The organism is Aquimarina spinulae, assembly GCF_943373825.1.
In the GTDB taxonomy this organism is placed as follows: domain Bacteria; phylum Bacteroidota; class Bacteroidia; order Flavobacteriales; family Flavobacteriaceae; genus Aquimarina; species Aquimarina spinulae.
Genome location: NZ_CALSBP010000003.1, coordinates 346,030 through 461,372, shown reverse-complemented (window position 1 = coordinate 461,372; position 115,343 = coordinate 346,030). Strand labels below are relative to the sequence as shown.

Genomic DNA, 115,343 nt, shown 5'->3' with positions numbered 1-115,343 from the left:
CTACTATGCACAAGGGATCCATGGTATTTCTTGTTATTGGTATTTTGGTATGTGCTCTTGTGTTATTAGGTTTTAAAATAGAAGGCCTGAAATTATCACAGGGAGGTCTGTTAATCATGGCATCGTACTTTCTTATCTTAGGTATTAGATTTAAATTAAAGGGATATCGCCCGGCCAAATATTATTTATTAGCCTGGGGCGCCCTTATTATTGGTATATGTTTTGCCATTCTCGAGTCTTTAAATCTAACTTTTGTGATGACATATTTAAATGCGATGCAGATTGGTTCGGCCCTGGAAGTTTTACTGCTTTCATTTGCGTTGGGTGATCGAATTAATATGTACAAAAAACAAAAAGAAGATGCACAGTTAGAAGCGCTGTTGGCAGCCAAAGAAAATGAAAGGCTAATTCAAGAGCAAAATATAATACTTGAGAAGAAGGTCAAGGAACGAACAGCAGAAGTCGCTATTCGAAATGAAGAACTAGTTAACCTGAACAAGGAAAAGGATATGTTAGTCAATATAGTTGCTCATGATCTTAGGACTCCGTTGAGTCATATACGATTATTGCTACAATTAATTGATATTACTTCTCTAGACTTGACTAAAGATCAGGAATCCTATTTAACCGAAATCGACAACTCGGCAGATCGTCTTTCACAGATGATTGGTCGTATCTTAAACATACATGCATTAGAAACAAATCGGGTTAAATTAAAGAATCAAATTCTTGATTTGGTAGAATTGGTGAAGTATGTGGTAAGGTGTTTTCGTCTTACCGCCGAGGATAAAGAGATTAAAATGATCACTACATCACAACCAGGAAGCCACTTTGTAGAAGTGGATAAAAACTACATGATCCAAGTATTAGAAAATTTGGTTTCTAATGCCATCAAGTTTTCTGAAAGAGGAAGTGAAGTCATATTACATGTAAAATCTCATGACGCCAGAACATATGTTGTAGTAGAAGATCAAGGACCTGGTATTAGCAAAGAGGATCAGAAGAAACTATTTGGTAGATTTCAGAAACTTAGCGCACAACCCACAGAAGGTGAGGCATCTATTGGATTAGGATTATCCATCGTTAAAAAATACATCGAATCGATGGATGGCGAAATTAACTGTGAAAGCGAATTAGGTATCGGAACCAAATTTATTATCTCTTTTGATTCTAAAGACCACTTGGAAAAAGTTGAAAGCTAATATGCTATAAGAATAAAGGTAACTTAGTTTTATTAGTACTAATACACAGGTTTCATGATACCATTTTGTTAACGTTTTTATATCTGGATATGGAGGATCCTGCAATGAAATGGATAGAGAAACTTTTACTCAATTAATAACATTATAAAAAAATACTATTTTAGCCTAGTCAAACTATTATGATCACCTTATTTTTTTAAAATTTCCTTAAGAGAATGATATACATTACTGGTCTTAGCATTTCTCTTTTTATAGCAGCTTTACTTCTTAAAAAAAAGAAAAAATCACGATCAGATTTTATCCTTTTGGGATGGATTCTATTTATAGCTATTCATCTTTATTTTTTTTATATCAATTTTACAGGAGATATCTACAAAACACCACATTTATTAGGCATACATTTTCCATTACCTTTATTTCACGGGATATTTTTGTATTATTATGTTTTGTCTGTAACCCATCAGTTTTCTAAACAAAAGAAGCTTCTATTAGTACACCTAATTCCGATTATTGTAGCCTACATTTATTTATCCTCTTTTTTTATGCTTTCTGGGCAGGAAAAAATAGCAGTTTTTGAAAATAAAGGAAAAGGCTATGAAATGTTTTTGTCTGTAGGATTAGTTCTTATTTATATATCAGGAATCGTGTACATGATTTTTTCGAGTATCCTATTGAAAAAATATAAAAAAAATATTCATTCGCAATTTTCTGATATTGAAGAAATTGATTTGAGCTGGTTACAGTTTTTGATTTATGGCTTAGGCTTAATCTGGGGTATTCTTATCATTTCAAACAAAGATGAATATATTTTTATAGGATTGTCTGTCTTTGTAATTTTAATCGGCTTTTTTGGAATCCAGCAAAAAAATATTTTTAAAAAAGAATATACCGTCTATAAACAACAGCAAAAGACTAACGAAAGTAAAAAGAAAAAATATGAAAAATCTGGACTTACAGATGATTTAGCAAATAGCTCATATATTCTTTTAATGCAATTGATGAAAAAAGAAAAGTGCTATAAAGAAAATGACCTTTCGTTAAATAGTCTTGCTACAAAACTCGAAATCCATCCAAATTATTTATCCGAAATAATTAACCGAAAAGAAGAAAAGAGTTTTTATGATTTTATAAATGATTTTCGCATAGAAGAATTTAAAACACTTCTAAAAAACTCTAAAAATCAAAATTATACACTATTGAGTTTGGCATACGAATGTGGGTTTAATTCAAAATCGTCTTTCAATAGATGTTTTAAAAAGAGTACAGGTAAAACACCAACCCAATACCTTAAGTCACATAGGTTATAAAATTAGTGTCATATTATAAGATGAAGCGCAATAGTCTGATAATGCCTATATGTTTGTGCAAAATCAACACAATTTTATACATTATGAAAACTACAAAAATTACTTTTTGTTTAGTAAGTGTACTTATAATCACATCAAGTATTTGTGTTATTACTTCTAGGTCATCGTCGAAATTTCCAAAGTTCAATAGCAATCAAATCTTAAAAGAAGGAGATGTTTTAATAGAAAAAGGAATCCATAAGAATAGAGAGCATAAAAAATATCCAAAAAAAATTAAGACAGATTATATTTCATTGGCTGTCAAAGAAAATCGAAACAATCCGGCCAGCAGAGTGATCACAATTCCTGTTAAGAGACTACATTCATTAAGCGATACACCTAAAGCTCCTATTTTCTTATTAGATGGAGGCCCGGGGAATAGTAATTTGAGTAATAATTTGGTTAAGAACATGCTATGGTTATTAGACAATCACGATATAGTTATGGTTGGTTATCGAGGAGTAGATGGTTCGGTTACGTTAGATTCTAAAGCTTTTGAAGAAGCACTAATGGTTGATACCAATGCTTTTACCGAATCACATTTTGAAAAATTAGGAATGGTTTGGAAAAATGAATTGATAAGGTTTAAAAATGAAGGTATTGACATTGATGGATATAATGTTATTGAAGTAATTGACGATATCGAATTAGTTAGAAATATACTGGGGTACAATAAAATAAATCTATTTGGTTTTAGCTATGGTACACGGCTTGCATATTTAAGTGGTTTGCGTTACCCAGAAAGTATTCATAGAAGTATTATTGGTGGAATAAGTCCGCCAGGACATTTTGTTTGGAATCCTGAAATAACAGATGCTATTTTAAAAAAATACGGCGATTTATGGAAAGAAAACTCTTTAAACCTTAAACGATCACCTGATATCATTAAAACAATACAAAGTGTTTTTTTGACCTTACCTGAAAAATGGAAAAAAATTGACCTGGATCCCGGTAAAATACGTGTAATGATGTTTAATATAATGTATAAAACCTCGGGGGTTGGTAAAATATTTGATGCTTTTGTTGCCGCCGAAAATGGAGACTATAGTGGTCTGGCATTATTAGTGATGATGTATGACTTGCTTCCTGAAATGGAAAATATTGTTTGGGGAGATCTTTTTGCGAAAGCACTTTCATCAGATTATCTTTCTGGTACTGATTATATCAATGGAATGAATTCAAAAAATAATCTTTTAGGGGCTCCGATGTCAAAATTATTTTCTTTAGTTAGTTTTTCTGATTGGAAAATCCATATGATTCCTGAAAAATATAGAAAACTAGATACATCTTATATAAATACACTAATGATAGCAGGAAATTTTGATATTGCGACGCCATTAGAAAATACTCAAAAAATGATTAAATACTTACCGAATGGAAAACTAGCAATTTTTTCTGATTATGCACATCATGACTATAGTTCGTTATTAACAAACACGAATTCAATAACAATGCTAAAAGAATTCTATTTAACAGGTGAGGTATTAAGTGAAGATATAATTCACACTCCTGCTAAGATTGGTGAGCCTAAGAAAAGTCCACAAAAAATGGGAAAGAAGTTTTATAGATTGAAAAGGCTTGGTTTATTAAAAACAATTGTAAAACTATTTATGTAACAAGTATATAGAATAGGTTCTATAAACAATAGAAAGAATACAATTTATAATAGTTTATTAATAGTTGCATAAGAAATAGCTTCATAAATATTAGCAACACCTAACTTTTCATAAAGTTTTTTTCTGTGAAATTTTACAGTATCTGGAGAAATGTAAATTTTTTCTGAAATTTCATTTATAGCATAACCTCGAATAGAGTATTGCAGTATTTCTTTTTCTCTCATAGAGAGTTCAATCTTTTTTACAGATTTCCAACAATCGGTCGTTAAATCATAAGTCATTTTTTGTGCACCATCTTTTTTGATAATGGTAATGTTACCAGAATTTTGTTGTGTAGACAGTGATACGAAACAAATTGCTTTCCATATTTTTCCACTTTCTGTTAAAAATAAAGGTGTCAACTTTTGATTGATTAAAATGGTTTTACCCTCTTCATTTTTTAAATGAAAATCATACGATATACTATAATCCTTCCGCTCTTGAAGAGGTATTTTTTCATAAAAGTCAAAACCAATTGTATTTATTTTTAAAAGTAGTTCCAAATCTTTTTCTGGCACATATTTAAAATAAAAACCATATCCCATTTCTTTGACTTCTACAGCAGAATTTCCACATAAAAATAACGGGTTGTCTGACACATACTCAAACCCTTTTACTTCATAATCAATTACATAGATACTCTTGTATGTAGTCCTTGTAAAAGCTTCTATGGCTTCGAGATAATTTGCTGTTTGATTAATATCGTTATCTGTTAGATTTCCGATTGTATTTTTTAAAGAAAAAAAAGAATTAATGTCAGCCATAGTGACAAATATAAGTTTTTAAAAACTACTCGAGAGTGTAGTTCTAATTATCTAAATAAACCGTAAGCAAATAATACATTTTTTGAAACTACTCTTGAGTGTAGCTTAAGAACATTCAGATACACTTAGTTTTGGCAATAGAAAACAAATTTTAATAACAAGGGAAAATTGGTACACTAACCCGTTGTGTATTTGGGAAAAACATTGTGAAAAAGCGTCAATTTCGAGTGTTTTGTATTATAACCTTTCGATTGTGTTCGAGATGATATGAAGACAAAATGTATTAAGAGTAGCTTTTTTTAATCAATAATCCTATTCTAGATACACCATTCGTACCCCACGGTGCTCGAATTGACGGATTTTGGTTAAAAAAAACCTAAATGCACAATGGGTTATACTACTTCTTTTACATTCTAACTAAACAATAATCATGAAAAAAACACTAATTATACTCAGCCTATTTCTATGTTCTCAGTTATGGTCTCAAGAGACTCTAACTACAGCTCAATGGCAGGAAGATCTTCGATTTTTACAAAAAACGATACATAGGGACTATTCGTTTCTTTTTGTAAAAACAACAAAAGAAAATTTTGATACCCAAGTAGAAACACTATACAATGACATTCCGAATTTACAAGAACACGAAATTATTGTTGGTCTTTCTCGACTCGTGTCTTTATTCAAATACGGGCATACCTATATTAGTTTTCATCAAAAGCCATTTGAATTTTCACAATTTCCTTTCAATTTATATGAATTTAATGATGGGATTTATATTCAGGGAACACACAAGAACTACCCAGAAGCAGTTGGAGCAAAAGTCATAGCAGTAGAAGGGAAGCCAATTCTAGAAGTTCTAAAAGCAATTGAACCGACAGTAGAAGTAGAGAATTCACAATATTTTAAAGCTTACGGAATTAATAATATACGGTATCCTGAAGTCTTACATGCCCAAAAAATAACAAAAACCCTTCAAAATACGATAACACTTACGTTAGAAAAAGGAGGAAAAGTATTTACACAATCCTTTACTGCATTGGCCAAAGGAGAAACTGTGCCTACCCACCGTGGCTATGTACATCAAAAAGACAATTGGTTAGATGCAAGAGACCAATCAACAACACCTTTATATTTAGAGCACCTGGATAAGGTTTACTTCTCAGAATACTTAGCCAAAGAAAAGGCGATGTATGTTAGACATAGTAGAATAGCAGATGAAGCCGAAGAAAGTACCAAGGATTTTTATGCCCGTGTTTTTAATGAAATAGAAACTAATGATACCGAGAAATTAATTATCGATTTGCGTTTAAATGGTGGTGGAAATAACTATTTAAATAAAGATGTTATAAAAGGTCTTATTAAATCTGAAAAGATAAATAAAATAGGAAAGCTCTTTGTTATTATTGGAAAACGAACTTTTTCTGCTTGCCAAAACCTGGTTAATGAAATAGACAATTATACTAATGTTATTTTTGTGGGAGAGCCCACAGCAGAAAATGTCAATTTTTGGGGAGATAACCGCCCTGTAAGACTTCCAAACAGTGCTATTAATATCTCTTTGTCGTATTTATGGTGGCAAGATAAACCAGCTTTAGAAAATGCAGATTGGATAGCCCCTAGTGTTCCGGTTACTATGAGTTTTGATGAGTATGCTAACAATCAGGACCCTGTATTAGAAGCAGCATTAACTTTTAATGCACAGGATTTTAAACCTAAGCCAATGGATTATATCATAAGCTTGTATTTATCTGGACAAACACAAAAACTGGCAGAAGAACTTCCTAAAATGATTCAAGACCCACTGTATGCGTTTTGTGATTTTGAGATGGAGTTAATTAAAATAGGAAACATTTTATTGCAAAGTGGTCGTGTACCACAAATTCAGGCTTCCATTCAAGTGTTTTCTATGATTTTAGAGTTATTTCCAAATTCAGCAAACGCATATAAATATCTGGGAGAATCGTACATCGCATTACAAGACCCCCATAAAGCAAGAGAAGCACTCAAAAAGGCTATTTCTTTGGATTCTGATGGTGAAATAGGGAAGAATGCTAAAGAAGTGCTTAATAAGATTAACTAATTGTAACAAAACATTAATAGAATACCACATATATAGGTGTACAGAAATTATATTTTGTACACCTATATATTTTAAATATAATACAGTACTAGCTTTTAGACAATATGAGGAGTGTAATCTGTGTGGAATGATATAGATAGAATTATAATAATCGTCTATAAAATTAGAAAGACCGTCTATATAATTATAAATGTTTAGCTTGTTTAGCTTACCTTAGTTTTTTATCAAAATGGTATGCAGAAAGGTTATTTAAAAATAATATTGCACAGTTTTTTATGGCTGGTTGTATTTATATATCCAATAGCTTCATTAAATCATATTCCAAATGGGCAATATCTTATTAATAGAAATTGGCTGTCTATTTCAAGTGTTTTTCTTGCTTTTTACATCAATTACTTTGTGTTAGTAGATCAGTTTTTTTTTAAAAGTAAAAAGGTGTTATTTTATATTTTAAATATTGTTTTGGTTGTTATAATCTATGTTTTATTAAAAAGACTATTACAATTAAATGTATTTCATCCAACAATTAATGGAGAATTAATACGAGAGGTAAGAAGTGGTGCTATGACTACTGTTCAATTAATGTTACCCATAATTTTAAGTATTGGCATGTGTGTTGGCTTAAAAGTAAATTCAAGATTTAATAAAAATAGATTATTATTACAACAAGTAAAACAAACACAATTAGATACTGAAATTAAATATTTAAAATATCAAGTTCAGCCACATTTTCTTTTTAATACCTTAAATAATATTTATGCATTAATTGATAGCTCTCCTTTTTTGGCTAAAGAGTCAATACACACCTTAAGTAAACTGATGCGTTACCTATTACACGAAGCATCAATTAATAAAGTTCCTATTGTAAAAGAAATAGAATTTCTAGAACGTTATATAGATTTAATGCAATTGCGGGTATCTGCTAATCTAACGTTAAAAAAGAATTTTCCTATAATTAATCAACCTATACAAATTGCTCCATTGCTTCTTATTTCTTTTGTAGAAAATGCTTTTAAACATGGTATAGATGCTATACAACCAAGCTTTATTTATATTGACTTAAAAATAGAAAATGATTGTATTAATTATTCTGTTACTAATTCTTCTTTTCCCGAAAAAGAAAAAGTTACCAATTCTGGAATAGGGCTAGAGAACTTAAAAAAACGATTAGAACTATTGTATCCTAATAAGTTTAAATTAACAACCAGAGAAGAAAACAACGAATATATTGCAACATTAATACTTAATTTTAAAAAATGATACTTTCTTGTATTTTGATTGATGACGAACCTTTAGCTCTTAATTTATTAGAAGGTTATGTGAAATCTACACCTTTTTTAAAATTGATTGCTAAATGCAATAGTGCGATTGCTGCAATGGAAATTATAGAACACAAATCGGTTGATTTGATTTTTACAGACATACAAATGCCTAACCTATCTGGTATTGAATTCTCTAAACTACTTTTAAACAAAAACACTAAAGTTATTTTTACAACTGCATTTGAAGAATTTGCACTCGAAAGTTATAAAGTTAATGCTATTGACTACTTAGTAAAACCAATTAGTTATCCTGAGTTTTTCTCTGCTGCGAATAAGGCAAAACAATTAATGCTTAACAACTCAAATCAAACAAACTATATAGATGATTATATTTTTGTAAAGTCAGATTACAAGTTAATTAAGATAAATTTAAAAGACTTAATTTATGTTGAAGGTTTAAAAGATTATTTAAAACTCTACACAGTTAACTCTGAAAAGCCAATCCTCACTTTAAAAAGCATGAAATCTTTAGCAGAAGAGTTGTCTAAAAAAAGCTTTATGCGTGTACATCGTTCTTTTCTTGTTAATTTAAAGATGATAACGACAATAGAACGTAATCGTATTGTATTTGGAGATAAATACATTCCAGTTTCAGAAAAATACAGAAAAGATTTTCAAAGATTTATTAATACCGATTTTACATAATAGATAAAATCGTCTTGTTTGTCTAGAATTGTATCGTAACTATCTATTTCATTTTAATGAGTTCTCACATTTAATCAATTTTGATGTATTCATATAAAACTATATATCAATGATTAAAGTAATTACATTTTTAATGATTTGTTTTGTGTCAGGTGTACAGGCACAAACAATAAACGACAAAATAGAGGAAATGATGCAAAAGCATGTTGAGCTTGATCAATTTTCAGGAACTGTTTTACTGGCAAAAGAAGGCAAAATTTTATATCAAAAAGCTTTTGGCGATGCAAATAAAAGTTATCAAATAAAAAACAATATAGATACAAAGTTTAATATTGCTTCAATGGGAAAAATGTTTACCGGCGTTTCCATTATGCAATTAGAAGAACAAGGGAAATTAAATATTAATGATCCGGTTATAAAATACCTGAAAGATTTTCCATTTGGCAATAAAATAACTATTCATCATTTACTGTCTCATACTTCAGGTTTAAGCAATTACATGCGGCACAAAGTGTATAGAGCGAATAGAGGGAAACGTTACGTAATCAATGATATAATACCTTTTATTTATGAACAAAAATTAGAGTTTGATATTCCAGGAAAAAAATTTGCATATTCTAATTCTGGAATGGTTGTGTTAGGTGCAATTATTGAAAAAATTTCAGGACAGTCTTATTCAGAATTTATTACTCAGAATATCTTTATTCCTGCTAAAATGAACAATACACAAATGAGATTCTGGGATGATGTTGTCGAAAATAGAGCATTAGGTTATTTAAAGTCAATATCTGGTAAGTATACAAATACGATATATACAAATAGTTCACCACAATCTGATGGAGGAATATTATCTACAGTTAAAGATATGTTGAAATTTGATCAAGCATTATACACTTCACTTCTAATTAATGAAAATTCTAAAAAGAAATTATTTACCAATGTTATACCAAAAGTAACTTATGGTTTGGCATTTCAGATAGAAAATAAAAATAATAATAGAGTAGTAGGTCATGGTGGAGGATTACCAGGATTTTCGTCATATTTTTCAAGATATTTAGATGACAAATACACCATAATCGCTCTATCTAACTACGACATGATATCTAGAAACATTGTATACTATATAGAAGATATCTTATACAATAAAAAATACCAATTGCCAAAAGAGAGATTACGCTTTTTTATTTACAGCAACAAAGCTAAAATCAATAATTTCAATGACTTAAAAGATATTGAGAACTTTGTGAAAATACATAACTATTCTCTTAATCATCCACAACGTTTAAATCTTATTGCTTATGAGTTTATGAGAGAAAAAGATACTGAATTTGCTATAAAATTATTTAAGCTAAATGTGCATTTATTTCCTGATGAAGCAAATATGTATGATAGTTTAGGTGAAGCTTACGAGAATAATGAACAATTCGATTTAGCTTTAAAAAACTACGAAAAAGCGGTAGAAGTAGCTAAAAAGCAATCTCATAGGCTGTTAAGTTCTTTTACGGCTAACCTAAATCGATTTAAAGAAAAGTTACAATAGAATTAAAAGTATGAAAAATAATATAAAAGAAAACAACCAACTTAGTTTTCTCTTTGATCTAATTATTTACATAACAATCATGTTTTTGATTAGAGAGACCTTTATCCCTAACACACACTATTTAGTTACAGGTTTTTTATATTCAGGTACTACTTTATTAGTAGCTACTTGGCAAATGAGAAGGAGAGAAGTTACATGGAAATCTTTAGGACTGATTAGGCCTAAAAACATTACTAAAACATTTTTAAATGCAGGAATAATATTTATTACTATAATCGTTACACTTCTTATTTTCAATCTAATACAAGATTCATTTTTGGTTGTTAAAGAAAGTAGTGAAGCGGTAAAAGGAACCAATACAGGGTATTCTCTTAGTAATGGAGATTACGGCTATTTTTTTTCTGTTATTCTTTTTGTATGGCTACAATCTGCTTTTGAAGAACTACTAGAAAGAGGTTTCTTAATTACCTGGATAGAGGGGTTGTTTTCAAATTTAAAATTTAGGACAGCAATTGCGATTACAATACAAGCCTGCATTTGGGGTTTTAGACACTCGTATGATATTTCTGAACGTTCTATATCAGTAGCGCTAATCGGAATTATTATGGGGATTGCTTATGTGAAACTCAATAGAAATTTATGGCCTGTGATCATAGCACATTGTGCAATGAATACTATGTCTATGATATAAACAATGTGATTCTTAAGTTACCACACTGAGCTTGTTTACACGCAGTCTATCTAAATGTTGGAGTACTGTCGAAAGGATAGGAGCGGGCAATTAACAGTCGAGCGCTATTAATTTTTAATTAACTTAATAATTTCTTTATAGGAGGCACCAATCGGAACTTCCGTACCATTAAGTAGGACAATATCTTTTGAAGTAAAAGAAGTAATTTTTTCTGTATTAATAATATAGGAACGATGCACCCTCAAAAAATTAGAAGGTAATTTTTGTAAAAAGACACTGATCTTATCTTTGGTAATGATGGTATCATTTGCAGTATGGATTCTTACATAATCTTTAATACTGTCGATAAACAAAATGTTACTAAATTCGACACGAATCATTCTTTTGTTAGCATTTACAAAGATGTGATCCAATGTTCTCTTAGCTTCTGGTGATTCATCAGAAACGTATTGGATCCCTGCACTCAATGCTTTGTATTTATTGATAGATTTATAAAACCGAATAAAAGATATGGGTTTTAACAAATAATCAATGATATCCAGTTCATATCCTTCTAAAGCATATTCTCTGTAGGCTGTGGTTAGTATAACTTTGGGTTGTATGTTTGTGTTTTTTATAAAATCAATACCGGTAACTACAGGCATTTGGATATCCAAAAACAAAAGGTCAACGGTATTCTTTTGAAGAAAATCTCCGGCATGAATAGGATTGTCAAAAGCAGCTAACAGCTCTAGTTCAGGAACTTTCTTGATGTGCTTTTCAAGTACCTTGATTGCTAACGGTTCATCATCTATGACCATACATTTAATTGCCATATTACTGTAAATTAATCGTTAATACTACCTGAAAGTCTTTGTCTGTTTGGGTACTTTTCAGGGTATAGTTGCTTTTATAATTTAATTCTAATTGTCGTTTCGAATTGGAAAATCCAATTCCAGAATTTGATTCATTTTCTGTAGTATCTGTTTTGTCCATAGGTAAGGTATTAAAAACTTTAAAACAAAGCTGATCCTGGTTTGTGGTTAATTCAATTTTGATTACTGAATCATTCAAGGTATTACTTGCACCGTGCTTAAAAGCATTTTCTACAAATGAAATCAGTATTAGGGGAGCAATCATTACGTTGGGGTCATGGAGTTGGTAAGTAAAATCCAATGTTAACTTATTACCATATCGCAGGGATTCCAAACCTATGTAATCCTGTATAAAGGTAATTTCATTTTTTAGCGGGACCTCAGGGTCTTTACATTGATACAGCATATAATCCAGCATGTCCGATAATTTTAAAACAACTTCAGATGCTTTTTCAGAGGATTCTTCTAAGGTTAACGAATACAAATTATTCAACGTGTTAAACAAAAAATGCGGATTGATTTGCGCTTTTAAAAACTTAAGCTCAGTATTCGCTTTTTCTTTTTGTAAAACTTCCAGTTGATGACGTTCTTCAAAACGGTCCTTAACTATCTTAGTCATTAGCATTAAAAAAACAAATACATAGACCGATGGAAAATGAACGACAGCCAAGTGAAATGGGTCTGCTAATATTTCTATGAAGCTTTCCTCCTCGTAATATTTAGGAATAAAAAATTTAGTCAAGTACATATTTGAAAGCTTTGAAATAACTAAAAACACATATGTAGATATCAAAAAAGAGAATCCAAACTTAAGATACTTCTTTTTAAATAGAAGTTTGGGGACCTGATAATAGACTAAAAAATAACTTGCTAATAATTGGGCAGGTAAAAAACTCAAACTCGCGTTTACAGTCTTTTCAACGCTTCCCTCATTTAATGCAGCCAATATCGGTAAGCTGATGAATACCAACCCCCAAAATATTAGATGCGAAACAACTCTATTCTGAAGAATCCAATCAATTAAGTTCTTTCTTTTAACCATAGAGTATAAATATATAAAATATGAATTGAGCACTACAGTAATAAAGACGAATCTTAATAACCTACTGCCCAAATCTCATTTCCCGCGGATTAAGAATGTTTTCTGTTGATAATAGGTATGTATCCGTTAGAAGATATCATTCGTCTGCTTTACAGTTTTTCAGGGATTCTATTTGATAGATTTGTTTAATAGTATAACTCAAATATTATTAAAAAGTAAGAATATGAAATATATAAAAACCATCACCATCCTTTTACCTTTACTTTCTTTTTTGGTTGGTTATAGTCAGAATAATAAAAAACCAGAATCAATACCCTATACGATTGCTTATTCATCAAAAGAAACAGGTGATTCAGAAATTTACCTGACCGATAGTAAAGCTGAATCAAAAACTAGAATCACCAATCGCCCTGGGAGAGATGGTTATATAGCTTGGTCTCCTGATGGAAAACGTATCACTTCTTATGGTTATTACGATGGAGGAAACACATGGTCTATTCATACTATGAATAGCGATGGTACAAACATGAAACGATTAACGCACGCAAAAAACAAATGGGATAATTCACCTACGTGGTCTCCTGATGGAAAAAAAATTGTTTTTGCAAGAGATTATCAAGATTCGGAAGAAGTTTGGAGGGCAGAACTTTGGATTATGAATTCAAATGGTAGTGAACAGGCTCAAATAAAACCACTGAATGGTGGAGGACCATATTTTACTCAAGAAGGAAAACTCGTCTTTCATTCCATTTTTCATTCCGATAGTGAAGAAATCTGCATAGCCAATATTGATGGCAGCAACATAACTAAGTTAACCAATAATAAAGCTAAAGATTTGCATCCTGAAGTTTCTGCCGATGGTAAACAAATAGTTTTTATGTCTAATAGAGATGGAAATCATGAAATTTATGTAATGAATATAGATGGCTCAAATCAAAAACGATTAACAAATAATGATGTTGATGATTGGAATCCTTCCTGGTCTCCTGATGGTTCTAAAATAATTTTCCAATCCTCGGATGAGAATGGAGAAAAACATGTCTATATGATGAAAAATGATGGTTCCTCAGTAGGAAAATTTATAAATAACGCTTTTGGTGCAGTCTGGCTAAAAACACAAAAATAACAGTGGTTGTGTAAAATTAAACGATTTAGAATTCAAAAGATAAAATAATGAAAAACATAACACGATTACTCTGTTTAATTATACTTTTAATAACAAGTATTAGCTTTGCCCAACAAAGTGATAGCCCCGCACCAGAGGCTACAGCCGCCGAAGCCAAAATATCGTTCTGGGATTTACCATATCTTAAAGAAGCCTTTATCGATACAACACCAACAGGTAGAAAGGATAGTCTAGCAATTGGCGAATTGGGCGCTAATGGAGGCAATAAAGACATGATTATTAAGCTGAGCCAGGAGATCGCCGACAGTATGCACGGTCTCTATGACAGCATGCTTATCACTCACAAAGGTATGCTCTTGTTTGAATCTTACTACCGGCGCGGTCGCGTTAACCTGGCCAGCGACCAAGCCTCAGCCGCTAAAGCCTACACCAGTTTGGCACTGGGCCGTACTATCCAATTGGGCTATCTGAAAATGGCCGATCTGGATAAACCCCTGGTTAGTTTTCTAAAAGACCTGGATCCAACAAAATTTGTTAAGGGCGCAGAAAAAATCACGCTCCATAAGGCATTGACCATGCGCGGAGGACTTCGCATTAGTGAAGAACAGAGAAAAGAATTCGAGAAAAATCCAAGCAAGTTAAAAGGGCAAGGCCTAGTTCAAACCCTTCTTGAGCATAGTGCGCCTATTACCTCAACGTCTCAGAACTATTCATATGGCAACTTCAATCCAAGCTTGGTGATGCAAGTCATTGAGGCCGTCGTGCCGGGCACCGCCCAGGATTTCATCAAAAATGAACTTCTCGACAAAATGGGCATCACGAATTATCGCTGGCGAACTGGCGTTAGTGGCCTGCCAGAAGCTGGTTGGCGCGTGAGCATGACATCGAGAGATATGGTCAAGTGGGGAACTTTGGTCATCAATAAAGGTAAATGGAATGGCGAACAGCTGATTTCAGCAAAATTTTTAGCTAATGCTACCAGTAACATTATTAGACCTACTGAAGATTGGCAACCCGACAGCTTTAATTATGGTTATTTTTTCTATCAAACGAATATAATAGTCGGTGATAAAAGCTATGATACCACTTTCGCTTGGGGTGGTGGCGGACAATATATTATCACTGTTGATGAACTTGACTTAGTTGTTGTGATTACTGGTCATGATAGGGAAGATACTATAATGACTCAGGTTTCAAAAGTTATCTTACCTGCGTTTGTTAAAGATCAATCCTCAGTTTTAGAAAACCCCTATCTAGGTCAAAAACCACCAGGCTTAATTCCAGAACCTTTTGCTCCCGGTATGGTTACGACAGAGGAATGGCAATGGAGTGGTGCCTTCACACCCGACCTAAAAGAATTTTACTTCATCAGAGAAGTTGGAGAAACAGAGGAGGATAAAAAAATGAAATTTATTGTTATTCAAAATAAGAATAATAAGTGGCAGGAGTCGGTTATATCACCCAGAGAGGGAGAACCCTTTATATCGCCAGATGGTAAGACCATGCATTTGGGTACAAGATATAAAGAGCGTACAGAAACAGGCGATTGGTCCAAGATAAAAAGCCTTGGTGTTCCATTTAAAGACTTCCCAATTATGCTCCTTACGGCTTCTGCTAAAGGTACCTATGTTTTTGATTCAATGGGAGAAGGTATTCTTCGTTATTCAAGATTAATTGATGGAGAACGTGAAGAACCTAAACAGTTTGGTAAGGAGATAAACACTGGAAAATCGAACGCCCACCCTTTCATTGCTCCCGATGAATCCTATATTCTTTGGGATGGTAGAAGAGATAGTGGATATGGTAATGCTGATATCTATATCAGTTTTCAACAGCAAGATGGTTCATGGGGGGAGGCTATTAACTTGGGCGATAAGATAAACACAGAGTCTTCGGAAGCGGGTGCATTTGTGTCGCCGGACGGGAAATATCTTTTCTTCAATAGAAATGTAGGTAAAACAAAACCAACTGATAAATACGATGATGTAGATACATTCTGGGTAGATGCTAAGATTATCGAGAAACTCAGGCCCAAATCATGATCTGTACAATAAATTACCAAGAATAAAAAAAGTTGAACAATGAAAAAAGTACATTTTATTTTGCTTCTTATATTGGTACTAGTTTTTAATGCTTGCACTACTAAAAAACAGCACGCAACAACTACTACTTCACCAATTATAGAAAGTCCCTATCTGGGGCAAAAGCCACCTGGTTTAATACCTGAACGTTTTGCTCCAGGTATGATCGTGACTGAGGGTTGGGAATACGGAGGAGTCTTTACACCCGACCAGAAAGAGTTTTATTTTATCAGAGAAGTAAAGGAAAATAAAAAACATGAATTTGTTGTTTTTCAATATAAAAATAATAGGTGGCAGGAGTCAGTGATATCTGCGAGAGTAGGGCAGCCATTTATCTCACCCGATGGTAAGACCATGCATTTAGGCAGACGATATAAGGAGCGAACCGAGACGGGGGAGTGGTCAGGGATAAAAAAACTAGACTCCTTATTTCAAAAAATAGAGATCATGCGCCTTACGACTTCATCAAAAGGAACCTATGTTTTTGATGAAGTGGGCATGCCAGATGGAGACGGTGTGATTTGGTATTCTCGATTAATAAATGGGAGGCATGAAGAACCTAAAGCATTTGGTAAAAAGATTAACACCGGAAAGATGAACGCACACCCATTTATTGCACCAGATGAATCCTATTTAATCTGGGATGGTGAAAGAGAAAACGGATATGGAGATTCGGATATTTACATTAGTTTTAAACAACAAGATGGTTCCTGGGGTGAGGCTATCAACCTCGGAGATAAGATAAACACCAGTGCCTGGGAAGCAGCTGCAAGTGTTACACCAGATGGTAAATATCTTTTCTTTAATAGGAATATGGGCTCTGACAAATACGAAAACGTAGACGTATTGTGGGTAGATGCGCAGATTATTGAAAATCTTAGACCCAAGCGATAACTCAAAACCAATAAAACAAATTCTGGTTACTGATCATCAAAATTTTTGTTGCTGATGATTGGGCCAAAGCTTACTCTATGGCAATAACATTCTTCTTAAACAATACTGTAGAAACCAAAGTCATTCCCAAACCAATGGCTAATAGAATTCCCATTTTAGGAAGAATAGCTATCAAAGGTAATTGTCTCCAGAAAATATCAAAGAAACCTTCAATCCCCCAATAATTTACACTAATTACTGCAATGTTTTGCATGAAGGCTGGCATCATACTAATCGGAATCATACTTCCTCCAATTGCTGACATCAGAATGATAATAATGGTGCTCATTCCTTGTAATTGTTGACGTGTTTTTACTGTAGACACTAAGAAAACTCCAAAACTAGAAACTGCAAACGAGATACATAAAATCAATACGATTAATGAGAATAGATCCATAAAAATAGGTAACCCGAATGCCAGCCACGCAAAGATAAACATGGTGGCTAATTGTAAAATAGAAACCACCATTGCTGTTCCCATTTTTGCTAATAAAATATCTAATGGTTTTACAGGAGCAATTAGCAAACGTTTTAAAGTACCTGCCTCTTTTTCATCTAACAATCCACCGCCAATAGCGGCTATACTAAATAACAACATCATAATTGCTGTTCCTCCTACAGCTTGTACCAAACCAGGATGCGCTTTGGTAGAATTCTCTTTGATTAGCGAAGTCGTTTTTAGTTTTACAGTATTAATCACATCTACTTTTCCTAAATGATATTTGAATCCTTCTTTTAAAACGGTATGTACAATTCGCATCTGTAAATCTCTTGCAGCGTCGTATTTTAGTTCGATAGGCAAGTCTGTATCGGTTTTAACAGCATCCGAAAATCCTTTTTCAAAAATTAGAGCGGCTACATTTTTCCCTTTTCTAACAAGATCTAAGGCTTTCTCTTCTTCAGAAGCAATCAAACGAATGGTTTGCATGCTATTCAATTTTGTAATCAATTCTTGAGAAGTTGTTGTCGCATCTTTATCCACGACCAAAACCCCTAAAGGTTTTGGAGCGCTTTTCTTTTTTACAACACCACCAAATGCAAATGCAAATAGTGTAATCATTATAATAGGTAATAAAAAGGTAATCAGGATTCCTTTTTTGTCTGAGAAATATAATCTTAAGTCTTTTTGTAAAATAGTAACTATCATGATGGCTGATTTTGTAATAGATGGATATGAAGGTGATTAATCTCTTAGCTGTTTTCCTGTAAGGCTTAAAAAGATCGCTTCTAAGTTTACTTTGTTCAGTTGTATGTCTTTGATTGGTAGCTGCAATTCATTACACGCTGTAATTACTTTAGAAAGCTCTTTTACTGTACACTCTATCAATAACTTGTTTTTGTTTTGTGTCAATGTATGGGAAAGTAATTTTCTGAGTTGATTTACGTTGCTTTCGGAGAGGAAATTAAATTCGAACTGAATACTTTCTTTGGTATGTACCAATTCTTTTAACTGATCTTGTGTTCCTTGTGCGATGATTTTCCCTGAATCTATAATTGCAATACGATCACACAAACGCTCTACTTCTTCCATATAATGTGTGGTATAGACAATGGTCATTCCTTGTTTGTTTAAGGTTTCGATGACTTCAAAAATGTGGTTTCTACTTTGCGGATCTATTCCCACAGTTGGCTCGTCCATAAATAATACTTTCGGATGATGTAGCAATGCCGCAGCAATATTGATTCTGCGTTTCATTCCCCCCGAATAGGTTTTGATCAAATCTTTCTTTCGATCTAACAATCCGATCAACTTCAGGGTGGTATGGATTCTTTCTTTCAATATTTTGGAAGGAATTCCATATAGATTTCCCCAGAACAATAAGTTTTTATAGGCAGAAAGGTCTTCGTATAAGGATATTTCCTGCGGTACAACACCAATCAGATGCTTACATGCTGAAGTATTTTTATTACTATTTTTACCATCGATATGAATAGTTCCTGCATCGCTTTTTAAAATAGTACTCATCATATTGAGCGTGGTAGATTTTCCAGCTCCATTGGGACCTAAAAACCCGAAGATTTCTCCTTTTTTAATGGTAAAACTAATATCATTTACCGCTTGTATATTTTGAAATGATTTGGAAAGATTTTGTACTTGAATCATAGATGGTTTTGCTTATTGATTGTTCAAATATCGCAAGCACATTGCTATCTATAAAAAGGATATTACCGAATTGTATTTTTTTAAGGATGAATTGTGGGTTGGGTAGAAACTAGGGAGTTTTATCTTGATTGGTTTAGGGAGAATATATGTGAAACAGATTATACGTCTAAAAAATCTTCTTCAAAATTAGAGATAAAATCGTGTATATACTTTTTATTCCTATGTTTCATTTTTACAACTAAATAATGTTTTCGTTTTAAACCATTTTTTCCAATGCGTTTAAACATCAACTCTTTAGACAATTTAAAAGGAGTCAATTGCCATTTTGGAACACACATGATTCCCATATTAGCGTGTATCATTGATAATGTAATTTCTGTAAACGGAATTGCAGAAATCTTAATAGGATGTATTCCATTTGGCTTTAGAAATTGCTCATAAACAGCTACACCTTCTAACGGAAAAGAGTTTATTAATAAGTGTATGTCTGAAAAATCACTTGCTTCCAAATAATCTAAATCATTAAGATGATTTTCTTTATGTACAACAGCAAAAATCTCATCTTTATACACTTTGATGCTTTCCAATTCTTTAGAAGCAGGTTTAGATGTTACAATGGCAATATCTATATCATCAGATAATAGTTGTGATATGGTTTGATGTGTTGCGCCTAGAGTTATATCTATATCAATTTCTGGATATAGAATCCCCATTTTTTGTATAAACCCGGGAATAGTATGAAAAAATGATTGGCATTCTGCACTTAACTTAATGGTACCTTTTGAACCTTCTTTTATATGCTGAATATTACTAAGGCTTTCATCTATCGCATCAAAAAGTTTATTAGCCAATTTATATAGTTCTGAACCTTCTTGAGTTAACTCCCATTTATTTCTTGTTCTCTGAAAGACTTTAAAACCCAATCGTTCTTCTAACTCACGTAATTGATGACTTAAAGCAGACTGCGTTAAAAAGAGTCGTTCACTAGAATTAGCAATACTGCCTTCTTCTACAATTGTTTTTATTAATCTGAAATATTTGAGTTCCATAATTGTAAAGATAGGTTACTTAGGTATAGGTTGTAGTTGAAATTATTTCAGTTATACTTTTATTTATCTCAATTTTAAAACTGTTTGAGTCTAACTATTCATCATAGCTTTGTTGAAGTTAATAATAAGAGTATGAAAACAATAGGGTTAATAGGAGGAATGAGTTGGGAATCATCAAAACTATATTATGAGTTTTTAAATACCAAAGCAAAAGATATATTAGGAGGTTCTCATTCTGCAAAATGTATTATGGTTTCAGTAGATTTTGCAGACATAGAACGATTGACTTTTAAAGGCGATTGGGATGCTATAGGAGAACTTATGAAACAAGCAGCACAGCAGTTAGAAAGGGCAGGGGCAGATATTATTTTACTTGGTACAAACACTATACATTTAGTAAGCCATTATATTTCTGAAAATATAAGTATTCCGTTTATGCATATTGCTAGAACCACTGGTGAATCTATCAAAAAGTTAGGTATAAAAAAAGTAGCGTTATTGGGTACAAGATTCACTATGGAAAAAGATTTTTATACCAAAACATTGATTAATGATTTTGGGCTTGAAATTTTAATTCCTGATACAAGCGATAGACAAGTTATCCATGATATAATCTATAACGAATTGGTAAAAGGGCAATTTACAAACGTTTCAAAACAAAAAATTATTGGGATTATAAAAGAACTACAAAAACAAGGTGCCCAAGGTGTTATTTTAGGTTGTACAGAATTACCTATTCTAATTTCAGAATTAGATATAGCTATTCCAATATTCGACACAGGAAAAATTCATGCTCATAAAGCTATTGAATGGAGTATACATAATTAATGTGGATTTGATATTTGCTAAGGTGATCTGAATAATTTTGATTCATCTAATACAATAGTAACATGGCAAATGTTATAAATATTAACCTTTAATCAAAAAATCATGAAAACAACACTGCTTTTATCTATATCTAGAGTATTATTTTTACTAATTACTACTATTTCTTTTTCACAAAATAAACAATTAAAAGGTCATATACTATTTTACAGTTCTTTTGACGGAAAATTATCTGCAGATGTATCTGTTGGCGATGCAATGATGTATACAGCCGAAAATTATAAAAAAGCAGATAATGCTAAATCGGGTTTAAACGATCCTAATGTTATTTTAGCTAAGAATAAAGGCCTTATAGGTGATGCACTTCACTTTAAAAAGGCAAAAACTTCCGCTGTTTTTTATAAGGCATATAAAAATGTGGGATACAGTAATAAATCATGGAGTGGTACCATATCATTTTGGTTACAATTAGACCCCGACAATGATTTGGCACCGGGTTATTGTGACCCAATATGTATTACAGATGTTAGATACAATGATGCTGCATTATGGGTAGATTTTACTGATCATGACCCTAGAAAATTTAGATTTGGAGCTTTGGGAGATTTAGACGTTTGGAATCCAGGAAACAAAGACGATAATGCTAAGTGGGAAAAACGTACTGTTACTGTAAAACAACCTCCTTTTGACAAAGGAAAATGGACACATATTGCTATTACTTTCTCAAAAGTGAATACAACAAAATCTATATTTAAATTATACTTAAATGGTACATTCAAAGGCGCTATAAAAGATGTTAATGATCCATTTACATGGGAAGCAGAAAAAGGAAAGATCATGTTAGGTCTAGGCTATATTGGCTTTATGGATGAGCTTACCATTTTTGATAAACCACTAGATCTTAAAGAAGTGAAATCTGTTTTCGAATTAAAAAATGGCATAAAAACGTTATTCAAATAAGACGACAGGAGGGTAGTGTAATGTGTCTGTAATTGTTTTATAATATCTACTGTGAATTTTTCATCCATTTTTTAAAGTTAGTTGCTTTAAGTTTACTAATGACTATTTCAAAAGAGTGTTGTGGATATAAAAAAAGCTTTAGTTTTCTCTTTTCATAGACATTAACAGATTTAATAGCTTGTTTTGAAACAATACATTGTCTGTTTACTCTAAAAAATAAAAAAGGATTTAATTGCTTTTGTAATGTTTCTAAAGTACTATGGATTTTGTAGGTTTTATTCTCATTTGTTCTGCTATAAATAATTTTATTTTCTAGATAAAAATATGAGATATCATTAGTACTTAATGGGATTAATTGATTTCTGTAGCTTACTAAAAAAGAATTCTTATAAATGTTGTTTTTAGTAGATTCCTTAATCTCCTTTATTATTTCTATTAGCCTTGCATTATCATTTAAAATGGTCTTATCATGAGTATAAAGGTTTTTATATTTTAGAATCGCTTTTTTTAAATCAGATTTATTAATGGGTTTTAACAAATAATCAATACTATTATATTTAAAAGCCTTAAGAGCATATTCATCAAAAGCAGTGGTGAATATTATAGGAAAGTTAAGTGTCATTTTTTCAAGTATTTCAAAAGAACTACCATCTGCTATTTTTATATCAAAAAATGCAATGTCTGGTGCTTTATTTTGTCGAAACCATTGTATGCTTCCTCTTATTGTTTCTAACACAACCAAAACCTTAATTTTTGGATTAATCTCAAGCAACAAATCACTCAAGTTTTGCGCGACACTGGTTTCATCTTCAATAATTACTACATTCATATTAATACTGGTAGTTTTACTAAAAAATGATTTGATTTTTTTTCAATAAAAATTTCTTTATTAGCTATTAGTTTATAACGATTGTTCAAATTCATAAGGCCAATGCCAAAACTTTCGATTTCTTGTTTTTCCTGTAAATTATTTTCAATACATATGAAACCATCATTACTATATGCTTTTATATATAAAGGGTTTTTGGTAGTAATTATATTATGCTGTATAGCATTTTCTATTAATAATTGGATTGACATAGGAGGTATATCAGTGTCATATATTTCTTCGGATATGTTTAAAGTAATCTTTAATTTTTGACCGAAACGTTTTTGTAACAAATCTGCGTATGACACTATGAAGTTGAGTTCTTCTTTTAATGTTACTAAATCTGTTTTAGTAGATGATAACGAATAGCGATAAGTGCTTGAGATATCATCTATAAATTCGAGACTAGCTTTCTTAGTATCATTTCTAACGATAGTACTCAAAGTACTCAACGTATTAAAGAAAAAGTGTGGACTAATTTGTTCTTTTAAAGCTGATAGTTCGGCGATAGATTTCTCTTCTTTTATCTTAACTAAATTCATTTCCATTTCCCTAGCCTTTTCTATACGTAATAACATATAAGGAGCTGCTATAGCAATGGTTAATACCAATGAATGATTAATTAGAAAATCATTGAAGTAATTTAAAGAGAATACTAAATTAGGGTGTGTTTTGGTTATATATTTAAATATAAATAGTTTCATACCAATAAAAGCTATTAATATGAGTAAATTACTTATAATAATTAACCACGTATTACTTTTCTTTACTAGTTTATCTTTCCATGAATAATTAAAAAATGTAAAAATTACAAGCATCAATAATTCGGTAGCTACGCCTACAAAACCAATTCTAATAGTGAAATAATACTGCTCTTGATCCATTGGTGTAGGATCTTTTAAATTATGAAGCTTATGAAAATGGTTAAACAACCCTACATTAGCTAATAGGGTAATAACAACTGCTGATATTACAATAAGCCATATATAGTTAGTCTTTTTTTTCACGAATTAAGAGTTTGGTATGGTAATTTAGAATAATTTGGTGTATTACCTTAATTTCTGAATTTCTTTTGTCGATACCCAATAAATGCTAGCTCCACGATTAAAAAATAAATACTTCCCATCTGGTGATAGTCGAGGAGCGAATTCAATGCTTTTTGTGTTAATTAATTCACCCATATTTTTGGCTTTTGTCCAGTTTTCCGCTTTATCTTTAAAACTAATATACAAATCTACAGAGCCAAATCCTCCTGATCTATTAGAAGAAAAAATAACAAAGTCTTTATCCGGAGCTATAGTAGGATCATAATCTCTACTTTCTGAATTAACTTTAATACCCAAGTCTACGGGTTTTTGATAAACTCCATTTTTGTATTCTGAAAAAACAATATTACTCGAACGATTTGGTCCAGTCGAATAAAACAGTGTACCATCATCAGAGAGCGTTGGAAACCAATCATGATGTTTAGCATTATTTACGGGCATACCGAGATGTATTGGTTTACCCCATGTTTTTGACAACCTTTTTATCATCCACATATCACAATTTGTTCGTGTAGAATCACCTGCAACTATAGGTCTGTCTGTGCAATAGTATAAAGTGTTGTTGTCTGGTGACAGAAAGGGGTCTATTTCTCTATAGTCTCCATCAATTTCTATAGGTTTTGGTTGTGTCCAAATTCCATTTTCTTGTTTTGTGATAAATATGGTACCTCCATGATATCTCCATGATTCTACAGTGTAGTATAGTTCTTTTCCTTCTGAAGAAAATGTAGGACTATGTACAAAATTTTCTGTAGAAATAAAGCTTTTAGCAAATAATAAGGGAATGCTGTCAGGTTTTGTTTGCCCTAAATATTTTCCTTTAAGATTATATTTAGGTACTTTTTTTCGATCAGCACCTTTCGTTATTAAAAACTCTGCTATTTCTGGATTTCTTTCACGTATCGCAAGTGCCAAAGGTGTATTTCCATACTCATTTATAATATCAATATCTGTATCACTATTGATTATCATTTTTAAAACGTCTAGACTATTGTTAAGTACTGCCTTGTGTAGCAAAGTAGCTCCTAAATTGATATCTGCTTTTGCTTTTATAAGGATATTTACTAATTCTGTATTATCAGATTGTACCGCATTGTATAATGGGGTTAGGTTGTCTTTGTTTACAGTGTTTACATTAGCACCTTTGGCAATGAGTGTTTTCGTCATTTTTACATTTCTTCTCAATACAGCATACATCAGTGGTGTATCGCCAAATTTATTTTTTTCATTAATACTAATCTCTTGATTGATTAGAAAATCAAATATTTCTTTTTGGTTACAATACGTAGCAAAATGCAATAAATTAGATTGATTTTTACTCTTTGTATTAATGTCAATTGTTTTTAATAGAGAATCAACTTTTTTAATATTCCCATTACATACATATTCAAAAATGGTTTTTGTTTGAGTGTATGATTGATAGGTGATTAACATAATAAGAATTACGGCTAATTTTTTCATTTTAGTAATTATAAATGATGATTGATTTTATTTTAATAAGTACTTAAGTTTAGTGTTCTTTAGTATCTCTTTATTTTCATTAGATTTCTTCATATTTCCTATTTTTTCATAACATCTTATGTTATAAAAAATAAGGTTAGGCTCATTAGGATTGACATTTTCGCAGATTGCTATGTATTTTAAAGCTTCTTCATAATTTTCTTGCTTTATGTTTAATACAGCTTTATGGAAATTTTTATAGTACGTATCAGGGTATTTCTTAAAAGTGTGCGGTGCAAAATCTAATAGGTTTTTTCGAGTTTTCTTTTTATTTACTCTGTCTTCAATAAAATATAAAATGGGTACTTTTTTATTATTTAGTTTAGGAAGCTTCCACATTCCTTCAGAGTTTTTAATGGCTCTTCTTATTTTTTTATCTTGTTCTTTATTAACTCGATGAAATATTTCGATATCACTAATTTTCCCGTTAGGCTTTAATACAAAAGTGACGAGGTAAAAATTCTCTCCATTCTCATAACTACTCTTAATATGTGTATCCATATAAATATGAAAATCTGGATATTTTTTATTAGTAAATTTTGGATACAACTTTTTAGAAGCACGATACACAAAATTACCGTTTACAAATAGGCTGTCATTTGCTTTTAAAGGAAGTTTATCTAAATACAATTGCTCCTTAATGAACCAATATCTAACAGATTTTATATTTATTTGGTTATTTTCAAGTTCAACCAAAACAAGCTCTTTTGTAGTTAATTTTTCGATTAAAAATTGCCTCCCAAACTGAAGCGTAATTATATTGTCTGTACGTGAAAACTTTTGAAAATGTAAATTAGCCGCATAATTATTAGTAATATCTACTAAATTAGGTCTGGCAAATGTGACTCTTAAATAGCCTGAATTTGTATGTGATATAGGTTTGTTATCTATTTTGGAGTAAAGCACACTTGCTTTTGTCTCCAATATCCATTCGCCATTTAGGCTTGTAGTATTTTGAGAATAGGAATAGGTTACAAAAAATAATAAATACAAACCTAATCTATATTGGCAAACTTTCATCATGCGAGAATGATTATTCAACTTTATTAAAGATTAGGTTTTTTACTCTTCCTCTAGCAAGGTTAAATCCTCTAATAGTATTGGTGTCAGAGTTTAAAATGAATTGAATATTTCCAAATCTATTATTAGTAAAGAAATTTTCCATGATAGATTTCATAAGAAATTTTGTGTCGTTTATGTATAACTGCAAGGTTCCTTTTTCAACTTTCAATTTATAGTACATGTCCAACTCTTTACTATAATAATCACCTACAAATTTTTGTAACTCTTTATCTTTATAGTTTTTTGGTGTATATTTTTTAGATATAAATGGATTGCCTTCATTGACACTAAACACCATGTTAGAATTATCTTTACTATCTCTTTCAAATTTTATCAGAATATCGGCGTTGATATTCAACATTTTAAATGTGTTTTTGTTAACAGGCAGTAAACTACTTTCATTGGTTTTTGACCTGGAATAGCGTAATGTGTCATTTTTCACATAGATTTTTCTCGAATAAGAGCCAGCATTATTCCAATAATGTCCAGAAAATTGTTCTAATTTGCTAATGGGTATCGTAATAAATTCTTCTTTTTTTTGAGTTATATTGATATATTTTTCACTTTCTACAAAATCATCTTTAAAAAGAATGTCAGCAATTTGATAGCATATACCTGTTGGGTAGATATCACCACGATTGGCTAATAGAATAATAGAGATTTTTTGTTCAGGGAATTTGATATATTCAGCCCTATATCCTACAAATGCGCCACCATGAGAGATGGTTTTTAAGCCTTTATACTGTCCAATAAATAAACCAGATGCATATTCAATTTGGTTTTCATTATTTAGAATCCCTTGAGTGGTCATAAGATTCCAAAATGTGTCACTAAAAAACGTTCTTTTATAAAACTCATCATCCCATTTTTTCATGTCGTTAATTGTTGTAAAAACGCCACCATCACCAATCATGTCTAAAGTGGTTGTACTAATAGAATAATCATTGTCATCTTTTGGGATATAACCTACAGCTCTGTTTTTTACAATATGGTTATGGTCATTATGAAAGTGCGTGTTTACCATACCTAATGGTTCAAAAATTTCTTTTTCAGCAAAATCTGCCATATTGATTCCAGTGACTTTATTTACAATCTGTCCGAGTAACCAATAGCCAGAATTGCTGTATAAATATTCACTACCAAGTTTGAAGTTAAGCTCATTCTGATTTACAAGCCATCGCATAATATCATTATCATCATAATAATCATTACTCTCATAATTTTTTAAATAGGCTAATGTTAAATAGTCACGAATACCGCTAGTGTGGTTCAATAAATGGCGAATAGTTATGTTTTTAGAATACTCTGGAAAATTCGGGAAATACTCGTTTAATGTATTGTTAAGATTTAGTTTACCTTGCTCTGTTAATAGAATAATACAGGCAGCAGTAAATTGCTTCGAGGTCGACGCAATTCTAAAAACAGAAGAAGGGGAGTTTGGAATGTTATACTCTAAATTTGCCAAACCAAAACCTTTAGCATAAACGCATTTAGAATCTTTAATAATTCCAACAGAAAAACCAGGCGAATTCGGTTGATTCCATTTAACAAAAAGACTGTCGATAGCTTTTATTCTATGGGTTTGACTTGAAACAATAGAGGAGAATAATAAAAATAAAATTAAGGTATTCTTTGTCATATACGTAGTTCTATAACGAAGTGATTTAAATTTTGATAATTTTCCTTTTTTAAGGACTATAATAAAGAAATAGTTATGTCTTTTCTAGCTTTCTGCATTTATAATTTGTGTTTAATAAACTGTATTACATAATCTAATTGTATATCCGTTTTATTTATCCAGCTTTCCAGGGTATTATGTATAAGGTAATCTGGTAAAGTACCTCTGCCAAAATTCTTCGTAGCATCAACTGCGTTTGTATATTTCTGTAAAGGAATTGTCATTGTAAGATTAGGGGAAACAGGCGTAACAGGCATCATACCACTGGTATTTCCTTGATAACCTCCTCCTGTTTCTTCCCCAAAAACTATAACCTTTTTGTTATGTGATAAAATTGCTGAAACATCAGCGCAAGAAGACATACAACCACCATCTATTATTAGATAGGTATTTCCATTAAAATTTTGTCTTGAAGGCTTTTGAGTTTTGTAATAGTTAAAAGCTGTACTAAGCCACCAATGCATTCCTTTCCATTGATAGGCGTTATCTACTTTTTTTGGTCTTCTAAAAAAAATACCATACCAAAACTTATATTCGTTATAAAATCCTTCAGATATCTCTACTGGGTTATTCCAATATTGAAATGGTTCATTAAAAAAGTAAGATGCTAATTTTACTGCATTTTTATCACTTCCTCCAGTATTGCCTCTTACATCAATTATTAGATTTTGTATATTCTGTTTTTTAAGTTTCACAAATACATCATTAATAATTTTCTTAAACGTTTGATTATTTTTTTTAAAAGAACTACTTGAAAATGTTTGAATTTTTAAGTATCCAATACCTTTCTTGATTTCAAATGTTAATGGACTTTTTTGATCAATATTAAAATCATGTAATTTTAATTCTTTCCGAGTGACACCATTTAGATGGTATGATTTTTTTTGACCATTGTCGTTTATTTTAATCTCAAAATTATTAGTACTACCAAGAATACTTTCGTACCAGAACGGAAAATGATAGTTTAATACAAGTGTCTTTAAAGTTTTATTATAACCATCTGATGGTATTGCTTTATACAATTGCTCAATAACCTCTTTAATAGGTTTTTTATTAATTGATATTATTTCACTTTTAATTGGGATTGTAGTATCCGTACTATAATTTTTAGTAATAAACACTTTATCATTACTATCTATAAAGATTTCTATAGGGATAAAGTTATATTGAGTTTCATAATACTCTTGATAAGGTTTAGACAAATTTAAAGAGGTATGTAAACAACCTATTTTAGCGAATAAAGGTTTTAATTTTCTGTAATATTCTATTGTAGATAGAGCGTCACTTATTGTTGCCGTTGTTGAATCAATTAATTTATCAAAAGTGTTTTTAGATGTATATCTATACATTCCTGGATGACTTTTATAAACTTCTTTCATTGTTTTTCGAGTCCATATTTTTAAACTGTCCGCAGAATATTTCTTTTCAAATTCACCTTGAGCGTGTACATTAGAACACATAGAGAAAATTAGTATCGTTAAAAGGATCTTAATTTTTTTCAAATTATTTTATTTTTAGTAAACATATTAACTTATTCAAAGCGCATTACGATAAATAATCTGAAAAGGACAAAATTATAGTTGAAACGGCCTCAGAAAACTTTGGTTAAAACACGAGATATACTGTTATATCTGATATTATATCAAATACGTGGTATTGGCCAATTTGTTACAATAAACATGTGTGAAAAATGAAACTCTATACTTAATTTTCTTTTCTTAAATGGCATGTCAAAAGAGATAACTCCATAAATTTTGTTAAAAAAATGTCCTAATTCTCGACATAAGACATCAACACACTATAAAAAACGACATTCAGAAGTTGTAAACTTTTTCTTTGTTGAAAACTTAAAAATGAAATTTATGAACGTTAAAAGAATAACATCATTAATTGTCTTTGCCATTTTATGTATGAATGCTTGGTCGCAATTTAGAACAACCAATAGAGATTACCATCCAAAATGGTCTCCAGATGGGACTTCTCTAATTTATTATGCTTATGGGATCAATAGACAAGGTATATACATTCGCAATATCAAAACAAATCAAGAAAGAAAAGTTGGAAATATTTTTGGTTCTCATCCTAGATTTTCACCAGATGGGAAATCTATAGTGTATTGTACAAGAGATAAAGGAACTTTGGTAATCAGTGATTTGAAAGGTAATGTCATAAAAGAGATAAAGACAGGTTTAGAAGGATTGTTATTTCATCCTGTTTGGTCTCCAAACGGAAAGCAAATCGTTTTTGATATGTCATTAAAAAGAAAATCCAGTTTATATATTATTAATATTGATGGAACTGAACTTAAAACTATAGTAAAAGAAGGGAATAGAGCATCGCAAGCCAATTTTTTTGACAATGGTAAACAAATTATTTTCGGAGCAAATTTTAACGGAGAAAAGAATAAAGATATATATACTATGACATTAGATGATTTGAAAATAAAGCAAATTACTAATACGTCGAATATCAATGAATGGGCACCTGATGTATCTAATACTAAAGAAATTGTTTTTGTAGCTAATGATTTGGGAAGTAACAGTATTTATAAAACAAATTTGGAGGGAAACTTTAGAAAGCATTTAACTTCAAAATTGACGAATAGTTATATACCCGATTGGTCTCCAAATGGTAAAAAAGTAGCTTTTTCTTCCGAAACATTTGGTATGAGTGAAGTGATTATAATAGATAAGAATGGAAGGAACTATAAAAATATCACTAGAAACTCCATAACAAATGAATCTCCAAGTGTTGTAGGAAATCATGTTCTTTTTGTTTCTAAAAGAGAAGGGAAACCTCAAGTATATACTTATAATTTAAGTGAAAAGAAATCTAAATTAGTATTTTCATCAAACAAGAATTTAAATATTCCTGTAGCTAATTCATTAAAGCAAATTTTTTATGAAGTAAAGACTCCTGATGGATCTAATATTTATAGATGGAATGCAAAAACAAAAAAAGAGAAAGCGATTGTAAATAGTGAAAATAATGAGAGCAACCCAACTTTATCTCCTAACGGAAAACTACTTTGTTATGAAGTAGAATTGAATAGTAAAAGAGACCTAATAGTATTAGATTTATCTACTAATAAAACCATTAATGTTACAAACACAAAAGAAGTAAGTGAAGAGAATCCCTCTTGGATAGATAATCAAACTTTGGTTTATAATTCTGATAAAACAGGGGATTATGAACTTTATCAACTCGATATCACAACAGGCAAAAACTCACAAATTACCAATACAAAAAGCCATGAATTCATGGGGGAAGTTTCTCCTAATAAATCAAAAATCACTTTTGTTTCAAATAAAGATGAAAATTATGAAATCTATGTGATGCATCTCAAAACCAGAAAGATTCAAAGATTAACAAATAACAAAAACCACGATTTCTTACCAAGGTGGATAGATAATAAAACTATTGTGTATCAATCTAATAAGAATGGAAATACAGAGGTTTATAAAATAAACGTTGATACTAAAAAAACAACACAGTTAACTTCTCTTGATAATTAATACATGAAGCAGAATATGAAAAATTTTATACTATTTATAGGAGTTTTAACAAGTCTTGGACTATTAAGTAATTTAGATTTATTTAATGATAAAATATTGTATTCTTCTGATAGTGAAGATTATTTAGAAACTTCTGAACGTATACTATTTGTGAGTAGAATAGCTGGACAAGAAGAGTTGTGCTCTGTAAAACCAGATGGCTCTTCATTAAAACAACTCACAAAAAAAGAGTCAAGAAGCGAATATCAACCACATTTCTCAAAGGATAATAGATACATTACCTTTAATACATATAGATATGGTGGTTGGAAGTTGGCTAAAGCGACGTCTGATTTAAGGTCGGTAAATAAGTTGATTAAAAATTCTGTTGGATATGAATACGATGCTTCTTGGTCTAATAATGGTAATTATATTGCTTATATCGGCTTTGATGCAGGGCGATCGGGTAAAAGACAAGTATTTATAACAGATACAAAAGGTATAAACCCAAAAAATATTACTAAAAACTATAAACAATTTAGCCATTATGCACCTGTTTTTTCTAAAGACGATAAAATGATTTATTGCTATGCTGTTTCAGAAAATGGGAGTTACGACCTTTTCTCTATGAATATAGATGGATCTAATAGAAAAAATATAAGTAATACTGCCACTAGTTTTGAATTTGCACCTTCCATTTCACCTGATAATAGTAAATTGGCATATCTAAATTTTAATGAAGTACACAATAATATAGATGTATTAGTTTTAGATTTAAAAACAAATAAAATTGTTAACCTAACAGCCAAAGCTAATTTAAAAAGTCCTTTGTGTAATTGGGAATCACCGTTCTTTGCTTATGCGGTAGATTGGAGTCCAGATGGAAAGACTTTAGTTTTTAACTCTGATGCAGACGGAGATTTAGACATTTATACGATTAAAAGTGATGGAACAGTGTTAAAAAAAATAACTAATAATGATTGGGATGATGCACAGCCAAATTGGTCAAATTAAATGGAAGAAAATAAGTTAATTATTAATATTTACACAATTATAGGCATTGCTGCTATAACCCAGGGAATCTTTCTTGGGTTATATATGTTTGTAAAAAAAAGAGCTCATAAAACCAGAGCCTACTTATTGGGGTTCTTACTACTCATATTTGCTTTTATCCTCATCCATGACGTGCTCTCATATAGCCGTTATATGATAAGTGTTCCTTATTTTTTGGGTTTAGGACCAGTTTTTACATTTGCAATTGGTCCATTAATCTTTTTATATGTCCGTTTTATTTGTATTAAAGGAATTCGGTTAAAATGGGTAGATTTTTTGCATTTTATTCCAACCTTATTTGTATTTATAAACCGTATTGAACTTTTTTTACTTCAAAAAGAAGAAAAGGTAAGAAAGCTCCAAAATGCCTATGTTTATTTAGATAGTAATCAAAAAAGTAATCAAACCATAGTTGAAGCTTTTCAACATTTTACCATTTGGCACATACAACCATTCATATATTTATTACTTTCTCTTGTATTGATTTATAAGTACAATAATTATATAAAACAGTATTTTTCTGATATTTCTAAATTACAATTATCATGGATGAAAAATCTTTTGTTTGGCTATTTATTAATTTGGGGAATTGAATCTAGCATCGAATTATTTCCCGTTGTTTTCAATTTAGAAAGTGTATATAGTAAACCTGTATCTATAGTATTGATGTCGTTACATGTGTTTCTATTTGTTATTATTGCATTAAACCACACAGATGAAAGTATCGGAGTAACAATTGATCAATTTGATAAAAAAGAAAAGAAGACTATAGAATTACCCGACGAAGAAATTGAATCATTAAGGTTTAAAATAAAAAATGCTTTTAAAAGTGACAAGTTATATCATAATCCAAAACTTACATTGAGAAAGTTAAGTGATACTGTAGCTGTTAATAGTAAACAAGTTTCTTATATAATCAATCATATAGAACATAAAAATTTCTTTGACTTTGTAAATGATTATCGTGTAGAAGAAGCCAAGTTATTATTAGAAGATGATGATTATTATAAATATACAATAGCAGCGATAGGTGAAATGGTAGGTTTCAATTCCCGAGATGCATTTTATAGAGCTTTTAAAAAAAAGTATGGAAGAACACCAGCTAGTTTTAGATAAAAACCTGAAGTAATTATATTAAAAAACAAAGGCTAAAAGTGTTAAGAAAATCTGCATAGTGTCTATAAATTTAATTGAAATTTTAGAAAACCATTACGATTCATGTTAAGCACTATACAATCGTAATCAGGAACATATATAAAGAGAATTCTATCAAAAAGTATAGAAATAGCTTTTACATATACTTAAAAAAATGAACTGTAAGAATTGTAATCAAAAACTTGATTTAACCATGAAGTTTTGCCCAAACTGCGGGCAAGAAAAGATAGATCAATTTGATGCTAGTTATTTATTGAAAATGATAAAAGAAGGACTTTCTTTTGATAAAGGATTTGCATATAATTTAAAAAGTTTATTCTATTCAGGAGGAAACACAACTAATCGATTTGTTTCTGGGAAAACACGACCGTTTCAAAACCCCATTCTTTTTTATATTACAACACTCGGACTTTTATTTTTGATAGTAAACTTGACTCAGGATTTATTAAATGGAGATTTTTTTCAAATACTAGAAGACGGTAAAAAAGAATATATAAAAATTAATACTCGTGGTCCGGATACGAAACAAGTGAGGTGGCTTTACTTTATAATTACAATTCTAATTATCCCACTATATTCTATTATTTTTCATCTATTTAGAGATTATAAGAAGCAATCATTTATCCGATCGATTATAGCTGCGCTCTTCTTGTTGAGTGCTATAAATATTATTCAATCATTTGTGCTATTAATTAATAGAATTACATTTTATTTTTTAGTAAACTCAATTGGTTATTATGATTCCAGTTCAATAGGAATGTTGATTACTTTTATCTTTCTAATAGTGTATGTAACCTATTTTTTATATACCTATTTCACAAACAAGAGAATAAAAAAAACGGTAATAGTAATGGTAAGTACTCTTTTACTAATTATTGTGATTATTTATATTGGCGAAAGTACAAAGAATGTTATAGAAGTTAGGGTTTAATATATACTATAATGTTCTGCGTTATGTAACTTTGCTTGGGAAAAAGCTTTTACCAATATTAATCTTCTTTAATTTTTTCTAACTTTTTGTCCTCTTACTGGTTCACCTTTTAATACAAATACATCATCTTCATAGTAATTTATAAATTGAGGAGGAAGCCCAATACCATTTGGACTATCTGATGTTGTTAAATGATAATGTAAATGTGGTTGAGTAGAATTTCCACTATTTCCAGTCTTACCGACTTCTTGACCTTTGACAACAGTATCACCAACAGCAACTATTATTGACCCTTTTTTAAAGTGTGCCATTACAGAAACTTCACCGTTTAAGTGATCAATTATGATATAATTACCCCCAGCTTTATTAAGAACTCCAGGAATATTATCTTCAATATTATTTTCTATAGCTATTATTTTTCCATCACCAGGCGCATTTAAACGCTCGCCAAAACAATAATAATCTTCGTTTTTAGTACCATCTCCAGTAAAAGAAGCTCCATTTACTACTTGTAGAATGTCCATAGCATATCTCTCATGACGATTATTAAAATGTTTATTCTGTACAATTGATTTTCCTCCCCAAACTACATACCATTCGTTTTCAAATGGCAGTTCTAATTCTGTTTTCGTTTGGTAATTTAAAAAAATATCTTCTTCGATTTGTCCTTCATCTCCTATTAGAGTATCAGAGCAAGAACTCATTAATAAAACAGTTAAGAACGAGAAAATGTAAATTATAGGTTTCATAAGTTTTAAAATTTATAAGTAATACCAAGGTTTAATTGATGTTGTAATTCTCTATATGCAATAGGTATTTGAAGCCTATTATAACTAAAGTCATAGGTTACTTTTATATCAAAGTTATCTGAAAGGTTATACCCATACTTCAAATTCCATGAAATGCTTTGATAACGATTGAAGGAATACAAGCCTGCATTAACACTTGTAACTCTACCCAAAACAAATGGAATAGTAATTTGCGATGATAGATATTGTTTTTCATTTAGTTGATATCCAAAGCGACTAGTAATGCCAAATTCTTGATGTAAATCAACATAGTCACTATGGTTAAAAAAACGGGAAATATTTGATTGTGATTGTAGACCTAAATGTATTGACAAAGAATTCTTTGTATACAGTTGTTTTAAATACGAGAAATTTACCTTTCCTTTTAAGATTTCTGTATTAAAATTTGATAATCTGTCAGTTTTTAATGCTGTTTTTCCTAAGAAATCTAAACCTATCTCAAATATATTTTGGTTTTTACTTCTACGCTCGTAGCTCAATTTGTAAACTATACCGTTATAATCGTAGCGTGCTACAGGTGCAAGTTCTAAATTTTTTAAAGAACCAACAGTGTAGCCCGTAGAAAATTCAAGCTTATTCTTTTTTTTATTAGATGTTTTTTCTTGTGCCTTAAGTGTAATACCAGATATGCACAGGATGGCGAAAATATATTTTCTCATGTTCAATATTTGAAACAAAACAACAGAAAATATAGTGTCGAAAAATGAATATTTGATTAACGTTCTATATTTATTGATTAACGTTGAAGTACGTAACTAAACAAATTAATTTTGTCTTTCTTTGTTGAAAAATGTGTAATGAATACATCTAGAATAGCGCTGTATATAGGACACCTAATGTTTTGGTTACTAAATTATTGGTTTGTTGCTCTTGGATCAGAATTTAATTGGAATGGTTTTACTTATATCTCTGGTAGTTTAGCGTACGCATATGCCTATGGGCTTTTCTTTAATGCAGTTTTGTTTTATTCCCAAGTTTTTTTGTTTACAAGAATATATAAGCGTAACAAAAAAATAAACTTTTATCTAGTAACTATTCTTGTAATTATAATAGTAACTGTAATCGAAACATATTGTGATTTTATATTATATCGTTCCTATAATATAAATGATGAGCCGTTGTTAGGAAGTTTTTTAACTAATTTTATTGTACATATCTTATATACTGCTGCCGGTTTTTATTACATCGTAAAATTTGAATACAGAAAATCCGAAAAAACAAAGCAAAAATTGATAGAAGAAACTTATAAAATAGAGTTGAAATACTTAAAAGCACAGTTGAATCCTCATTTTTTATTTAATGGTATTAATAGTGTTTACCATTTAATTGGTAAAGATGATGTTTTAGCAAAAGAGACTTTGCTACAGTTTTCTGGTTTATTACGATATCAATTGTATGAAAGTAATACTCATATTTTATTGGAAAAAGAATTGGACTATGTGTTAAAATATATTAAAATTGAAGAGACACGTAGAAGCCCAGATATTCACTTAGATTATGAAATCAAATCAGAAAACTCTCAATTAAAGATTGCACCTTTATTATTAATCCCTTTTATTGAAAATGCCTTTAAGCATGGTGGTAATCATATAGATAGTACTTTGAATACTATTACAATAAAAATTGAAGAAATTGAAAGAAAACTTTCCTTAAACGTTGTAAATAGTTATGATGAATCTTCAGCACATACGAATAGAGTAGGAGGAATAGGATTAACCAATGTGCAAAAACGGTTATTATTATTATATCCTGACCAACATCAACTCGACATAAAAAAAGACAAGGCCAAACATATTGTTGATCTTTCTATTAATTTATAACGTTTAAAAATGAAACAATTCAACTGTTTAATTATTGATGATGAACCCATTGCTAGAAAAGGCATCGAAGATTATTGTAATGAAATTTCGTCTTTAAATGTAGTTGCGTTATGTAAGAATGTGTTGCAAGCAAACCATTATTTAGAAAAAAATCAAATTGATTTAATTTTTTTAGATATCAATATGCCAATAGTTTCAGGTATTGATTGGTTAAAAGGTTTAAAAAACTCCCCTTCAGTTATTATGACAACGGCATATGAAGACTATGCTTTGGAAAGCTTTTCCTATAACGTTTTAGATTATTTAGTAAAGCCCATTTCTTTCGAACGTTTTTTACAGGCGGTTAATAAAGTCTATAAATATTACCCCAATAGCGCTGAAAATGAAGTTTTGTTTTTAAGAAGTGAAAAACAGCTTAAAAAAATAAACATAAATGATATTCTATTTGTAGAAGCAATGCAAAATTACATTAAAGTAATAACACTAGAAGAGACTATAATTACAAATATGACTTTAAAGAGCTTTAAAGAACAATTACCAGAAAATAATTTTATACAAACACATAAATCATATGTAGTGTCAAAATATAAAGTGAATAAAATTATAGAAAATCAAATTATTATTAACAATTATCAAATACCTATAAGTGTACGACTAAGGAAAAAAGTTCTAGATAGTTTCGACAATATGTAAAATTAGCGCAGTAAAAAGTTCTAATCTCCACAGCTTATTTTAAAAGTTTTCTAACTAAAAACCTCGTTTAAAAGAGGTAATACAATACATATTATACGAGCCGACAAGAGGAGAGGAGTGTAATGTGTGTGTAATGGTTTAGTTTTGCTATACTATATTTATATATTTGATGTTTTAACTAAATATGAGTTTTACATCATTGTTTTTATTCTTTTTTGGGGCTATAGGAATTTTTAATAGTTTTCTAACCAGTCTATTTTTTATTTTAAAAAGAGAAAAGCAAAAATCAAATTTATTATTTGGTTTATTTCTTTTTTTTATAAGCGAGCGAGCATTAAGATCATTAATTTATTTTTTTAGCCCGGCACTACCAAATTTTTATACTCAATCCGAAGCTATTTCATTTGTTTTTATTGGGCCTTTTTTACTCTTATATGTGTTATCAATTCTAAAACCTGCATCTAAGTTTATTCCAAATTGGAAATATTACATTTTAGTTTGGGTACTTATCGCAACTACATCCCACTTATTATATCCTTTTAAAGGCAATCAGGTGTCTTGGACAAAATACATTCTATTTGCAATTAATATGCAATGGTTATGTCATATACTGATTTCTGGTTGGTTATTTTTTATGCACATAAATAAACTATCATCAAAGAAAGAAAAAAACCATCCTATTAATTTGTGGATTGGTTTATTGCTTATAAGCGTGACCTTGTTATGGCTATTATATTTTTTTGTAAGCTTCAGCTATTTTGTAGTCGGTTCAATTACCTTTTCTGCATTATTTTATTCTTTTTTCTTGTATTTCGTTTTTAATAAAAAAGTGCGGACAAAAATTTTCCCCATTCAGAAAAAAAATATAATTGAAAAAATAGATAATTCAACCGAAGCAGTTATCATAATAAAACTTAACACTTTGATGATAGAACAAAAACCTTATAAAAACCCTAATTTAAAACTTAAGGATTTAGCTGAATATTTAGAACTATCTTCTCATCAAGTTTCGCAATTACTTAATGATAATTTGGGTAAGAGTTTTTCAGAATTCACCAATGAATATCGTATTGAAGAAGCAAAACAATTAATTCAATCAAATTCTAAATATACATTAGAAGCTATTGGGAATGAATCTGGATTTAATTCAAAATCAATGTTTTATAAATATTTTAAGAGTATCGTTGGAATGACGCCCAAAAAGTACAAAGAAGGTTTTTTAAGTTCATAATTATAAAATTGAACAAAATCCGTCGATTTTTTAAGTACATCTTTACATAATACTTGTTTTTTTGTTTAAGAATCATTCAATCAAAATAAAATGAAAAAACAAATCAAAAAACTACTACTACTTTTCATTACTTTAAATTTAATAACTAGCTGTAATTCACAAACAGAAAAAAGTAAAAACGTCAAATCCAAAAAATCAATTGCGAAAGCCATTAGTGTATTACCAAATGCTACTATAGAAGAAACCATTGTATACTATTATAAGTTAAAGAAAGAACAACCAAGCATTTATAACTTTAATGATGAAAATGAGTTAAACAATCTAGGTTATCAATACTTGAACAATGGAATGGCAAAAGATGCTATTGAAATTTTTAAACTTTTGGTGTCAGAATTTCCCAACTCTGCAAATGCATACGATAGTATGGGAGAAGCCTATTATAAAGATGGAAATATGCCATTGGCATTAGAGAACTATCAAAAATCCTTACAATTAAACCCTAAAAACAGTAATGCAGAACAATGGATTGTTTCTATCAACTATAAAACACGTGAACGTCCAAAATTCAATCAAATATTTACCAAACAACAATATTTGGAAGATATGGATGAAATGGCTCAGCGAATAACCAAAAAACATAAAAATCCATTTGAATTTATAACAAAGGATGCTTTTAATGAGCTAGTAAAAACTCAAAAAAGTAAAATAAGAGAAGGGATGACTTATAAAGAGTTCATCTGGGAACTGAGTCCCATTATTGCCAGTATTGCTTGCGAACACTCGCATCTTAATTTTTTTAATCAAGAAGATGATATGTTACCTGTTAAATTTCGATTTCCAATGGAAGCCGAAATTGTAAATGACCGCTTATTAGTTACCAATACACACGCTAATGAAAAGAAAGTAACAAAAGGGAGTAGCATAACATCTATTAATGGAAAAACGATTTCTGAAATCACTAATAGTATCTTCAAGCACATTGCTGCCAATGGACATACGTTAGCTCGTAAAAACACAACCTTTAGTGCTTATATTACTTCTTATATTCCTTATTACTTTAAGTTTCCTAATGCATATACAATAACTTTAGAAAACTCTCAACAACCTATTAAACTAGTACAACTTCAAGAGTTTCAATATACTCCAATTAACAATAAGTCTAGTTTTGAAATTATAGAAGAACAAGGCTATGCCAAATTAAGAATCCCATATTTTGGTGCTTATGGTGGGAAAAAATTAGTTAAATTCAAGGAATTCTTAGAGACTAGTTTTAAAAAGTTAAAAGAAAAAAAGGTTAATAAACTTATTGTTGATTTAAGAAGAAATGGCGGAGGATGCTCCTGTGGAGCAATCCCTTTGCTTCAATATATATCAAAAAAACCATTTATTTACTTTGATGCAAATTCACCTTTACCAGGTGATTTATCAGAAGGTGGTGAACAGTTCCCTATGAAAAATAATTTCAAAGGAACGACATATGTTTTAATAGATGGGCACGTGGGATCTACAGGTGGACATTTAGCTTCAGTCATAAAAACCAATGCTATAGCAACTTTAATAGGAGAGGAAACGGGTTCAAGTTATTATGCAAATGGAGGTATGCAACAACATTTAGGAACAAATACAGCCGTAATGTATTACATTTCAACTGGAGATACAAATTTTACCACAGCAACAGATTTACCTAGAAACAGAGGTGTTCTTCCAGATTATTTTGTATACAAAACAACTAAAAGCATAAGAGAAAATAAAGATGTTCAAATGGAGTATGCATTACAACTTATTAAGCAATAAACACTATTAAAATGAAGAAGTTATTCATACTACTTTTACGGTATCAGGTGTAATAGTAAATCACAAATAAGAAATAGCACTAATTCGACTAACAATAAAAAATCAATTGCAAAAACCATTATAGCATTACCAAATGCTACTATTAACGAAACTATTTCTCATTATCATAAGTTAAAAAAGAACAACACATATAACTTTAATGATGAAAACGAATTAAATAACCTTGGTTATCAATACTTAAATAATGTAGATATTGTAATGGAATTTACAAAAGCATTGATTAATAGGTGATTTTTCGACTCATAAAATTTTGTTTAAAAACAATAAGCAAGTAGAGCAAAAATATTTTAGTGGGCGAGAACTTAATGGCACTAAGTTCTCGCTTTATAATTTGAGTTCTGTGTAATCTAAAGAGTTTAAATGTTTTCTAAAATATAACGAAAGATAATAATCTAAAACTTTAAAAGTTTAATTTCTATTTTACATATTGCCCGAAGGGGACGTGGTTCCCGAACTTATCGAAGGGATAGGAGCGAAGTGGGAATGTGTATGGAATGGTATTATATCTATAAGTATAACAATTCAGATACATATTACGACATTTCAAAATATTATGATTTCATTTTTTTGTCAATCCTAAGATATTTGAACTACAAATACAAGCCCATTTTTTTGGTTTGTACAGGATACAAATAATTCCGTTATTCGTATTATTCCTCTAATAATGGAAAACTAGAAGTAGGAATCAGGTTATTACCGTAATTGCTTTTGGATTTGTATTATATCAAGCAAAACAAGTAATACCACTAATAAGCTTATAAATCATGATGTTATTTAACAAAACGAAACGTATACAATATTTAGGATTTAATGATATGTGGTTTTCGGTTGTTGGTATTTTGATTTTAAGCCTTAGTACAGATTATATCTTTAATAATTCTTTTCAAAGTTATCCACTAGCATTGGCTTTTTATAGTTGGGGAGCTTCTTTAATCATAACCATTTGTGATTGGCTGATTATACGATGGATTTTAATTTTTTTACGTAAAAAGTATCCTGATTTTAGTGACGATGTAAAGCGCATAGTCATTTTTTTTCTAGCCATTGTCACTACTATATTCGTTGTTGATTATGTAGGTGGGCATTCGATTCAATATATATATCGTCTTTTGGGTAAAAATGCAAATTATTTCACACAGTTGAAAGTATTGCTACCTGTTACCTTAGTAACCATAATGATTATGGCGATATACGAAGCTATGTATTATTATGTAAGACTTAAAAAATCTATTAGAGAAGAAGAACAAACAAAACAAGTAATGATCCAAGCCCAATTAGATACGTTACGTAATCAAGCGCAACCCCACTTTTTATTTAATAGTTTAAATACGTTACGAGATATTATCGATCAAGATTCTAAAGAAGATGCAAAGGGTTTTGTAGATAATCTATCTAATGTGTATCGCTTTATATTAGAATCTGGAAATACTAATTTAATTGCTGTCGAAAAGGAGTTAAAATTTGCTAAAGCATATGTCTATATTCAATCTGAAAGGTTTGGAGACAATCTACAAATGAATTGGAATGTTCCGGAGAATAAGTTAACCTCTATGATAGTACCTATGAGTTTACAACTATTAATAGAAAATGCTATAAAACACAATATAGTTTCCAGGGCGAAACCATTAATCATAACGGTAACAATTAAAGATGATTTTTTAGTCGTTCACAACAAAATTCAAACGAAATCAACAAAAGTACCTTCTACAAAAATTGGGTTAAAAAATATTGAACAGCGATATGCATTAATTACGAATAAGCTCCCTGAAATCACAAGTGATGGAATTCAATTTACCGTTTCTTTACCCTTATTAAAATTATCTGATCAAAAGAAAAATTATGCAAATACTAATCATTGAAGATGAACCACGCGCAGCGAGTCAGTTACAAAATTTATTAACTAAAAGTGCTTTTAATTTTCAGTTATTAGACATTATTGATACTGTTGAAGATGCTGTAGTATGGTTTACAGAAAATACCGCACCAGATTTAGTTTTTATGGATATCCAATTAGCAGATGGGTTAAGTTTTGAAATATTTCAGAAAACAGAAGTTATTGCACCCATTATCTTTACAACAGCTTTTGATGAGTATGCCATTCAAGCTTTTAAAGTAAATAGTGTAGATTATTTACTAAAACCTATTCAGCAAGACGAATTAGATACAGCATTAAACAAATTTAAAAAAACGAATGCAACAATTCCTCAAGTAGGTCCAGAGCTTTTAAAAAACCTTCTTCAAAGCATACAAGAGCCCAAAAAACGTACAGGAATACTCGTTAAAGAGGGGAGTGGTTTTGTTCAAATAAAAACGTCGGCTCTTTTGTATATTTATTCTCAAGAGAGTATCACTTTTGGAGTTACTCATAACAAACGATACATTATAGATGAGACGATGGATCAATTATATGATTCGCTAGACGATACTACATTTTACAGAATTAATCGAGGGCAAATTGTAGCTAAAAATTCCATAGAAAAAATAGCATCATATTTTAACCATAGAGTAAAGTTATCTGTTTCAAATCCAAGAGATCAAGAGTTTATTGTAAGTAGACAAAAGACCAGTCATTTCAAGGACTGGATGAACAAATAATACCAATTCTGATTTAAACTTGTTTTAATAAGAAACCATATTTTTTTCTTTAGACGAAAAAGAAAATGGTAGTATAGCAGGGCTACGATGCTATTTTATTTTAAAGTATAAAGGAAAAAAGAATCATTTTTATTGAATCATTTTAAGTTGTAAGTGGTATAATATATTCCTGTGACGTTTCAAATATCAAATACGATACTTCAACAAAAAGCACTATCTACAACAACATAATAAGACAATCTTTGTGATATAATAACAAACAAAATTGTATCATGAAAACACAACTTATAGCCATACTTCTAATAGTAACTACAGGAATACTTTCTGCTCAATCAGGTAAAAGTATCAGCAACTATCAACAAATAGAAAAACAAACTGATGCTATCTATAGTAGCTTAGTTGAAATTAGAAGAGATTTACATATGCACCCAGAGTTATCGAAACAAGAAAAAAGAACTTCTAAAATCGTTGCTGAGTATCTGGAAAAATTAGGCATAGAAGTAAAAACGAATATCGGCGGAAACGGTGTGGTAGGAATTTTAAAAGGCGATAAAGAAGGAAGAAATATTGCCTGGAGAGCTGATATGGATGCCATAAAAATAAATGAGCCAGATGTTGTTGATTTTAAATCTAAAAATGAAGGTGTACGGCATATCTGTGGCCATGATGTTCATACAACAATTGGTTTAGGAATTGCTACTGTTTTATCACAACAAAAAGAAGATCTAGAAGGTACCGTTTACTTTATTTTTCAACCAGCAGAAGAAACTTTCACAGGTGCAAAAGATATGATTGAAGATGGTCTTTTTGACATCATTAAGCCAGATGAAGTTTATGGTTTACATATTGGCCCAGAAACATCTGGAATGATCAACGTTAAGGCTAATGAGTTATTTGCACATACAAAAACACTTAAGGTAAAATTCAAGCCTAGCGCCAATGAAAATGAATTAGAAAACTTCATGAATAGTATATTAAAAGGTTTTGTTCGTAATATTGAACAGAAAGGCTCACCTTGGGATATCATAAATAAGATTTCAGATCCTAAAATAGGGTTGACAAGCAAAGAAACAATTTTTAAAGATTACTTCATTTTACAAGGGGCAAGACTTAATACAGATACAGATAAGGCTGTTACTTTTTATAATGCTAGCTTTCTTGAAACTGATATAAAAAGAGTGAATAACATACCTCATGAAATAAAAAAACTAATCCTTAACTCTAAATTTAAAGATTCTTTTATCTCCATTGGATATTCAAAGGATTATGCAGGAACTCCTATAAATGATCCTGAACTTACAAGAATTGCAACACAAACAATTTCTAGTTTTTATAACAAAGAAATGTTTACACCACTGTACGGTCAAGTTCCTTATTTTGGCGAAGATTTTATATTCTATCAGCAAAAAGTACCAGGGGTATTCTTTTTCCTAGGAGGATCTAATATTGAAAAAGGTATAAGTTCTATGCCACATACACCCAACTTTGCTGTGGATGAAAAAACCATAAAATATGGCGTACAATCTTTTGCTACTTTACTCTTAGAAAGAGCAAACAGTAAATAAATAAACATTTTTAATTCATCAAACAATATACAATCAAAACTCCTGAAATATATTCAGGTTAAAAAATAACATCATGAAAAAAACACTAATTATACTCAGCCTATTTCTATGTTCTCAGTTATGGTCTCAAGAGACTCTAACTACAGCTCAATGGCAGGAAGATCTTCGATTTTTACAAAAAACGATACATAGGGACTATTCGTTTCTTTTTGTAAAAACAACAAAAGAAAATTTTGATACCGAAGTAGAAACACTATACAATGACATTCTGAATTTACAAGAACACGAAATTATTGCTGGTCTTTCTCGGCTCGTGTCTTTATTCAAATACGGGCATACCTATATTAGTTTTCATCAAAAGCCATTTGAATTTTCACAATTTCCTTTCAATTTATATGAATTTAATGATGGGATTTATATTCAGGGAACACACAAGAACTACCCAGAAGCAGTTGGAGCAAAAGTCATAGCAGTAGAAGGGAAGCCAATTCTAGAAGTTCTAAAAGCAATTGAACCGACAGTAGAAGTAGAGAATTCACAATATTTTAAAGCTTACGGAATTAATAATATACGGTATCCTGAAGTCTTACATGCCCAAAAAATAACAAAAACCCTTCAAAATACGATAACACTTACGTTAGAAAAAGGAGGAAAAGTATTTACACAATCCTTTACTGCATTGGCTAAAGGAGAAACTGTGCCTACCCACCGTGGCTATGTACATCAAAAAGACAATTGGTTAGATGCAAGAGACCAATCAACAACACCTTTATATTTAGAGCACCTGGATAAGGTTTACTTCTCAGAATACTTAGCCAAAGAAAAGGCGATGTATGTTAGACATAGTAGAATAGCAGATGAAGCCGAAGAAAGTACCAAGGATTTTTATGCCCGTGTTTTTAATGAAATAGAAACTAATGATACCGAGAAATTAATTATCGATTTGCGTTTAAATGGTGGTGGAAATAACTATTTAAATAAAGATGTTATAAAAGGTCTTATTAAATCTGAAAAGATAAATAAAATAGGAAAGCTCTTTGTTATTATTGGAAAACGAACTTTTTCTGCTTGCCAAAACCTGGTTAATGAAATGGACAATTATACCAATGTTATTTTTGTGGGAGAGCCCACAGCAGAAAATGTCAATTTTTGGGGAGATAACCGCCCTGTAAGACTTCCAAACAGTGCTATTAATATCTCTTTATCGTATTTATGGTGGCAAGATAAACCAGCTTTAGAAAATGCAGATTGGATAGCCCCTAGTGTTCCGGTTACTATGAGTTTTGATGAGTATGCTAACAATCAGGACCCTGTATTAGAAGCAGCATTAACTTTTAATGCACAGGATTTTAAACCTAAGCCAATGGATTATATCATAAGCTTGTATTTATCTGGACAAACACAAAAACTGGCAGAAGAACTTCCTAAAATGATTCAAGACCCACTGTATGCGTTTTGTGATTTTGAGATGGAGTTAATTAAAATAGGAAACATTTTATTGCAAAGTGGTCGTGTACCACAAATTCAGGCTTCCATTCAAGTGTTTTCTATGATTTTAGAGTTATTTCCAAATTCAGCAAACGCATATAAATATCTGGGAGAATCGTACATCGCATTACAAGACCCTCATAAAGCAAGAGAAGCACTCAAAAAGGCTATTTCTTTGGATTCTGATGGTGAAATTGGTAAAGTTGCTACAGCGCTTTTGAAAATAACAAATTAGTCAAAATTAAATAAAGGTTTGATCAGAGTGGTTGGAAATCGTGTGTAAAAATTAGAATGCCAGTTATGGCATTTTAATTTTTATAAAACACAGGAGTGAATACATAGCCAGGTCAATTGAAAACCTCATTCCATAAATTCAAAATAGGGTTTTGTTAATTTGTCATTACGCCCTAACGTTTAAAATTATAGATTAGTCTCTTCATAACATTTAACATCATCTAACCTTAAAAATTCTTTAATCGAGCTATTTGATTAAATGGTAGAAAAGTATATCAAGTTAAAGGTTGAATGGCCTCTATCTTGCAAAGATTTCAAAAAAGGGAAAATTCTTAACGAAAAAGGTGATGATCCTTTAAAGTTAAAAGTTAGCTTTTTCTAGAAGGTTGATAGTGGAAACTATTTAAAAAAATAAAAAAACTTGTTATAAATATGAAAAATCTGGCAAAATTTATTGTACTGCTTTTTGTGCTAACTGCACTCTTGAATTGTAGTAACGATGATGATCCGAAGATAGCTCAAAACAATATTCCCGTTATAAATAACCAAAGCTTTACTGTAGTTGAAAATATAGCTGATAATATACCAATAGGCTTGATTGAGGCCAGTGACCCAGATGGCGACACACTAGTGTTTAGTGTTAGCGTTAATGATGATAATCTTTTTGAAATTAGTGATGAGGGAATATTAAGTCTTGATGATTTGAAAGTTTTAGATTATGAAGCCTCTCAAAGCCATACCATTACTGTAGTGGTTACCGATGGTAAAACTGCAGCTGAGGCTATAGTAACTATAAATCTAACCGATGTAGACGACACTTCTTTTGTAACTACTTGGCGAACCACTGGTAATAATGAAATGGTAATCATACCTACGCGGTCAACGGAGTTTACCTATGATTATACTATAGATTGGGGTGATGGCACAACTCAAACCGGCAGAACGGCTGATGCTACCCATACTTACACTAATGCAGGTATCCATACCGTGAGTATCAGTGGCACCTTCCCAGCAATAGATTTTTCGAATATTACAGCTTCTCAAGCTCAGATACGTACAGTAGAGCAGTGGGGTATTATACAATGGTTAACAATGCAGAGTGCTTTTGCAGGGGTAAATACCTTGATTATAAGTGCTATTGATGCTCCAGATCTTTCTCAAGCAACAGATATGTCTAGTATGTTTTTTGCTGTCAATACCCTTCTTAATGGAAATTTTAATACTTGGGACACTAGTAATGTAACTAATATGGGTTCTATGTTTGAAAATTCTTCATTCAACCAAGATATAAGTAGTTGGGATGTAAAAAATGTAACCGATATGCGTTCTATGTTTAGTGGAACTCCGTTTAATCAAAACATTGATACTTGGGATGTAAGCAATGTGGTAAATATGTTTTCTATGTTCAGAAATTCCTCATTTAATCGAGATATTAGTAGTTGGAACGTGAGTAATGCGACCGATATGGGTTCTATGTTTAGAGATACACCATTTAATCAAGACATTAGAAGTTGGAATGTGAGCAATGTAACAAATATGTTTTCTATGTTCAATAGTACGTCATTTAACCAAGATATCGGTAGTTGGAATGTAGGCAACGTGACCGATATGGGGTTTATGTTCTTAGATACACCATTTAATCAAGACATTAGAAGTTGGAATGTAAGCAATGTGATATTCTGTGATAATTTTGCTTCTAATTCTCCACTTACTGCTGTCAATACGCCAAATTTTATGAATTGTACACCTTAGCATGTCTGGAAATAAATTAGACGGTAATCTAGCTAGGTATTCTAAAATTATTCTCTAACTAAAATCTAAATAATTGATTGACATAATCAAATTTATAAAGCTGCGAAATCCCTGAGAATGATTGTACAGAATATTCAATTTATGAGAATTACATATTTTATTTAAAAACTTGGAAAAATTATTTACACAGATTTTTATAATGCTAAACTGAAAATATAGCCAATTTTCACTAGTATCTCACGAAATTTTACACAGAATAAATTCTGTTAAATACTATAGGTAAAGGTGTGGAGGCAAAATGGATGTGAATTGTGGGGGTTGAATTTATTGCTACTCATTATCTTTGCAAATTCTCAACCTTTCTAATATATTCTGTAGGAGTAAAATTTGTTATTTCTTTGAATACTTTATAAAAAGTAGATTTAGAATTAAATCCAACATCAAACGCTATAGATACTACTGTAAATTCTTTATGGTCATTTTCTTTGATTCTTTGTAAAAAATACTCAACTCTATATTCATTAACCAGTTCATAAAAAGTTTTTTTATAAATATTATTTAGAACCCATGATAATTTATTAGTTGTAGTATTAATTTCATTGGCTAGAATAGATAAACTCAATTCTGGTCGGCAATAGCCTTTCTTTTCTTCTAAGAAGGTGTCAATTAGATTTTTAATCTTATTTATTTCTTTTTCGTCAAGCGTATTCTTTCTTTTAGATTCGTTTTCCTTATTTAAAGGAAACCTAATTTTAAATACTTCTGGATGTTTTAAATTATAAAAACCTACTATATAAATCTGTATACCAAAGATTAAACATGATATATCCCAGATCATTCTAATATCTACCGGTAATTTAATAACAAAGCGTTCAACAATTCCTAATAACCAAAAAATCATATAAACCAACAAGCAAATGAGCATGATTTTTATATACTTTATAATGGTTTGATTAAAGGATAGTTCCTGTTCTTCATTTTTCTTATAGTAATTCAATAGTCTATTAGATTTGAATAGATAAGCAGAGATAAAAACAAAAAATATGACGTCGTTCCAAAACAAAAGAGTGATAAAATAGCTGTTAGAATCTTTTATTGAATGATAAATGTAAATATGATAAAAACAGTATGCTAAATACAATAGTGCTGGCAAATAGTGATAGTATGCTAACTGATAGTTCCCATTTTTATAAAAAAGTAACCGCCTAATATATGTGTAAACTAAAGGCCCAATAAAAAGATAAAAAGTATTAATGATATTACCATATAGCCTCAAAAAATCTCTTTCGAATTGATGGCCCATAGTTCTTTCGAATAAAAAAAGACTATAAATAGCCAATAAGTACTGTATAGCCCTATTTGCTCCTGTATGTTTTTTAGGGATATACTGAATGGCAAAAATCAAAAAAATACACTGACCAATAACCAATACCAGAAAAAGCTCATATAGCGATATACTCATCCACTCAAAATTTTAATATTGTTATATTTTAATCTAACATAAAAATAAGTTTGATATTTTTTTTATTTCATTTAGTTAGAATTTGATCTTTATTTATGTATGGACTAAAAAAAATAGTCTAATACTATAGTTTAGGACATCTAATAACGACAATAGTTACATCTGATGGCGAAAAAAAGTTTTCTTTACAAAAATTAATGTAGGAAATAGCAATGTTAATTTCATTCTATTAGGTAATCATTGCTTTCTACAAGTTTAATGATTCTAAAATCTAAAAAAAAACAATATGAAATATATACTTACTATTGTAGTTTGTTTTTTATGTGTTCTACATAGCAGTGCCCAACTCAATTTTTCTAAAGCCAATAAAAGTAATATTCCTCTATTAAATAAGATGGACAGTATTGTTTCTTCTGGCAAGTACGAACGCATTACAAGTATTTTAATAGCTAAAGATGGCAATGTTTTATTTGAAAAGTATTACAACGAAAATGATGTTAATTCTAAGCATAATACACGTTCTGCTACTAAAACCATGGCAACATTACTAACGGGTATTGCAATAGATAAAGGATATATTACCTCTGAAAATGATAAGGTTTTTGACTATTTACGACATAAACTTCCAGTTAAAAACCCCGATAAACGTAAAGAAAAAATTACAATCGAAGATCTCTTAACCATGAGCTCAGTTTTAGAATGTAGTGATTGGAATCATTACTCCAGAGGTAATGAAGAGCGTATGTATATCATAGAAGATTGGGCTAAATTTTATTTAGACCTTCCTGTTTTTTCATATCCTTATGGACCCAAACCAGAAAAACAACCTTATGGTCGGGCTTTTAGCTATTGTAGTGCTGGAGCTGCTTTAATGGCAGAAATCTTACAAAGCGCCATTAAAAGTGATTTGACCAAATTTGCAAAGAAGCATCTTTTTGAACCTTTAGCAATTAAAGACTATACATTGCATTATACACCTCATAAAATATTAAATACCGCTGGAGGGAGTGAATATAGAAGTCGAGATTTTTTGAAATTAATACAGTTATGCATAAACAAAGGACAATGGAATGGGAAACAAATTATTTCATCGTCATGGATTGAAAAGGCAACTACACCAAAGGCAAATGTTCGTAAAAATACCGATTATGGTTATCTGTTATGGTTAAAAAGTTTTGGGAAAAACAAGAAATATAAATCTTACTCTATGTCTGGTACTGGAGGAAATAAAGTTTTAGCATGTCCCGAATTAAATATGTCTGTTGTTATTACTACAACTAACTATAGTAATAGAGATGCTCATTTTTATACTGATGAAATTATAAATGAGTTTATTATTCCGGCTATAGAACAACTAAAAGATTAAAAAAAAATATTAAAAAGGATGAGATTGAAAATTATATATTTAGCATTAGTAATTCTATCAACAACAAGTTGTTTAAGCCAGGTAAATGAAAAACTCAAATATCTAAAACAAAAACCACCATCAACCACTCCTCAAATTTTTGCACCCGATATTATTTCTAAAGAGGATGAATACGAGTTTGGGTCAGTCTTTAATAATGATGCTACTGAATTCTTCTATGGAGTTGCTATCAACGGAAAAGAAGAAATTCGATATTCTAAACTTGTTGGAGAAAACTGGAGCAACCCCGAAGTATTATTGACGCATAAGGAATATGGTTATAATGATCCTTTTCTTTCACCTGATGAGAATAGATTGTACTTTATATCTAAAAGAACTTTAAATGGTTTCGGGGATCCAAAAGATTATGACATCTGGTATGTTGAAAGATCTGTTAATGGATGGTCGGAGCCTATAAATGCAGGACCAAATATCAACTCAAACGCAAATGAATATTACATTTCATTTACCAACGATGATACTATGTATTTTTCATCAAACAAAATTGGATCTAACTTCGACATCTATGCTTCAAAATATGTGAAAGGAGAATTTCAAAAGCCAGTTCCATTAAGTGATTCAATTAATACCCCAGATTATGAAGCAGATGTTTTCATTGCCCCGGATGAATCTTATATTATTTTTTGTGGCACAAGGCAAGATGGTCTAGGCAGAGGCGATTTGTACATCAGTTTCAAAAATACCGACGATGGAACATGGTCTAAATCTGTCAATATGGGTGAACTCATAAACACTAAAAATCATGAACTATGTCCGTTTGTAAGCAAAGACGGAAAATATCTCTTTTATACAAGTAATCAAGATATTTACTGGGTAGATGCAAAAATATTAGACCGTTATAAGAGACTAAAATAAATGTCACTGATACTAATTTCATTCTATTTTAAAACAACAATTTTCATCAAATCAAATTAAATCACAACTATGAAATCAAATCATTTTTTAGTACTTATTGTTTGTATATTAATATCGTGCAAGAATAATAGTCAGTCAAAATCAAATAATGCAAATTCAACCGAAATAGAGAACTTATATTTTTCAACAGTAGACTTTACAAAAGCTAAAATTTCCTCAGAAGAATATTCAAAAAACTTCAATTTACATAACGACAACTACCTTAGTATTGTTTTCAACTTAAATAAACCATTGATACAAAGTCTTCAAGAATTAGCCCCAACCTTATCTGAAGATGAATTATTAAGCAAAGGAAATTTTCAATTTTCATATTTAGTAGATGGAAAATTAATTTATGTGGAAAACTTAAACACTGGAGCAGGGCCAAAAACACGTAAAACAGAAAAACTTAGGCAAGTAATACCACTAGTAACACCAGAACAAATTAATTTTTGGGGCTGGTTTATGTGGCAACGATTTATGAAAATTAATGGTGGGCTAGATGCGTTTACTGAAGGAAATCACACGTTAAGCATAGAAATAAAGCCGTATTTAAGGGATGGTACATTAAAAGTTGGTCCTCTTTTGGCAAAAGGAAATATCGCTGTAGAAGTGCCTAAAATACATATAGATGAAAATTTAGTTCCTGTTCAGAAAATACAACCTAATAGTGGTTGGGAAATTTCTAAAGCTAATTTTGACAACAATAAAATTGAAGCTCTAAATAGAAAAATAGCAGAAGGTAGATTTGAAGATATTAATGGAATTGTTGTGATAAAAGATGGTAAACTCTTAATAGAGGAATATTTTAACGGCGCAGCAAGAGGTAGTTTGCACAACACTATGTCGGTAGGAAAGTCATTTGCTTCTACAATAATGGGTATTACCATTAAAGAGAAATTAATAAAAAATGAAAATACTTTGCTAAAAGACTTTTACGATTTAAAGTCATATAAGAATTATAGTCCCAAAAAAGATTCTGTAACTCTAAAATCACTTTTAACCATGAGTTCTGGATTTGTTGGCAATGATAATGACGAGGACAGTCCAGGGACTGAATTTAAAATGCAATCCTCTAATGACTGGGTAAAATTCACGTTAGATTTACCTATGCATGAAAGCAAAGTAATAGGTAAGGATTATAATTACTTTACTGCTGGTTCTGGTTTGCTAGGGGATATTATTCATAAATCAGTTCCAAACGGACTGGTTTCCTACGCCGATAAAAAATTATTTGCCCCCTTAGGTATTACCAATTATAAGTGGTTTTATACCCCTCAAAATATTGCATATACAGGTGGAGGAATACAACTACGCGCTATTGATTTTGCAAAATATGGACAACTTTATAAAAACAAAGGCAAATGGAATGGCAAACAAATCCTCACTGAAGAATGGGTAAAGAAAAGCTTAACCAAACAAGTGTCCAGAGCCTATGCAGATGCAGGAGAAGATGGATATTATGGGTACCTTTTTTTTAATAATATATATAAAGTAGATGGGAAAAACTACGAAGTTTTTTTTTCCGCGGGTAACGGGGGTAATAAGATCCTTGTTTTTAAAGACATTCCTTTTGTTGTCGTTATCACTGCCTCAGCATATGGTAAACCAGGTAATCAAATCAATGTTAATAAAATGATGACTGATTATATATTACCTGCAATACTAGAAAAACAATAAAACCAACGGCTTAGATATAAAAGTTTAGGTGTTAAAAGAAATATCCAACAGATAGTTGAAATACTCCATTTCTATTTTTGTCCGAAAAACCATCTACATCATTAATGTTAGATAATCCTAGATTATATCTAGCACTAAAATAGATACCGTTATCAAGAGTATAGCCCAAACCAAAATTTACTCCAAAATCTGTTGTTTTATAAAGATCTTTATTATTGTTTGCACCTCCTTTTGTAGAAAGTAAAAAACCAACTTGGGGTCCAGCTTCTAGACTCAATCTTTCTGTGACATAGTACTTTGCTATTAATGGAATGTTCAAATAATTTAGTGCAATTCTGTCTTCAGAATCATTTTTTGTATTAAATCCTTGTCCGGAATATAATAATTCAGGTTGTAAAGAGAATTTGTTTGAAACCTTAATTTCGGCTAGGGCTCCAAAATGAAAATCTGTGTTAGGATCAACATTTTTTGCATTGTCTCCAGTGATAAAAGCAAGGTTTAAACCTGCTTTAACTCCAAATTTAATTTTTTGAGCGTTAACATTGGATAACCCTAAAACTGTAATAACAGTTATTAATATTAATTTTTTCATAATTTATATTTTTTAATTAATTGATGCGAATGTAGATAACAAAACAAAACGAAAAGTTAATTTTGTGATTGTAGAAGTACAGAAACAAAGGAATTATACGAATTAGGACGTTTCTTTAATTCAATTTTCTTTTAAAAATATAGCGTGTAATAAAAATACCATTGCCGTCATTTGTACCTGCATCACTTTCTACTGCACTTGTTACGAATATCAAATCCCAACCTTCAGAAATCATTGCTGTTAATTTTGAGGAAATTACAGCATCATTTGCTGCTATATTTTGAAATCGTATACCAACTACATTATAAAAGTTTAATAATTTTGTTTCCTCAAAACCCTTTACTCTAATATCTTTTCTTTTAGACTTATTTCTAGTATTATCATCTTTTGTTCGCGAAGAAGTAAATTCTTTATAGTCTCTTTTATCAACAGATGAAATTAATCGTGATCTACCTAATCCATCCGGTATAATAGATTCTACGCTTGTAATTACTTTTACTTCAAACTCTTGTTTTACTGTGTCTTGCGCAAAAATTGTAGTTATAAACAATGTGAATACTAATACCATTGTTATTAATTTAAATTTTATCATTTTATTTTTTATGTTATTATTTAAAAGGTAACATTGCTTATGATGTGGCAACGTTAAATATGGGTAGTCACAAAACATTATTTATGTTCATTCATAAATCGAAGTACTTCTTGGGCAAACAGGTCGGGCTCGCTAAACAACGGAGCGTGACCTGATCTATCAAATATGAGTAATTCTTTGGACGTTGAACCTATGTTTTCAAAAGCAGTTTGAGCAGAAGCTACAGGCACTATCATGTCGTATTTACCAGATATAAATAAGGATGGTATCGTTATTTCCGGAAGCCGACTCGTCAAATCAAGAGTTTGAAATAAACCTTGATCATCTAGTGTACCTCCTATTTGAAGAGTATTCCAATTTCTAGTCCAAAAGTTATATGTAAAGAATGTACCTACACCTTCTGATCCGTTATCATCAAAATCTATAAAACCATCTTCGTGTAACGCTTTTTCCGCTTTGAAAGCCTTCATATTAAGTTTTCGGTTATCATCGAAATTAATTACTGGATCTACTTGAGAGACAAGTTCTAAAACAGACTTCCAGAAATCGACACTATTACCTAATGCTATTTGAGTGTTTGCGGTATTCGTAAATGTTTCTATGTATTGATTATATAATCTAGCTGGACTATAGGCTCCATCTAAACCTATCCATCCTTTAAAGTCACTTTGATCTTTTAGCAGGGCAGCCGTTCCTAGTGTTCCACCCCAGCTGTGCCCTATTAAAAAGAAACGTGAATCACTACCAAATTTACGTTTCATCACTTTTATCAGTGCTAGTACGTCTTCTGCCATAAGGTCTAAGCTTACATCTTTTTCAGAGTAATGCCCTTGTGAATTACCAGATCCACGTTGATCAAAATATACAACGCCATACTGATTTTCTATTTGGTTAAATGCCTCTCCAGAAAAACTTAATCCTATATCACCTGGACCACCGTGTAATGTGATTAAGAAAACCTTTTCACTGCCGTTTCCTTTTATGTATGCAGGCATATCTGCATTTTTGTGACGAACAAAGATGGTTTCATCTAAGTTATTTAGATTATCATCATTAGAGCAAGCAGTAACTAAACATATTGTAATTGCTATGAATACTATTTTTAAGAATAATTTATTTAATTGTCTCATTGTTTTTTGTTTTTAAAATTAAAACGAAAACCATATTGTAAGAAAAGCGTAGGGAACGTACCAGCATTGTAGTTAAAACGTGGACTAAAAGTGATATTAAAATAACTGCCAGAACGTATTTTTCCTTTGTGTTGTCTACCTATTCCAACAGAAAGGGTAGGATTATAATACCCTCGTCCAGGCAGAAACACTTTCTCTACATTATCTCCTTTAACTTCATAGGTCTCTGGCAAGAATGAGCGATAATACCCCAATGGGTTTAACGCTACATGTAGCTGCCATCTTTTTGGACTTGTTCTTCGCCATATAAGTCCATAATAAGTATGCAAACCATTATCTGTTCGGTTAGCGAAATTGGTCGAATACCCTAAACTTCCATTAAACAAAAATTGATGTGTAATTATTTTTTGACCTTTCTTTTTTTCTTTAATATTTTTCTTTTCTTTCCAGAGATATTCAGCACCAAAATTAATGCCGTTATCCCATAATAGATTACCATAATAGCCTACTTTAAATTCCGTCCTATTTAAAAAAGAAGAACCGTTAGTCTGACTTTGAGCTTGAAAATTTATGGCATACATCAATAGCAAAACAATACTATATTTTTTCATGTTTTTAAATTATCGTGTTACTATTTACTGTTGTAATTCAATTCCGAAGGCATCTTTAAAACCTTGCACTATGAAATTTTCAAGAGTGGTATCATGATCTCCAGGCCCAGCAATTAAGTTGGTGTTTTTCGACTCTAAAAACTGAATCTCACTAGTGGTAAGACTACCGACAGCTTGATCTATAGCCCCATAAATGTATGTTACGTTCGATAGGTCCGAAATGGTATTAAAAAGTTGTGTATACCTGTTCATTAAGAATCCAGCACCTATTCTATTAAGATTTCTATCTTTTACGTCCAGAGCTGGATCTGCTTCTACTATGGGAGTAACACCGTTTTCAAAAAAACCATTTCTTCCTTCGGCGGCTCCTTGCCAAATAGCATCGTTCATATCTAATCTACCTGTAACAATAAGATACTTATCGGCGCTATCTATTCCTTTTTTTGCAATGAGATCTTGTGTTACAAACGAACCAAATGATAATCCTAAAACATACACTGTTCTACCTTGGTCTTTAAAATAGGTAGTCACTTTAGAAAGCATCTCTATACTTTCTGTATTAAAAGAACTAGCTTGGGTTAATGTGATATCATTTCCAGCCACTATATCAGGGTTTAATGTTTGTGCTTGATGTACAGTTACAGTTAAAATATCCTTTGGATTAAGAAATCCAGAAAACTGGTCTACTACATCTGTAGCAAATGCTGTACTAGGACCACCTGGGATAGTTATCAGCACCGTAGGGGCTTTTTCGTCTCCTTGGAAATAAATTAAATCTTTAATCTCTTGGGATATGTCAGTAATTATAGGCTTAGAATTCCCATCATCATCTTTAGAACATGAGAATATAACGATTGAGAATATTACAACTAGAACCGTATTAGTTATAGAATGTAAACGATTGGATTTTGTCATTTTTAAGGGCGCTTTTTTCATTATTCGTATTTTTTTGATTCATCAAAAAACACACAAAGTAATTGCCAAACATACATTCAGTTTTTACTAAAAAAGATGTATTGTCTTAGGTATAAAGAACTATAGAATGGCAAAAGATGTATTTTTTTATTTATAATTTTTGAGCAAAGAAATGAGTAAAAAGGCTTTAAAATATAGTAATTTGATAACCGTTGAATAATTATTGACGAACGTAATAATTGCTTTATTACAAATAAATAATATGTTTCTTTGCACAAAAAATATCAATGAGTAAAACCAAATCAATAAAAAAAATAGCAATACATCTGCTGATCTGGTTATTAAATTATTTGTTGATTGCTTTTGTTGTGCAATCAGATTGGAGTGGTTTTAGTAATTTTTCTGATTCTGGTTATAACAGTTTAGCCTATGCCTATGCCTATGGGCTTTTTTTCAATTGCCTTTTGTTTTATATACAAGTGTTTTGGTTAGTCCCCAAATTTTTTATGTATAATAGAAAAGCAACGTACTATGTGCTTTCTTTTTCTATATGCATAGTAATTTCTCTAATTGAAACCTATTTTGATTATATACTGTATGATTTATTTAAAATATATGATACAGATGAATTTATGGATAATTTTAGTGTTACCGTTGCCGTTAACCTAATATATAGTGTCGCTGGTTTTTATTACATCTTTAGACTAGCGCACAAAAAATCTGAAAAGGAAAAGCAAATACTAATAAAAGAATCGTTTAAGGCAGAATTAAAATATCTAAAAGCACAGTTAAATCCTCACTTTTTATTTAATGGAATTAATAATGTTTATCATTTAATAGGTAAAAATGATACCCTAGCTAAAGATACGTTACTTCAGTTTTCAGAGCTACTACGCTATCAATTGTATGAAAGTGGTACTCAAATTATCTTAGAGAAGGAATTAAACTTTGTATTACAGTATATTAAGATGGAAAAAACCCGTAGGGGTTCAGATATTCAGCTAACCTACAATATAGAATTTGAGAATCCTACAAAAAAAATAGTACCATTATTATTAATTCCAATTATAGAAAATGCATTTAAGCATTGTAGTAATCATACCAACAATTATGATAATATTATAAACATAAAGATTAAAGAAGTAGGAGGTAAGCTCTCGCTAAATTGTACAAATACTTTTGATGGGATAACAGGTAAGAATGCTGTCGGGGGAATCGGTTTAATAAATGTAAAAAGACGCTTGTCATTAGTATATCCAGATACGTATGAATTAATCATACGTAAGGAAAACTCAAGTTTTATAGTTGACTTAAAAATAGATTTATAGAAAAGAATAGAATGAAACAACTAAACTGTTTAATCATCGATGGGTTGATGTGGCTGGGAACATTATAGCTGCTAAATACTGGCGTGTATTTGCTACACTACTATTTGTACTATAATGTACTTGCGTTATGTATTACCCTGAGCTGTCACACTGAACTTGTCGAAGTGTTGCCGAAGGGTCACTTTGCTTTGGTACGACATAATTTTGAAGATTCAGAATCTTTGAAATTGTGGGCAAGGAGGTGCGTTGGCTTTTTTAGTTCTACAGTTTATTTTTAAAAGTTTTCTAATGAAATGTTTCTTTATAAATATAATACTTATTATACGAGATAGCCTGTGCTGAGCGTAGTCGAAGTAGCAGGAGGGGAGTGTAATGTGTGTGGAATGGGAATATTTCCTATCATTATAAATACCTACTAATGGGTATTTTATTTCAACCCTTATATGAATATATTTACTACGTATTGAAAATAGGGATTTTCATCTGTTTTTTAACGAATAGCATTTTGTTAAATTTCGATACTTCAATCGTCATTTTTAATCCCCCATACTTAGTTACCAATTTTTATTAATTACCCCTATTATAGAGTATGTTTTAGTTTTTATTATAAACACTTAAATTTTAATTTGTTAGAATCACATAATAATGGAAAATAAAGGATTAAAAATTATAGGATTATTTTCATTGCTTGCAATTGGAATAGGAAGAAATGCAGATACACTTTTCCGAGGTTGTGGATCTGTGGCTAGGGATTCTCTGATTAAGAATCCTGATAATGTTTTTGATGTGAGAAATAATGAGGAGGTATTTAGATCAATTAAGGAGAGTTTTATTAATACAAAAGGAGATCTAACAGAATTTAAAAAGAAACATGTAGCTCATTTAATGAAAATGGTTGAGAATGGTTCTGTAACCATGGATGAAATTACAGAATTTTTACACAATGTAGATGATTTGAAACTTGGATTTGGAGCCTCAAATAAAATCACCTTAGAGTATCAGAATATTTTCCTTGAAACTCAAAGTTTAGATGAAGCTAAAAATTCAATAATTCCAATAGAATTAAAGATAGATAAGGGAAAAAATGAATTATTTGGATTATTCACAGGTCAAATTTTAAATCAAGAGCAAGCTGTGCTTATTTCTAAAATAACTAAAAGAAAATTTAATGCTACGCCCAACAAGTACTATAATTATATATTAATGAATTCTGATATTGATGGAAAAGTAGAAGTCAGAACAATTCATGGTATAAGAGAAAATAATACATCGGACCCTTTTAAAAAAATAAATATAAGTAATAAATCAAAAGTTATTATTAAAGGAGCAATTAGTAAGGAGCTTATTGAACTGTGTTCTAAGAAAAATATTAGATTCATAAAACCCTATTCAACATTTTTAAAGGAGTTAAATATTATTCCCGATCAAATTCAGTTTGTATTGGTGGCTTCTAAAAATCAAACAGAATTAAAATCTTCGTATAAAATTTCAGATAATCAAGCTGCGAAACTTCTAAAAGGTATAGAACAAATAGAAAAGAGAGAATATTTTGATATAGTGAATACAGAAGAAAAGCTAACAACCGTTTTAGGTCTAATTAAAGCTAAAGGTAAATATCCCGTAGTAATTTTTAATAATGTTGATAATTTGTTATTTGGAAAGAAACCTTCTCAAATAGGTATTAGTGATTTTATAACATGTAATAGTTATAGGTATAAAAATACCACTAATGGTTACATTTCTACAGATTTTATTTATTTAGAGGATATTTTAAAATCCATTGATATTTCAAAAAATAGAAGTTTCGAATCAGCTGATGAATTTTGGAATAATGTAATTAAAGAATACAATAACAAATTAACTGGAAAATTAAATCTAAAAATTACAGCGACAGCAGTAATAGGAACTGGAGTGATTGGATCTGGTGGATACGTTATATACTATAATATTAACAAGTAAAAAAGCAATTAAAATGGTTAAACTTTTTGGCTCTACAATAAGAGAAACTCTTGGAGTATTATTTAATTCGGTACACTTAGATGGAAATGAACAAAATACGGTAACACAAAATGATAAAATAAAAGCAATAGGAAGATTGATTGTTACAACAATTTTGCTTGGCTTTTCCATTTATCTAACTGTAAGCACAGATAACTCTGAACTTGGTAGTACTATTATAGGTGGAATTATTGGATATTGGCTTAAGTAAAAATAGATTTATACTATAATGTTCTGCGTTATGTAACTTGTGCTTTGGAGAAAAAAGCGATTATAACTCCCTATTTTCTTTTTAGATTTTTTTCTTCTACAAATTTTCTTCTAAAAGGTAATGAAATACTCTTTTTGCAGCTGGGCGTAGGAGTTGCGGTAAAATGTGTCTGGAATAGGGTTATTCTATACTTATTTTCAATTAATTATGGGAAACTGCAAATAATTATGCCATCAAACTATTATTTTATGTGTGATTATAAAACTACTAAGAAATTCTCCCCATTTCGTTAATCTTTAATTTACCCATTATTGGGTATTTAAACGCTATGAATTTGGCTATACATTGTCTTATAAATTAATCTAATTATTAAAACTAAAAATTATGCCTTGTGAATCCTTTATTGTAAACAATGTTTCTAATGAAATGAAAGAAAGAATATTAAACGGTCTTGAAGCCTCAGGAGCTGATATCCGAGGAAATAATCCTTATGAAGTAAATTTAAGTAGGGGAGTTATTAATATTGAGATTGAAGCTTATTGGGATTCTACGAGTCTTGATCTAGAGATTAAAGTCGTTAGAAAACCTTTTTTAGTGTCTTGTGATAAAATTGAAGAAAAACTAAGGGAAGAAATTGAAAAATCGAGAGACGATGATTATGATGAAGATATTTTTGTAGATATGAACTTCGATGACGACTACTAAAAACAAATAATATGGATATATTTTATTATATAGTTGTGGGGGTAATAGTCGCTTCGGTATTATTATTATTTGGATTGGAAATATTAGCTAAACTCAATGATATTCCAAATGATAACGTTAATATAATTATTAGAAACGCAGCTTTTAGTAAATTGTATTTTATCACTTTCGCTTTTGGAGTTGTATCTGGTCATCTCTTTTTAGGGGTAACTTTTAGATGGATAGATTGTAGGGCAATAAAAATACCAATAAATGATTGTGCGATTTTTGATGTCATAGTAATAGTTTTATTAAACTTATTTCTACTGTTAACAGGATTTATATTTAAATTTAATACTTCTCGGCCTTTGTTTCACTTCAGTTTATTTGCTTTAGGTCTTTTTACAGGTCATTTTATATGGAGCATGAATGTATTTAATTGATTTATACGTGCTATGAAAAAACAAATACAACAATTAGTTGATTATGCTAATAATAAGCAAATAAAGAAATTCAAAAGGGTAATACTTTTTGTTTTTATAGCTTTAGTGGTGTTGGATGTTATTTTTGTGTCTATTCCTGAATATCCATCTATAAGTAGAGTTATTTATGGATCCTCACCAAAATTTATAGTTTTAATTTGGTTTTTTGGATTGTTTATATCCAATATTTTTTTTCAAAGAAATGTAATTGATAATAAGTATCAAAGTAAGTATTTTGTTTTACTCGCTACTTGTTCAATATTGTTTCTTATTCTAGGATTTTATTTAAAAAGCATTACAAATATTAATTGCGAAAATTATAAAGAAAAAGAGATTAAATATGTAACTAGAGTCCTTTGTCAAAAACACTATAAATGTAGCGCACAATATGATAATCTAAATTGTGAACTACTCGATTGTAATGATGATGTTGGAAATATCAAATTCAAAATCGATATTACAAATACTATGAAACTTTTAATACTAGTTTTTGGTATAGTTGCAGGTTATTTATTTTGGCCGAAGAAAATAGAATTATAACTATCAAATGGCAAAAACCTATAAATTACTAAATAAGACATTTGTACTATAATGTACTTGCGTTATGTATTACCCTGAGCTTGCCGAAGGATCACTTTGCTTTGGTTAAAAGCGAAAGTTGTTACTACAGTTTCTTGAAAAAATTTAATTCGAAAAGTTTCTTAAAAATGTAATACTCTTTTTGCTGAAAAGGTAGAGGAATGGAGGTAAAATGTGTATGGAATGGAGGTAAAATGTGTATGGAATGGTTTATTTCTTCTGTTAAATAATTAACTCTCTTTTTAAAATCAAAGACTTCATCTTTTAATTTTTGCTTCTGAATATGTGCTAATTATAGTCTTTTCATTAAGATTCACTTCTTTTTATTTTTGTTTTGTGTCTTTTTGTGATTCAAAGACATTTAACAATTTGTTTTTTAGCTTTTCATCTTTTTCTCTTTGTTCAAACAATTTGTCTAACGCTTTATTTGCTAATGATTTGTAATACGATATCTCCTCATCGGGGTTATCTTTTATCAGTGTTTTAAAGGTGCTACTTGCTTTTTCTATCTCTTCATTCAGCACATAAGCAGTCGCTAAGTATTCCCATGCATACATTTGACTATATGAAGACAATTTGTTATAAATAGACGTTAAATGCTCACAGATTTTTAAAAATTCTGGGTAATTAGGCTTATTGTTTTTATAGATTAAACAAAGGTTTAAAGCACCTGCCTCTGTAGGTAGGATTTGATAACAACGTTTCCACCATTTTTCTGCATGGTCATAGTCCTTTAACCCCTTATACCATAATCCCAAATAATTACATGCGGCTTCATGTTCTTTAATAGCTTCTGTTATTTTTTTTGATTTTTTACCAGTATACGGTTTAATGTCTTCTAAATACGGTTCCAGACTTGCTATAGCTGCTTTATTACGCACCTCTTTACTTTCTCCATCATTTTCCTTGTCAACCAGTATATGTCGTGCTTTAAACAACTCTTTACTAATATCGTTTTTACTTGGGTAATTTGGTAATGGATTAATACCTATTTTCTTAAAAAGGATTTTTCCTGGTTCTGTGATTTCTTTATTCCAAAGTGACAGCAACAATTTTTTATTTTCATCAGTAGTAACAAAATCAGCTATAACTTTTTTACGAATTGTGGTTTCAGGAATAATTCCTGTATACATAGGCACCATGCACTCCTCGTTAAAATCGCCAAAGCTTTTTATAAAGACCGAGGCACCTTTCATAACATAAGGTTTAATTTCCGTGTCCTCTAATAGCTTTTGTGCTATATTAGCCAGTACAGTACAGTGCTGAAACATCTCAAAATCCGTGCTATAATCGTAACTTTTTTCCCACGCTTCATTTAGTAATGGTGGCCCCCAAAGGTCTTTAATATCCTCTAAAACGTCGCTATTAGACGATTCGTCTATTTTATTTTTTAACACTCGCATCTGATCCTTAGAATAGATTCCTAATGAGTAGTCAACAACAACATAATCATTATCATCGTCATCATAATCTAGGTACTGGTTTCTTAAAAGGGCAATTTTTTTTATAGACCCTTTTTCATAATCCACTACCTTTTTTAAAAATAAGGATTTGTATTCTTTGAATAGGTATTGGGTCATTTCTTCAAACCATTTTATTTCTTCTTTCATCTTTGGGGTTTTATTATTGTATTTGTTGTTAGTTATTTAGAGCGTAAATATAATTTAAATTTCAGATCAGTTTTATCCCTGAAAACCGTATAATTTATAAGAATAATACTTCTTCTAAATTAAGGCTCAACGATACACGCAATTTTTCTCGCATCGGGTGCTTTAATAGTACATGGTTTTAGTTATAAAGTGCTAATAAATTTAATCAATAACAATAAAAACAACTTGATTTTTGTTTATAAAGCAATTTTATATAATGTCTAATTATGAATTACTATTTTGTATCATAATGTACTTGCGTTATGCTTTGTCCTGAGCCTGACGAAGGGTCACTTTGCTTTGCAAAAGCAAAGTTTACTAACTCCAAATTTTCTTTAAAAGTTTTTCTAACGAAAAGCCTCTTTAAAAAAAGGTAATGCAACACTTATTATGCGAGCCGACGACAGGAGGGGAGTGTAATGTGTGTGGAATGGGTATATTTTCTGTCATCATAAATACCCACTAATAGGTATTTTATTACGGCTTCTATGTGAATATATTTAATATGCATTGAAAATAGGGGTTTTTACCTGTTTTTTAACTAATAGCTTTTTGTTAAATTTAGATACTTCAATCGTCATTTTATCACCACTTTATTGATTTTTATAGTAATATAAGTGATCTATTTCAGATTATACATTCAATTATTCTAAAATAGAAACTACCTGATAATGGGTATTTTATTGTGCTATAATTTCAAATATTTTTGATTATATAAAATTATTCTCATGATGAATCTATCCAAAATTAAGTTTTCTAAACTTTTAGCTTTTATAATAATTTCTTTTTGTATTTCTAAAAAATGTTTATCACAAAACCTTTCTAAACCATCAATTGGGGTTAATCCAACAAATTCAAATGCAGCGAGAAAAACTAAAATATTCACCGTTGATAAAACCGAGATACCCATTATTAAAAAATCTAGTGATACAATATACTATCCAGTTTTATATCCAGTCAAACCTAAACTTAGAGATGAATTCTACTATTTACGTAATTTTGAACAAATCAAAAACAGTTTAGTTTTAAACTATACTCAGCCAAATGTTCTACCTAGAAACCCTGTAAATCCCAGCATTTTACTTGCCTATGGAAAAGATGTAAATAAAAAAGATTTAACCGCGCCTTTAGATAATACTATCGCGATATCTAGTGAAGACTTTATTATTTCAGTGAGCAACAGTTTTATTGAGTTTTACGACCAAAATAAGTCTATGGTTTTTCGAAGCGAACTAAACAAGTTTGTCAATTATGAATTACCTGAACCTTGTGATCCTAAGGTTGTTTTTGACCCTGAAGCTAATCGATTTATATTATTTCTTCAGAGGTGTGATGGGAATATCACTAAGTCAAAGATTATGGTGGCATTTTCTAAAACTTCAAACCCATTAGATGGTTGGAATTTCTATATGTTAGCTGGTAATCCTTTAAATAAGAAATTTTGTTGGTTTGATTATCCAAAAATAGCTTTATCTGGTGAGGATGTTTTTATAAGTGGTAATATTTTTAACGATAAAGATTTTGATCAGTCTGTTATATATCAAATTAATAAGGCAAATGGCTATTCTGGAAACAAGTTAGATTTTAGAGTGTGGTATGATTTTGCAGAAACTCCTTTCACAATAAAGCCAGTTGGCTATTCTCACGGAAGAGCATCTAATCAAGGCATATTTTTAATCACTACATCGTGGGATATCAATGGAGGTTCTTCTAACCATGTTAAACTTTATGACATTACAGGAGATTTATATGATGCACAATCAAAGGTTAATTATTTTAAGGTATCTGTAGATCCTTATCGATTTTTTGCCAACGCAATTCAAATCAATAAGATTATAGATAATGGTGATATAAGAATGCAAGATGCTTTATTACACGGGAACTCTATTTATTATGCTTTTACATCAGGAAACGGTAACAATTTTAGTAGAATCAATTTTAATGTTTTAGACTTAAATTCTCTATCTAATCGAAGTGTACTAATTGGAGAGAATTTAAATACTAGTTACGCTTATCCTTCAATACATTTTCTGTCTGACGAAAATGAAGTCCCAAATATTTTAATTCAATACAATTCTGCTTCACGACAATCGTATCCTGATATAAGAGCTACTACTTGTGATGATTTGGTAAATTGTAGTGAAGAAGTCGTTCTCAAGAAAGGCGAAAGCACTATAGATTTTAATAATCGATGGGGAGATTATACTACTGTAACAAAAAATTTTAAAACTAGTAATGAATTATACATTGTATCAAGTTATGGAAAGTCTCGCTTAAGACAATCATTTATCGGTAAAGTCGTAACACCTAATTATGATTTTGGTTTTATAGATACTATATATCCTGAAGACTTAAATTCGGAGGTTAACTTGGGTTTTGAATTAAGGAAGGAAAAAAATATTGAAGTATTTCTTAGACGTGGTGAAGATATTACAAAAATATATGAAGGTTTAGCCTCAGAAGGTGAGAACCAGTTTCAAATTAATACCAATAAATTAAAAAAAGGTGACTACACATTAGAAGTTTTAAAGAAGAATTCATCTAAGACTTTAAATGAAATTAATTTTGTTATACAACAATAACCAACCAACACAGTAAAATTATGAAAACAACTATCTATTTATTATTATTTCTGTTTTTAAGTAATATTATAAGTGCTCAAACAATAACAATTAATTATGATTCTAATAATGAAAAATTTGAAATTAAAGAATGTAAAAATAAAAACAAATCATCTTGCAAGAAAGGTGATTTAGTTATTGGAGATGAATACAATGTTATATTAACAGGTATAAATACTGCAGTAATTAAAACTACGCTTGAGGTTAAACCATTTAATATTGATTCATCTATACCAGCAATAATTCAACCACTTTTTCCTGGAATATCAAGTTCTGGTCAATTAAGCTTTGGTGCTGGACTAGTATCTGTAGCGGTTGGTAGCCTTTTTAATGATGTAGATGTTCTAGCCGACAAGGCTCTTGGCTATTACAACGTGCTTGATGAAATTAAAGAAAAATCTAACGAACTCTACAGAAATTCTAAATTCACAATAAAGCATGGCGAAGCAAGAACCAAGTTTACTGCTATATGTACAAGAATCAATTCAGGGTTAACAGATAAAGAAAAAATTAAAATCTTAAACAAAAAAATTATTGAATATCAAAATTATATAAGTACCACTAAAGAGATAATGGATAAAAAGTTTGAAACTACTCCAAATCCACCAAATAGTATTCTTGAAAAATATATTACGATAGTTTTAATGTCTAAGGTGGTTTCTTCTACTGATTTCACTAAGTATTCAAATTTTATTTACAACTCGTTAACTGCAAAAAATCAAACTGATCCTAGGAATTTTACAGTAAAATCGGATGGATCTGATTTAAAAATCGTTTTAGAAAACACCTATGTTAACGATACCATTGGAAAAAAAACATTTGATTTTTATACCAAAGGAAATTTTAGTTTTGATTTTTCTACAGGATTTTTCTATTCTAATGAGGTCGAACAATCCTATTTTTTAGAGGGTAGAGAAGGTGATACTTTAAAAACTAATATTCTAAGAGAGCCTAAGAGGAATTTTGATATTTCATTTGGTGCCCTTGGACATTTATCCTACAAGTTTTCAAGTAGAATTAAGGGAGGTATTAGTATGGGAGCATCTTTGTCTCCAATTGATGGCAAAACAAGATATCTTTTAGGTGGAAGTCTAATTTTTGGCAGAGAAAAGCAACTGGCTCTAAATGCTGGTATTAGTTTAGTGAAGATAAAAGTCTTATCAGACTCAATAAGTCAAGATGAAATAGGAAAATATGTTGATGCGTCAGTAACCTCAGTTCCAACTTACGAAAAAACTCAGAGTGGTTTTTACTTTGGTGTCACCTATAATCTTACAGCAAAGAAGAAATACGACTGAATGAATTGACTTATGAGTACTATAGTTGTAATTGGAACTGCCCATTCAGAAGGTGGAGCTTGTACATCTGAAAAATTATATGAAATTATCAAGGAAATCGATCCTGAAGTAGTTTTTTGTGAGGCTTCACCTGAAAAATTGCCTCAATATTTAAAGAGGACTGATGTTAACACTCCAGAAACGAACGTCATTAGAAGGTTAATCAAAGAAAAATCTATTGAAATAGTTCCAGTTGATGTTAATGAAGATCCGTTCGACCAACGTCTTGAGGCAATGTTTGAATTAATTAAACGGGAAATGGAAGAGTATTTAGGTGCAACTCAAATGCTATTCAATGAGACATATTTAAAGGGGTTCCCATTTTTAAACAGTGCGGACTGTGACAAAATATGTAGGGATAAAAATTCGATGGAGAAGTATTTCATAAATATAAATAAGATGAAATATAAAGGGTTGTCAAATTTTTACTCTCATTGGTTGAAATGGAATGACCTACGAGAAAACCAATGGATTAATCTTATTCATAATTACTTTACAATAAATAAACCTAAAAAGGCAGTGTTTTTTGTTGGCGCTGGACACAGATATCGATTAATTGATAAAATTAAAAATATAAAAGATAACAATAAGCCTTTTTTGGATTGGGATTTTTTTCATTTCCAATGAAAATCACTACAACGATAGGAGAGTAGGGGAATGTGTGTGGAATGGGTAATTATCTAAAATGTTTAAATCAAAAATACTATGACTTAGATTCTTTAGTAGGCACTAATAATTCTCTAATATCTACATCCAAAATTTCTGCAATACGCTTTAAATCTTTTAAATGCGGTTGTGATTTATTATTACACATAGAAGTAACTGTATTAGGATTTCTATCTAGCTCGGCAGCTAGTTCTTTTTGACTCATCCCTTTAATAATCAGTACTTCTTTTATTCTATTTATTCTTTCTGCCATACAGTAAAATTAGTCATAATGATAGTTTCATACAATCCACTAAACTTAGGAACACTGGTATATATGATAAAAACATTGTTTATATCTATGTTAATATGCTTTAAACCGATGATAATATTTTTAAAATTCATTGTTTATACTTATGTTTGTATTGGTTAAATCAATATTTATACCATTTTAAACATATATTCACTATGGAAAACAAAGAATTAATCATTGAACTTATACAACAAGATTTAAAGCATAGTCAACTATTATATGGTTTAGATGGAATAGGACTTTGTGGTACTGAATTATACTTCTTAGAAATATCAGAGATAGTTTACAGGCTTATGAATGTACCAAGTGGAAAAATAGGTGATCATTGGATGGAAACTTATATGAATTTTATGAGAGATACTGTAAATTATGAAGTTAGTCATTCGATTGATATTTTTAAACCATTGGCGTATGCTTGCTATGTACAATTGGAATTGATTACACTAAACAACTGATTAATAGGTGTTTATATTTTCAACTGGTTTTATATATCAAAACGAGGAAATATTTCCCTTAATTTTTATGTAGAAGTGAGGGTTTCCCGTAATTAAAAGAAAATATTTATTCCTAAATTGTCAAGGTAATTAACTTACATTTTTACAATTATTCTTTGTTGAAAATTTTTGATAATAGAAGTTCACTATTCATGAATTATTTTACATTCTAAAATAAATTATTCTTTGGCAAAAACAAATCTTAAAATAGACAAATCTCTAGTAAAGAAAATGGAGAATTTATTGCCTAGATTAAAATATTCGATTACACCATTCAAACTAATTAAGTGGCTCGAAAATTTTGAAAAAGAAGATATCCCTCTTATTCAAGATTTAATATTAGCTTTTGAATACATTCCTTTTATTGAAATGCAGTATCGATTAGGAGAACAATTAGATAAATTATTAAAACATATCCCTCTAACGGATCGTATTTTATTTATTCCTTTTGGAGATTATGGTAAAAGTAGTTTTTTGGTGACTTACCCTTTAAAAAACACAACCGCTTTTAAACACGCATCTAATAAACGTAGGAAAACTACATATAGAAAACACTTTTCATATTCTTTTAATTTTAAAGATGAAACAGTTGATAAAAATACTCATATTGTTTTTATAGATGATTTTGTGGGAAGTGGAGATTCTTTTATAACGGCTTATAATGATATCTATAAGAAATGGATAAAAAATAAAGGAATCAGTAATGTGTATTTGTTATCTGTAATTATTATGAAACAAGGTGAAACGAATATTGATAAAGAGTTACAAAAAAGTATTAACGTTTTTGCAGAGAGGAGAGAGAATGTTTTTAATGGTCAAAACCCCATATTCAAAATATTCAAAAATGAGTATCGATTAAAAAAAATAAATTATAAGTATGGAAAAGATATTTACACTTCTGCTGAAGAATTTAAACCTTGGGGTTATGGGAAATCAGGTGCTTTAATAGCTTTTGACCATGGCACACCAAATAATACTCTACCAATTATTTGGGGAGAAAAACAAAAAGTAGGTGAAAGAACACAAGTTTGGTATCCTTTATATCCTAGATGGGCAACAAAAAGAATGCAGGAGGCTAAGATGTTTAAAAAAGATATAAGTTTTTATTTAGGGATTTTGAATAGATTACAATTAGATCGTTTTGTAAACGACACATATAATTTAGATGGCTTAAAAAGAAAGTATAATAAGAAGCTAGATTTTTCCAATATTGCAATTATGAAATTAAAAAAAGATATGTACAATGATATTATGACATGTCAATTACTAGGTATTACCCAAACAGAATTAGAAGAAATCTATTCTACGTTACGGAAAAAGAAATATTTAGATTTAAATAATGTTTTAACTGCCTTGGGGACTCTTTTTTTGAATAAATTGGAAACTAAGGCAAGACAGTTGAAATTTCGCCAAGATAAACCTGAGAATTTCAACATGAAAAAGAACCAATATATACCTATAAGTTTTGGGGGAATAGATAAGAGTTAGTATTTCCTTTTTTAAAGGTTCTCGGTGTAGTTCACCGAGAAGCATTGAGGTGACTTTTATTAAATTAAGGTAACTGCTTTAATTACTCGCCAAGAGTTTATCGTAAGTTCCTTGTTTAATTCACCATAATTAAAGCAGTTACCTTAGTTTAATAGCTACTGCTTACATTCAAGATTAAAGTAACTTTTATGATTTATTCTCCTGAAACTTTTGCTATATCTGCCAGAAATCAAGGCCATTCGGAACCTTTTATAGAGTTATGTTTAGCTTATCTAAATAAGCTAAATAATAGAGGTTATCCAGTATTGTTTTCTATTCATCATCTAGCACAAGAAATTGGAATACAAACAAGTTTTTTAAATGAATTAATCGGAGACACATACTATTTCTATGATGGTGAAGAAAAGATAGTGGTAAGAAGTAAGGTGGATTATTTTGATCAGGGACGTTATAGGTATTATAAAAAGTTTAAAATCAAAAAAAGAACTGGAGGATATAGAGAAATAATGGCTCCACAAGGGGAATTAAAGTATATCCAAAAATGGATTTATATAAATATTCTTTTAAAATATCAATTAACAGATAACTGTACAAGTTTTAGAAAAGGGCGTTCTATATATGATAATGCAAAACCACATGAAAGAAAAAAGTATATTTTGAAAATAGACCTACTAAAATTCTATGATACTATTTCAGAAGAAAGAATTTTTGGTCTCTTTAAAGCTATGGGATATGTAGAAAATCTTTCTTTCGCATTAGCTAGGATTTGTACTGCTAAGCATAGTCGTGATTTTTGGAATTCAATTTCAGGAGATAGTGCAAAAATATTAAAAACGTTAATTGAAAATAAACCTGCAATACTACCTCAAGGAGCTCCAACAAGCCCAACGTTGGCAAATATTGTAGCAAATAGAATGGATAAACGTTTTGTAAAACTTGGTCAAATAAGAGATTTCGAATACACAAGATATGCAGATGACTTAACATTTTCTTCGAATAATTTTAATAGTTTGCCATCCATTAGTTTTATAAAAGAGATAGTAAAGGAAGAAGGTTTTTTTGTTAACCAAAAGAAGACAAAATTATTTAAAGCAGGAGGAAAACAATATGTAACTGGTTTAACAGTAACAAATGGAGTAAATGTTTCTAAAAAATATAGAAAGAACATTTTTCAACATTTATACTATGCAAAAAAATTTGGACCTAGAAATCATTTGATTAAATGGGCAAAGGACAATAAAAAAAATCCTGATATTATGGCATTTCAAGATTGGTTATATGGACATATTTGCTTTATAAGTTCAATAAACAAAATAGCAGGAAAAAAAATGTTATCTGAGTTTAATAAGATAGATTGGACTATATTATAAACAATGATATAGACAAACCACTTTTACTCAAAATAAACTTTTATTCACAAACTTATTATGTCAAAATATGGCAAAAATACATACCCTTAAAATCAATAATTTTAGAGGAATAGATTCATTTGAACAAGTATTTGGATTAAATGATTTCGTTTGTATTATTGGTCGAGGTGATTCCGGAAAAAGTACAATTTTAGAAGCTATTTCCTATGTGTTAAATCCAAATTGGAATTTAACCATAAAGGATACTGATTTTCATAATTGTAATGTTTCGACACCTATAGAAATTGAAGTATCCTTATATGACTTACCAAAAAAATTAATCCAAGAAAGTAAATTTGGACTATACATACGGGGGTTAGATAAAACTGATGACACAATTAAGGATGAAATTGAAGATGATTTAGAGGTAGTATTAACCTTAAAATTAATAGTTGAAAAAAGTTTAGAACCCAAATGGTTTATAATAAATAATAGACAAGATCCAATAGAAATTTCTTCATCAGAAAGAAGTAGTTTAAATATGTTTCAAATTTCTGATTATATAGATAATCATTTTTCTTGGGATAAAAGGAGTCCATTAAAAGCTCTGTTTAAATTAGACGATAAAGAAAGTAGTATTGCTGATGTCTTAATCGAATCAATGAGAAATGTTAAGAATGAATTAGATAAAAAAGATTTTAAAGAATTCGAAAACGTTTTAAAAAAAATTATTACTAGTTCTAAAACTTTTGGAATTGATGTTTCTAAAGTTTCTACAAATTTAGACTTAAAGAATATTTCACTTTCTGAAGGTAGATTTTCCTTATATGATGAAAACGTTCCCTTTAGACTGAAAGGAAAAGGTTCAAAAAGGTTAATCTCTATTGCGATTCAAGCGGAACTAGCTAAATCTGGAGGGATTGTATTAATCGATGAAATTGAGCAAGGTCTAGAACCAGATAGAGCACAACATCTTGCTAAAACATTAAAATCAGAAAATACTGGTCAAATATTTATTACCACGCATTCAAGAGATGTTATAGTTGAACTAGATGTAAATAATTTATATAAAATAATTAAAAACGAAAAAAGCTTAAGGAAACTTAAAGAGTCCATGCAAGGTACAGTTAGAAAAAACCCTGAAGCTTTTTTCTCTGATAAGGTTGTCGTGTGTGAAGGAGCCACTGAAGTTGGTTTTTGTAGAGCTTTAAATAATAAAAGACTCTTTGATGGAAAAGATAATATTTCGCTTAAAGGAGTTCGATTAGTTGATGGAACAGGTTCCGCATTTATTAATTATTGCAAAGATTTTGTAGAATGTGGTTATAAAGTTTGTGCATTCTGCGATTCTGATGACCCAAATATTAATGATAAGAAACAAGGGTTGAAAGATATAGGAGTTACCATTATTGATTGTGAAGATGAAAATGCTATAGAAAACCAAATGTTTAAGGAGTTGCCATGGAATGCAATTCAAGAAATGGTACTTTATGCAATTGAATTAAAAACGCTAAATAGTATCAAAGATAGTGTTGATGCAAAATTTATTGAGATTTATAAGGGTGATCTTAATCAATGGATTAAAACTGAAGATGCAAAAATGCGAATTGTTTTGGGGAAAGTTGCATTAAAAAAGGAATGGTTTAAAAGAATGGATCATGGCGAAAAGATTGGAAGTATTTTATTCAATCATATTGATAAAATAGGCGAAACTCATATTGGAAAACAAGTTACTAAACTCTCAAATTGGATAGATAATGTTTGATGTTCAGAATTTTGTTTCAAAACGAAAAAGCTTGCTTATTGCCCCAGCTGGATATGGTAAAACACACTCTATTTCCGAATCTTTAAAAAACACAAAAGGGAGGCAGTTAATTTTGACACATACTCATGCTGGAGTTTCATCAATTAAAGAAAAGTTAAAAAAAGCTCAAATTGCCAATCATAATTTTAACGTAGAAACTATAACTAGTTTTGCTCAAAAATATGTTCTCTCATTTTATATAAATAAAGATGAAATTCCTGACCAAGAAGATTCAAATGCTTATTATCCATTTATAATTAAAGAAGCTGCAAATATTATTAAGTTAAAACCAATTATTGAGGTAATTTCTTCAACTTATAGCGGATTGTTTGTAGATGAATACCAAGACTGTACAGTTGAGCAACATAAATTAATTCTTTCTCTTTCCAATCTATTACCAACAAGAATTCTTGGAGATCATTTACAAGGAATTTTTGATTTCAATAATGGAAATCTTGTAGATTTTAACCATAAATCAATGAAAGAATTCAACTCAAATCTTTTTAAATTAGAAACTCCATGGAGATGGTACAATAATAGCAGAAAAGATCTTGGTGACGATTTAAAAGCAATAAGGAAAAAATTACTTAATAAAGAGAATATAGACTTAAGAATTTATGAATCTATTGAAACACATGTTTTCAATGAAAATGAATTATCAGGTTTTAAAGCGAATAAATATTCAAGATTTATGTGGACCGTTATTAGTAAAGATAACCCATTATTAATGCATCCAGATTCAACTTCCATAAATCCGAGGCTCTCTATGATAAGAAAGTTTAATAATAATTTTTCATTATTAGAGTCAATTGACAATAAAGATTTCTATAAATTCTCTAAAGAAATCGATAATGCAAATACAGATAATATTACTTCAATAATAATTAAATTAAGCCTTTCAGTTTTTAAGAAAACAGAGATTAGAAAATGGCTAACAGATAATGGTGTTAAAGCTAAAAGGGGAGAGGAAGAGAAGACGTTAATAGCTCCGTTAAAAGCAAATTTTGAAACTTTAAAGTCTAATAAATCATTTCTAATAATTTCAGATTCTTTAGAAATAATTAAAAATTCATTAAACATTCCTTGTTACAGGAAAGAATTGTTAAAATCTATAATTGATGCTTTACTAGATGCTCATTTTAATGATATTACTGTATATGAATCAATGGTTAATAGAAGGAACAAAACTCGTAGAATGGGTAAGAAAATTTATGGAAATTGTATAGGTACAACATTATTAACTAAAGGATTAGAATTCGATACTGTCGTAATTTTAAATGCTCATAGCTTTAATTGTCCGAAGCATCTTTATGTGGCTTTAACTAGAGCTTCAAAAAGATTAATAGTTATTACTACGAATCCGGTTCTTAATCCATATTAAACATTATGTAAAATAGAAACTCAATTTTGCTAACGGCCTCAGAAAACTTTGGCTTAAACAATAGGCAAAGGAGCGTCAATATTTTAGAGGTCTAGTGCTAAGTTTTAATCAAAGCTACACATATTCATTCTAGTTCTAAGCAATCTTATAAGTTAGAATGCTTTCTAAAATATAGCGACTGCGCTGTGATTGTTTCCAAAGTTTTGTGCAGCCTTGATTTTTTTGTTTCTTTTTTTATCAAGAAAAAAAGATAAGCATTATTTAAAAAGGTTAAATCAAAGCTCTGTATACAGCATGTGCATAGAAATTATCTCGTCAGAGTAATTTTATGCTTATGCGGGAACGTCACGAGAATCTCATAAAAACTTTTTTTACGTATGATTAATCAAATACGGGATTTATAAACTACCAAAAGTGTTTGCTTTTTTTTGGTGTGGCCAAGCGTTGGCAAATTGTGTGTAGAGAAAAATGCATTGAGCATTTTTGTTTACAAAACAATAAAGCGGTTGGGCGCGGCAATTTTACATAGCGGCAAATTATAGCTACAAATGTTAAACGTAAGGTTTAATCATAAACGCCTTAAAATAATTTTTAATGACCCAAGTAGCTACGATTACTATGAAATAGAATTATCCTGGGATATTTTACATAGTATTACATTATAGCTACGAATATTAATGAAACCTTGGTCGTAAAACGGCTGTTACATAAATGCTGACGATATAGACCTAAAGGCGCTATATCTGCATCTATGTAAAATAGAACAGAAAAAGTTCTATCCGCCGTTTTACTCATATATTATATTTGTACTATAATGTTCTGCGTTATGTAACTTTGCTTTGGTAAAAAGCTTTTACAAGCAATATCTTTTTTTGATTTTTTTATTCTCAAATGTTTCTTTAAAAATGTAATGGAATACTCTTTTTGCTGAAAGGGCAGAGGAGAGGAGGCAAAATGTGTATGGAATGGGTTTATTTCTTGCCTGTTGAATAATTTACTCTCTTTTTAAAATCAATAATCTCATCTTTAAGCTTCTTATTGGCATTTTCTATTAACTCATTTTGAAGTTTCATAACTCTTAGTAAATCGTGGATTGCATTCAAATTGTCAAGTTGAGTATATACTACTTGTTCTAAATCTGCTTTTGTATATTTTGGCCTTGGCATTGTTCTTGTTTTAAGATTAAATATTCCGATTATCAGAACAAATATATCATAATTCGGATAAAATAAAAATTAATTGTTTAGAAAATCGGAATAAAATATCTGATTATGTAGATTTATATTCATAAAAACGGACAAAAATGACTGATTTAGGACTCTATTTATCAAGGAAATCTGTAAACAGATCAGATGTATCTCGTAAAACAGGAATTAGTAAAACTAGACTTAGTGAGTTGGCTAATAACAATAAAACCAAACTGAGAGCAGATGAATTGTATTTAATAGCGCTAGCTATTGATGTAAATCCTTGTGAAGTATTTAATGAAGTGTGTAAAGATTTAAAATTGAAAGAATAAATGCAAAATCAAAATATAAAAAATAAAGTACAAGCACTTTGGGATAGACTTTGGTCAGGAGGTTTAGCAAATCCAATTACTGCTATTGAAAACATTTCATATTTACTTTTTATGAAACGTTTGGAAGTCTTTAAAAAAGATCTTTCTGACGAATATAAATGGAGTAAGTATCATCATTTATCAGGTAAAGCACTAATAACAAAACTCAACAGTGTTTTTTCCTATATACAAAATAGTTTAGCCGAAGAAGATGAACCTTTTGCAAGAGCTATGAAGAAAGCTACTTTTACACTTACAGATAAACCAGCTTCATTAGCTAAGGATGCTATTCAATATATTGATGAAATATATTTAGAAATAGACAGGGAAATAGATGATAAAAAACAACATTTTCAAGATATACAAGGAGATTTGTATGAGTATTTACTAAAGCATACGAGTGAAGCAGGTAAAAATGGACAATTTAGAACTCCTAGGCATATTATTCATCTAATGTCTGCAATTTTAAACCCAGATATAGATGGTAAAATATGCGACCTAGCAAGTGGCTCAGCTGGATTTTTGGTAGGAGCTTACCAACATATACTCACCAAATATTCTAAAAATATAACAGTTGATCCTGTAGATGGTTTACCAAAAGGAACGGATGGGGAATTATTCAATAAAAAAGCTAATAAGGATAAGCTTAAAAAATTAAAAGAGTCTACATTTTATGGATTTGACATAGATCAAACAATGGTTCGAATTGGAATGATGAACCTAATGATGCACGGTATAACTCATCCAAATATAGAAGATTGTGACACACTTTCTTTAGGATATGAAAAATTGATAGCCGAACAACTAAATGAAGATTTTGATGAGAATAGTGAAAAATCCATACAAAATAGCAAACTACAAGGGCAATATAAATACATATTAGCAAATCCGCCTTTTACAGGTAAGATAAATAGTCAAACTGTATCAACAAATTTGGATAGAGCTTATCCACCTAAATATGATAAAGATAAAAACCGAAAAAAACAGACTGTACAATCAGAATTATTGTTTTTGGAACGTATGGCATATATGCTAGAAGAAGGAGGAAAGGCTTGTGTAATTGTACCAGAAGGGGTTTTATTTAATTCAGGAGGAGCGCATAAAACGACTAGAAAAGTATTAATGACTGATTGTGATTTAGAAGGCGTAATTTCCTTGCCAAGTGGTGTTTTTCAGCCTTATACAGCTGTCAAAACATCTATACTAATTTTTAAGAAACGTAAGTTTAAAAATGGATTTGATAAGCCTCAAAATATAGATGTTTGGTTTTATGGTATGGAATCAGATGGATATTCTCTAGATTCTAATAGAAAAGAGCTAAAAGAAAAGCCCTTACCTGTGGTTTTAGAAGAATGGGAACATCGAGAAAATAAGCCTCAAGATGATAAAAAACTACAGCATTTTAAAATACCATTTAGTGAAATTGAAGAAAATGATTTTGAGTTAAATTTTAACTTATATAAAGAGTTTGTATATGAAAAACAAGATTTCAGACCTTCTGTTGACATTTTAAAAGAAATTAAAGTGCTGGAAAAATCTATTTCTGAAGGATTAAAAGAATTAAGTTAATGAATACTATTAAACTAAAAGACCTTGTTCTTAAGCCTATTCTAGGAGAATGGGGCAAGGAAGAATCAGAAAGTCCTCTAGGTAATGGTATCGTTAATGTTATAAGAACTGCAAATTTTTTACCCACAGGGAAAATAGATTATTCGAATATTACTCAAAGAGCAATTCTTAAAAAGAAAAAAACCGAAAGTGGAGATATATGGATAGCAGATGAGAATAAGATTGAAAATAAACAATTAAAACATAAAGATTTAATTATTGAAAAATCTGGAGGTGGTCCAAAAACTCCTGTAGGTAGGGTTGTTCTTTTTGAAAGTGATGATGATATTTACTTATGCAGTAACTTTTTGTCTGTGTTACGTGTCAAAGAAGGTATTGTAATTCCAGAATATTTATTATATCAATTTAGATATTTATATCAAATAAATAAAGTAAAAAAGTATCAGAACCAAACAACTGGTATTTACAATTTAAAATTAGGAAGGTACTTAGATGTAGAAATCGATTTACCTCCAAAGTCAGATCAATCAGTTATAGTCGCTCAATTATCTAAAATTCAAGAGTTAATTGATAAAAGAATTAAAACTATTGGGTTATTGGACAAGTATATAAGATCTGTGTTTTTAGAAATGTTTGGTGATCCAGTTTTAAATGAAAAAAAGTTTGATCAAATAAAACTTTCTGATAAAAGGTTTTCGTTGAAATCTGGAATTACACCTAGTAGAAAAGAATCAATGTATTTTAATGGTACAATACCTTGGGTCAAGTCAACAGATATTAATTCCGTATTTATTGAGAAAACTGACGAATATATTACCGAATTAGCACTTCAGAAAACTACAGCAAAAGTTTATCCTAAAAACTCAATTCTTATTGCTATGTATGGACAAGGTTCAACGAGGGGTAAAGTGGCAATTTTAAATACTGAAGCTTCTTGTAACCAAGCTTGTGCTATTATATTTCCAAATAAGATAATATCCCCATTATATCTATTACATCAGTTTAAATATTCTTATTCATATTTAAGAAGTTTAGGAAAGGGAGGGAATCAAAATAACCTAAGTCTAAAAGTATTAGGAGATGTTAAAGTAAATATACCTTCAAATAAACTTCAAGAGCAATTTGAAAGAAAATTTTTGGAAGTAACATCTCAAAAACAAAAATATCAACAATCTTTAGAGCTATTAGAAAACCTATTTGAAGTTACTTTACACAATGCATTCAGCATAGAGGAAGAAATAGACGAGGAAAAATTATTCGAGAATATTATTCAAGATTTTAAAGTTGAAGATTTTAAAAAGGGACAACGTATACAGTATCTAATAAACTGGCTTAAAAAAGATAAAAAGAAAGAGCTTTTTTCTGATATAGAAAAATATAATTTGGCTTTGGAAAGTCTGTTTTTATTATTAGAAGATGGGAGTATAGAACAGTATTTAGATGGTAAAGAAATAAAACTTAAAAAGGCTTTATGAAATTACTACGTTTAAAAATTAATACTCAATTTAATAGTCTTAGTAGAAAGGGGCAAAAACCTTTTGAGTTAAACTTTAGAGATCCTTTTTATGAAGAAGAAACTGTAAGTTGGGAAGCATTTCATCCATTTTGCTTTGCAGGTTTAAATGGAAGCGGAAAATCAAATGTTTTAGAAGCTCTTGCAAACATTTTTTATCATTTAGAGTGTTGTGCAAATGTAAATCAACCAGAATATTTTAAAAAAGAAATATTTAGAGCAGAAAAAGGATTTCCTAATGCTTATGAATTAGAATATTATATCGTTCCTAAATCAAAATTTGATGTCCTTGATACAGAATATATAAAAGAGGATGGCATCGTAGCTACTAACATAAAAAAGAGTGATTATATCACTTCTAATATGGTAAGAGTAGAAATTTCTAAAAAAGATGATGAAATTCCCAAAATTAATATTTATGATTTATCTACAGATAATACTATAATAGCAACACCAAGTATTATTGCAAAAGATGGGTTGCAAGCGAGTTCAAAACAATACTTACCTGATTTGGTTATTGGTTATTCTTCGGGAGAAAATGAAGTATTAAGTATTCCTTTTTTAAAAACTCGGTTACTTAATTATGACGAATACTGTCAGAGTATCCCAAAAGAAGTGTATAAAACTCCTGAGAGTAATCTTGTTTACATTGACTATGAAATGAGTCAAGCTGTTTTATTATCTAATTTTCTTTTACAAGAAGATGCAGTTCTGCAACCGTTAGATGAACACTTAGATATTATTGGTGTTAAAAGCTTTAGAATTACTTTACATCTACATAGTATAGAAAAAGAAGGTGAAAAATATGGTTTACTAGAAGAATTTTGGCCTAAAATTGAAGCATTAAAAAGTTGTGCTACTTCTTGTTTCAAAAGAAAAGAAACTCTTACGCTAGATTTTTGGATAAATGATAAGACAAAAGATGCTTTCAAAAAGCATTTTAATAATGATATCTATTCTTTGTTTCAAACTTTCCAAATACTTTACACTTTAAATTATAGGATTGCTGAGCAAAACCATAAGGAAGACGTATATGAATCAGAAGGTTTTTATACAGATTGGAAACTTCCAAGACCAGCACCTGAGCAAAAGGTATTTTATTTTGAAGAATTTAAAATAGAAAAGAGAATTAATAAAGAAGGAGAAACAATTAAATTGTTAATGAAAAACTTATCTGATGGTGAGCAACAATTTTTGCATTCTTTAGGAATTTGTTTAATGCTAAAAGGCAAAAGTGCTTTACTATTATTAGATGAACCCGAAACACACTTCAATCCAGATTGGAGATCTAAATTTATAAGCACTTTAAAAGCTTGCTTAGAAGCTAGTAATAGTAATAACTTAATGAGAGATATTTTAATTACATCTCATTCTCCATTCATAATTTCAGATTGTTTTCCAGATAAAGTGATTGTTTTTAAAAAAGGAGAACAGCCAAAGAATGCAAAAACAACAAACTTTAGAACTTTTGGTACTTCGATAGATATTATTATGGAAAATATTTTTAAAAAGAATAATACAATAGGAGATTTTTCCAGAAGTGAAATAGAGAAAATAGAAAAAGAAATAGAGAACTTTGAAAGCCTAACAGAGGAAGAAGTGATTGCATATAAGAACAGAACAAATCATTTAGGTGATTCGATGGAAAAAATATTACTGTTTGCTCAACTGAATGAATTAAAAAAGAAATAATGCTAAAGACTTATCAGCAAATACAACCTGAACATAAAATATTTGGAGCTCAAAAGCTCATAGAATATTTAGTAACAGATGTTTGGTGTAAAGCAGACGAAAATAATTGCTACGATAAGCTGACAGATGAATTGAAACTTTTATATGATAATCCAAAATCTGATTGGTTTAAAACATCAATTGAAGATATATATACAGTTTCAAAGGATTTAACTTTAGAGGAAAAAGTAACACTTTTAAATTGTTTCTCAACGAATAATGACATAAAAAATTTATGTGACAATCCAAATAACAGAAAACAATTAGATCTTTTAAATACTAAACTAGAAAATATTATAGTTCCATTTTTCAAAGAATTATACAAAAAACTATTAAGTTGGGAGCATATAAAATCAAACTATGGAAGTAAAAAATCGTATTATGATGATTTGATAACTTATAATGATTTCAAGTTTTGTCCTTGTTGCGGTTATGGTCAAATAAAAACTATATATGATCCAGGACATTCAGCTTTTGATCATTATTTACCCTTAAAACATTATCCATTTTCCGCGATTAATTTTGATAATTTAATTCCATTATGTGATGTTTGTAATTCCTCCTATAAAGGTGAAACAGATATTTTAAAAGAAGAAAAACAAGTGTTTTATCCTTTAGACACCAATCATCCAGAAATTAATGTTGATTTAGATGTAACTAAAGATAGCTTTAAAGAAGTCATTATTAAACGGAATAATGAAGATAACTTGGATAAAAAGCATATCAAAGTTAGTTTCAATATCGATAATGATAAAATTGATTCGTGGGATTCAATATTTGGAATTAAAACTAGGTATTTTGGGCAAGTAGCCAATAATAGAGGTAATTGGTTAAATGATGTTCGACAACGGTATAGAAAACCAAGAATTAATAATTATAATGAAGCTTTTGAGGAGATTATTGAGGACGATTCAAATAAACATCTGGGGTTTTTAAAATCTCCTTTTTTAAATAAAATGAAATCATTTTCTTCTTTAATTGATGCCTTTGAAGAAGTTTCAGGAGATTATATATTTAATAAAAATAAAAAGGTTGGAGTATAAATTTGTAGAACATTTTTTTAAATCAGAATTTAAAAATCATAACCTAGAATTAACCGCCAAAAATGATGGGAGGGAAGGGGTTGATTTTTTAATAGGAAACCATCACATATACCTACAACCACTAGATTTAGATACAATACAGCAAAGTATTAAAATCGCAAAACAAGATTTAAGAGAACTAAACGATAACTTGTTTATCGCTTTAGTTTTAATCCTGGAAAAACAACCAAGAGTTGTGTATCTCATTACATCTAAAGAATTACAAGATTCCAATAACAATTTCTTTATAAATAACGATGTAAGTTTAGTGCCCAGTTTATCTAATTGGGAGATTAAAATATCAAGCAAAACCATAGAAGAACTTGAAAAGTATGCTTTAAACAATATGGTTAATAAACTAAAAGTTTAGTTTTATAATATTATGTAAAATAGAGTGTGTGTTTTTACCCAGACGGAGCGTCGGCAAAACGGCCTCAGAAAACTTTGGTTAAAACAATAGGTGAATGAGCGTGCATATTTTAGAGGGCTAGCAATACATATTCTTAATAATACTAAGGTTTAAAGCAAGTTCTAGGCAGTCTTAAAACGTTACAATGTTTTCTAAAATATAGTGATTGAGCCGTACATTGTTTCCAAAGGTTTATGCAGCCTTGATTTTTTTGTTTCTTTTTGTATCAAGAAAAAAAGATAATAATAAACGGTTAATAGTCACGATTTCAAATTTCAGTTCTAAATGTTGTTAAACAGTTCAAATCAAAAAAGGTTGAATTATAGCATAATTAGAGCAAGTGTATAGAAATTATCTCGCAGAGTAATTTTATACTCTTGCGGGAACTTCACGAGAATGTCGTAAAAACTTTTATCACGTATCTTTTATCAAATACCCGATTTATAAACTACCTAAAAGTGTTTGCTTTTTTTGGCGTGGGCTATGCGGTTGGCAATTGTGTGTAAAAATAAATGCCATAAAAGGCATTTAAATTTTTATAAAACAATCGAGCGCATAGGCAGCGGCAATTTTACATAACGGCAAATTATAGCTACAAATGTGAGCAGAATGTTTCAACAATAGTTTTTTTTAATTATGATGACCCCAGTAGCTACGGTTATTATGAAATAGAATTATCCTGGGATATTTTACATAATACTACATTATAGTTACAATAGAACTATGAATGCCGCAAATTGGCTTTTACATAATTACGATCGATATAAAACACCTGACGGTGTCGTTATATCTGCAATTATGTAAAATGCAAGCATCCTCCAATTTGCTATAATATACATTTGTACTATAATTTATATTATGTAAAATAGAATATTTGAATGCTACTCTATTATTATTTACATTCAGATTAATTATTCGATACTGCAGTATGATTTTTCTCTTCTAATTTTGATATGACACCTCTGTATCGAATTGATGTTCGGTAATTGCTCTGTATCATAATATCACTTCTCAAACTTGGATATAGTATTATCGATATTCTAAGCCATTCTGTAGCGTTCCTAATTTCAAAATTCATCGAGTACCGCTGCTTTTTCTCATTATATGTAACCTTAGCATGTTCTGGTACACCATCAAATTCTATATTAGTATTTTTATTATTAAAACCTGCAGACATTTGACGTTCTCCATAGTATGGTAAATCCACAGAGATACTATCTCCCAGGATTCTAAAATGATTAAAATTTCCGATTAGATTTATATTGTTTCCTGTACTTCCTACAGGTAGTAATCCACTATTGGCCAATGCGTTAAAACTACCGCTCGCTACTGGTGATGCCCAATCCGATATAATCTCGAGTTTTTTTTGAGCTACTAATTCATCTAATGCTTTACTTTGCTCTGTAGATTCTACCAGATTTTGTGAACCTCCACAACTCATTAGTAAACAGCTTGTAAGTAGTATAAAAAGAGTTTTCATTTTTTTGATAATAGTACTAATTAATTGCATCAAATAATATACCATTTTTTTAAATATCAATACGTTTTTTTAACATAAGTTTCAGTGAATCAGATTATAAGTAGAAAATTTTAGCTTCTAAAACCTATACCTTCCTCGGACATATAATAAATTTGAGGCTCCATAATACCCAAACTCAGATGTGCCAAAGTTTAGGTTATGATTTACCTCTAAAGAAAAATTAGTATCAAAATCATACCCCATACCATATATAAACTTAGTCTGTAAAGGAACTATTATATCGTGAATATCTACATTTCGTGTAAGTTCTATTTCCAAACCAGAATAAAGATGAAACTTATTTGTTAATTGTAATTTTCCTCTAATCGGCATTTTAAAAACATCTGCAGAAAGATATGTATCATTATACCCCTGTATTTCTATAAACAAATTTGAATTTACTTGGTAGTCAATTGTAAAATATGCATGCTGTTCACGACTTGATAGTCCAGAATATGAAAACCCACCAATTGCTAACTTTGATTTCTTATCTACTACTCCATTTGCATCTGTTTCTTTTTCCTGAGCATATATTTGTTTTCCGGATAAGAAAACAAAACATACGACTCCTACTACAAGTACATAACACTTTCTTCTAAGTATTCGAAACAGTTTTAACCTTTGTCTATTATATGTTAAAGTGTCACTATTTCTCATAATTAAGTGATGGTATTGGTTAAAAAAGTACAATTCACATAAAAGACTATTAAAAATAGTGTAACGTTACAGAATATAACATTCTCCTTTAAACCTTTGTGAGCCAAATGCATTACTTTTGCCAGATGCAAAAAAATAAGTTAGCCCAGTTCGAATTTGTAACCCTTATGGCATCTCTAATGTCTATCGTAGCTTTGGCTATAGATGCGCTTTTACCCGCGTTAGATATTATTGGGATTACTATTGGTACCAGGCAAGTCGCAGACAATCAGTTATTAATAACCATGATTTTCCTGGGGCTTGGTATTGGTCCGTTATTTTTTGGCCCCATATCAGATAGTATAGGTAGAAAACCTGTTGTGTACATGGGGCTATTACTTTTTATAATTGCAAGCTTTATCTGCGTTTTTGCTACAAGTATAGAAATGATGGTATTGGGTCGAATTCTGCAAGGTATCGGATTATCTGCTCCCAGAACTATTGCTATTGCCATGATTCGAGATATTTATAGCGGAGATTATATGGCACGTATCATGTCATTTATTACTGTAGTATTTCTTTTAGTGCCTATTATTGCTCCTGCATTAGGCAAATTTGTATTAGATCATTATGATTGGCAAACTATTTTTTATGTACAAGTATTTTTTAGTATACTAGTTTCTTTTTGGTTTTGGAAACGACAAGCCGAAACCCTCGAAATATCTAAACGTATAAAATTTACATCTACTATTTTTATAGATGGCCTAAAGGAATTAATGCAATACAAAACAACCATGGGTTATACGCTTATTTCGGGCTTCATTGTGGGGTCTTTTATGGTATATCTTAGTACTTCTCAACAAATTTTTGAACAGCAATATCAATTAAAAGAAGAATTTCCGTATATATTTGGTCTTTTAGCAATCTCTATAGGTTCTGCTATTTTCTTAAACGGAACACTGGTTTTAAAATATGGTATGGAGAAACTGGTTACCACCTCTCTACTCGCATTTTTTGCGATTTCACTTTTATATATTGTATTATTTTATGATTCTTCAAATCCAAGCGTAAGTATATTATTGCTTTTCTTCGGAATGCAATTTTTTGCTATTGGTTTTTTATTTGGAAATTTAAGGGCGTTGGCCATGCAACCTATTGGTCATATTGCGGGGATAGGTGCTGCAATCACAGGTTTTATTTCTACTATTATGGCAGTTCCTATTAGCACTTATATAGGAAGATTTGTTTTGGGTACTACCCTACCTCTATTTATAGGGTTTTTGGTCTGTGCACTACTTTCAATTATAATTCTGGTATATCTAAAAGTATCTGTAAAACAACAACGTGCTACTTAATTAACAGAGTGATTACTTGCGTTGATCACGATGCTTTTTTAGGGTCATCTGGTATAGATAGATCACCATTTCCGGCAATGGCGAACTGGTCTCTCTTTGATCCGTATCCAAAATTTGAAGACCTACGGTATTTATTCTGGAAATCTGCGAATCGTCTTTTTCTAGTGGTTTTTTCTTTACTACTCATAGTGGAAAGTTTTAGTGAATCACGCGACTAACAATTAATTCTCTTTCTAAGTTATCATTTTTTTTAATTTTAGTCTACTCATTTGTAGTACTTTATATTTATTTTAAGATACGTACGAACAATCCTTCTTTTAAGATTTAGAGTTCAATAAAAATTTCCTGCTCTTCGTTTGTATTTAGTAGGATTGAAATTTTTCTGTTTGCATACCCCCCTGCGATAATGAGTATATCGTATTTTCCAGGAGTCAGATCATTCCAGAAAAAAACTCCAGCATCATCGGTTACTTGCGCTATATCTACTAACCGTGTCATCCCGGTGATCGTTAAAGTTATTACTGCTTCTTCTACAGGTTTTTTAGATTTTTGATCTACTATTTTTCCTCTAATTGTAGCCGCCATTAGTACTTATATTTGTTTTTTAAGAATGAGCATTCTCTCTTATAAAAATGCTCATCCTTTTTGTTTTACTTACTATTTGTATTTGTTTTTCCAGTTTTTGAGATTCTTAAACACTGGTTTTGTAATTCGAGTAGCAGAGTTACCCAAAGAATATCCATTGGTATGGATTCCTACAGCATAGCGTTTACCATTTTTGATTCGCCATACCGGAGAACCACTTTGTCCTCCTGCAGTATCAATATTGTATACTAATGTTCTGGATGTAACTGCTTTAATTTTTCTGGCATGCCACCATTGTGTACCTGCTGGTTTATCCCCAGGATATCCAGAAAGATTTACTTTTAATCCTAATAAATCAAAGAAGCCATAGTTTCCATATCCAAAATATCCTACTTTGTTACCATACTTACAGTTTTTTGGCAGTATAATAGCCCCATAATCATGACTTCTCTTTTTACTCTTGGTCCATCCTTTAACCGAATGGAAATGAGAAGACTTACATGATCCGTATGGTTTTTTACCACCATTTCTTCCTGGGATTACTTCGATGCTCTTGGCCCAGCCACCATGTTTATGCATATAGACCACATGGCCCGCCGTAATAACTGTTCTGGGACCGATAAGAAATCCTGTGCCAATCCAATTAGTACCATCTTTCGCTTTAATTCTTAAAGAACAGATAGCACGCCAGGGATACTTGGTTGTTCCCTTAATTTGTTTACGATCATCTTTACCGATAACAACTTCCTGCATCATTTTCTTACCACTTTCGCTACGCATTAACATTGCTGCAGTAGGATCTCCAAACTCTGCATAATATGCATCCAAAAGATTTTCTTCATTCTCTTCTTCGCTTTCTTGCTCTTCTAACACCGAGTAATCGTACCCCGAAACTTTTTCCAGAGTTCCTTCTTCGGTTTGAGAACCTTCTGTTATGCCACTTTCATTACCTTCAAAAGGAGTTTCAAGGTCTTCAAAATCCTGATCACCCCCACTATTTTCACTACTCACCTCTAAGTAGTCGTTGGCAGATTCTTCTGTTTCCTCTCCCAAGGTATCATCAAATTCTTCAGATTCTATTATATCTCCAGTTCCTTCAAAAGCCTCTTCGATAACCGTTGTTTCATCTGTATTCTGATCTTCATATATTCCATTTTTCTTCATGATCTGTGTTTTTATAAAATTTGTTATATCGAGAGTTCTTATGCATAGTTTCCCTCTACTTCTTTTAAAATTGCAATTTTATTAAGAGCAAAAGTATAAATAACCATACTTTTTGTAAAGAGTTAAAAAGCTGTAAATCAAAAGGTTAAACACCTGTTGGTTGTATAGTTGAATGATGGTATACAATTGGGGTAAATAAACCCTTGGAATGGTTCTTGATTATTTCTAACTTAGTAACATTATAATTATCCCTATGAGAACTTTTCTCTACATATTGATTGGTATTTTGTACGCTCAAGGATTTGGGCAAGACATTATTCCTAACCCTACACAATTACCAACCAGCCCGACTTCTGATTATGCATTAATCAATGACTATCAAGGCATCGTTTTCGATAAAGAAAAGTCAAGAGTTTCTTTTGATTTTATAAAAGATAAAACTTCTGGCACTATTGCAGGTTTAGACTTTAAGATTAATTTCAACCCTAAGGACCCTGAGAATGCAAGTTTTAAAGGGACTGCCCTTATTAATACACTAGACACTGATAATTTTTTGCGTGATGGGCATTTAATGTGGGAAAAATTCTTCTATAGAAAAAAGTACCCAAAAATAAGATTTGTGAGTACAGATGTAGTTGCTTTTGACACCAATACTTATAAAGTTATTGGCAACCTTACTATTAAGGGAATACAAAAAGAAGTGATTATTACGTTCTCTCTTGATGACAAAAAACTATTAGGCAAAACTACGATTCACTCTAGTGATTTTGATGTTAATATTCACGACAAACGAGAGCAAAACAAATTAGATATTCGTTTTTATTTTCCGATACTTAGATAGTTTTTTTAGTATTTAATTACCTCCATTTTTTCACTGAAAACAGTGGTACTATTTCTTACCTTTAATTATATATTTGAAGCTCTTAGATAGAGTTTTAAATATTGCGCATTCATGAAAAAACAATTGGTTAATGATACCAAAATCTGGAAAATAGAAACTAGTGGTACATCTTATAAAGTAGTTTATGGGGGTATTGGAAACACACTACGCACAAATAAGAAAGATTTTGAGTCTGAAGAAAAATGCAAAAAAGAAGCCGAAAAAGCTGTAAAATCAAAAATAAAAGGAGGATATACCGAACTTACACTTCATATTCCCGGTGTAGAACCCGATACTTTGTTTAAAGTCCAACAGGCATTACACGGAAATAGTAAAACTCTGGATTTAACCGAAAATGTGTTTGAAAAAAGAGATCAAAGATTGCTTCCGCTAATTTGTAAATGTACAGGATTAGAAGAATTACGAATAAGTGGATTTGAAGATAATATTCCTAAAGAAATAGGAAACTTAACAAATTTAAGGATACTTGATATAGAAGGTGATTATTTTCAAAAAGTCAAGATTCCTGATACTATTATGGAACTCAAAAATTTAGAGGAACTATCTATAAGAAGTGCTAATTATTCTAGTATATCTAAAATAGATCAACTTTCTAAATTAACTATATTAAAGTTAGATGGCCTTCCTAATATTGAAGGATTACCCGTATCGATCGGTAAATTATCGCAACTAAAATTGTTAGTTTTTAAGAGTAACAGAACAGAAACCTATGGAGCTCCGCTTCCTCAAGCACCAATAATTTCAAAAGAAATAGGAGATTTAACAGCTTTAGAATCACTCGACCTGTCAGGAAATTGTTTAACCGCTTTGCCTACAGAAATCGGAAAGCTTAAAAATCTTACAGAATTAAAACTTAATGTAAACCACTTTGATCATTTTCCGCTCAGCATTTGTGAGTTAGACGCTTTAGAAACATTAGAATTGGATTACTGTAAAAAAATAACTGCAATCCCAAAGGAATTTGTCAATCTTACCGAATTAGAAGATTTTGAAATAGAGATAGATAATATTAAGAATATTCCGAAGGATATTATTGGGAGTAGTTTTTTTATAAATATTTCAGGGATTAGAGAATTTTTATCCAAAGAAGAGAAAGAAGAGAAAATAATCAATATCCCAGAAGTCCCAGCTAATAAATCCGAACTAGTTTCAGAAAGATTAGATAAAATAACCGAAGTTTTTGATGAGATAAAGGATGATGTTTATGAAAGTGAACAGACTAATGTAGAGGTATTACAAAAATTTATACTAGGTGAATCTGATGAATTACCAAAAGCAAAGAGAAGTAATTATCGTGATCATGAACCTATTATTACCCTTCTTGCTCCTATTACTGATTGGAATTTTATCGATTGCAGAATCCTGTGTTTTATTAGTCAGGACGCCTTTTATTTTGAGAAACAAAACCGTTTTATTGATGGGCCTTCATATAGAGGCTACCATGAAGATTTTTTCTCTAAATGGTTTATTCCTCAATTAGAGAAAGAACAACCAGATCAGGATTTGTTTAGCGCAATACTAGAACGTTTAGCAACTGTAGGGATTAATGAGCAAACATCCTTTTCTGCTTTTTTATCAGAAATGTCTTCCGAAACTTCGTTTAACCTCTCTAATGAAACCCCAAACTCTGTTGGCAGATACCTTTTGGCAAGATTAGAAGAGGATGCTAATTCTGTTTTTGATCAGGTAATTACATATGGTATACGAACTCCGTTTATCTCTTTCATGCTAAAAAATGATAGGGCATTACTAGATATTCACCTCTCTAAACTTCTATGTATTGGGGAGTATAAAGGTTCTGGTGGAGCAAAACGTCATATCCCCTTCTATTTACTGGAGATATTATGTGATTTTGATTTCGAATCATATGAACATTATATTCATGATTTATTACAGCAAACAGATTGTCATGAGTGCATTATGGAATGCTATCGAATATTGATCTACCATGCCAAAGAAAAATACCAAGCAGAAACATTTATAAAAGTGCAGGAAACACTAAAGATCATCTCTGCAGAAAAGAAAAATGATACAAGTTTTAAATTTTCATGGTCATTAGGTCGTCGGTATTTTGATTGCACACCAGAATTTATTGATTGGGCATTAGAATTATTTGGATTAGAGCTTAAGGATACTGTTTTTGAGTATGTTAAAAATGTAAAAGTGATCGATCTTAATATCACAAGAATAGCAATACAACATTTTGGTCAGGACGCTGTAGACATTGTTGGAGAGGCGCTAAACATAAATCCTGATAGTTCACGTTCTGAAGAACATTTTAGATATCTTTTTAAGATTATTAGTAAAATAGACTATGCTAAGTATCACCAAAAGGTATGGCAACTTGTAAAGGCAAAAAATGAAAGTATCTCAAAAATGGCTTCCCTGGAGTTATCTCGATTGTATCAGAATACCACTATCATAAATGAAGCTTTACAATTGTTGAAATCCAAAAAAGACGCAGATAGACTAATAGCGGTTAAAGCTTTACTATGTTTGGAAGACAAACAAAAAAATATTGCATTAGGTACTCTCTTTTCAGAATTACTTAAAACCGAGAAAAATGATACTATACGTGGGATTGTAATAGAACTTGTTTATAAAGAGCAAAATCCAAGTACTGTTACTATTCTAGAAATGAAGAATAGAATTAAAGACATGCAGGCGTTGGGTAAACTTGAAAAACCAGTATTTACCTGGACAAACAAACTTCCGGCTCTTTATTGGGCTGATGGTTCTAAGTTTACAAAAAAAGAAATAGACTATATCTTTTATAAACAAAAGTGTAGTAATACTATAGAACCAGATATTGAAGCCTTACCATTGTATCTACTTGTAGACAAAAGAAAATCCCAGGAATTTGCTACTGTAGTATGGTATAAGATACAGAAAAATAAAGGATTAGTTGCCAAAAACAGACCTGCTTTTGCTGCAATAGGACTTTTTGGAGGAGCCGATATACTTAAGGTTTTGGGAGAAGAAGGATTAAAAAAACGAAGTGATGCTGCTTGTGAATTACTTGGCCTTATGAGTTCATATGATGCTGCACTGGTACTAGATAAAATCATGAAAAAATACCGTGATAGATATAGTGTTGCTGCAACGGCAGAGGAAGCTCTTATAACCATTGCTGATCATTTGGATCTAACCTTCCTTGAATTGCAAGAACGTATGATTCCTGATTTTGATTTTTCTGGTCGCGAACTACAGATACATGAAGGCAGAGCAACGTACACTATGCTCATTGATGTAAATCTTCAATTTAAATTTAGAAATGATACAGGAAAAATTATACAAACAATACCTAAAGCTTCTGCTGATTTTAAGAAAGTTATAAAAGAAAAAACAAAAATACTTAATGATGTAGCAAAACAATTCGCACAGTCGATGGAGATGCATTTGGTTACACAACGACATTGGCCCGCAGCCGACTGGAAAGTATTTTTTATGGAGAATCCCGTTGCTTTTGCCTTTTCTCAAAGTTCTGTGTGGGTTAAGAATGATACCCAAGAAAGTTTCATTGTTCTCGAAGATGGTTCTTTTGCAGATGTATATTCTAACACCATTTTACTAAAAGATACCGATAAAATAATGTTAGCACACCCCTTACTTTTAGGTGTAGATCTTACCAAAAGTTGGTTAGCGTATTTTAATACTAAAAATATTACATCAACTTTTAAACAATTAGAAAGAACTATTGAAAAACTCACAGAAGACCATAAAGAAACAACTCTATCCAAAATATTTACCGAAAAACACCAACAAGTAAGTATTTTTAGATACCGAGTGATGAAAAAAGGCTGGAAAAGAGGATCTGTAACAGACGGTGGTGGTGTAACTTCGTATAAGAAAACATTTTCTGCAGATAACATCGATGCTTTTATAGATACCAATCATCTTCCGGTTAGAGAAAGTTATCAAGAGAATATGGATTCAGGAGCATTTTATTTTGTAGTTAAAGATGCTGTGCAAACCGGGAGTTATGTTTATGACAACCCTGCATCGGCAACAGATAAAAGATTAATACCTTTTAAAGATGTACCACCAATTGTATATTCTGAAGCTTTGGCAGATATCAGATTTATAATGGAACCTGATGAGTAAGGTTAAAACAGATCTCGAAATTGCTTTTTTGGCTTTGAAACATACCACTATTAAGAAAGTGTGGTACAAAGGTGTGTTTAGTATCAATACAACGTATCATGCGATACAGGAAGGAATTTTTATACAGTGTACCGATGGTGAGGTATTTCACATCTATACCGCAGATGAATTAAAACTTGGATTTTTACAAGGTGTATATATTAAGAGAATCAGGTATTGGGAAAGAGAAAAGAAATACTTTAAAAAGATATATGATGCATCACTTCATTGGCAGCCCTATCTTGGAGAGGAAATAACATCGGTTTTTTTAAACTGGAAGCTTATTTATAAAAGTAAACTTACACTTGGAAACCCAAAATCGAATACAGATTACCCTCATGATGTAGAACTGCATTTCAGGAATGAAAAAGATGTAAGTATGGCTGCTATCAAAATTATTGATAAGGACACCGATCCAATATTAGGATTTCCACAATTAACCCTCTTTTTTGATAAAAAAGAACGGGATAAATGGTGTGATATGGGTAAATTTTATCAGTAAGTTGTGTATAAAAGAATAGGAAACAATGCTTAATTGTTTTTTTAGATCCTATTACTGTTGAAATCTAATTCAATTAACGACAAATTGTTAAACTGAAACGACAAATGCCGAGTATTTTCCGTGGTGTGTTATAGATATTGGCAATTGCATTGTTGTTTGGTTGATATTTACTATCGGAATTCCTCTACTATCTTTAGTAAAATAAATGAGAGACGAATCTATATTTAGTTTTTTAGAAATTGTTTCTTTTAACTTAGAACGTATATTCATTGCTTTATCATATACTGAAGAGTGATAACCTACATCAGATACCATTGCAATGCTATATACATATTCATTTTGCGTCTCTGTACGTGTTTTATAACTGTAATTACCCACATAAACCTCTCTATTTGGTGTACATTCAAAATTTTGGGGGTTATACCTGCGAGAAAGATTAAATCGCCTCTGGTGAGCTTTATATGCCGCCTCTTTCATACTCCAAAACTGCCAGAGCTGCAATTCTATTTTTTCTGAAGCAAAAATATACTGTTGTTCCTGAATTGTAAATATTTTTTGAAGCCACCCTCTTCTCTGCCAGTTACTCTGGGCTTTGGCCAATTGAAGATCTACAATATCATTACCGATCATTTGGACGCTAATTTATCTTCTATTACAGCAATTGAAGCCTTAATAGTTAACATTTTCTCCATCGATTCATTATCAATCTCAATATCGAATTCATCTTCAACATCAAGTACTACATCTACCAGATTTGCAGAATTAATTTCCAGATCTTTTATAAAATCAGTGTTTTCGGTAAGGGTATCAAGCCCTTCTTCATTTTGCACATACGGCGTTATGATTGTTTTTAATTTAGAAAGTAATTCTTTTTTTGTCATAATCTAATTTGAGTTGATTCAATACTTATTTTAATACTATTTTATGTGTATTTCTTAAAGATAACGCAAGCGTTTACATCTCCAAATCCAAAACTAGCTTTTGCAATAATCTTGGGAGAATAGTCAAATGTTTTGGTAGGAATTCGATCCCTGGATACCAAATTTTCTATTTCGGGGTGTAAATCTTCACAATTTATATTCCCAAAGATGAAGTCCTCTTTTAATTGCAATACAGTTGCTACGCTTTCTATACTACCAGAAGCTGCCAAGCAATGCCCTACCATACTCTTAAGTGAATTGATATATGGAAAACCCTGCCCCTTTCGTCCTAAGGCGATGCACCAATTTTGTATTTCGACACTATCCATCGTTGTAGCAGTTAGATGACCATTGATTGCATCTATTTCTCCCGGATCTATTCCTGCATCCGCTACCGCTTTACGAATACAATGCTGTACCGCTTCGCTATTAGGAGCTGTCATACTCCCTCCTTTACGTTGCCCACCACTATTTACATGCCCTCCCAAAATTTCTGCATAAATTGTAGCTCCTCTTTTTTGGGCACTATCCAGGCTTTCGATAACCAAAGCTCCTGCTCCACTCCCAGGAACAAAACCACTAGCTGTAGCACTCATAGGGCGCGAAGCACTGGTAGGATTATCATTATACTTATATGGAAGAATACGCATAGCATCAAAACCTCCCCATACATAAGGCCCACTATCATTTGTACTACCCGCCAGAATGATTTCTGCTTTACCATCGCTTATACGGTCATAAGCCATCAAAATAGCTTCGGTACCTGTACTACAAGCCGAAGAATTAGTAGTAACCACATTTCCGCATCCCAACATACCTCCTAAAAAAGCACTTATACCACTGGCCATAGTTTGAACAACTGTGGTACTACCCAACCTTCTTACTTTACCTTCGTCTACTTTATAAATAGCTTCTCGAAATTTATCTACACCCAATATTCCGGTTCCAAAAATAACACCAGCATCCCAAAGTGGTGTTTCAGAATCATTGATAGGTAACTTGGAATCTTTCCAAGCATCAATACCAGCAATAACTCCATATTCCATACCAGAAGCATTTAATCCTCGTTGTAGAATAGGGTTAAAGTAATTATTTAAATAATCTTTACTATATATTGGAAAACCAGCTATTTGACAAGAAAAATTAAGATGATTTAATTTAGCCATATACTGTATACCGCTTACTCCATCACGAATATGCTTTTCAAAAATTGAAACGTTCGTTCCATTTGGAGCAACCACACCTAAACCTGTTATAACTACGCGCCTTCTATTCATTATTTATAGCTGAGTTAATAATCGATACTATTTTCTTTATAGCAATTTTAGCTTCAGATAGTATAGGTAGTATTGGCCATATATGTGGCATTCCTTTTCCTTTAATAACTTCTATTTTACCTTGTGCCTCTTTTATTTTATCTATTAGCACCTCTTGATCCGGACTACATATGTCGTTTGTAGCAGTAAACAGGTGTATTGGCGGAAAATTATCAAAATCACCGTATACAGGGGAAATTATCTGATCTTTTAGCGAAGATTGACCCGCACACATCTTCTTTGCAGATTTCACTCCTTTCACACTAAGAATAGGATCTATCAAATCAATTTCCTTAATTTTTGGATTTGTTAAGCTGGCATCCATCATTGGTGTAATCGCTATTAACCTATTTGGTAATTTAGATTCTTCTTTTAGCAATCGTTGCGTAAGAGTCATTATCAAATTCCCGCCTACAGAATCACCGATTAGAATGATTTTGGATGGATCGTATGCTTTTATCGCTTCGAGATATACTTGATATATGTTTTCTGTTATTATTTTAATAGTGTTTTCTGGTGCTTTTGGGTAATCTACCATCCAGGCATGAGAATGTGCTTGTTTTGCGATCTTAGCGATTGCTATCCAATTTTCTCGAGTAGGGCCATAAACAAAGGCTCCTCCGTGACAATACAATAACAAAAAATCTGTATTGGTATTTTTAGGGACAATATTGGTCACTTTACTATTGCATACCTCTTTAGTTTCAAAGGTGCTACCTAATAAAAGCTTTGTATTAGGGGTGTGTATATCTTGTTTTCTTTTTTTATAGTATTCAATAGGATCTTGAGACCAGGATTTCTTTTCTCCTTTCAGTCTAAGTACTAATTTCACTAACGAATATCCTATACTACTCATCTTTTATTTTTTAAAAGCTACTCCTGCTACAATTCCTTTAGCAACCAACACGTCCTCAGAATTATACATAGCAACCTTACATTTTAACTTATTAAATCTAAAATATTCTTTAGTAGCAATTACAGTCACTTTCTCTTCAGGATAAACAGGGTGGTAAAAATTAACATCACTACTGGTCATTGCTACTCCAAAATTGGTCTTACTCCATTCTCCTTTCAAAAGATAAATCCCAAAACATGCCATCCCGATTTGAGCCATACATTCGGTAAGTATTACTCCAGGAGTAATGGGATTGTCTTTAAAATGTCCCTCATAAAAATATTCATCCTTTAGAAATGTATAACTACCTGTTATATGATCATCATCAATCTCCAGAATTTCATCTACAAACAAAAAGGGTTTGCTGTAGGGTAGTTCTCGTATAATATCTTCTATAATCAAAATTAAATGAGTTTTAAAATGCGCATCCATTCGGAAGCGGTTGTTTTGTTCCTAAATTATCTGCAAATTCGCTCTCCAAAGTACTTTCTGTAAACCCTATAGCTACACTACCTTTAAACACTTTATCACCATATTTGCTTGTGTTCATATGTGCACGCACATATACTATTTGATCTTTTTTAATAGGAACTGGCCCGCCTGATCGTACAAAAGGTTGCTCACTCACATGGCTATGCCCTAAAATTCTTCTATAAAACAATTCTCCATCTTCAGAAATAACTTCCCACCAATCTGCATATTGATTACAGCCTTTGTCCGGACTCTTAATGCCAACATTAAAAGAATACTTACCCTCTTCTCCTGTTACTTCGACACTGATAATCTCTGCTTTATTATCATCTGCGCCGGTAACTACATCTCCTGTATTATTACTATCTTCTTTACAAGACAGAATGTAAAGCATAATTGGGAGACACAGAATTAACATGTTTTTCATATCTATTTCTATAATTAGTTTAAATGTTCGCCTCCATTTACAGGTATTAGACAACCATTAATCCAGGAGGCTTCTTCTTTACATAGCAAATACACTACATTTGCTACATCTTCTGGTGTTGTAATTCGATTAAACGGGTTACGCTTTATACTATGCTCCACAATCTGTTCATGACCGGGGATCATTCGTAATGATTGAGTATCTACTGCTCCAGGTTGCAGGCAATTGGCTTTAATGCCGTAAGGCGCAAATTCTAGCGCTATACTTCTGGTAATGGCTTCGAGGGCTACTTTGGCAGCAGAAACAGCTGCATAATTTCTCCAGGCCTTGGTATTTCCTTCACTGGTAAAAGAAATAATTCTTGTATCCTCTGCAAACAACGTTGCTTTAAAAATCGATGTAACCCAATCATAAAGACTAATTGCCATAGCATCGATAGTTAAATGAAAATCATCATTCTTTAATACATGTTCGGCATCAATCATAGGCTTTAGATTTCCTTTTGCAACGCTATGTACAATTGTTTTTATGCGCCCTTCATCTATAGCATCTTTTATTTCGGCAATAACCTCTATTCGTTTTTCTGGTTTCAAAAGATCTATATTAAATGAAAGAAAACCAACTCCTATTTCTCTTATTGTTTCAAAATCAGCTTCAATATGATTCATTTCGCTTTTACGATTGCGATGCACAATGATAATATTCATGCCATGTAAAGCTAGTTTTTTGGCAGAGGCTAAGCCCAAACCACTACTGCCACCCAAGATGAGTGCCCATTCATTTTTATCTATAAAATCTTTATTCACACGTTTTATTTAAAAAAGTTTCGCCTTCTCGGAAATGAAAAATAGTCTTTTTTACCATTCCAGCAATATTCTTTGTGCAGAAAATCCTGGCCCAAAACTAAGCATAAGTCCTGTTTCTCCTGGCTCCGGGTTTTGTTCTATGAATCGCTCTAATACATACAACACAGTAGCACTACTCATATTACCGTATTCCATCAGAACAGTTTTTGTATCCTCAATATTCTTTCCTAAATGTCCAAAAAGTTCTTCTACTGTCTGTACTATCTTTTTTCCACCGGGATGAAAAATAAGATGATCTACCTCTTCAATAGTTTTGTTATATTTTGCAAGGAAGGGATGGATAACATTAGGAAAATGGGCCGCTATGGTCTCTGGTACTTTAGGATCTAATATCATTTGCAAGCCTCCGTTGGTTAGTTTAAAACCCATCATTGTTGTTGCATCATAAAAATGATACATCTCGTCTCCTATAATTTTTGGACCTGTAGCATCTTCTTCTGATGATAATAATGTACACGCCGCTCCATCACCAAAAATAGCAGCACTTACCATATTAGTCATGCTATAATCATCTAACTGAAATGTTGCCGTAGGAGATTCTATGGCAATTACCGCAGCTCTCTTTCCCGGATTAGCCTGCAGAAAGTTTCTTGCATAAATAATCCCCGAAACACCCGCTGCACATCCCATTTCTGTAACAGGCAATCTCACAATATCTTGTTTAAGATTAAGATCATTAATAATAAATGCATCAATAGAAGGAATCATAATACCCGTACAACTTACAGTAATGATATAATCAAGAGATTTAGGATCCCAATCGACTTTTTCTAAAGCTTTTTTTAAAACAGAAGTCCCTAATTTCTTTACTTCTCTGATATAGATATCGTTTTTCTCCTCAAAAGAAGTTGCCGAAAATACTTCTTCGATACTCATGATCCCATAACGCCGATCTACTGCTGCATTTTCAAAAATCTTAATCACCTTACGTCTGAAACGTTCATTCTGGCCTGATAACCATTCAGAGACAAAGGGTAATATTTCCTTTGTCTCCCGCATGTATTGTGGGAGTTGTTTGGTTACAGCAGTTATTTTTACATTCAATTTTCTTACTTTTTTAATTTTATTTACTTGCAGTTTTTATAATCCACCGATACCGGAAAGCCCATTTCCAATCTATTTTATACTCTTGTAGATGAAGTGATTTAGCAAAATATAACAACTCTTGTTTTTTGAATCCTCTTTTTATAGAAATCAATCCGTCATTTTTTGCTACATACCCTTTAATAAAAAAGAAGCTAAACATCTTAAAAAGATAATATGCCAATGCACTACGATGAAGATCGTTGATTACCACTGCAGTTTTTGCCAGGTTAACAGCTTTTTTAATAATTTTTTTAATCTCCTCGTCTCTAAGATGATGTAATGTTAACGTACAAATAATGATGTCACAAGAAAATTCTGAAGCTTCTATTTCTAAAATGTTTTTGTTAAAAAAGGATATTTCAGGATATGAAGTACTTGTTTCGATAGCATAATCTAAGCATTTATTATTCAGATCAATACCTATGAGTTTTATATTCTTTTTTTCTTTTCTGAATGAATCAGCAATTGCTCTTAACATCTCACCATCACCACAACCTAAATCAAGAATTGTAATCTCTTGTGAAGGATTAAGATTTTTAACCAAAGTGCGTACGGCCTTACTAGTAATTGCATTGCCTCCCAACCATTTGTTTACTCTAGAAATATCGGATAATGCTATTTGCAAAGCCTTTTCTTCAATCTCTGGATTATCCATGAGTTCTACCTCATTACTCCTATATTGTAAATTTGCTAACATATCAAAGGCTCTCCATGGGTTTGTTTTATAATTCTGGGTACAATAGCTGGTATAATATTAGTTATTGTGTAAGAAAGCTGTTGTAATCTATCATTTAATAAGATTTTTTGTAATGCTCTACCGGTATACAATCTTTTAGAAAATGCTTTATTCCATTGTTTGGTGTATTCTATTTCTATTATTTTTCGGGGAGTTATTAAACCCTGATTATAATTATGTATTAGTAGTTCGCTAAGTATCTGAGCACTTTGTATTGCCATTGCCATACCATTACCACAAAGGGGGTGAATTAAACCAGCAGCATCTCCGGTCATAAAAACGTGATCTTCAACAGGGTTTTTCTTATCAAAATTTATCTGACTTATCGTAATAGGAATATCAAATAATGATTCGGCTTTCTTAAAGAATGTACTTAAATGTGGGTTCTTACACAGAACCTCCTTTTGAAAGCTATCTAGATCTTTATATTTTTTAAAACTGTCATAAGTAGCCAAATAACATACATTTACGATGTTGTTTTCTACCATAGAAAGACCACAGTATCCTCCTTCAAAATTATGTAACGAGACTGTATTTGAATCAAAATCAGCCTTATAGTGAGCCTTAACAGCCAACCAGGGAGATTTTCTATAACTAAAATCTCGTTTTAAAGTTTTATCAAGTTGAGTCCGTTTTCCATATGCACCAATAACATAATCACTGGTTAGGACACGATCGCCCGCTGTTTTAATTTGGAAACGATTATTGTGATAATGTACATCGGTTACCTGATCTTGTATTAGCTGTACTCCTGCCTCCGCTGCTTTTTTCCATAGGTAATGATCAAGAGCATATCTACTAACTCCAAAACCTCCTAAAGGCAATGTACTTTGTATACATTTTCCTTTTTGTGTACTTATAATGAATTTTGAAATTCTGGTAGGCTGTAAAGCATTGATATCTATATCTAAAAATTCAAAATATGGTAGTACTTCATTAGATATATATTCGCCACATACTTTGTGTTTTGGATACGTGTTCATTTCGACAAGTGTAACAGGAATACCTGCCTTAGCTAAGTGAATAGCATTGGTTAGTCCGGCAAGCCCTCCGCCAATGATTATTATGTGTGAATACGTGTCCAAGTATTGAAGATACATTAAAAATTAAGCATAAAAAAATCCCGACTATATAGTCGGGATTTTAAATGTTTTATTACAAAAATTTATTGCTTTACTTGCTTTTGTGCATCTTGCTTCATCTTATCATTAGCAACAATACCAAGCTCAACTCTTCTATTTTTAGCTCTTCCTGCCGGAGTTGCATTATCATATTTTGGAAGTGTCTCTCCGTGAGCATAAGTCGTTAAACGACTCTTACTTATTCCCTGAGATATTAAATAGTTTGTAACAGCATTTGCTCTTTTTTGAGATAATGACATATTATAACTATCATCACCTGTACTATCTGTATGTCCTTCTACAATAATATTAGTATCTGGATATTCTTTAAAAATACCAGCTAATTTATTAAGATTAGTTTTAGACTTCGAATTAAGAGTAGATTTATTTGTAGCAAAATATACTCCACTATTCTCATCAAATACTACATCTATACCTTCTCCTACTCTTGTTACTTCGGCCCCTGGTATTTCTGACTCAATTTTCTGAGCTTGTTTATCCATTTGCTTACCGATTACACCACCAGCAACACCTCCAACGACACCACCGATGACAGCGCCCAGTGCAGAGTTTTTGTTTTTTACATTATTTCCTATAATTCCTCCTATCACTGCTCCAGCTGCAGTACCAATTACTGCTCCTCTTTGTGTGTTATTTGAGTTTTTAACAGCTTCACAACTTGTTAAAAATGTAACAGCCATTACAGCAACCACTATTTTTTTAAGATTTGTCTTCATCATTTATCGATTTGAGTTTATTGTAATTTATTAAAATTCATGGTGATTACAAAAGGTTTCCCTTCTAGGCTCACAGTCATTTTCCATGTCATAGTAGTATCATCAAGGTGATCCAAAAGCATTCTGTAACCAGCATTATTATTTGTGCTTTTTTTCTTTTCGTTTATGGGTTTAAACATAAAATAATAGGCTCCATTACCCTCTGGCTTAGGAATTGTAAATCTAAAGTTTCTTGCTCCTGTAGAAACACAACTACTTTGATTTACTTCATATTTTCCGGTATTATTATTTGGGATAAATTTCCAGACACTTCCTGTGAAACATTCGGCAGAGGCATCATTATACAGGTTTACTTCAAATATCCCCTGACGGTCATAAGAGATTTTATCAAGAGACCACTCCCCTTTCAAGGTCTTTTTTGCTGCAATAACGGTTTGTTGAGTAGTATTACAGGAAGCCAGTAGTACAACTACCAACACTAACATAAGTTTTTTCATTGTCGTGAGTTTTATTATATAAAAATAGCTAATAACGATAACGTTTCCAATATTATTATATTTCAAAATGATATTTAATTATCACAGACTAAATAATCTTAAAAACTAGGTGAAATACACAAAAAATGGATAAAAGATTTTTTTTTGCCTTTACCCTTCTTCTTATTATTATAAAAACCTTACAAGGTTTTAATATGTAATCATTTTGTTTTTGGTACTCTGAATAATAAGACAAGACCAACCACAAAGAAAAGGATTAAGAAAAGAATCGAATATCGTACACTCCCGGTTACCTGAGCGATAATCCCATACGAAAACATTCCGATTACAATACCTATTTTTTCTGATACATCATAAAAACTAAAGTATGAGGCCGTATCAACTGCATCTTCTGGTAATAATTTTGAGTATGTAGATCTTGATAATGCTTGAATACCTCCCATAACAAGGCCTACAATTGCTGCGGTAACATAAAATTGATATGGTGTGGTAATTGTATAGGCATACACACAAATACCAATCCAGATAAAGTTAATTACAATCAATGTTTGTATGTTTCCGAATTTAGAAGAAGCTTTAGAAGTAAGATATGCTCCCAGTACAGCAACAAGCTGAATTAACAGAATACTTATGATTAATCCGGTAGTTGGGTTTTGTTCTCCCCAGTCTAATTCTTCGATTCCAAAATACGTAGCAATAAGCATAATCGTTTGTACTGCCATACTATACACAAAAAACGCACTTAGATATCTACGAAGTTTTATATCATTCTGAAGTGCTTTCCATATCATTTTCAGTTCTTTAAAACCATTAAAAACCACAGCTTTGGTTAGTACATCTTTCTTATTCCCTTTCGGAAGATAATAATATGTGTATTGGCTAAATCCGATCCACCAAACTCCTACCATAACAAAAGATAATCTGGTTGGTACACCTTCACTTTCAAAACCAAACCATTCATATTTTAAGATCATAACAAGATTAACTATCAATAAAATTACACTTCCTATATATCCAAGAGAATATCCCTTGGCACTAATAGCGTCTTGTTGCTCTGGAAATGCGATATCTGGTAAATACGAGTTATAAAATACCAAACTAGCCCAAAAACCAATTAGAGCCAAGAAGTAGCATAGCAATCCGAACCAAAGGTGCTCGAGATTAAACCAATAAAGACCAATACACGATAATGCGCCTAAATAACAGAAGAATTTAAGGAAGTTCTTCTTATTTCCCACATAATCTGCTATCCCCGAAAGTAATGGACTAATTATAGATACGGTTAGAAATGCTAAAGCAGTGACATAACTTATTAAGGAATCATTATTAAAATCGTACCCTAAGAAGCGTACTGTATCATTAACAATTTCTCCCTGATCATTTCTAACTATAGTGAGTGCTCCCCAAAAAATGGGAAAAACCGCTGAAGAAATCGTTAAATTATATACTGAATTTGCCCAATCGTAGAAAGCCCAGGCATTTAATAATTTTTTATGCCCTTTTGGTAGTAGTTTACTCATTTACTTATAAAGTTAAGATATATCCATCAGATTATAATCACTTCGAGTAGTGATTTAATATAACAATTTATATAAAAAAAGCCGTTCTGAATTTGCTCAGAACAGCTTCTAAAGTAAGTATAATCTTTTTAAGATTATAAACTTTACAATTATTTAAAAGAGGTTACTCCAAATTTTTTGGCTTCAGCTCTTGCTGAAGGGGCCCATGCTGTTAGATTAGCAATACGCGTATCACTTGATGGATGGGTACTCATAAACTCCGGTGGGGCTTGTCCGCCACTATTTGCTTTCATACGTTTCCACAATTCTGCAGCTTCATCAGGATTGTAACCAGCGATTGCCATTAATTGTAATCCTATACGGTCTGCTTCTGTTTCATGGCTTCTACTAAAAGGCAGCATTACTCCGAATTGACTTCCTAAACCAAATGCCGTACCAACGATTTGTTGTGTTTTTTGATCTTTCCCACTTACTGCAATTGCAGTTGCTGCTCCTGCTACTTGTTGGATTTGACCAGCACTCATTCGCTGTTGACCATGATTCGCTAATGCGTGAGCAACCTCATGCCCCATTACTGCGGCTATACCAGTTTCGTTTTTTGCAATCGGTAAAATCCCAGTATAAAATACAATTTTACCTCCTGGCATACACCAGGCATTCACAGTTTTATCATCTACAAGATTGTATTCCCATTTATAATCTTTAAGGTACCCTTGATAACCATTAGCATTTAACCAGCGTTCTGAGGCTTTTGCTATTTTTTGGCCAACTCGAGTAATCATTTGTGCGTCAGATGTCCCTTTTATAACCTTATTCTCTCCTAAGAATTGGTTATACTGCTGAAAAGCCATTGGTAAAATCTGAGAGTTAGGCACTAATGCCAATGTCTGTTTACCTGTAAATGGATTTGTCGCACAGGACATAAATAATAAAACAGTTCCTAATAGGACTATAGATTTTCGCATGTTCATATATTAATATTAATCTTGAATTTTCATTTTGTTAAAATTACGAAAATAACAGGCTACCTTCAAAAAACAACTACTAATATTTATTTCAAAAAATCTATATAATGCCTTATTGCTCGATAAAAGGTAATTACTTAGCTATAATATGAAGTTCTGTAAAACTTTTAGGAACACTTAGTATATTATTTTTGGCATTAAAACGTACACTTTCAAATGAAACTACAACATTATCAATTTCGATTTCATTTATTTTAAACGGAAGCCCTATCAGTTCTATTTGCATCGTTTCATATTCGGTAATATAACTACCATCTTTATGCTGCTGAATAATTACTTCATTTTCTTTCCCTGTAAAGGAAAAACTTCTAAGACTATATCTTCCTTTGGCATAATCATACCCGTCCTGGGCATCCTCATAAACTTTGGAAACTTCTTTATTTCCCAGTTTATAGTATGCTTCTAGTTTTAATTCTTCTATCTTCTTTTCTCCTACATACTGTTGTATTGGATATTTAGGTATAATTGCTCCTTCTTTAATAAATAATGGAATACTATCCAGATCAGCATCTACCCATTGTTCTTTTCCTCCTTTTACATATGTTCTGGTCCAGTAGTTATACCAATATCCTTTAGGGATATACATTCTTCTACCTTTGGCATTAGGCTCTTGTATCGGGCATACCAGAATTTGGTTTCCAAATATAAACTCATCGGTCCTATAATGGGTTTGCAAATCTTCCTGGTCATACAATACCAAAGATTTTAGCATGGGGATTCCTGCCTCTGCATATTCCCAAAACATGGTATATAAATATGGCAATAGTTGATATCGCAATTCTACATATTTCCTGGTTACATCTACAACTTCTTCTCCAAAAGTCCACGGTTCCTGATTACCGTGATCTCCAGAGGAGTGTGTACGACAGAACGGATGAAATACTCCCAGTTGAATCCATCGGGCATATAGTTCTCCTGTTGGGTGCTCTGCAAACCCCCCAATATCACTACCGGTAAATGACATACCACTCATACTCATACGCTGTGCCTGGATATTGGCAATCCACAGATGTTCCCAGGTAGCCACATTATCCCCTGTCCATGAAGAAGTATAACGTTGTGCTCCAGAATATGCAGATCGTGTGATGATAAAAGGTCGCTTAGGATATGCAAATCGTTTTACTCCTTCATAAGTGGCTCTAGCCATTTGAGTACCGTATATATTATGTGCTTTTCTATGACTGCAATAATTACCATCATAACTATGGCGGACATCATCTGGAAATGTTTTTCCGGGAACCTCCATCACGGCAGGTTCATTCATATCATTCCACACTCCTTTTACTCCTATTTCATCAATTATTTCTTTAAATAATCCAGCCCACCATTCTCTTACTTTTGGATTAGTGAAATCTGGGAAGAAACATTCTCCGGGCCATACTTTTCCTCGCATATAGGGACCATCGGCTCTTTTACAGAAATAATCATTTTTCATCGCTTCCTGATATACAGAATATTCGTCGTCAATCTTAATTCCGGGATCAATGATAACTACTGTTTTAAACCCATCTTCTGCCAGCTCTGCAACCATACGTTTTGGATCTGGGAAATATTCTTTATTCCAGGTAAAACACCTGAAACCATCCATATAATCAATATCAAGATATATGGCATCACAAGGGATTTGAAGCTCTCTGAACTTGTGAGTTACTTCTTTTACTTTTTTCTCTGGATAATAACTCCATTTACATTGATGATATCCTAAAGCCCATAGTGGTGGTAACTCGGGCTTACCGGTTAGATCTGTATATCGTGTAACCACATCTTGCATATTAGGGCCATAAAAGAAATAATAGTTCATCTCTCCTCCCTGAGCCCAAAAGCTAGTTACATTACGTCGCTCATGACAAAAATCAAAAAAGGTTTTGAAGGTATTGTCAAAAAATATCCCATAGGCTCTTTCTTCGTACATCCCGATATAAAAAGGAACGCTCTTATATAGTGGATCCTGGTCTTTGCCAAAGGCATATTGATCGGTTGCCCAATTTTCTACACGTTTTCCTTTTAGATTAAGATGCATTGGTTTATCTCCAAGGCCGTAGTAACACTCACCCTGTGGTGCAGATTTACTCATTTTTACAATATTCCCCCCATACTCATAGCTTTGCTCCCAATGAAAACCCCAATCATCTTTACAGATTATGTTGCTTTCATTGTCATAAATAGTTACATGAATATTTGCTTTAGTAATACAAATACTAATTTTTGAAGTTGTAATAGTATATTCTGCATCAGTCTCAATCACTTTTAGCATACTATACCCCCTGGCTCCTGTTTCACTTATAGCATAAGAGAAGTCTTTTTCAAAATTATTATCGGTAGCATATCGAAAACGAATTACACTTCCTCTAAGAATAGTAACCTGTAGAATTACTCCGTTTTCTGTGGTAAAATTTAGAGTATCTACATGTTGCGAAAAGGAAATGATCTTACCAGGAAACAAATTTCCTTTTTGTTCTAGTTCTGTATTGATAATCATACTGTTCTCTTTTTTCGATTAGTTAGATTTGGGAAACTCCTAATTGTTTATAAAATTATTATATACTTACTTATTAATCTTAAATACAACGGCTCCTAAAGGAGGAATATCAACCGCTACAGAATATTTTTGATTGTGCCATTTTTTTGATACTATAATCAATTCCTTTTTATTAGAAACACCACTACCTCCATATACTTTGGCATCACTATTAAATAATGGTATTAATTTTCCTTTATCTGGAAGTCCTATGCGATAATTTGTTCTTGGTATTGGCGTAAAATTACAAACAATAATTAATGGGGTTTCTTTTTCATTTCCTTTTCGCATATAGGCGATAACAGAATTTTCATGATCATCATAGCTTATCCACTCAAAACCAGAAGTACTAAACTGTTTTTGATATAATGCTGGGTATTTTCTATATAATATATTTAAATCTTTTATTATTTTCTGAATTCCAGAATGATATGTATACTGAAGTATATACCAATCTAAGCTATTCTGAAAATTCCATTCTTCTCGTTGTCCTAGTTCTGCTCCCATAAAAAGCAGATTTGCTCCCGGATGTGTAAACATATAGGCATATAGCAGTCTAAGGTTAGCAAACTGCTGCCATTCATCTCCTGGCATTCTTCCAATTATACTGCTTTTACCATGAACAACTTCATCATGTGATAATGGAAGCATAAAATTTTCGGTAAAGGCATAGGTCATACTAAAGGTAAGATCATTCTGATGGTGTTTTCTGTAAATTGGTTCTTTTGCAAAATACTGTAATGTATCATGCATCCACCCCATCATCCACTTCATCCCAAAACTTAACCCTCCCAGATAGGTAGGTTTAGAAACCAAAGGAAACGATGTAGATTCTTCTGCAATGGTTTGTACATCAGGAAAACTATGATATACTTCTTCATTTAATTCTTTCATGAAAGCAATAGCTTCGAGGTTTTCTCTCCCGCCATATATATTGGGTTCCCATTCTCCATCTTCACGAGAATAATCAAGAAATAACATAGAGGCCACAGCATCTACTCGTAATCCATCAGCATGATACTGATCCAGCCAAAAAATGGCATTACTAATCAGAAAGCTTTTTACCTCATTTCTTCCGTAGTTAAATATTAGACTTTTCCAATCCGGATGATACCCTTTTTTCTTATCAGGGTGTTCATAGAGGCATGTTCCATCAAAAAAACCAAGACCATGAGTATCCTCGGGAAAATGTGATGGTACCCAGTCTAAGATAATTCCAATATCATTTTGATGGAGTTTATCAATTAATACTTTAAATTCTTCTGGGTATCCAAAACGAGATGTAGGTGCAAAATATCCGGTAACCTGGTATCCCCATGAGGGATCATAAGGGTACTCCATCACTGGCATCAATTCTACATGAGTAAACTGCATTTCTTTAACGTAAGAAACTAATTCATCAGACAGTTCTATATATGATAAAGATCGATTTTCTTCTATCTTTTTTTTCCAGGAACCCAAATGCACTTCATAAATAGAATAAGGAGCATCAAGAGCATTGTACTCTTTACGTTTCTTCATCCATGCTGCATCTTCCCACTTATAGCTATCATCCCAGACAACAGAAGCCGTTTTTGGAGGATGTTCGCACCGCCTAGCATAAGGATCTGCCTTTTCTGTCTTAATATCATTATGATTAGAATGAATTTTATATTTATAGACAGTTCCTTTTCCTATGCTCGGGATAAAGCCTTCCCATATTCCGGACTTATCCCATCGTACATATAATGGATGTTTTCCTTCTACCCAATGATTAAAATCTCCGATTACAGAAACAGATTTTGCTGAAGGTGCCCAAACAGAAAAATAAGTACCTTCTACTCCATTAATTGTAGTGATATGGGAACCAAATTTTTCATATAAACGGTAGTGTTTACCTGTTTTGAAAAGGTTTATATCAAATTCTGAAAAGAAACTACAAGGAGTTACACTATCCATACATACTATAATTTAAATCCATCAGGGATTACAGTCCCTTTTTTTATAACAACAACACCTTCTCTCACTACATATGAATCTTGCTCGGTGTCTTCAAGATGAGTTCCTCCATTAATAACAACATCATTTCCTATCCTGGCATCTTTATCGATAATAGTATTAGTAATAATACATCGGTCCCCTACACCGATTGGCGGAATCCCATTGTTATGATCATTTTCTAATTCACTCATATTTTGATACGTGTTACTTCCGATCATATAGGTATTTTTGATCATTGTATCGTTTCCAATTCTTGAGCGAATACCAATTACAGAGCGTTCTATTTCTTTAGCATTAATAATACAGCCTTCGGCAATCATGGATTTGTTTAATCGGGTACCCGAAATTTTTGAAGGAGGAAGTATACGTGGCCTGGTTAAAACTGAATTTTCTTTGTTAAACAAATCGAACTGAGGAATATCATCGGTTAAGTTAATGTTTGCTTCAAAAAAAGCGGGTACGTTTCCGATATCTGTCCAATATCCTTCATATTGATATGCCAATACTTTATTTTTTGAAATTGCCTGAGGAATAATTTCTTTTCCAAAGTCAATAGTATCAGGATTAGATAAAATATCAGCCAGGAGTTGTTTATTAAATATATAAATCCCCATAGATGCCAGGTAGTGCCTGTTTTCATTTTTCATTTCATCACTAACTTCAGACTCCCATCCAGAAAGTTCTTTCAGCTCTGGTTTTTCTACAAAAGAAGAGATAAAACTATTCTCATCTGTTTTTAGGATTCCAAACTGGGTAGCTTCCTTCGATTTAACAGGTATAGTTGCAATTGATATGTCGGCTCCTTTATCTACATGAGCATCTAGCATCTCATTAAAATCCATTTGATATAACTGATCACCAGATAAGATCAATGCATATTCGAACTCATGATTTAATAGTTGATACATCGATTGGCGTACTGCATCCGCAGTACCTTGATACCATGTTTTATTATCCGGAGTCTGTTCTGCTGCAAGAATATCAACAAAAGCATCGCTAAAATTGCTAAAAATATAAGTATTCTTAATATGCCTATTTAGGGATGCAGAGTTAAACTGGGTAAGCACAAACATTCTTTTTATATCACAATGTATACAATTAGAAATTGGAATATCTACTAATCTGTACTTTCCAGCTATAGATACTGCAGGTTTAGATCGTTGATCTGTAAGAGGGGATAATCGGGTTCCCTGGCCGCCTCCTAAAATAATGGCAAGAATTTTTTTGTTGATCATTTTATGATATTAGTGATTCATATATGGCGATATATTGATGAGCAGATCGATCCCATGAATGATCGATTTTCATAATCTGTTTTTGTATTTCTTTATATTTTTTTTGATCCTCATATAGAACTACCGCACGTTTTATCGCATAGCAAACCTCTTGTACAGAAGCATTATCATGACATATTCCAAAACCTTCTTCTCCTATATCTATAACCGTATCCTTAAGCCCTCCTATTTTTCTAACTATAGGAATGGCCCCATATCGTAATGCATACATCTGATTAAGGCCACAAGGTTCTACACGAGATGGCATTAATAAAAAGTCTACTCCTGCATAAATGATATGAGATAATTTTTCGTCATACCCTATATATGTATTATATCTACCAGCAAATTTTTCTTGTAATACCTGCAATTGTTCTTCGGTTTCAGAATTTCCTGAACCCAAAATCATAATATTTATATCGGTAGTATGTAGTGATTCTTTTATGATATCTGGTAATAGATCTGCTCCTTTTTCTCCTACTAATCGTCCTATGAAGCCAAAAAGAGGTTTGCTTATATCTAGATCAAAATGATTACAAAGCCATTTTTTATTTTCCTTTCTGCCAGAAACTACATTGGCTCTTTGGTAGTTACTGATTATCATTGGGTCTGTCTCGGCATCCCAGGTATACGTATCAATTCCATTGAGGATTCCGATACATTTTTTTCTTTCATGTCTTAAAAGCCTTTCCAGACCATTTGCATTTTCTTGCAGTTCTTCCATATAACTTGGGGAAACCGTAGTCACTCTCCAGGCACATTTTATTCCCGAAGCCAGAGGGTTAATACAATTATCCCAATCTAGTAGTCCTATTTTATCTCTATCGAAAGCAGGTAAATAATGTAATTTATCATACGATAACTGCCCTTGATATTGTGCATTATGAATGGTTAAAATCGTAGGTATTTCCTGAAGATTTGTATATGGGTTTGCATGAGTCATCAAAAACGGAATTAATGCCGTATGATGATCATGACAGTGAACTACATCAGGCATTTCTTCTAGACTAGTTATCCAATCCAAAACCGCTAATTGAAAAGTAATGCATCGTTCTGCATCATCTTCATAATTATACACATTAGGTCTATCTAATATATCCTTGATGTATACCAAGTATGCATGGAACCCAATATCAGGAGATTTTATTTTTTCTATACTATATGGATATGTAATTTCTCCTAACCGTATTGTGCTTTTATATATAGTTTTTTGTTTCGAATCTTTGACAAACCGATTGTCATAAAACGGAGTTATTACACTAGTTGTAAGCTCCATTTTGTTTTGATATTTTGGCAAAGCACCTACAACATCTGCAAGCCCTCCAACTTTGGCAATGGGATAACATTCAAAACTTATATGAAAAATATTCATGAATAAAACGAACCTATTTTTTTTTAATCTGTTTTTATTGATTTAAAAATCATTTAAAACTATGAAAAACCCAATAGATACCGGTTGAAGTTATCTCAAAAACAAGCAGTGTTAATGATTATTTAATAAAAAAATAACCAAAAAATTTCATTATCAACATTCGATGAAGAATTCGCAATAGAACGGGTTAGATTATATCATTTTCTAACTATTGATATATTCAAAATCAGGTTCTGTAAAAAAGTAAAAAACAGCTATTTTGTCGCAATAAAGAACTTTACTTATTAATAGTTCGTAATGCTTTTTTTAGAATATACCTTGTTTCTTTGGTAGTAGATTCTTTTTCCCACCTTGAACATACATTTTTAACCCATTCTGGCTTAGATTTACTGGCGTCATTGAGCCAATTACCCACAGAATCTCTAACGTATTTAGAAGGATCAGATTTAAGAGGATCTAATAGTGAGATTCCTTTTTCTGGGTGTTCTTTAAGTTCGTCTATTTTTTTAGTCCACACTCCAATAGGACGTGTAGCTTCTACTGCATATCGTCTAATATTTTCATCAGTACTAGAAGTCCATTCTGATAAAACATCAATAGCCATATCAAGATGTTCTATAATTCCTTCTTTACAGGAAAATATAGCTACTTCTCTAACTCCAAAGTGTACATCTGCTGCATAAGGAGCAATGGTTTCGAGTTTTTTATCAATTTTACTTTCTCTAAGACCTACCCAATAGGCAGCCCAACATCTGGGAACATCAGAAATATGATTAGAAAGGTAATCAATAATACTTTGATCATTGGTTAGTTCTAGAAACGTCGTTCCTATAACTTTGGTATTAGCATTAGCAGAAGGTTTTTTTTGGGCAGATACCGCTTCATAAAAATTATCATACCAATCTGGCTTTTTTATATCATTAAGAATTTTTTTTAAGAGTGCCAACTGGTCTACGGTAAGCCACTCCATAAGATTTGCTGTTTGGATCAATCCTTTATTTAAATAAGATATAACTTCATCATCAAGGTCTTTAAAACTTCTGGCTCCTTTTCTATTAAGAATATGTTCTGGGATCATCTATATAAGTATCAAACGATAAGTGTTATCAAAATTAATAAAAAAAGAAAAACAGAACACATACGATTTTCCTTAATAGATTTTCCTTTATGCATAGAAGGGATATATGAGTTTTCTTCACTTTA

At 31.1% G+C, this 115,343-nt stretch carries 102 protein-coding genes (2 of these 102 only partly in view); 53 read left to right on the top strand and 49 right to left on the bottom strand.

The annotated features are described in order from the left end of the window. The 3 genes from NNH57_RS24740 to NNH57_RS24730 form a co-directional block, all read left to right on the top strand. Positions 1-1,202: the 3' portion of a sensor histidine kinase gene (locus tag NNH57_RS24740; protein ID WP_108807512.1), read on the top strand. 835 nt of this gene lie to the left of the window's left edge; the window shows 1,202 of its 2,037 coding nt (coding positions 836-2,037); its start codon lies beyond the left edge, outside the window; its stop codon occupies positions 1,200-1,202. Between the two features lie 215 nt (positions 1,203-1,417). Next, the gene (locus NNH57_RS24735; protein WP_074406133.1) at positions 1,418-2,509 is read left to right on the top strand and encodes a helix-turn-helix domain-containing protein; all 1,092 of its coding nucleotides are present in this window, start codon (positions 1,418-1,420) and stop codon (positions 2,507-2,509) included. Positions 2,510-2,592: 83 nt separating this feature from the next. Beyond that, a complete protein-coding gene (locus tag NNH57_RS24730; protein WP_159099175.1) occupies positions 2,593-4,164 on the top strand; it encodes an alpha/beta fold hydrolase in 1,572 nt (523 codons plus the stop codon). Between the two features lie 44 nt (positions 4,165-4,208). Here the strand turns inward: NNH57_RS24730 and NNH57_RS24725 are convergent, their stop codons facing one another. Continuing rightward, the gene (locus NNH57_RS24725; RefSeq protein ID WP_108807514.1) at positions 4,209-4,967 is read right to left on the bottom strand and encodes a helix-turn-helix domain-containing protein; all 759 of its coding nucleotides are present in this window, start codon (positions 4,965-4,967) and stop codon (positions 4,209-4,211) included. 430 nt (positions 4,968-5,397) lie between these two features. Here NNH57_RS24725 and NNH57_RS24720 point away from each other — a divergent pair, with 430 nt between their 5' ends. The 5 genes from NNH57_RS24720 to NNH57_RS24700 all read left to right on the top strand — a co-directional run bounded on the left by NNH57_RS24720 (position 5,398) and on the right by NNH57_RS24700 (position 11,245). Next, a complete protein-coding gene (locus tag NNH57_RS24720) occupies positions 5,398-7,047 on the top strand; it encodes a S41 family peptidase (RefSeq protein ID WP_254504278.1) in 1,650 nt (549 codons plus the stop codon). Positions 7,048-7,281: 234 nt separating this feature from the next. Further along, entirely contained in the window at positions 7,282-8,307 is a 1,026-nt protein-coding gene (locus NNH57_RS24715; RefSeq protein WP_108807516.1) for a sensor histidine kinase, read from the top strand. Next, positions 8,304-9,014 carry a LytR/AlgR family response regulator transcription factor gene (locus NNH57_RS24710; protein WP_074410420.1) on the top strand — a complete coding sequence of 237 codons (711 nt, stop codon included), beginning with the start codon at positions 8,304-8,306 and terminating at the stop codon, positions 9,012-9,014. Before NNH57_RS24715 ends, NNH57_RS24710 begins: the two co-directional genes overlap by 4 nt. Before the next feature lie 109 nt (positions 9,015-9,123). Further along, positions 9,124-10,554: a serine hydrolase gene (locus NNH57_RS24705; protein ID WP_108807517.1), complete on the top strand. Its 1,431-nt coding sequence runs from the start codon at positions 9,124-9,126 to the stop codon at positions 10,552-10,554. Positions 10,555-10,564: 10 nt separating this feature from the next. Beyond that, a complete protein-coding gene (locus NNH57_RS24700) occupies positions 10,565-11,245 on the top strand; it encodes a CPBP family intramembrane glutamic endopeptidase (RefSeq protein WP_108807518.1) in 681 nt (226 codons plus the stop codon). 107 nt (positions 11,246-11,352) lie between these two features. On the opposite strand, the gene NNH57_RS24695 is transcribed toward NNH57_RS24700, so the two are convergent. Then, positions 11,353-12,060: a LytR/AlgR family response regulator transcription factor gene (locus tag NNH57_RS24695; protein ID WP_108807519.1), complete on the bottom strand. Its 708-nt coding sequence runs from the start codon at positions 12,058-12,060 to the stop codon at positions 11,353-11,355. Between the two features lies 1 nt (position 12,061). Then, positions 12,062-13,141 carry a sensor histidine kinase gene (locus NNH57_RS24690; RefSeq protein WP_108807520.1) on the bottom strand — a complete coding sequence of 360 codons (1,080 nt, stop codon included), beginning with the start codon at positions 13,139-13,141 and terminating at the stop codon, positions 12,062-12,064. 223 nt (positions 13,142-13,364) lie between these two features. On the opposite strand from NNH57_RS24690, the gene NNH57_RS24685 reads away from it, so the two are divergent. The 3 genes from NNH57_RS24685 to NNH57_RS24675 are packed head-to-tail and all read left to right on the top strand — an operon-like array spanning position 13,365 to position 17,242. Then, on the top strand, positions 13,365-14,267 hold the full coding sequence (locus NNH57_RS24685; RefSeq protein ID WP_108807521.1) for a DUF5050 domain-containing protein: 903 nt from the start codon (positions 13,365-13,367) through the stop codon (positions 14,265-14,267). 47 nt (positions 14,268-14,314) lie between these two features. Further along, positions 14,315-16,309, top strand: a complete 1,995-nt coding sequence (locus NNH57_RS24680; RefSeq protein WP_108807522.1) for a serine hydrolase domain-containing protein — start codon at positions 14,315-14,317, stop codon at positions 16,307-16,309. Positions 16,310-16,348: 39 nt separating this feature from the next. Further along, positions 16,349-17,242 carry a TolB-like translocation protein gene (locus tag NNH57_RS24675; protein ID WP_108807523.1) on the top strand — a complete coding sequence of 298 codons (894 nt, stop codon included), beginning with the start codon at positions 16,349-16,351 and terminating at the stop codon, positions 17,240-17,242. A 70-nt stretch (positions 17,243-17,312) separates the two neighbouring features. Here NNH57_RS24675 and NNH57_RS24670 read toward each other — a convergent pair whose 3' ends face one another. The 3 genes from NNH57_RS24670 to NNH57_RS24660 all read right to left on the bottom strand — a co-directional run bounded on the left by NNH57_RS24670 (position 17,313) and on the right by NNH57_RS24660 (position 20,434). Continuing rightward, positions 17,313-18,428 carry an ABC transporter permease gene (locus NNH57_RS24670; protein ID WP_074410414.1) on the bottom strand — a complete coding sequence of 372 codons (1,116 nt, stop codon included), beginning with the start codon at positions 18,426-18,428 and terminating at the stop codon, positions 17,313-17,315. Positions 18,429-18,464: 36 nt separating this feature from the next. Then, positions 18,465-19,385 (bottom strand): ABC transporter ATP-binding protein, encoded by a 921-nt coding sequence (locus NNH57_RS24665; RefSeq protein WP_074410413.1) that lies wholly within the window; start codon positions 19,383-19,385, stop codon positions 18,465-18,467. Between the two features lie 158 nt (positions 19,386-19,543). Beyond that, positions 19,544-20,434 (bottom strand): LysR family transcriptional regulator, encoded by an 891-nt coding sequence (locus tag NNH57_RS24660; RefSeq protein WP_108807524.1) that lies wholly within the window; start codon positions 20,432-20,434, stop codon positions 19,544-19,546. 132 nt (positions 20,435-20,566) lie between these two features. Between NNH57_RS24660 and NNH57_RS24655 the strand changes: the two genes are divergently transcribed. Beyond that, positions 20,567-21,262: an aspartate/glutamate racemase family protein gene (locus tag NNH57_RS24655; protein WP_074410411.1), complete on the top strand. Its 696-nt coding sequence runs from the start codon at positions 20,567-20,569 to the stop codon at positions 21,260-21,262. Between the two features lie 102 nt (positions 21,263-21,364). Further along, positions 21,365-22,219, top strand: coding sequence for a LamG-like jellyroll fold domain-containing protein (locus NNH57_RS24650; RefSeq protein ID WP_074410410.1), 855 nt, complete (start codon positions 21,365-21,367; stop codon positions 22,217-22,219). Between the two features lie 46 nt (positions 22,220-22,265). On the opposite strand, the gene NNH57_RS24645 is transcribed toward NNH57_RS24650, so the two are convergent. From NNH57_RS24645 to NNH57_RS24620, 6 genes are all read right to left on the bottom strand, one after another. Then, a complete protein-coding gene (locus NNH57_RS24645) occupies positions 22,266-23,048 on the bottom strand; it encodes a LytR/AlgR family response regulator transcription factor (RefSeq protein WP_074410409.1) in 783 nt (260 codons plus the stop codon). Further along, the gene (locus NNH57_RS24640) at positions 23,045-24,094 is read right to left on the bottom strand and encodes a sensor histidine kinase (protein ID WP_074410408.1); all 1,050 of its coding nucleotides are present in this window, start codon (positions 24,092-24,094) and stop codon (positions 23,045-23,047) included. Before NNH57_RS24640 ends, NNH57_RS24645 begins: the two co-directional genes overlap by 4 nt. Positions 24,095-24,136: 42 nt before the next feature. After that, the gene (locus tag NNH57_RS24635) at positions 24,137-25,594 is read right to left on the bottom strand and encodes an ankyrin repeat domain-containing protein (RefSeq protein WP_074410407.1); all 1,458 of its coding nucleotides are present in this window, start codon (positions 25,592-25,594) and stop codon (positions 24,137-24,139) included. 27 nt (positions 25,595-25,621) lie between these two features. Then, the gene (locus tag NNH57_RS24630) at positions 25,622-26,656 is read right to left on the bottom strand and encodes a hypothetical protein (RefSeq protein WP_132066242.1); all 1,035 of its coding nucleotides are present in this window, start codon (positions 26,654-26,656) and stop codon (positions 25,622-25,624) included. A gap of 10 nt (positions 26,657-26,666) precedes the next feature. Further along, positions 26,667-28,334, bottom strand: a complete 1,668-nt coding sequence (locus NNH57_RS24625; protein ID WP_108807526.1) for a serine hydrolase domain-containing protein — start codon at positions 28,332-28,334, stop codon at positions 26,667-26,669. A 98-nt stretch (positions 28,335-28,432) separates the two neighbouring features. Further along, entirely contained in the window at positions 28,433-29,875 is a 1,443-nt protein-coding gene (locus tag NNH57_RS24620) for a S41 family peptidase (RefSeq protein ID WP_132066240.1), read from the bottom strand. 360 nt (positions 29,876-30,235) lie between these two features. Here NNH57_RS24620 and NNH57_RS24615 point away from each other — a divergent pair, with 360 nt between their 5' ends. The 4 genes from NNH57_RS24615 (at position 30,236) to NNH57_RS24600 (ending at position 35,006) form a co-directional block, all read left to right on the top strand. Then, complete coding sequence (locus NNH57_RS24615) at positions 30,236-31,888, top strand: PD40 domain-containing protein (RefSeq protein WP_159099176.1); 1,653 nt, start codon at positions 30,236-30,238, stop codon at positions 31,886-31,888. 15 nt (positions 31,889-31,903) lie between these two features. Continuing rightward, complete coding sequence (locus tag NNH57_RS24610) at positions 31,904-32,881, top strand: TolB family protein (RefSeq protein ID WP_159099177.1); 978 nt, start codon at positions 31,904-31,906, stop codon at positions 32,879-32,881. Beyond that, positions 32,882-34,036 carry a helix-turn-helix domain-containing protein gene (locus tag NNH57_RS24605; RefSeq protein ID WP_074410401.1) on the top strand — a complete coding sequence of 385 codons (1,155 nt, stop codon included), beginning with the start codon at positions 32,882-32,884 and terminating at the stop codon, positions 34,034-34,036. Positions 34,037-34,229: 193 nt separating this feature from the next. Next, entirely contained in the window at positions 34,230-35,006 is a 777-nt protein-coding gene (locus NNH57_RS24600) for a zinc ribbon domain-containing protein (protein ID WP_074410400.1), read from the top strand. Positions 35,007-35,074: 68 nt separating this feature from the next. On the opposite strand, the gene NNH57_RS24595 is transcribed toward NNH57_RS24600, so the two are convergent. Beyond that, on the bottom strand, positions 35,075-35,755 hold the full coding sequence (locus NNH57_RS24595) for a M23 family metallopeptidase (protein ID WP_082995070.1): 681 nt from the start codon (positions 35,753-35,755) through the stop codon (positions 35,075-35,077). A gap of 5 nt (positions 35,756-35,760) precedes the next feature. Next, entirely contained in the window at positions 35,761-36,474 is a 714-nt protein-coding gene (locus NNH57_RS24590) for a hypothetical protein (RefSeq protein ID WP_074410398.1), read from the bottom strand. 138 nt (positions 36,475-36,612) lie between these two features. Between NNH57_RS24590 and NNH57_RS24585 the strand changes: the two genes are divergently transcribed. From NNH57_RS24585 to NNH57_RS24545, 9 genes are all read left to right on the top strand, one after another. Then, positions 36,613-37,635, top strand: coding sequence for a sensor histidine kinase (locus tag NNH57_RS24585; protein WP_074410397.1), 1,023 nt, complete (start codon positions 36,613-36,615; stop codon positions 37,633-37,635). A gap of 9 nt (positions 37,636-37,644) precedes the next feature. Then, a complete protein-coding gene (locus NNH57_RS24580; protein ID WP_108807530.1) occupies positions 37,645-38,328 on the top strand; it encodes a LytR/AlgR family response regulator transcription factor in 684 nt (227 codons plus the stop codon). A gap of 553 nt (positions 38,329-38,881) precedes the next feature. Next, the gene (locus tag NNH57_RS24575) at positions 38,882-39,559 is read left to right on the top strand and encodes a helix-turn-helix domain-containing protein (protein WP_159099178.1); all 678 of its coding nucleotides are present in this window, start codon (positions 38,882-38,884) and stop codon (positions 39,557-39,559) included. A 90-nt stretch (positions 39,560-39,649) separates the two neighbouring features. After that, entirely contained in the window at positions 39,650-41,353 is a 1,704-nt protein-coding gene (locus tag NNH57_RS24570; protein ID WP_108807531.1) for a S41 family peptidase, read from the top strand. Positions 41,354-42,177: 824 nt separating this feature from the next. Then, positions 42,178-43,272, top strand: a complete 1,095-nt coding sequence (locus NNH57_RS24565) for a sensor histidine kinase (protein ID WP_108807532.1) — start codon at positions 42,178-42,180, stop codon at positions 43,270-43,272. Further along, positions 43,253-44,008, top strand: coding sequence for a LytR/AlgR family response regulator transcription factor (locus NNH57_RS24560; RefSeq protein ID WP_074410392.1), 756 nt, complete (start codon positions 43,253-43,255; stop codon positions 44,006-44,008). Before NNH57_RS24565 ends, NNH57_RS24560 begins: the two co-directional genes overlap by 20 nt. Positions 44,009-44,280: 272 nt before the next feature. After that, positions 44,281-45,573, top strand: coding sequence for a M20 metallopeptidase family protein (locus tag NNH57_RS24555; RefSeq protein ID WP_108807533.1), 1,293 nt, complete (start codon positions 44,281-44,283; stop codon positions 45,571-45,573). A 73-nt stretch (positions 45,574-45,646) separates the two neighbouring features. Continuing rightward, a complete protein-coding gene (locus tag NNH57_RS24550; protein ID WP_254504276.1) occupies positions 45,647-47,296 on the top strand; it encodes a S41 family peptidase in 1,650 nt (549 codons plus the stop codon). Positions 47,297-47,727: 431 nt separating this feature from the next. After that, a complete protein-coding gene (locus NNH57_RS24545) occupies positions 47,728-49,047 on the top strand; it encodes a BspA family leucine-rich repeat surface protein (RefSeq protein ID WP_108807535.1) in 1,320 nt (439 codons plus the stop codon). Between the two features lie 337 nt (positions 49,048-49,384). Here the strand turns inward: NNH57_RS24545 and NNH57_RS24540 are convergent, their stop codons facing one another. Then, positions 49,385-50,509 (bottom strand): helix-turn-helix domain-containing protein, encoded by a 1,125-nt coding sequence (locus NNH57_RS24540; RefSeq protein ID WP_108807536.1) that lies wholly within the window; start codon positions 50,507-50,509, stop codon positions 49,385-49,387. Positions 50,510-50,795: 286 nt separating this feature from the next. On the opposite strand from NNH57_RS24540, the gene NNH57_RS24535 reads away from it, so the two are divergent. The 3 genes from NNH57_RS24535 to NNH57_RS24525 all read left to right on the top strand — a co-directional run bounded on the left by NNH57_RS24535 (position 50,796) and on the right by NNH57_RS24525 (position 54,509). After that, positions 50,796-51,875: a serine hydrolase domain-containing protein gene (locus NNH57_RS24535; RefSeq protein WP_199915405.1), complete on the top strand. Its 1,080-nt coding sequence runs from the start codon at positions 50,796-50,798 to the stop codon at positions 51,873-51,875. Between the two features lie 18 nt (positions 51,876-51,893). Then, on the top strand, positions 51,894-52,790 hold the full coding sequence (locus NNH57_RS24530) for a PD40 domain-containing protein (RefSeq protein ID WP_108807537.1): 897 nt from the start codon (positions 51,894-51,896) through the stop codon (positions 52,788-52,790). Positions 52,791-52,859: 69 nt separating this feature from the next. Further along, a complete protein-coding gene (locus NNH57_RS24525) occupies positions 52,860-54,509 on the top strand; it encodes a serine hydrolase domain-containing protein (protein WP_108807538.1) in 1,650 nt (549 codons plus the stop codon). Positions 54,510-54,540: 31 nt separating this feature from the next. On the opposite strand, the gene NNH57_RS24520 is transcribed toward NNH57_RS24525, so the two are convergent. From NNH57_RS24520 to NNH57_RS24500, 5 genes are all read right to left on the bottom strand, one after another. Then, positions 54,541-55,101, bottom strand: coding sequence for a porin family protein (locus NNH57_RS24520; protein ID WP_108807539.1), 561 nt, complete (start codon positions 55,099-55,101; stop codon positions 54,541-54,543). A gap of 115 nt (positions 55,102-55,216) precedes the next feature. Then, complete coding sequence (locus NNH57_RS24515; protein WP_074406769.1) at positions 55,217-55,669, bottom strand: hypothetical protein; 453 nt, start codon at positions 55,667-55,669, stop codon at positions 55,217-55,219. 101 nt (positions 55,670-55,770) lie between these two features. Continuing rightward, positions 55,771-56,823, bottom strand: coding sequence for an alpha/beta fold hydrolase (locus tag NNH57_RS24510; RefSeq protein WP_074406142.1), 1,053 nt, complete (start codon positions 56,821-56,823; stop codon positions 55,771-55,773). After that, positions 56,820-57,434, bottom strand: a complete 615-nt coding sequence (locus NNH57_RS24505; protein ID WP_132066230.1) for a hypothetical protein — start codon at positions 57,432-57,434, stop codon at positions 56,820-56,822. Before NNH57_RS24505 ends, NNH57_RS24510 begins: the two co-directional genes overlap by 4 nt. Before the next feature lie 24 nt (positions 57,435-57,458). After that, positions 57,459-58,370, bottom strand: a complete 912-nt coding sequence (locus NNH57_RS24500) for a hypothetical protein (protein WP_108807541.1) — start codon at positions 58,368-58,370, stop codon at positions 57,459-57,461. Between the two features lie 266 nt (positions 58,371-58,636). On the opposite strand from NNH57_RS24500, the gene NNH57_RS24495 reads away from it, so the two are divergent. From NNH57_RS24495 to NNH57_RS24470, 6 genes are all read left to right on the top strand, one after another. Further along, positions 58,637-59,677, top strand: coding sequence for a sensor histidine kinase (locus NNH57_RS24495; RefSeq protein ID WP_074406145.1), 1,041 nt, complete (start codon positions 58,637-58,639; stop codon positions 59,675-59,677). 645 nt (positions 59,678-60,322) lie between these two features. After that, the gene (locus NNH57_RS24490) at positions 60,323-61,636 is read left to right on the top strand and encodes a hypothetical protein (RefSeq protein ID WP_108807542.1); all 1,314 of its coding nucleotides are present in this window, start codon (positions 60,323-60,325) and stop codon (positions 61,634-61,636) included. 13 nt (positions 61,637-61,649) lie between these two features. Further along, a complete protein-coding gene (locus NNH57_RS24485; RefSeq protein WP_132066228.1) occupies positions 61,650-61,886 on the top strand; it encodes a hypothetical protein in 237 nt (78 codons plus the stop codon). Positions 61,887-62,270: 384 nt separating this feature from the next. Next, the gene (locus tag NNH57_RS24480) at positions 62,271-62,591 is read left to right on the top strand and encodes a hypothetical protein (RefSeq protein ID WP_074406148.1); all 321 of its coding nucleotides are present in this window, start codon (positions 62,271-62,273) and stop codon (positions 62,589-62,591) included. An 11-nt stretch (positions 62,592-62,602) separates the two neighbouring features. Continuing rightward, positions 62,603-63,013, top strand: coding sequence for a hypothetical protein (locus NNH57_RS24475; RefSeq protein ID WP_074406149.1), 411 nt, complete (start codon positions 62,603-62,605; stop codon positions 63,011-63,013). 12 nt (positions 63,014-63,025) lie between these two features. Continuing rightward, a complete protein-coding gene (locus tag NNH57_RS24470; RefSeq protein WP_074406150.1) occupies positions 63,026-63,592 on the top strand; it encodes a hypothetical protein in 567 nt (188 codons plus the stop codon). 362 nt (positions 63,593-63,954) lie between these two features. Here the strand turns inward: NNH57_RS24470 and NNH57_RS24465 are convergent, their stop codons facing one another. Beyond that, entirely contained in the window at positions 63,955-65,241 is a 1,287-nt protein-coding gene (locus NNH57_RS24465) for a tetratricopeptide repeat protein (RefSeq protein ID WP_108807543.1), read from the bottom strand. A 770-nt stretch (positions 65,242-66,011) separates the two neighbouring features. Here NNH57_RS24465 and NNH57_RS24460 point away from each other — a divergent pair. From NNH57_RS24460 to NNH57_RS24450, 3 genes are read left to right on the top strand one after another with little or no spacing between them, the layout of a single operon-like run. Further along, positions 66,012-67,862 carry a hypothetical protein gene (locus tag NNH57_RS24460; protein ID WP_108807544.1) on the top strand — a complete coding sequence of 617 codons (1,851 nt, stop codon included), beginning with the start codon at positions 66,012-66,014 and terminating at the stop codon, positions 67,860-67,862. 20 nt (positions 67,863-67,882) lie between these two features. Next, positions 67,883-69,199 carry a hypothetical protein gene (locus NNH57_RS24455; protein WP_108807545.1) on the top strand — a complete coding sequence of 439 codons (1,317 nt, stop codon included), beginning with the start codon at positions 67,883-67,885 and terminating at the stop codon, positions 69,197-69,199. 12 nt (positions 69,200-69,211) lie between these two features. Then, the gene (locus tag NNH57_RS24450) at positions 69,212-69,865 is read left to right on the top strand and encodes a hypothetical protein (RefSeq protein WP_108807546.1); all 654 of its coding nucleotides are present in this window, start codon (positions 69,212-69,214) and stop codon (positions 69,863-69,865) included. A gap of 76 nt (positions 69,866-69,941) precedes the next feature. On the opposite strand, the gene NNH57_RS24445 is transcribed toward NNH57_RS24450, so the two are convergent. Both NNH57_RS24445 and NNH57_RS24440 read right to left on the bottom strand, forming a co-directional pair. Continuing rightward, positions 69,942-70,157 (bottom strand): helix-turn-helix transcriptional regulator, encoded by a 216-nt coding sequence (locus NNH57_RS24445; RefSeq protein ID WP_101449030.1) that lies wholly within the window; start codon positions 70,155-70,157, stop codon positions 69,942-69,944. Next, a complete protein-coding gene (locus NNH57_RS24440) occupies positions 70,142-70,288 on the bottom strand; it encodes a hypothetical protein (protein WP_159099179.1) in 147 nt (48 codons plus the stop codon). Before NNH57_RS24440 ends, NNH57_RS24445 begins: the two co-directional genes overlap by 16 nt. 63 nt (positions 70,289-70,351) lie before the next feature. Here NNH57_RS24440 and NNH57_RS24435 point away from each other — a divergent pair, with 63 nt between their 5' ends. From NNH57_RS24435 to NNH57_RS24415, 5 genes are all read left to right on the top strand, one after another. Next, positions 70,352-70,651, top strand: coding sequence for a hypothetical protein (locus NNH57_RS24435; protein WP_108807547.1), 300 nt, complete (start codon positions 70,352-70,354; stop codon positions 70,649-70,651). Between the two features lie 225 nt (positions 70,652-70,876). Further along, positions 70,877-72,178, top strand: coding sequence for a phosphoribosyltransferase-like protein (locus NNH57_RS24430; RefSeq protein WP_108807548.1), 1,302 nt, complete (start codon positions 70,877-70,879; stop codon positions 72,176-72,178). A 188-nt stretch (positions 72,179-72,366) separates the two neighbouring features. Then, positions 72,367-73,548 carry a reverse transcriptase family protein gene (locus tag NNH57_RS24425; RefSeq protein ID WP_108807549.1) on the top strand — a complete coding sequence of 394 codons (1,182 nt, stop codon included), beginning with the start codon at positions 72,367-72,369 and terminating at the stop codon, positions 73,546-73,548. 67 nt (positions 73,549-73,615) lie between these two features. Next, positions 73,616-75,292, top strand: coding sequence for an ATP-dependent nuclease (locus tag NNH57_RS24420; protein WP_108807550.1), 1,677 nt, complete (start codon positions 73,616-73,618; stop codon positions 75,290-75,292). Beyond that, positions 75,285-76,712 carry a UvrD-helicase domain-containing protein gene (locus NNH57_RS24415; RefSeq protein WP_108807551.1) on the top strand — a complete coding sequence of 476 codons (1,428 nt, stop codon included), beginning with the start codon at positions 75,285-75,287 and terminating at the stop codon, positions 76,710-76,712. Before NNH57_RS24420 ends, NNH57_RS24415 begins: the two co-directional genes overlap by 8 nt. Positions 76,713-77,683: 971 nt before the next feature. On the opposite strand, the gene NNH57_RS24410 is transcribed toward NNH57_RS24415, so the two are convergent. Beyond that, positions 77,684-77,878 (bottom strand): hypothetical protein, encoded by a 195-nt coding sequence (locus NNH57_RS24410; protein ID WP_108807552.1) that lies wholly within the window; start codon positions 77,876-77,878, stop codon positions 77,684-77,686. A 137-nt stretch (positions 77,879-78,015) separates the two neighbouring features. Between NNH57_RS24410 and NNH57_RS24405 the strand changes: the two genes are divergently transcribed. Genes NNH57_RS24405 through NNH57_RS24380 form a run of 6 tightly spaced genes read left to right on the top strand, consistent with a single transcriptional unit; the run spans position 78,016 to position 84,535 of the window. Next, positions 78,016-78,231 carry a helix-turn-helix domain-containing protein gene (locus NNH57_RS24405; RefSeq protein WP_108807553.1) on the top strand — a complete coding sequence of 72 codons (216 nt, stop codon included), beginning with the start codon at positions 78,016-78,018 and terminating at the stop codon, positions 78,229-78,231. Next, positions 78,232-79,839, top strand: coding sequence for a class I SAM-dependent DNA methyltransferase (locus tag NNH57_RS24400; protein ID WP_108807554.1), 1,608 nt, complete (start codon positions 78,232-78,234; stop codon positions 79,837-79,839). Further along, complete coding sequence (locus NNH57_RS24395) at positions 79,839-81,314, top strand: restriction endonuclease subunit S (RefSeq protein ID WP_108807555.1); 1,476 nt, start codon at positions 79,839-79,841, stop codon at positions 81,312-81,314. Before NNH57_RS24400 ends, NNH57_RS24395 begins: the two co-directional genes overlap by 1 nt. Next, positions 81,311-83,044, top strand: coding sequence for a restriction system-associated AAA family ATPase (locus tag NNH57_RS24390; protein WP_108807556.1), 1,734 nt, complete (start codon positions 81,311-81,313; stop codon positions 83,042-83,044). Before NNH57_RS24395 ends, NNH57_RS24390 begins: the two co-directional genes overlap by 4 nt. Further along, a complete protein-coding gene (locus tag NNH57_RS24385) occupies positions 83,044-84,126 on the top strand; it encodes a hypothetical protein (RefSeq protein ID WP_108807557.1) in 1,083 nt (360 codons plus the stop codon). The genes NNH57_RS24390 and NNH57_RS24385 overlap by 1 nt, the downstream gene beginning before the upstream one ends. Next, the gene (locus NNH57_RS24380) at positions 84,116-84,535 is read left to right on the top strand and encodes a hypothetical protein (RefSeq protein ID WP_132066111.1); all 420 of its coding nucleotides are present in this window, start codon (positions 84,116-84,118) and stop codon (positions 84,533-84,535) included. Before NNH57_RS24385 ends, NNH57_RS24380 begins: the two co-directional genes overlap by 11 nt. 946 nt (positions 84,536-85,481) lie before the next feature. On the opposite strand, the gene NNH57_RS24375 is transcribed toward NNH57_RS24380, so the two are convergent. Together NNH57_RS24375 and NNH57_RS24370 are read right to left on the bottom strand one after the other, a co-directional pair. Beyond that, on the bottom strand, positions 85,482-86,054 hold the full coding sequence (locus NNH57_RS24375) for a DUF4251 domain-containing protein (RefSeq protein WP_159099180.1): 573 nt from the start codon (positions 86,052-86,054) through the stop codon (positions 85,482-85,484). A gap of 117 nt (positions 86,055-86,171) precedes the next feature. Continuing rightward, positions 86,172-86,750 (bottom strand): hypothetical protein, encoded by a 579-nt coding sequence (locus NNH57_RS24370; protein WP_108807560.1) that lies wholly within the window; start codon positions 86,748-86,750, stop codon positions 86,172-86,174. 125 nt (positions 86,751-86,875) lie between these two features. Here NNH57_RS24370 and NNH57_RS24365 point away from each other — a divergent pair, with 125 nt between their 5' ends. Further along, positions 86,876-88,084 carry a multidrug effflux MFS transporter gene (locus tag NNH57_RS24365; RefSeq protein WP_074406166.1) on the top strand — a complete coding sequence of 403 codons (1,209 nt, stop codon included), beginning with the start codon at positions 86,876-86,878 and terminating at the stop codon, positions 88,082-88,084. 25 nt (positions 88,085-88,109) lie between these two features. Here the strand turns inward: NNH57_RS24365 and NNH57_RS24360 are convergent, their stop codons facing one another. The 3 genes from NNH57_RS24360 to NNH57_RS24350 all read right to left on the bottom strand — a co-directional run bounded on the left by NNH57_RS24360 (position 88,110) and on the right by NNH57_RS24350 (position 89,833). Further along, complete coding sequence (locus NNH57_RS24360; protein WP_159099181.1) at positions 88,110-88,271, bottom strand: hypothetical protein; 162 nt, start codon at positions 88,269-88,271, stop codon at positions 88,110-88,112. Positions 88,272-88,408: 137 nt separating this feature from the next. Next, on the bottom strand, positions 88,409-88,669 hold the full coding sequence (locus NNH57_RS24355; protein ID WP_074406167.1) for a carboxypeptidase-like regulatory domain-containing protein: 261 nt from the start codon (positions 88,667-88,669) through the stop codon (positions 88,409-88,411). 72 nt (positions 88,670-88,741) lie between these two features. Then, positions 88,742-89,833, bottom strand: coding sequence for a trypsin-like serine peptidase (locus NNH57_RS24350; protein WP_108807561.1), 1,092 nt, complete (start codon positions 89,831-89,833; stop codon positions 88,742-88,744). Positions 89,834-90,086: 253 nt separating this feature from the next. On the opposite strand from NNH57_RS24350, the gene NNH57_RS24345 reads away from it, so the two are divergent. The 3 genes from NNH57_RS24345 (at position 90,087) to NNH57_RS24335 (ending at position 95,379) form a co-directional block, all read left to right on the top strand. Further along, the gene (locus tag NNH57_RS24345) at positions 90,087-90,674 is read left to right on the top strand and encodes a YceI family protein (RefSeq protein WP_074406168.1); all 588 of its coding nucleotides are present in this window, start codon (positions 90,087-90,089) and stop codon (positions 90,672-90,674) included. A gap of 111 nt (positions 90,675-90,785) precedes the next feature. Beyond that, positions 90,786-94,838, top strand: coding sequence for a DUF4132 domain-containing protein (locus tag NNH57_RS24340; protein WP_108807562.1), 4,053 nt, complete (start codon positions 90,786-90,788; stop codon positions 94,836-94,838). Continuing rightward, on the top strand, positions 94,831-95,379 hold the full coding sequence (locus NNH57_RS24335; protein WP_108807563.1) for a hypothetical protein: 549 nt from the start codon (positions 94,831-94,833) through the stop codon (positions 95,377-95,379). Before NNH57_RS24340 ends, NNH57_RS24335 begins: the two co-directional genes overlap by 8 nt. Before the next feature lie 87 nt (positions 95,380-95,466). Here NNH57_RS24335 and NNH57_RS24330 read toward each other — a convergent pair whose 3' ends face one another. From NNH57_RS24330 to NNH57_RS24235, 20 genes are all read right to left on the bottom strand, one after another. After that, positions 95,467-96,009 carry a 4'-phosphopantetheinyl transferase family protein gene (locus NNH57_RS24330; RefSeq protein ID WP_074406171.1) on the bottom strand — a complete coding sequence of 181 codons (543 nt, stop codon included), beginning with the start codon at positions 96,007-96,009 and terminating at the stop codon, positions 95,467-95,469. Further along, on the bottom strand, positions 96,006-96,260 hold the full coding sequence (locus NNH57_RS24325; protein ID WP_074406172.1) for an acyl carrier protein: 255 nt from the start codon (positions 96,258-96,260) through the stop codon (positions 96,006-96,008). The genes NNH57_RS24330 and NNH57_RS24325 overlap by 4 nt, the downstream gene beginning before the upstream one ends. 41 nt (positions 96,261-96,301) lie before the next feature. Beyond that, complete coding sequence (locus tag NNH57_RS24320; RefSeq protein ID WP_108807564.1) at positions 96,302-97,576, bottom strand: beta-ketoacyl-[acyl-carrier-protein] synthase family protein; 1,275 nt, start codon at positions 97,574-97,576, stop codon at positions 96,302-96,304. Then, on the bottom strand, positions 97,569-98,471 hold the full coding sequence (locus NNH57_RS24315) for an alpha/beta hydrolase (protein WP_108807565.1): 903 nt from the start codon (positions 98,469-98,471) through the stop codon (positions 97,569-97,571). Before NNH57_RS24315 ends, NNH57_RS24320 begins: the two co-directional genes overlap by 8 nt. A gap of 3 nt (positions 98,472-98,474) precedes the next feature. Continuing rightward, a complete protein-coding gene (locus tag NNH57_RS24310; RefSeq protein ID WP_234423335.1) occupies positions 98,475-98,942 on the bottom strand; it encodes a 3-hydroxyacyl-ACP dehydratase FabZ family protein in 468 nt (155 codons plus the stop codon). Beyond that, positions 98,926-99,408, bottom strand: a complete 483-nt coding sequence (locus NNH57_RS24305; protein ID WP_074406176.1) for a hypothetical protein — start codon at positions 99,406-99,408, stop codon at positions 98,926-98,928. Before NNH57_RS24305 ends, NNH57_RS24310 begins: the two co-directional genes overlap by 17 nt. Before the next feature lie 14 nt (positions 99,409-99,422). Next, the gene (locus NNH57_RS24300; protein WP_108807567.1) at positions 99,423-100,214 is read right to left on the bottom strand and encodes an SDR family oxidoreductase; all 792 of its coding nucleotides are present in this window, start codon (positions 100,212-100,214) and stop codon (positions 99,423-99,425) included. A 51-nt stretch (positions 100,215-100,265) separates the two neighbouring features. Further along, entirely contained in the window at positions 100,266-101,318 is a 1,053-nt protein-coding gene (locus NNH57_RS24295) for a type III polyketide synthase (protein WP_108807568.1), read from the bottom strand. 19 nt (positions 101,319-101,337) lie between these two features. Beyond that, complete coding sequence (locus NNH57_RS24290; protein ID WP_108807569.1) at positions 101,338-102,057, bottom strand: methyltransferase domain-containing protein; 720 nt, start codon at positions 102,055-102,057, stop codon at positions 101,338-101,340. Then, on the bottom strand, positions 102,051-103,181 hold the full coding sequence (locus NNH57_RS24285) for an NAD(P)/FAD-dependent oxidoreductase (protein WP_108807583.1): 1,131 nt from the start codon (positions 103,179-103,181) through the stop codon (positions 102,051-102,053). Before NNH57_RS24285 ends, NNH57_RS24290 begins: the two co-directional genes overlap by 7 nt. A gap of 80 nt (positions 103,182-103,261) precedes the next feature. Continuing rightward, positions 103,262-103,954 carry a YiaD family glycine zipper/OmpA-like lipoprotein gene (locus NNH57_RS24280; protein WP_074406181.1) on the bottom strand — a complete coding sequence of 231 codons (693 nt, stop codon included), beginning with the start codon at positions 103,952-103,954 and terminating at the stop codon, positions 103,262-103,264. 17 nt (positions 103,955-103,971) lie between these two features. Then, the gene (locus NNH57_RS24275; RefSeq protein ID WP_074406182.1) at positions 103,972-104,451 is read right to left on the bottom strand and encodes a lipocalin family protein; all 480 of its coding nucleotides are present in this window, start codon (positions 104,449-104,451) and stop codon (positions 103,972-103,974) included. Between the two features lie 200 nt (positions 104,452-104,651). Then, on the bottom strand, positions 104,652-105,971 hold the full coding sequence (locus NNH57_RS24270; RefSeq protein WP_074406183.1) for an MFS transporter: 1,320 nt from the start codon (positions 105,969-105,971) through the stop codon (positions 104,652-104,654). Between the two features lie 149 nt (positions 105,972-106,120). Next, positions 106,121-106,936: a M48 family metallopeptidase gene (locus NNH57_RS24265; protein ID WP_074406771.1), complete on the bottom strand. Its 816-nt coding sequence runs from the start codon at positions 106,934-106,936 to the stop codon at positions 106,121-106,123. A 133-nt stretch (positions 106,937-107,069) separates the two neighbouring features. Next, on the bottom strand, positions 107,070-109,475 hold the full coding sequence (locus NNH57_RS24260; protein ID WP_074406184.1) for a glycoside hydrolase family 31 protein: 2,406 nt from the start codon (positions 109,473-109,475) through the stop codon (positions 107,070-107,072). Between the two features lie 66 nt (positions 109,476-109,541). After that, the gene (gene glgB / locus NNH57_RS24255) at positions 109,542-111,452 is read right to left on the bottom strand and encodes a 1,4-alpha-glucan branching protein GlgB (protein ID WP_108807571.1); all 1,911 of its coding nucleotides are present in this window, start codon (positions 111,450-111,452) and stop codon (positions 109,542-109,544) included. 5 nt (positions 111,453-111,457) lie between these two features. Then, entirely contained in the window at positions 111,458-112,729 is a 1,272-nt protein-coding gene (locus NNH57_RS24250) for a glucose-1-phosphate adenylyltransferase (protein WP_074406186.1), read from the bottom strand. 1 nt (position 112,730) lies between these two features. Beyond that, a complete protein-coding gene (locus NNH57_RS24245; protein ID WP_074406187.1) occupies positions 112,731-114,140 on the bottom strand; it encodes a glycogen synthase in 1,410 nt (469 codons plus the stop codon). Between the two features lie 277 nt (positions 114,141-114,417). Further along, positions 114,418-115,218, bottom strand: coding sequence for a DNA alkylation repair protein (locus NNH57_RS24240; protein WP_074406188.1), 801 nt, complete (start codon positions 115,216-115,218; stop codon positions 114,418-114,420). Between the two features lie 122 nt (positions 115,219-115,340). Beyond that, on the bottom strand, positions 115,341-115,343 hold the 3' end of the coding sequence (locus NNH57_RS24235) for a flavin-containing monooxygenase (RefSeq protein ID WP_234423336.1). The gene runs 1,134 nt beyond the window's last position; 3 of the gene's 1,137 nt are visible here — the last part of the coding sequence; its start codon lies off the right edge, out of view; its stop codon occupies positions 115,341-115,343.

Excerpts from the sequence above, each read along its gene's own strand:
- NNH57_RS24735 (WP_074406133.1), top strand. The coding sequence starts at position 1,418 with ATGATATACATTACTGGTCTTAGCATTTCTCTTTTTATAGCAGCTTTA.
- NNH57_RS24730 (WP_159099175.1), top strand. The coding sequence starts at position 2,593 with ATGAAAACTACAAAAATTACTTTTTGTTTAGTAAGTGTACTTATAATC.
- NNH57_RS24725 (WP_108807514.1), bottom strand. The coding sequence starts at position 4,967 with ATGGCTGACATTAATTCTTTTTTTTCTTTAAAAAATACAATCGGAAAT.
- NNH57_RS24720 (WP_254504278.1), top strand. The coding sequence starts at position 5,398 with ATGAAAAAAACACTAATTATACTCAGCCTATTTCTATGTTCTCAGTTA.
- NNH57_RS24715 (WP_108807516.1), top strand. The coding sequence starts at position 7,282 with ATGCAGAAAGGTTATTTAAAAATAATATTGCACAGTTTTTTATGGCTG.
- NNH57_RS24710 (WP_074410420.1), top strand. The coding sequence starts at position 8,304 with ATGATACTTTCTTGTATTTTGATTGATGACGAACCTTTAGCTCTTAAT.
- NNH57_RS24705 (WP_108807517.1), top strand. The coding sequence starts at position 9,124 with ATGATTAAAGTAATTACATTTTTAATGATTTGTTTTGTGTCAGGTGTA.
- NNH57_RS24700 (WP_108807518.1), top strand. The coding sequence starts at position 10,565 with ATGAAAAATAATATAAAAGAAAACAACCAACTTAGTTTTCTCTTTGAT.
- NNH57_RS24695 (WP_108807519.1), bottom strand. The coding sequence starts at position 12,060 with ATGGCAATTAAATGTATGGTCATAGATGATGAACCGTTAGCAATCAAG.
- NNH57_RS24690 (WP_108807520.1), bottom strand. The coding sequence starts at position 13,141 with ATGGTTAAAAGAAAGAACTTAATTGATTGGATTCTTCAGAATAGAGTT.
- NNH57_RS24685 (WP_108807521.1), top strand. The coding sequence starts at position 13,365 with ATGAAATATATAAAAACCATCACCATCCTTTTACCTTTACTTTCTTTT.
- NNH57_RS24680 (WP_108807522.1), top strand. The coding sequence starts at position 14,315 with ATGAAAAACATAACACGATTACTCTGTTTAATTATACTTTTAATAACA.
- NNH57_RS24675 (WP_108807523.1), top strand. The coding sequence starts at position 16,349 with ATGAAAAAAGTACATTTTATTTTGCTTCTTATATTGGTACTAGTTTTT.
- NNH57_RS24670 (WP_074410414.1), bottom strand. The coding sequence starts at position 18,428 with ATGATAGTTACTATTTTACAAAAAGACTTAAGATTATATTTCTCAGAC.
- NNH57_RS24665 (WP_074410413.1), bottom strand. The coding sequence starts at position 19,385 with ATGATTCAAGTACAAAATCTTTCCAAATCATTTCAAAATATACAAGCG.
- NNH57_RS24660 (WP_108807524.1), bottom strand. The coding sequence starts at position 20,434 with ATGGAACTCAAATATTTCAGATTAATAAAAACAATTGTAGAAGAAGGC.
- NNH57_RS24655 (WP_074410411.1), top strand. The coding sequence starts at position 20,567 with ATGAAAACAATAGGGTTAATAGGAGGAATGAGTTGGGAATCATCAAAA.
- NNH57_RS24650 (WP_074410410.1), top strand. The coding sequence starts at position 21,365 with ATGAAAACAACACTGCTTTTATCTATATCTAGAGTATTATTTTTACTA.
- NNH57_RS24645 (WP_074410409.1), bottom strand. The coding sequence starts at position 23,048 with ATGAATGTAGTAATTATTGAAGATGAAACCAGTGTCGCGCAAAACTTG.
- NNH57_RS24635 (WP_074410407.1), bottom strand. The coding sequence starts at position 25,594 with ATGAAAAAATTAGCCGTAATTCTTATTATGTTAATCACCTATCAATCA.
- NNH57_RS24630 (WP_132066242.1), bottom strand. The coding sequence starts at position 26,656 with ATGATGAAAGTTTGCCAATATAGATTAGGTTTGTATTTATTATTTTTT.
- NNH57_RS24625 (WP_108807526.1), bottom strand. The coding sequence starts at position 28,334 with ATGACAAAGAATACCTTAATTTTATTTTTATTATTCTCCTCTATTGTT.
- NNH57_RS24615 (WP_159099176.1), top strand. The coding sequence starts at position 30,236 with ATGAACGTTAAAAGAATAACATCATTAATTGTCTTTGCCATTTTATGT.
- NNH57_RS24610 (WP_159099177.1), top strand. The coding sequence starts at position 31,904 with ATGAAAAATTTTATACTATTTATAGGAGTTTTAACAAGTCTTGGACTA.
- NNH57_RS24605 (WP_074410401.1), top strand. The coding sequence starts at position 32,882 with ATGGAAGAAAATAAGTTAATTATTAATATTTACACAATTATAGGCATT.
- NNH57_RS24600 (WP_074410400.1), top strand. The coding sequence starts at position 34,230 with ATGAACTGTAAGAATTGTAATCAAAAACTTGATTTAACCATGAAGTTT.
- NNH57_RS24595 (WP_082995070.1), bottom strand. The coding sequence starts at position 35,755 with ATGAAACCTATAATTTACATTTTCTCGTTCTTAACTGTTTTATTAATG.
- NNH57_RS24590 (WP_074410398.1), bottom strand. The coding sequence starts at position 36,474 with ATGAGAAAATATATTTTCGCCATCCTGTGCATATCTGGTATTACACTT.
- NNH57_RS24585 (WP_074410397.1), top strand. The coding sequence starts at position 36,613 with ATGAATACATCTAGAATAGCGCTGTATATAGGACACCTAATGTTTTGG.
- NNH57_RS24580 (WP_108807530.1), top strand. The coding sequence starts at position 37,645 with ATGAAACAATTCAACTGTTTAATTATTGATGATGAACCCATTGCTAGA.
- NNH57_RS24570 (WP_108807531.1), top strand. The coding sequence starts at position 39,650 with ATGAAAAAACAAATCAAAAAACTACTACTACTTTTCATTACTTTAAAT.
- NNH57_RS24565 (WP_108807532.1), top strand. The coding sequence starts at position 42,178 with ATGATGTTATTTAACAAAACGAAACGTATACAATATTTAGGATTTAAT.
- NNH57_RS24560 (WP_074410392.1), top strand. The coding sequence starts at position 43,253 with ATGCAAATACTAATCATTGAAGATGAACCACGCGCAGCGAGTCAGTTA.
- NNH57_RS24555 (WP_108807533.1), top strand. The coding sequence starts at position 44,281 with ATGAAAACACAACTTATAGCCATACTTCTAATAGTAACTACAGGAATA.
- NNH57_RS24550 (WP_254504276.1), top strand. The coding sequence starts at position 45,647 with ATGAAAAAAACACTAATTATACTCAGCCTATTTCTATGTTCTCAGTTA.
- NNH57_RS24545 (WP_108807535.1), top strand. The coding sequence starts at position 47,728 with ATGAAAAATCTGGCAAAATTTATTGTACTGCTTTTTGTGCTAACTGCA.
- NNH57_RS24540 (WP_108807536.1), bottom strand. The coding sequence starts at position 50,509 with ATGAGTATATCGCTATATGAGCTTTTTCTGGTATTGGTTATTGGTCAG.
- NNH57_RS24535 (WP_199915405.1), top strand. The coding sequence starts at position 50,796 with ATGAAATATATACTTACTATTGTAGTTTGTTTTTTATGTGTTCTACAT.
- NNH57_RS24530 (WP_108807537.1), top strand. The coding sequence starts at position 51,894 with ATGAGATTGAAAATTATATATTTAGCATTAGTAATTCTATCAACAACA.
- NNH57_RS24525 (WP_108807538.1), top strand. The coding sequence starts at position 52,860 with ATGAAATCAAATCATTTTTTAGTACTTATTGTTTGTATATTAATATCG.
- NNH57_RS24520 (WP_108807539.1), bottom strand. The coding sequence starts at position 55,101 with ATGAAAAAATTAATATTAATAACTGTTATTACAGTTTTAGGGTTATCC.
- NNH57_RS24515 (WP_074406769.1), bottom strand. The coding sequence starts at position 55,669 with ATGGTATTAGTATTCACATTGTTTATAACTACAATTTTTGCGCAAGAC.
- NNH57_RS24510 (WP_074406142.1), bottom strand. The coding sequence starts at position 56,823 with ATGAGACAATTAAATAAATTATTCTTAAAAATAGTATTCATAGCAATT.
- NNH57_RS24505 (WP_132066230.1), bottom strand. The coding sequence starts at position 57,434 with ATGAAAAAATATAGTATTGTTTTGCTATTGATGTATGCCATAAATTTT.
- NNH57_RS24500 (WP_108807541.1), bottom strand. The coding sequence starts at position 58,370 with ATGAAAAAAGCGCCCTTAAAAATGACAAAATCCAATCGTTTACATTCT.
- NNH57_RS24495 (WP_074406145.1), top strand. The coding sequence starts at position 58,637 with ATGAGTAAAACCAAATCAATAAAAAAAATAGCAATACATCTGCTGATC.
- NNH57_RS24490 (WP_108807542.1), top strand. The coding sequence starts at position 60,323 with ATGGAAAATAAAGGATTAAAAATTATAGGATTATTTTCATTGCTTGCA.
- NNH57_RS24485 (WP_132066228.1), top strand. The coding sequence starts at position 61,650 with ATGGTTAAACTTTTTGGCTCTACAATAAGAGAAACTCTTGGAGTATTA.
- NNH57_RS24480 (WP_074406148.1), top strand. The coding sequence starts at position 62,271 with ATGCCTTGTGAATCCTTTATTGTAAACAATGTTTCTAATGAAATGAAA.
- NNH57_RS24475 (WP_074406149.1), top strand. The coding sequence starts at position 62,603 with ATGGATATATTTTATTATATAGTTGTGGGGGTAATAGTCGCTTCGGTA.
- NNH57_RS24470 (WP_074406150.1), top strand. The coding sequence starts at position 63,026 with ATGAAAAAACAAATACAACAATTAGTTGATTATGCTAATAATAAGCAA.
- NNH57_RS24465 (WP_108807543.1), bottom strand. The coding sequence starts at position 65,241 with ATGAAAGAAGAAATAAAATGGTTTGAAGAAATGACCCAATACCTATTC.
- NNH57_RS24460 (WP_108807544.1), top strand. The coding sequence starts at position 66,012 with ATGAATCTATCCAAAATTAAGTTTTCTAAACTTTTAGCTTTTATAATA.
- NNH57_RS24455 (WP_108807545.1), top strand. The coding sequence starts at position 67,883 with ATGAAAACAACTATCTATTTATTATTATTTCTGTTTTTAAGTAATATT.
- NNH57_RS24450 (WP_108807546.1), top strand. The coding sequence starts at position 69,212 with ATGAGTACTATAGTTGTAATTGGAACTGCCCATTCAGAAGGTGGAGCT.
- NNH57_RS24445 (WP_101449030.1), bottom strand. The coding sequence starts at position 70,157 with ATGGCAGAAAGAATAAATAGAATAAAAGAAGTACTGATTATTAAAGGG.
- NNH57_RS24440 (WP_159099179.1), bottom strand. The coding sequence starts at position 70,288 with ATGAATTTTAAAAATATTATCATCGGTTTAAAGCATATTAACATAGAT.
- NNH57_RS24435 (WP_108807547.1), top strand. The coding sequence starts at position 70,352 with ATGGAAAACAAAGAATTAATCATTGAACTTATACAACAAGATTTAAAG.
- NNH57_RS24425 (WP_108807549.1), top strand. The coding sequence starts at position 72,367 with ATGATTTATTCTCCTGAAACTTTTGCTATATCTGCCAGAAATCAAGGC.
- NNH57_RS24420 (WP_108807550.1), top strand. The coding sequence starts at position 73,616 with ATGGCAAAAATACATACCCTTAAAATCAATAATTTTAGAGGAATAGAT.
- NNH57_RS24415 (WP_108807551.1), top strand. The coding sequence starts at position 75,285 with ATGTTTGATGTTCAGAATTTTGTTTCAAAACGAAAAAGCTTGCTTATT.
- NNH57_RS24410 (WP_108807552.1), bottom strand. The coding sequence starts at position 77,878 with ATGCCAAGGCCAAAATATACAAAAGCAGATTTAGAACAAGTAGTATAT.
- NNH57_RS24405 (WP_108807553.1), top strand. The coding sequence starts at position 78,016 with ATGACTGATTTAGGACTCTATTTATCAAGGAAATCTGTAAACAGATCA.
- NNH57_RS24400 (WP_108807554.1), top strand. The coding sequence starts at position 78,232 with ATGCAAAATCAAAATATAAAAAATAAAGTACAAGCACTTTGGGATAGA.
- NNH57_RS24395 (WP_108807555.1), top strand. The coding sequence starts at position 79,839 with ATGAATACTATTAAACTAAAAGACCTTGTTCTTAAGCCTATTCTAGGA.
- NNH57_RS24390 (WP_108807556.1), top strand. The coding sequence starts at position 81,311 with ATGAAATTACTACGTTTAAAAATTAATACTCAATTTAATAGTCTTAGT.
- NNH57_RS24385 (WP_108807557.1), top strand. The coding sequence starts at position 83,044 with ATGCTAAAGACTTATCAGCAAATACAACCTGAACATAAAATATTTGGA.
- NNH57_RS24375 (WP_159099180.1), bottom strand. The coding sequence starts at position 86,054 with ATGAAAACTCTTTTTATACTACTTACAAGCTGTTTACTAATGAGTTGT.
- NNH57_RS24370 (WP_108807560.1), bottom strand. The coding sequence starts at position 86,750 with ATGAGAAATAGTGACACTTTAACATATAATAGACAAAGGTTAAAACTG.
- NNH57_RS24365 (WP_074406166.1), top strand. The coding sequence starts at position 86,876 with ATGCAAAAAAATAAGTTAGCCCAGTTCGAATTTGTAACCCTTATGGCA.
- NNH57_RS24360 (WP_159099181.1), bottom strand. The coding sequence starts at position 88,271 with ATGAGTAGTAAAGAAAAAACCACTAGAAAAAGACGATTCGCAGATTTC.
- NNH57_RS24355 (WP_074406167.1), bottom strand. The coding sequence starts at position 88,669 with ATGGCGGCTACAATTAGAGGAAAAATAGTAGATCAAAAATCTAAAAAA.
- NNH57_RS24350 (WP_108807561.1), bottom strand. The coding sequence starts at position 89,833 with ATGAAGAAAAATGGAATATATGAAGATCAGAATACAGATGAAACAACG.
- NNH57_RS24345 (WP_074406168.1), top strand. The coding sequence starts at position 90,087 with ATGAGAACTTTTCTCTACATATTGATTGGTATTTTGTACGCTCAAGGA.
- NNH57_RS24340 (WP_108807562.1), top strand. The coding sequence starts at position 90,786 with ATGAAAAAACAATTGGTTAATGATACCAAAATCTGGAAAATAGAAACT.
- NNH57_RS24335 (WP_108807563.1), top strand. The coding sequence starts at position 94,831 with ATGAGTAAGGTTAAAACAGATCTCGAAATTGCTTTTTTGGCTTTGAAA.
- NNH57_RS24330 (WP_074406171.1), bottom strand. The coding sequence starts at position 96,009 with ATGATCGGTAATGATATTGTAGATCTTCAATTGGCCAAAGCCCAGAGT.
- NNH57_RS24325 (WP_074406172.1), bottom strand. The coding sequence starts at position 96,260 with ATGACAAAAAAAGAATTACTTTCTAAATTAAAAACAATCATAACGCCG.
- NNH57_RS24320 (WP_108807564.1), bottom strand. The coding sequence starts at position 97,576 with ATGAATAGAAGGCGCGTAGTTATAACAGGTTTAGGTGTGGTTGCTCCA.
- NNH57_RS24315 (WP_108807565.1), bottom strand. The coding sequence starts at position 98,471 with ATGAGTAGTATAGGATATTCGTTAGTGAAATTAGTACTTAGACTGAAA.
- NNH57_RS24310 (WP_234423335.1), bottom strand. The coding sequence starts at position 98,942 with ATGGATGCGCATTTTAAAACTCATTTAATTTTGATTATAGAAGATATT.
- NNH57_RS24305 (WP_074406176.1), bottom strand. The coding sequence starts at position 99,408 with ATGAAAAACATGTTAATTCTGTGTCTCCCAATTATGCTTTACATTCTG.
- NNH57_RS24290 (WP_108807569.1), bottom strand. The coding sequence starts at position 102,057 with ATGTTAGCAAATTTACAATATAGGAGTAATGAGGTAGAACTCATGGAT.
- NNH57_RS24280 (WP_074406181.1), bottom strand. The coding sequence starts at position 103,954 with ATGAAGACAAATCTTAAAAAAATAGTGGTTGCTGTAATGGCTGTTACA.
- NNH57_RS24275 (WP_074406182.1), bottom strand. The coding sequence starts at position 104,451 with ATGAAAAAACTTATGTTAGTGTTGGTAGTTGTACTACTGGCTTCCTGT.
- NNH57_RS24270 (WP_074406183.1), bottom strand. The coding sequence starts at position 105,971 with ATGAGTAAACTACTACCAAAAGGGCATAAAAAATTATTAAATGCCTGG.
- NNH57_RS24265 (WP_074406771.1), bottom strand. The coding sequence starts at position 106,936 with ATGCGAAAATCTATAGTCCTATTAGGAACTGTTTTATTATTTATGTCC.
- NNH57_RS24260 (WP_074406184.1), bottom strand. The coding sequence starts at position 109,475 with ATGATTATCAATACAGAACTAGAACAAAAAGGAAATTTGTTTCCTGGT.
- glgB (WP_108807571.1), bottom strand. The coding sequence starts at position 111,452 with ATGGATAGTGTAACTCCTTGTAGTTTCTTTTCAGAATTTGATATAAAC.
- NNH57_RS24250 (WP_074406186.1), bottom strand. The coding sequence starts at position 112,729 with ATGATCAACAAAAAAATTCTTGCCATTATTTTAGGAGGCGGCCAGGGA.
- NNH57_RS24245 (WP_074406187.1), bottom strand. The coding sequence starts at position 114,140 with ATGAATATTTTTCATATAAGTTTTGAATGTTATCCCATTGCCAAAGTT.
- NNH57_RS24240 (WP_074406188.1), bottom strand. The coding sequence starts at position 115,218 with ATGATCCCAGAACATATTCTTAATAGAAAAGGAGCCAGAAGTTTTAAA.